This window comes from Parasaccharibacter sp. TMW 2.1888 (assembly GCF_023167265.1).
GTDB lineage: Bacteria > Pseudomonadota > Alphaproteobacteria > Acetobacterales > Acetobacteraceae > Bombella > Bombella apis.
In genome coordinates this window covers 769,712-885,054 of sequence record NZ_CP030979.1, presented here as the reverse complement: position 1 = coordinate 885,054, position 115,343 = coordinate 769,712, and the positions used below count along the sequence as shown (strand labels likewise).

Genomic DNA, 115,343 nt, shown 5'->3' with positions numbered 1-115,343 from the left:
GCGCCGACCACGCCGGAGGAGGCAACCCCAGCCCCGATGGAGCCGACGCCTCACACGCCGTCTTCCCCGCCGACGGCCCCCTCACCTACCGGGGAGCTGACCCGTGCGGAGATGTCGGAAAAGCCGCTCTCCAGGGCTGCTCCCCGTCGCCCCCGCCGGAGCCGGGCAACCCCGACGCATCAGCGTATGACCCGGCAGAGCGAGACGAACCCTTTCGCTCACCCGATGGATCTGTCCTTTGATGGTGAGCCAGCCTTGCATCCTCACAAGCGGGGGCGCCATGGGGGGACACGGGGGCCGGTCGATTTCTCTCTCGGGCCGCTCAGCCTGAATGGGCAGATCAATGCGCCGTACAAGACGAGCAGCAGTGTCCGGGGTGTCAGCTCCGATTATGGGAGCGAGATTGACCGTTGGGTGCGGAACCACATGTTCTATCCCGATGAGGCTGTGCAGAACGGGGAGGAGGGGCCATCCTCCGTCCATGTAGTGATTGACAGGAGCGGGAAGGTCATCCGTGTGCGGCTGACGGATTCATCAAACTCTTATGCGCTGGATGCCGCCACGACAGGCATGTTCCAGGGGGCGCAGCTCCCTCCCGTTCCGCCGGACATGCAGGGTGACCATTTTGATCTGGATGTGACGATCCATTACATGCTGATCCGCCATTAGGGGCTCTGGCCAGCGCTCCCCCTGTGGTCAGGAGAGGGAAAGGGCGTTAAGTTGCGGGGCCTGCCGGTCGGGTCCGGTCGGCTCTTGTCCAGAAATATTGCAGGGAAAGTGGGCTGTTCATGCGCTTCTGTCGTAAGCTGCTGCTCTCAGGGCTGTGTGTGCCTCTCCTCGGACTGGGGGGGTGCCTGCAGGTGTACAAGCCATTTGCCCATAATCCGGGCAATCAGGCCCAGCATCTTGTCAGGGACAACATTCCGCCTGCCCGACTGGCCGTGCCTGTTCCCGTGCCAGAGAAAGCGCCATGGCGGGCGCCTACGGCCATGTGGGCACGGGATGTCGTGATCGCCCTGGTGGGGCAATCCATTCCTGCCGTGGCAAAGGTGCCGGAGCCGGGGGACTGGTGGGTCAGGCTGGGGGCTGTCCGGGCGGAGAATGGGGGTATCCGCCCCCGCTATGCGATTGTCGGGCCGGATGGCAAGGTGAAGGCCCGTGGCTTTGGTGCCGTGATTGATGAGGAAGGCTGGCGCAGCGCCGACCCGGCGGCCCTGAACACGGTGGCCCTCCAGATGGCCCCGGAAATCGCCCGTGAGCTGACAGAGATACAGACCCGCATGATGATGGATGACCCGCAGAGTCTCATGCACCGTTCGGCCCGCATCTGTTTCGAGGGGGTACAGGGCGCCCCGGGTGATGGCAACAAGTCTCTGGCCGAGGCGTTCTACATGATGCTGCCGGACAGCCACAACAGTGTGCAGACCACACGCACTGGGGCGGATTACATCGTGAAGACCGTGGTCAGCATCAAGTCTTCACCGGACGCTCCTCCGCCGGGAGAGGGGCCGAAACAGCAGGTTACCATCGTCTGGCACGTGACAACCCCACAGGGCGTGGAGGCCGGGGCGGCCACGCAGGTTCATGATGTTCCCGCACATTCTCTGGATGGCCCATGGGCTGATGTGGCCGGTGCTGCGGCGCAGGAGGCTGCCGAAGCGGTGAAGACCATCGTTACCAACTATTCAGGCCGGTCTCGCAAGGCGGCGACGGCTCCGTCCGATATTGGCGGGGATGCGTCCCGTGAGAAGGATGGCATGAAAAAATTCGTTGCAGGGCCGGAGCCGGAGGGCAGTGCCCCCAGATGATGGCAGCCCAGCCTTTCTGGGAACAGACGGAACGGGGACATTTCCTGCTACAGGGAGTGTCCCCGTTTCTCTGAAATCCCGCACAGGATAGACGTTTCCTCGAATGGACAGGGTGTATCAACCAACTTATACAGGTTGCAGATTGATATTTGCTGGCCTGTCATGCGTTCCATTTTTCTGAAATGTCTACTGGTTTCATGGGTCGTTGTGCATTGTCAGCCTGTATTGGCCGACGTTTATCATCCTGACTTTGACTGTAGCCGGATGGACAGGAACGAACCGGGGCAGGTTCTTCTCTGTTCGGATTCTGATTCAGCCAGAAGTGAACTGGTTCTGGATCAGGCCTATTATGCCCTGCGCCATCAGAGTGCGGCCTACAGTCTTCCCCAGCTGAAGGCGGAGCTGATCCATGATCTTGCACCGTTGCAGGCGTGTTTTTCACCGGCGGGTGTGCAGGGAGAGAGCCAGGCTCAATGCTACCAGCGGGTTGTGGCGCAGGTTGCGGACAGATACCGCTCCCGCCTGACAGGTCGTGCGCATGAGGAAGCGACCCGTCCGATTGATGCCCATATTGCCCTGCAAAGAAAACTGCAGGCGCTCGGCTTTCTGCCGGCTGCCGTCGTGCCGGATGGCGTATATGGCGAGGCGACCCGGCGGGCCATCCTGCGCTGGCAGGAGCAGGCCGGGCAGCCCAGCCGGGACGGATTTCTGGGAGATGATGATGCCAGGGTGCTGATGCCGGACCTGGCTGTTGCTCCGGCCCCATCTGAGGCTTCTCCGTCCCCACCTGAACGTGCTGCACCCCGTCAGGCAGAGGCAGGCACAGTCGGCGGGGATGGACCGGTTGCGTCCGTCCTGCGGCAGAGTGGAACAGCCGGTGCGGCCGGGCCTCAGCCATCCCCGCCGTCTCCAGACAGTACGGTTCCCCAGCAGGAGGCTGCATCTCCCCAGACAGAGGATCATGAAACGGCAGGGGGACTTTTTTCCCTGCTGTCCGTGCCGTTCTGGTTGCTGGGGGCTGTCATTCATATGTGCGGGGCCGTTCTGGCGGGCGTCTGGCACGTGCTGATCTTCATCCTTCTTTTGCCCGTAAGACTCGTCCGGTTGATCTGGAGCTTCATCACCTGGCTGTTCAGCTGGAAGGGGCTGCTTCTTTTGATTGTCGGCCTGATTGTGAATGGCCTCCGCTCTGCAGAAAAGAAGGATGATTCCGCCCAGTCGTCAGAGTTTCCGTCCAGGGAGGAAGAGGAGGCCTATCAGCAGTCCGGACTGTTGTGGAGCAGCTTTTATGAGGGGACAGGGGTTCGCCCTATAAAGGATCTCATCGAACTTCTTCTGGAGAAGCGCAGGGATGACGCTTTCGATTTTCTGAAGGCTCTGCTGGAAAGGGAGGCAGGGTCTTTGCCTGCCACCCTGCGGGTCCTGTTCTTTCAGGCCCGGCAGGAAAAGAGCTGGAAAGGCTTCCAGCGTTTTTCCATAGAGGTTCTGGCGTTTCTGCGGGAGCATTTTCAGGCAGGCAGTGAAGAGGCGGCGCAGGAGCAGCAGGAGCGGGAACAGGCCTATCGCCGGGCCAGACAGTCCGGCTCCGCCCCACCGGAGGATGAGCCCTGGCATATCGTGCTGGAGGTTTCTGCAACGGCCTCTGCCGAGGAGATCACGGCCTCATACAGGCGGTTGATGAAGCAGCATCACCCGGACCGCTTTGCGCAGGAGGGAGGTGCTGCCTACGAGGCAGCCGTGGTAAAAAGCAAGAAGATTACCGAAGCCTACCGCTATGCCAAAACACTGAAACAGTTCTCGGAAAAGACAGGCCGGACGTCCCGGCAGAAACCGGAACCTGAGACGGATCCGCCACCTTCCGGCTTCGCCTCCAGCAGGGAGCAGGAAGCGTATCAGGCGGTCGGGATGATGTGGGCTGGCTGGATCAGTGAGCTGGCTCTTGCTGATGGTCAGCTTCTGCTGGACCATCTCGTGGCCCGGCGCCTGCGGGAGGCGTTCCGGTTTCTGTCTGCGCTGGTGCAGCCGATGGGTGGCGAGACCGCCCGGAACGTGCTGGAGGAGTTGGAGGCTGGCCGTTCATGGCAGGATTTCCGGCGTTGTTCGGTGCATGTGCACGGTCTGCTGCTTCAGGTGAACAGGGCAGAGACGGCCAGAAAGCGGCGGCGGCAGGAACAGCAGAGAGCCTGGGAGAGGGAAGAGGCAGAGCGGCGGCGTGAACAAGCCCGGCGGGACTGGCAGCGGGCCAGAAATGCGCCCCCCGCGTACAGGGCCTGGCATGTTGTGCTGGAGGTCTCCGAGAGGGCTTCCAATGAGGAGATCACCAGTGCCTACAGGCGGCTTGTCAAGCAGCACCATCCAGACCGTTTTGCCCATGTTGGCGGGGACGTCTATCAGGAGGCTGTCCGCCGGACGGCGGAAATCACACAGGCCTATCGTCATGTGCGGCAGTACCGGCGGTTCTGACCCGTGGGCGTGGACGGGAGAGCATACGGCATTTCATGGTAAACAGGTGGTAAATTAATCGTTCCGAAATAGGTCTGCTGGAAAATCATGACATTGATCGGGCGGGCTGATAGAAGGAGCTGAACCGCATCTTACCGTCCTTCTATGAAAAGTACCCGTCATGAAGATCGTTGCCTGCAACAGTAACCTGCCTCTGGCCCAGGCTGTGGCTGATGAGCTTGAAATCCCTTTGTGCAAGACATCCATTCGCCGCTTTGCGGATGGTGAGGTGTTTGTCGAGATTCAGGAAAACGTGCGTGGGGAGGACATGTTTGTCCTTCAGAGCACCTGCATGCCAACCAATGATCATCTGATGGAACTTCTTGTCGTGCTGGATGCCCTGCGGCGCGGCTCTGCACGCCGTGTCACGGCGGTGATGCCTTATTTTGGCTATGCCCGGCAGGACCGCAAGTCCGGTCCCCGCACGCCCATCAGTGCCAAGCTTGTCGCCAATCTGCTGACAGAAGCGGGTGCCAACCGCATCCTGACGATGGACCTGCATGCCATGCAGATTCAGGGTTTTTTCGATATTCCCACGGACAACCTCTACGCAGCACCGCTCTTTGTGCGGGACCTGATTTCCCGTCACCCGGACCCGGGAAAACTGATGATCGTTTCGCCGGATGTGGGTGGGGTGGTGCGGGCCCGTCAGCTGGCCCGCAGGCTGAATGTGGACCTGGCCATCATCGACAAGCGTCGTGAGCGCGCTGGTGTGTCTGAAGTGATGAATGTGATTGGCGATGTGTCCGGCCGTTTCTGCGTACTGGTGGATGACATCATCGATAGTGGCGGGTCTCTCTGCAATGCTGCTGAAGCCCTGATGAAGCACGGTGCTGCCGGGGTGGAGGCCTATGTGACGCATGGTGTGCTGACAGGCAATGCCTGCAAGCGGGTGCAGAGCAGCCCGCTTTCCATGCTGACCCTGACAGACAGCATCCCTGCGACGGATGAGCTGAAGGCAACGTCCAACATCCGGCAGATTCCTACGGCCAATCTGCTGGGCCGTGCCATCCGGGCCGTGGCGGATGAAAGCTCGGTCTCCACTCTTTTTGACTGAGATCTTTTTGATTGAGAGGTGCTTTGCGTGGCCAGGGGCATGAGACAGGTCCCGCCACGCTCTGACGGGATTTTGGGGAGGGTCAGGAAATGACACAGCTTCGGGCAGAACCGTACTGGTTTCTCCGTCATGGTGAAACGGACTGGAATGCACGCCATCTCTCCCAGGGGCGGACGGATATTCCCCTGAATGAGACCGGCCTGACACAGGCCCGCCTGGCAGGCCGCCAGCTGGCAGACCTGTTCGAGGCGGGGATGCGGCCCTTCACGCATATCGTAAGCTCTCCGCTCAAGCGGGCTTTCGTCACAGCCGAGCATGTGCGGGATGCGATCCGGGATCGGACGGGCCTTGATCTGCCGCTGATAAAGGATGCAGACCTTCAGGAGGTCAGCTTTGGTGTGCAGGAAGGCCAGCCGATGGGAGACTGGTACAATACATGGATCAACGGCACGTTTGTCCCGGAAAAGGGTGAGGATTTCCTCACGCTGAAGACCCGTGGTGTCCAGGCGCTCAACAGGGCGCAGGAGGCTGGAGAGGGAGCCCCCCTGATCGTGGCGCATGGGGCATTGTTCCGTGGGCTGCGGGCAGCCATGGGGCTGGAGATCAATGTCCGTCTGCCCAATGCCGTGCCACTGAAGGCCACGCCGGAGGAAGAAGGCTGGGTGTTGAAACTGCTTTCGGCCTGAGATTTTCCCCGCTGAAGAAAAGGCCGCTTCCGTCTCTGTCAGGAAGCGGCCTTTTTCATGTCTGGATGGTTTGGCGGCCGTCAGCTTACCACGGCACAAGCGTGGTGGAGAGGCGTTTGGCATCCTTCGGGCTGACACCGAGGTCATTGCGGTTCCACCATCCCCCGCCGAGAGCCTGGAACAGGCCGACCGTGTCGGAAAGGCGGGTGACCTTGTCCTGTGCGACGGAAATCTGGTCCTGCGCCACGGCCATGCGGGCCTGTGCCACGTCAATCTGGCTGTTGTCCCCCAGCCTGTGCTGGGCTTCTGCAATGTGCAGGGCCTGTGTGGCGGCGTCCAGCCCATTCTGGTCGGCCAGAAGTGTGCTGCCATCCAGCTCTACGGCATGGAGGCTGTCTGCCACATCGCTGACGGCAGACATGATGGCAGCCTTGTAATATTCCTTGGCCTGTTCGTAATTGGCTTTGGCTTCCCGCTGGGCATGAAGCAGTGACCCTCCCTGGAAAATGGGTTGGGTGACCGTGGCAGCCAGCATCCAGTTGCCCATCCCGGGCTTGAACATCTTGCTCATGCTGTCCACAGCCTCGCCCGGCAGGGCACTCAGCTGCACATTGGGGAGGCGGTTGGCAATGGCAATGCCGAGCTGCGCCCCGGCAGAGCGGATCTGCGCCTGTGCAGAGGCGATGTCAGGCCGTTGCAGGAGGAGCTGGGCCGGCAGGCTGACGGGCAGCTGATGCGGCAGGGTGAAGTCTTTCAGCTCGAAGATGGGCAGGTCCGCATTGGGGCTGAGGCCCACCAGAGTGGCCAGCTGGTCCCGGGTCTGGGCAAGCTGTGTCCGGAGAGGAGGTAGATCCGCCTGAAGTTGCGCCAGCGAATCCCGCAGCAGGAGCTGGCTCTGGCGGGACTGGTCCCCCAGGCCGACCTGATTCTGATTGATGCGGACCATGGCTGCCTGCTGGGCGATCAGAACTTCCTTGGCACGGATCTGCTCACGGAGACCCGCCTCGGTGATGGCCGTGTTGACGATGTTGGAGATCATCGTCAGCGTCGTGGCCTCCAGCTGGAAGCGCTGGATATCTGCCTGGGCTTTGGCGTTGCGAATGGCGAGGCGGGAGCCACCCCAGAGATCGGGCACATAGCCGATGTTCAGCTGGGCCGTGTGCAGGTTATAGAGCCATTCATTATTGTTCGGCACGGGCGAGAGTGCCTTGGAAGTCTTGTTGCGTGTCGGAATGAACTGGGCAGAAATGCTCGGATAGAGTGACGCACCCTCAACACGGCGCTGCTCCCATGCTGCCCGCAGGCCAGCCTGCATGGCTTTCAATGTCTGGTTGTTGGTCAGGGCCAGCTCCACCATCTGGTTCAGACGGGGATTCTGGAAGGCCTCCCACCATCGGCCGGGAACATCTGCCCCGGAGATGAACTGCTGGCGGTGGAGGAGGCTGTCGCTGCTTCTGTCCCGTCCAGCTTCAGACTGGGTGATGTTCTTCTGGCTGTATCCTGTCCTCTCTGGCAGGGGGGGAATGTCCTTGGAGGAAGGGCCGACAATGCAGCCCCCCAACCCGGCAGCCATGCCGCCAAGAAGAACACTGGCCAGCAATCGGGAGGAACGGCCCCTCATGCAGGGGGTGGAATGCTGTTTCATGTCAGGCCTCCTGCTCTTTCTGGCTGGTCCTGCGGCTGACCCATTCTTCCAGACGGCAGAAGCAGACTGGCAGGATGAAAAGGGTCAGCAGGGTGGCAATGCCCAGCCCACCGACAACGACCGTTGCCAGGCCACGCTGCACATCGGTTCCCACACCTGTGGCCAGAGCGGCGGGCAGCATTCCGACACTGGCCACGGTTGCTGTCATCAGCACGGGGCGGAAGCGTTCGGTTGCTCCCAGCCGGGTGGCCTCCCGTATGTTGCCACCAGCACCAAGATGACGGTTGATGTTGGATACCATGATGATCCCGTTCTGGATGGCTACACCAAACAGGGCGATGAAGCCGACCGCCGTGGCAATGTTCAGTGTTTCGGCCCGTAGATGCAGGGCGATCAGCCCGCCCAGGGCGGCAAGTGGCACAATGCCGATGATGAGCAGCGCATGGCGGAACTTCTGGAACTCCGCATAGAGCAGCCCCAGCATGACGGCGAACATGACGCCCAGGGCTGCCACGAGGCGGACCTGGGCGTGCTGGGCCTCCTGGAAGGTTCCGGCCCATTCCAGACGGAACTTCTGGTGGTCGTAATGGACGTTCTGGTCGATGAGCTTCTGGGCATCGTCAAGGTAGAGGGACATGGGCCGGTTGCCATTATCCACCTGAAGGGTGATCTGCCGCTCGCCCATCTCATGGGCGATGCTGCTTTCACCCATCTGGAGACGGATATGGGCAATTTCAGCCAGAGGGATGGCACTGCCATCACCCGTAATCATGGGAATCTGGCCCAGAAGCTGGAGGTTGGAACGCTGCGTGTTGTCGATGCGCAGGGTCGCATTGTAGAAGCGGTCGCCCTCAATCACGCTGGTCAGCGGGGCATCGCCGATGGCGCTGTTGATGACATCCGTTACATCATTGATGCTGATGCCATAACGGGCGGCTTTCAGCCGGTCTGGTGTGATTGCAATCTGTGGAATCTTGGGTTCCTGGAAGATGTCGGCCTGCACGGTGCCGGGTACCTGCCAGAGCTGCTGGACGACCTGCTTGCCAAGGGCACGCAGGCCCGAGAGGTCATCCCCATAGATGCGCATGACCAGCGGGCTGTGCGCTCCGCCAAGCTGATCGCTGAGATTGTCCTCGATCGGCTGACTGATGGAGAAGGAAATGCCAGCGATCTTGTTCAGGCGGGCCCGGAGTTTCGTGATGAACTCGGCTTTGGTCTCGCCGTGGGCCCACTGGTTGTAGGGCGTCAGGCCAACGGGCATTTCGATGTGGGAGGGCGTCCATGGGTCCGTACCATCATCCGAGCGACCAAGCTGCGTTATGGCATAGGATGTCTCCGGGAACTCCCGTACCGCACGACGGATTTCCGAAGCCTTTTCCTGCCCTTTTTCCAGTGAGATGCCCGTTGGCATCTGCACCTGGAGCCACAGCGCCCCTTCATCAAGGTCAGGCAGGAACTCCCGGCCCGTCGTGACCCCAAGGGCAATGACGGTCACCAGTGCCAGTCCGGCACTGACGAAGGGGATGACAGGGTGATCAATCAGATGGCGGAGCAGGGCGTCATAATATTTGTGCAGCCAGTCCAGTGGCCTGTTGTGCCAGATGGGCCGTGGCTTGCGCAGGGCCAGGAAGGACATGGTGGGTGTCAGGGCCAGGGCGCAGAGCAGCGCTCCCAGCAGGGCGAAGCTGACTGTCCAGGCCATGGGGCGGAAGATTTTGGCCTCGCTGCCTTCAAAGGCGAAGAGGGGACTGTAGGCCACCACGATGATGATGGTGGAGGCGAAGATGGCCCGGCCCGCACGGCGGGTGATGGCAAGAATGTCCGGCTGGTTCAGCGGGAGGTTGGGGTGCTCCTCCCTGTGGCGGAGGATGACCTCGGTGATGACGATGGCTCCATCGACGATCACGCCAAAATCCACGGCTCCGAGGGAGAAAAGGTTGGCCGCCATGCCGCAGGCCCGCATGAGGATGAAGGCGAATGACAGCGCAAAGGGAATGGTCACTGCCGTGATGGCGGCACTGCGGGGCGAGCCCAGGAAGAAGGTCAGGATGACCAGCACGAGGCCGATCCCCTCAAGAATCGTTTCGCTGACCTTGTCCGTTGTGGATTTTACGAGGTTGTCACGGTCCAGATACGGAACAATGCGGATATGTTTGGGTTTGAGCTGTGTCTGGAGCTTGGCGACGGCAGCGTGCAGGTCATCCAGCACCTGTGAGGGATTGGCGCCCCGCAGCATGGTAACGACCCCTTCGATCGTATCCGGATTGCCGTTTTTCCCAAGCATCCCTTCCCGGACCTGATGGCCGAATTCGATCCGTCCCAGCTCGGAGAGGAAAATGGGAACACCATCATGATGGCCGATGACGGTGTTGCGCATGTCCTCCAGAGAGTGGATCTGCCCCACGCCACGGATAATGTAGGACTGCTCACCACGGGTGACGCGGCCACCACCAGCATTGGCATTGCTGTTGCGGATGGCGTTCATCACATCGCTGATGCTGATGCCAAAGCGGATGAGGGCGTTGGGGTCGAGGATCAGCTGATATTCCCGGGTGAAACCGCCGAAATTGTCGATGTTCACCACGCCGGGCACCCGCTGGAGGGCGGGAATGATCTCCCACCGCTGCACGTCGGAGATGGTCATGAGGTCCTGATCGTCGGACTCGACCGTATAGCGGTAGATTTCTCCGCTGGCCCCGCTGATGGGGCCAAGGGAGGGCTGGGCACCGCCTGTCAGCTGGAGGCCGTCAAGCTGGCTCTGCACCAGCTGGCGGGCACGGTAGATGTCCTCTCCATCCTTGAAGATGAGCGTGATGAGCGAGAGGCCGAATGTCGTGCTGGAGCGGCTCTCCACAACACCGGGGACGGCTGCCAGTTCACGCTCGACAGGCGTGGTGACCTGATGTTCCATCTCCTCGGCAGCAAGACCGTTGACCTGCGTGGTGACCAGAACACTGGCCGGGCCGAGGTCCGGGTAGGCTTCCACGGGCAGCTGTTTCCACGCCAGCATTCCGGTGACGAACAGAGCTGCGGTAAGAAAAGCGACGGCCTTGCGGTGACCAAAGCACCATGTGATGAATTTCTCGATGAACATGACTGCTCAGCGGTCCTCAGTAATCATTGAGCAGGATGGCCCCATGCGTGATGATACGCTCACCAGCTTTCAGGCCGGAGAGAATGCGTACGGACTCTCCTTCCTCGTAGCTGATGGTGATGAAGCGGCGGCGGTAGGTGTTGGGGGCTGTCTCCACAAAGACGGAAACCTGGTCATTGTCCATCAGCAGGGCTGTTTTGGGCAGGAGGGGCTGGGCCTGCTGGGTGATGTTCAGCGTGGCGGTGGTGAACTGTCCGGGGCGCAGCGCCCCCTGGGTGTTGTTGCAGCGCAGATAGAGATTCAGGCGGCGGGTATCAGTATGGACGGTGCCGTCCAGCGAGGTGACGGGTCCATGGCATGTCTGGCCGGGGAAGGAGGCTTCCAGCGTCATGCTTGCACCGAGCATGGGCAGGAGGGATTCCGGCAGGCTGGCCTGGATCCAGACAGTGTCCAGATTGGCGACGTTCATCAGGGTTGCTGTCATGTCTGTCACATTCTGGCCGATGCCGGTGGATATGGCGGTGACGATGCCGGAGACAGGCGCTACCAGTGGTTGGTAGCCGGCATTGCCGTCTGTGCCGAGAGCCTGAAGGCGCAGATGGGCACGGGTGGCTTCGGCCTGGGCCTGTTCCAGATCATTTCTGGCAGACTGCATGTCTTTTACGGCATTGCCTCCCGCATTCAGTACGCCAACAGCACGGCGATAGGCCAGCCGGGTAAGGGTGAGGGTTGCCTGCGCCTTGCGGTCATCTGACCATGCCTGTGCCAGGTCACCGGAATACAGGATGGCAAGAACATCGCCTTTCTGTACATGCTGGCCTGTCTGCACATACAGGTTGGCCACCCGCCCGACGACCGGGGAATGGATGTCCACGCTCTGGCCGGGGGAGGCGATGATCTGTGCTGGAAGCTCTACCTGATGGGGGGAGAGGGTTTCCGCGACGGGCTCGACAGTCAGCTGGCCATCCAGCGGCCCTCCGGGCCTGATGCGCAGCAGGTCACCGTTGTGAGTAACAGCGGGTGGTGGGGCAGTCTCTATGACCCGGTGGGGGACGAGAGACCACACACCCCAGAGAAGCAGAAGAACGATCAGGACGATGCCAGTAATAATCATGTTACGTGAGACACGCATTATTGGGATGTTCTCCGTTCTTCTGACTGCCAGGGCAAAATTCGTTCCCTTCTGACACATGCGCAGTGATTTGTCACGGTATTGTATCTGTACCGTAATATTCGAACTTTATGGATGATGGCTGTCGTGATGAGTAATTGCTGTCCAGTATTGCGACTATATGAAAAAGGGGCCGCAATTACTCTGCGGCCCCTTTCCCGAATGATCTGATGTTGTTGTGGAAAGATCAGAAGCGGTATTCGATACCGGCACCAACAACAGTCGGATGCACGTCATCATGAACACGGACCCGACCACCAGTAATGGGGTTGCCGCGCTGGCTCAGATGAACGCTCTGATTGAACAGAAGGATCTGTTTGATATCGAAGTTGAAGAACCAGTTGCCGACCAGCTGGTAATCAAACCCGAGGTTGAAGCTCGGCCCGACGTTGGTTTTCATGTGCATGGCATCAAACACGGCCCCGTTGAAGGCCCCACCCAGATTGGTGGCCTGATGCATGTTGTGGAAGATGGCCACCGTGATGCCAAGACCGGCATAGGGGTTGAAGCGCTTGTGCGGGCGGAAGTGGTAGGCGGCTGTCAGTGTCGGGGGGAGAATCCAGAAGCTGCCAGCATCCAGCTTGCCCAGGTTGCCGACATGGGCAGCGGCTTCATGACGGGTGGAAGAAGCAATGAGGTCCAGGGAGAGGTGGTCCGTCAGGAAATATTCAAGCGTCAGTTCCGGCATGACCTGGTTGGTCACGCTTACATTGTGGCGGAAGATGCTGCCACCAGCCAGAGCTGCTGCAGGTGAGCTGGCATTCAGCTTGACGCGGGAGCCGGTGTTGTTGGTGATTACGCCGAGAGCGGAGAGGCGGACAACGAAGTCCCCTTTGCCAAGGCCGATCTTGGTATTGGCACAGGTCTGGAAAATGCCGCAGCGATGGTCATCCGGAGCATGAAGATGCACGGAGGCATCCGGAGCGGCCTGCATGGTGCTGGATGCGGATACGGAGGTGTGGGCTCCTGGCGCTGTTGTCTGGGCAACGGCGAAGGAGACAGACCCAAGAGCAAACAGCGCAGCTGTGGCCATCCGGGTGAAGGTGCGGCTCATTTTTCCTAGAATCCTCGATGAGTTACAACGGCGTGGCGAAAATGGACAAAATGTAATTGTTCCTTCCCCGCCTATAAGAATGATCTGCCTCGAAAACAAGAAAAAATTTATAACTGTAATAGGGCATTAACTGAAAATATTCTAGAAATTGATCTATATCAAAAAATGGGGCTTTTCTTATCACTGTCATAAGGAAGGTTTCTTTTCCAAGGGGGGGGATAACCCGCTAACTCTGACACCGGCTATAGTGAGACAGGAAAGATAATGGTGGAAACAGGTCGCAGCCTCATGGAGGCCGTTCGGGAACGGTGTGGTCGCTGCCCTGGCCGTTCGGTCAGTATCTGCAACGTCATTGAGGACCAGGACCTTCCTGCCCTTGTGGCGGAATCTTCCCGGGTGGTTGTTCAGGCGGGGCGCTGTTTCATACAGGAAGGCGCACCGGCGCACGATTTTTATGTGCTGACAGGCGGCCGGGCCAAGCTGTTCAGTCTCATGCCTGATGGGCGTCGGCAGATTGTCGGTTTTGCAGAAGTGGGGGATTTTCTGGGGCTGGCCTCCTCAGAGAGTTATGCCTTCACCGCAGAAGCTCTGGGAGAGGTGACACTCTGCCGGTTCCCCCATTCTGCCATCGACCGTCTCGTGGAGCGCTTCCCCCGTCTGCATGGTCGCCTCCAGCAGGAGGCTTCCAGCGAGCTGGTCAAGATGCAGGCGCGGCTCATGCTTCTGGGGCGCAAGACAGCCCGTGAGCGTCTGGCCAGTTTCCTTGTCGAACAGGCCAGCCCCTGCTGTGCCCATGCGCTGAAGGATGAGCACGGCCCGCTGACACTGCCCCTGCCCATGTCCCGGACAGACATTGCCGATTATCTGGGGTTGACGATCGAAACGGTGAGCCGGACGTTCAGCCTGTTCAGGAAAGAGGGGCTGATCAGCATCAGGGGGGCCAGTTCCGTCACGCTTCTGTCACCGGGGCTGCTGAGCGACATGGCTGGTGGCATAAAGCGGAGCTGAGCCTTCAGGAGTGTGGCATGGCCTTTTTTTAACTTTAGGGATGTAACCTCGTGGTGTAGTGAATGAACGCATTCGGTACTCATTCTAGGAGCTGCTTCATGAAGATCCGTACTCTGTTTACAGTTTCACTGCTTGCCTCGTCCTTTGCCCTGCTGCCGCAGGCTCATGCTTATGATCCGAATGATCCGCTGGCCATCCAGAGCAGCATGGACAGCGTGACGAAGTCCATCCAGAACGAAAACGCCAAGCTGCAGGCCCTGCAGGAGAAGTATGCTGGCGCTCCGGAGCGTGCTCGTGCCCGCATCCAGAAGCGCATGGATGCCCTCCAGTCCGACGTGAAGCAGCGTCAGGAGCGTCTGCAGAACCTTCAGGACAAGTACAAGAACCTTGCCGCCGACAAGAAGGCCGAGATCCAGAAGAACATTGATGATCGCAAGCAGCAGATCAAGGATGTGCGCGACAGGTACAGGAATGCGCCGGCTGAGGAGAAGCAGCGCCTCAAGGACCAGCTTGATGCCCAGAAGTCTCAGCTTGACGCCCAGAAGAAGAGCCTGAAGGAGATGCACGACAGCACGGTGCAGTCCGGCAAGGACTTCGTCCATTCCCTGAAGGGCGGTTTCTGATCTTCTGCAGGATCGGTCCTGACAGGACAGGGTGATGAGAGAGGCCGCTCCCATTGGGGCGGCCTCTTGCTCTTTGGGGGGAGTACCTCCATATAGGGCGTGATTGAGATAGACGTTCTCGGGGCAGGGTGGAATTCCCTACCGGCGGTGTTGGTGGCTTTGGCTGCCTCAGCCCGCGAGCGCCCTGCATCCGTGCAGGGGACAAGCAGACCCGGTGTGAATCCGGGGCCGACGGTCAGAGTCCGGATGAGAGAGAACGTTCTTCCTGTCCATCGCGGGAGGGGGGATGCCGCCTTTCCGTGAGGGGGGAAGGCGTGACGTCGCCGCGAACGTCCCTGAGACGATTGGGGACTGATGATGACAGATGTGTCGAGTGGGACACGAAGAACGGACAGCCCGCCCCCGCCGCTGGAGAGCGTTCGGGCCGGTTTCCGGGAGGCCGTGAAGGCGGCCGTGCAGAAGATGGGGGCGACCGCTCCCAATCCGGCGGTGGGCTGCGCCCTGCTGGATGGTGAAGGGCACCTGCTCGCCGTGGGAGCACATCCCGCTGCGGGCCAGCCTCATGCCGAGGTCATGGCGCTGGAGCAGGCCCGGGAGAAAGGCGTGCTGGAGCAGGTCCGCACTGCCCTGGTGACGCTGGAACCCTGCAACCATCATGGCCGGACTCCTCCCTGTAGCGACCGGCTGAAGAACAGTCCCGTGCGGACCGTGTGGATCGGTGCCCGGGACCCCAACCCGCAGGCCAGAGGGGGAGCGGACCATCTGGCTGGGGGCCTCTCTCCGAAACAGGTGCATTTTCTGGCCGATGAACCCGGGCTGCGCTCTCTGGCGCAGGACTGTGCCGCACTGCTCGCACCGTTTGCCTGCCGTGTGACGCAGGGCCGCCCGTGGCTGAGCGTGAAGCAGGCTCTGGACGGGCACGGCAGCATGATTCCTCCGGAAGGGCAGAAGACCTTCACCTCGTCCGCATCCCTGCGGCTGGCCCATCAGCTCCGGCGGGCCTGTGACGCCGTGGTGACGGGGATCGGGACCGTTCTGGCTGATGACCCGTCCTTTACCGTGCGGCATGTGTCCGATCATGCCGGGCGGGCACCCCGGCCCCTGATCGTGCTGGACCGGCAGGGCCGTCTTCCAGCCGCCTGGCGTCAGGCCCGGGAGGCGGACGGGTTCCATGTGGAACAGTGCCGTGACCTGTCATCCCTGCCTGCCCTTCTGGGGCAGATGGACATCAACTGGGCCCTGATCGAGGCCGGACCTGCCCTGCTGGCCGGCGTGCGGGAGGCGGGCCTGTGGGATGACTGGCTGACCATCCGTCATGAGGGGGCCGACAGGGACGACCAGCTTTCCATTACCCTGCGTGAAGAGAGTGCGGACAAGCGGAGCCCGATCCAGCTTCTGCGCCAATATGGGGACTAAGACCATGTTTTCAGGAATCATCGAACGTGTTGGCGACGTGCAGTCCGTGTCCCTGCGGGACAGGGCCATGGATGTACGGATCGCCACCCATTTTACCGATCTGATGGAAGGTGAAAGCATCGCCACCAATGGCGTGTGCCTGACCGTGACCCGTTTCACGCCCGAGGGTGTGGCGGATTTCCACCTGAGTGGCGAGACGCTGGCCCGGACGGCTCTGGGTGACCTCGTGGAGGGTGCCCGTGTGAATCTGGAACGGGCCGTCAGCCTCAACACACGGCTTTCCGGCCATATCGTGCAGGGGCATGTCGATGCGGTAGGCAGGCTGACCCATGTTGCCGAAGCTGGGGAATCACATCATCTGCGGATTTTCATGCCTGCTTCCCTGCGCCGCTATGTCATCGAGAAAGGGTCCATCACCATCAATGGCATCAGCCTGACGGTGAATGAGGTGCATGATGATGTGCGCCATGACGGGCAGGAAGGCTTTGAGATCAGCCTGATGATCATTCCCCATACATGGACCCATACGGACCTTTCCACGCTGGCCATCGGGGCGAAGGTGAATCTGGAAGTGGACATGATGGCCAAATATGTGGAGACGCTCCTGCGCCACACGCCGGAAGAGGAACTGCGTTACAGGGGAGATGCCCGGTGAGCAGCCTGTCTTCAAACCTGAAGGCCGCCATCGCCGCCGTGCGGGCTGGCCGCATGGTCGTGATGGTGGATGATGAGGATCGGGAGAATGAAGGTGATCTCATTCTGCCAGCCCAGTTTGCCACGCAGGAGACCATCAATTTCATGGCCCGTCAGGCCTGCGGGCTGATCTGCCTGTCCCTTGAGGCTGACCAGATAGACCGGCTTGGCCTGTCTCCCATGGTGGCGAAGAATCAGGACCCGCGGGGCACGGCCTTCACCGTATCCATCGAGGCCGCCCACGGCGTGACGACGGGCATTTCCGCTGCCGAGCGTGCCCATACGATTCAGGTGGCATCTGCGCCGGATGCGACACCGGCGGACATCATCTCCCCCGGTCACATGTTCCCCCTGCGGGCCAACCCTGATGGCGTGATGGCCCGGGAGGGGCATACGGAAGGAGCTGTTGACCTCATGCGGCTGGCAGGTCTGCGTCCGGCTGGTGTGATCTGTGAGATCATGGCCGAGGATGGCACGATGATGCGTCTGCCGGAGCTGCGTCACTATGCCCGTCGGCACGGTCTGCCGCTCATCAGCATTGCCGAAATGCGCCGCTGGATTGCTGAACATGGGCGGGGTGATGTCGGAGCTCTGGACATGGCAGAAGCGCCATTGTCGGAGGAAGCCCAGCTTGCCGTGGCCGACCTGCCGACCGTGTGTGGTGGAGAGGATCTGCGTGTCCATGCCTTCCGTGGAGCTGATGGTGTGGAACATCTGGCCCTTGTGAAAGGGAAGCCTGACCAGACCGTGCCGCTGGTCCGCCTTCATTCGGAATGTGTGACGGGGGATGCGCTGGGGTCGCTGCGCTGCGACTGTGGCCCACAGCTGCGGGAAGCCCTGAAGCGGATTGCGGCGGCGGAATCAGGCGTGCTGCTCTATCTGCGGGGGCATGAGGGCCGGGGGATCGGTCTGGCCAACAAGATACGGGCCTATGAGCTTCAGGATCAGGGCATGGACACGGTTGATGCCAATGAGGCGCTTGGTCTGCCCGCTGATGCCCGCCGCTGGGATATGGCGGCCCATATGTTGGCCAGTCTCGGCGTGACCCGCCTGCGCCTGCTGACGAACAACCCGGAAAAAGAGCGTGGCCTGACGGAGGCCGGACTGGTGGTGGAAGCCGTGGAACGGCTTGTCGTGCCATCCAATCCGTTCAACCGCCATTATCTGGAAACGAAACGCACCCGTATGGGGCATATGCTGCAGGAGAGCTGAACCATGAGCAAACATATCGCTACGGCCCCGGAAGGCCTGAAACTCAATCCAGCGCCAAGACTGGCCCTGCTGGTCAGCCGCTTCAACCCTGATGTGACGGGCGGTCTGCGTGATGGTGCGCTGGAGTGGCTGAAGGAACGTGGCATTGATGAGACGGTGGATGTCTATGAGGCCCCCGGTGCGTTCGAGCTGCCCATCATGGCCCAGCACCTTGCCCGTAAGGGTATCTATGAGGGGGTGATCTGCCTCGGCTGTGTCATCAAGGGGGATACGGCTCATTTCGAGTTCATTTCCATGGGGGCCACTGTTGGCATCATGCAGGCCCAGCTGGCGAATGATGTGCCGATTTCTTTCGGTATTCTGACAACCTATACGGACGAACAGGCCATCGTGCGCTCCCGGGGGGATGAGCACAACAAGGGCCGTGAGGCCGCTGCGGCCTGCTTTGAGACGGTGGCCTTCCTGCGGAAGTGATCTGGCCCTCCTGTATGGCAAGAAACATTCCTGCCCTGTGGAGACAGGTCAGGAATGTTGCCGCCAGGTCATTGGTTGACGTGCTTCATGGGCCCGGAGGTGGCCTGATATTTGATGGAGAACGGCGAGGTATTTAACAATCGTGCAATAGAAGTCCCCATATAATGCTTCTGGCAGGATTGTTGCGTTTCTGTGCCCGACATCATAGACAGAGTGACTGATACCTGTATGGAATTTTATTGTCCTGAAATGTTCGGAAAGAGGTTTGCGTGGATTTTGAGACCATAAAGGTGGCCGTCCTCATCCCCTGTTACAATGAAGAAATGACAGTGGGGCATGTTGTGGAGAAATTCACGAGGCACATGCCGGGGGCGGAGATTTATGTCTATGACAACAATTCCACCGACCGGACAGTGGACGTTGCCCGGGCCGCAGGGGCAATTGTCCGGACAGAGCGGATGCAGGGGAAAGGGTACGTCGTCCGGCGGATGTTCTCCGACATTGATGCAGATTTCTACATCCTGATTGATGGTGATGAGACCTACGAGGCCGAGGCGGCCCCCAGGCTGCTGGAGCATGCGTATGAGCATGGTCTGGACATGGTCAATGGGGCTCGTGTCACGGACCGTCCGGCGGCGTATCGCATGGGTCATGTATTGGGCAACCGGATGCTGACGGGGCTGGTGACCATGATTTTCGGGCGCCGCCTTACGGACATGCTGTCCGGCTATCGGGTTTTCTCAAAGCGGTTCGTCAAGTCATTCCCGGCCTTGTCCCAGGGGTTCGAGACGGAAACCGAGTTTACCATTCATGCGCTGGAGCTGGGGTTGCCTGTCGGTGAGCTGAAGACGGCTTATGTCGAGCGGCCACCGGGCAGCGTGTCCAAACTGAGCACTTACAAGGACGGTATCAGGATACTCTGCACGATCGTCCAGATCGTGAAGCTGGAAAAGCCGTTCCTGCTGTTTTCCTCCATTGCGGCTGTCCTGTTTGTCCTGGGGCTTGGGTTGGGGATTCCTGTCGTTTCCTTCTATCTCCGGCAGGGTGTCGTCCCCCGCCTGCCAACAGCCCTGCTGGCCACGGCCCTGGTGCTGCTCTCTTTCCTGAGTTTTGTCTGTGGGTTGATCCTCGACACGATTGCCATTGCCCGGAAAGAGCAGAAGAGGCTGACCTATCTTTCCTATCCTGCCGTCTTTCCAGACAGGCGCTGAGCTGCCGGGAGCGCTGTGATGTTCTGCAAGAAAAACGTGACCACGGTCATATGGTGTGCCGCCATCGTGTGGAGCATCATGGGTATTCTGTCATGGTCCCATCTGCCGATAGAATACCGGCCCGGTGGGCTGCGGCTGACTTTCAACAGCATGATCGACCACATGCTGCATGGCCATTTTGATGTGGACCCGAAGACCGTGGAAGAGGAGGGCTTCCTCCGGAATGGGAAAGTGTATGCCTACTGGGGCATTTTCCCTTCCCTGCTGAGGTTGCCAGTCCTGCTGTTCCCCAATGGGCTGCATTGGGACATCACCCGTCTTTCATCCATCATGGCCCTGCTGATGGTCCTGTTTTTCAATTACAGGACATGGCGTTTCGTGTCTGAGCGTTACCTTGGAGGTACGTCCTGGGTTTCGCTCTGTCTGGCCATTGCCCTTGCTTTTTCGGGTGAACAGGTCTGTTTTTTTGAACACAGCCTGTATCAGGAGGTCTGCTTCTGGGCTCTGGCCTTCGCTTCATGGTTTGTGTACTGCGCCATCCGTGTCCTCTGCGAGAAGGAGTACTGGCGATATGGTGGGGTCTGCATGGCCGTTGCGGCGGGCTGTGCGCTGTTGACCCGTGTTTCGATGGGGATCGGGCTGTATGTGGCGCTGCTCTGTTTTCTCATCATCCATTTTTACAGATGGTGCCGCAGCTTCAGGACGAAGGATGAGGGCGTCACGCTGCTGTCTCTCGTTGTGCCGACAGTCATCTCCGTTCTGGCCATCATCGTGACGGCATATGTGAATTACAGACGATGGGGCAATCCGCTTACCTTCGCCAATTACGACCTGTACCTCTACAATGTGGAGTTTCCCAGCCGCATCGTGCGGACCAAAACTTATGGGCTGTTCAATCTTCAGAGATTCTATCTGGGGATTGTCTATTTCTTTGTACCGGTGTGGATTTTCCAGAAGGCTGACGGGCATTACGTTCTTCAGGATAGTTTCACGCGGCTGATTGATGCGAATGAGCTGCCACCCAGCAGCTTCTTTCTGACAGATGGTTTCATGCTGCTCTGTGGTGCGCTGCTGATTGTCGGGCTGCTCCGCAGGGGCCGTGTGTTCCCCATCAATCGGGCAGCGCTTGCTTCTGTCGCCGTATCCTTGGCAATACCGGCTTTCCTGATGATGATTGCCATCAGCATGAATTACCGGTACCGGGCGGAATTCTACCCGGATATCGTTTTCCTCGGGACGCTTGGCTGTGTCTATCTGTACAACAACCTGAAGGATGTACGGGCTCTGAAAAAGATTCTGGTTGCCCTGCTGGTTGTCAGCGTTGTCTCATCCAATCTCAATATTTTCCTGTATGGGGAAAGTGAGCTCGGCCCTGCCTATCTCTACATCAAGGACGGCATCTTTTCTTATTACTACCATCGGGTTTTCTGAAAAAGCAGGAAGTTCTCCTGCCTGAAGATCAAAAAAAGGCGGCTTCTCCGGGAGAGGGAGAAGCCGCCTTTTGCAATCATGGCGCCTGCGGGAGGGTCAACGGATCCGCCTGTAGATTATGAACCCGCTGAAGGCATAGCGTGGGGGATGTTCGTAGATCATCTCATAATGCTGTTTGAGCTCTCTTGTGAGAACAGCATAGGTATCCCGGTTGATGGACATGTCATGCTCGGTATCGTCGGCAGAGAGGAGAATGTAGAGGGGTTTCTGGGCCAGTATGGCTTCGGTCTCCTGCACAGGGTCGATGCCCAGAGCGTTCCGTTCCGTATCGGTGCTGAGATGGGCCGAAAAGGGGAAGCGTGTCAGATGGCAATAAGGGACACTGTCCAGCAGAATATCAGGCGTGTCGTAATTGAAGACACAGCCGACAGGGGATGACAGACGGGAGACGGCCTGCCGCAGGGTGGAAAGATCGCTGGCACGGTTGATCTTCTTTTCCGTGTCGTAGGTGCGGATGCCCCCCCATACCAGCAGCAGCACGAGCCAGAGACGGCTGAAAGGGGAGGCCCAGAGTGGTGCTGCGGTTATGAAAAAGGCCGGATAAAGGGGCAGGGAATAGTGTTTGGTAAAGGTGTTGAAGAGGGCAAAACCGGCAAAGGCTGTCCATGCCCACCCGCCAAGGAAAAGGGAGAGAGGCTGGCAGTGGGCGGTCTGTTTTCTGAAGAGAAAGCGCAGAACTGTCGTGCCGAGCAGGATGCCCAGCATGACAAGGCACCAGTATACATTATGCAACCACTGGTGCAGAGAGGCAGCCGGGATGGGTTTTTTCAGGAAGATGGAGACGGTGTTGGCAAACCACCATTCCTGGAAGTGGCCGTCCAGCGCATAGAACAGCATGACAGCCAGTGTTGGCACGAGGGCAAGCCCACACCAGATGATGGCATGGCCCATGACCTGCTTCAGGGTACCGCCCTGCCGGTAGGTCAGTCCCATCAGGAACAGCCCGACATAGATGCCTTCAAAAACGACAGATGTTTTCAGCTGGAGAGCGATGCCAAACAGCAGCATGACTCCCGCTCCCGTCTGGAACAGGGTGAGGCGGGCCTGCCCGGCCATGAACCGTGCGACCAGCAGGATGGCCCAGACGACCAGCAGATTATAGAAGATGGGCGTCTGGCCGCCGCAGCCCTGTGAGTTGGCAATCCAGACCAGATAGAGACAGCCAGCACAGAGGGCCCCTCCGACCGGGGCGATGAGGCGGGCGACCTTCATGCACAGGATGGACGTCGCCCAGGCACTCAGCAGGGCAATGGCCTGATAGGCCCAGATGCGGTAAGGACCGAAAAGGTGGAAAAGTTCATAGAGCAGAAAGATGCCGATGGGTTTTCTGTCCCATATGTCGACATAGGGCAGTTCGCCATGCAGCATTCTGCCACCGACAAGCATATAGAATTCTTCATCAGCGAAGATGAAGGGATTCCCGAACACCATGAAACGGGTCAGGATTGCCATGACAAACAGTAGAGAGTACGCTACGTACTTGCTGTCCAGTGACCGGGCAAGGCGGTCCCGGAATGAATTATATGACATGCAGGCAGCCAGTTAAGTATAAGGACGATTTTCTTTAGAAGAAAACGAGAGCGCATTCTATACGCAGGACGCATGGGGTCAAATATATTTGGCTGTTTCAGGCAGTAAATCGTTATATTTTTTTGTGCTACAGGGCCCTTTGTAAAGGAAGTGTTAGGAATAAGACGATGTTTTTTTCAGGGGTTGGATCCGTTCATGTCTAAAAAAGAGGACAGTTTTGTATGGCCTTGGTGTCTGGCCTGGGCAGTTCTGTTTCTTCTGACATGTCTCCGGACTGTACTTGTCATGTTCCATCATGTCCCGCTGGACGTCAATGAGGGGTGGAATGCCCAGCTGGCCAGCTGGACAGCCGGTGGAGATCACCAGCTTTATTCATCGGACCGGGGTTTTGTTTTCAACAATTACCCGCCTCTTTCTTTTGTATTGATGGGCGGGCTGGTCCGGCTCGGGTTCGATGCCATCATTACAGGCCGCATCCTGTCCTGCCTGTCCGTTCTTGCATCGGCCGTGTTGATCGTCCGCATCATCCAGGTCGTGACAGGCAGACTTCCGGTGGCCCTGGCTACGGCATCCCTGTTCCTTGTCACGGCGAATACAGCCTTTCAGGGTTATTTCGGGATGAATGACCCACAATGGCTGGCCCAGGCCCTGATGTTGGGGGGGCTGTACGTGGCGGTCAGCCGGAATGTGGCTGACCTGACATGGCGGCGCCTGTTTCTCTGTGCTGTCCTGATCGTGCTGGGGGGCTTTACCAAGCATAATCTCGTGGCCTTGCCGCTGGCCCTGTCTGTCTGGCTGCTCTGCATCGACCTGAAAAAAGCCGTCCTCTGGGGCATGATGGCGGCCGGGCTGCTGCTGGTCGGGTTTGCCAGCTGCTACGAGGTTTACGGGGTCAGTTTTTTCCGGGATGTTTTTCTCCATCAGCGGGTTATCCGGTTGGGGCGGGTCATTCATGGCCTGCGGCAGCTGCCCCTCATGGGGGGGATGCTTCTGGTCGGGCTTGGGCTCTTCTTCCGGCAATGGCGCTCCCTGAAATGGCAGGACCCGGCCTGTCTGGTGGGGTTGTTTCTGGCGTTCGGCTGTCTGTTCGGCTGTCTTGAATCGCTGGGCGAAGGTGTTGATTGCAATTGCATGTTCGATGCCTTTGTGGCGGCGACCCTGTTGTGCGGGATCGGGCTGGCCCGTCTTCCAGAGGGGCCGGAGCAGAAGCGGCGCTTTGTCCGGGCCTGCTGCGTGATGAGCCTGCCCCTGCTGTTCCTGCTGCCGCTGTGGGGGGTGACTTCTTACAGGCAGGTCCAGACGGTTAGTCTGAAAGACCGTGAGTGGCAGACCTACATACAGGCGCTGAAGATGCACAGCACATCCCTGCTCTGTACGGATATGGCCCTGTGCTACTGGGCGAATAGCCGTGATGCCATTGATGGGTTCAATCTTTCACAGGCGCTGAAGAAAAATCAGGATATTGTGGCCCTGCGTAGCGTGATCGCCCAGCACCGGTTTTCCCTTGTGCAGCTTTACGGTACCTCGGCCCATTACAGCAGCGGCAATCTCACTGTGGATAGCTGGCTGGCGAAGGCTGGCTATCGGCCAGTCATGGATAATGGTGAGCTGATTCTTCTCGGATACGTCCACTGAGGCAGGGAAGCTGCCAGAATTGTGACGGTAGCATGGCGGTGCTCTATCCGGTAGCCTCATGAACATGGTATCGTGATGGCTCACATGATTTTTATGACCAGAGGCTGGATGACAGCCTGTGCTGGAAAGGTGTGCGATGATTGTTCCTGTTGTTCTCTCCGGTGGGTCCGGAACACGACTTTGGCCGGTCTCTCGCAAGAGCTATCCCAAGCAGTTCTGTGCTCTGCTGAGCGGGGACACGCCGTTTCAGGAAACTGTGCAGCGGACACGGGCGCTTGGGCTGGAGGCCGCCCCCATTGTGGTGGGGAATCGTGAGCATCGCTTCATCATGGCTGAGCAGCTGCGGCAGACAGGCATCGAGGCAGCGAGTATCATTCTTGAACCGGTTGCCCGCAATTCTGCTGCTGCCATGGCTGCCGCCGCTTTCTGGCAGGCCCGGCAGGACGAGGAGGCCATTCTCTGGTTCATGCCAGCCGATGCTGCCATAGAGGGGCAGGAAGCGCTGAAGCAGGCGCTGGAGCAGGCCTGTGAGGCCGCCCGGCAGGATTATATCGTGACCTTTGGCATCCGGCCGAACCGGGCAGAAACGGGCTATGGATACATCCAGCAGGGCGCCCTCCTGGATGGGCAGGAGAATGCCTATCACATTGCCCGTTTTCTGGAGAAGCCGGATGCCGAAAGGGCCAAGGTCCTTGCCAGTGATGGGCAGCATCTCTGGAACTCGGGAATGTTTGTGGCCCGTGCCCGTGTCTTCCTTGAGGAACTGAAAAAATACGAACCGGCCATTCATGAGGCCGTGTCCCGTGCAGTGCAGGAAACCAGCTGCGACCTTGGCTTTGTTCAGCTGGCCGGAGAAACTTTCTCCCGTGCCCCATCCATTTCCGTGGATTATGCCGTGGCGGAGCGGACGGATCGTGCCGCAGTCGTGCCGTCCAGTTTCTCCTGGATGGATGTCGGCAGCTGGGATGCCGTCTGGGAGCTGACCCCCAAAGATGAAAACGGTAATGCCGTACAGGGCAACGTGTTTCTGGACCGTGCCCGGAACTGTTACGTCAAGTCCGATGGCATCGTGGCGACCGTGACCGGTGTGGATGATCTCATCATCATCGTGACGGGGGATGCCGTCATGGTGTCACATCGGGAGCGGGCGCAGGACATCAAGCACATGGTGTCACGCCTGCGGGATGAGGGCCATACGGAGGCGGAACAGCATGTCCGCATGTACCGCCCATGGGGATTCTATGAGAGTCTCATCCAGGGGGACCGTTTCCAGGTGAAGAGGATCCATGTCAGTCCCGGGGAGAAATTGTCCCTCCAGAAGCACTTCCACCGTTCGGAGCACTGGGTTGTCGTGGCGGGTACGGCCCTCGTGACACGGGATGACGAGCAGATCACGGTGCGGGAGAATGAGAGCATCTATCTGCCGCTTGGCTGCGTACACAGGCTGGAGAATCCGGGTCGCATCCCTGTCACGCTGATCGAGGTGCAGTCCGGCCCTTATCTGGGAGAGGATGACATCGTCCGTCTGGATGACGTGTATCAGCGGTAGGTGTCATCATCGTTACTATTACTGGCAGGAGCCCGGACATGTGGCCCATGTATCGGGTGGACTTTCAGGAATGGAAACCGTTTTTTTGCCTGATATGTTTATTATGAACAGAGGGTAGCGGGAATATTGTCGGCAGTGGGGGGCTTTTGGGTAAAGTTCCCCCCGACAGATTGATGGATGAGGAGGCATGATGAGGGTTGCGGTAACAGGTGGATGCGGCTTCATAGGGTCCGCTGTCGTGCGGCACCTCATGGAGGGGACCAGCCATCAGGTTCTCAATGTGGACTGCATGACCTATGCAGCCTCCGAGGAGACGGTGGCTGCCGTGGCGTCCGATCCACGCTACCGTCATGTGCGTATTTCCATCAATGACCAGCCAGCCGTGGAGAAGGCTCTGGCAGAGTTCCAGCCGGATGCCATCATGCATCTGGCAGCAGAGAGCCATGTTGACCGCTCCATCGAGGGGCCGGGTGCCTTCATTCAGACCAACATCGTGGGGACGTATTGTCTGCTGGATGTAGCCCGCCGGTACTGGATGGGGCTGGATGGGGCGAAGAAGGCTGGATTCCGGTTTCTTCACATCTCGACGGACGAGGTTTTCGGTCATCTGTCACCGGAGGATCCTCCTTTTACGGAGGAGACGGCCTACGATCCCCGCAGCCCGTATTCGGCCAGCAAGGCGGCTTCCGACCATCTGGTGCGGGCCTGGTACCATACCTATGGTTTTCCGGCCTTCGTGACGAACACGACCAACAATTACGGGCCTTGGCATTTCCCGGAAAAACTGATCCCGCTCATGATCATCAATGCGCTGGAGGGCAAGCCCCTGCCTGTTTACGGCAAGGGCGAGAATCTGCGGGACTGGCTCTTTGTGGAGGATCACGCCAGGGCACTGGTCCGGGCTGTGGAGCATGGCAGACCGGGTGAGACTTACGCCATCGGGGCCAGGCAGCCCCGTAGCAATCTGGAGGTTGTGCGCAGGATATGCGCCCTGCTGGATGAGCTGGAGCCGGACCCGGTCGGCCCGAGGGAGCGGCTGATCACTTTTGTCAGTGACAGGCCGGGGCATGACTTCCGGTATGAGATTGATCCCAGCCATGCCGAGCGCTGTCTCGACTGGGAGGCGGAGCACGATTTCGAGACAGGCCTGCGCAGGACTGTCCAGTGGTATCTGGATAACAGGGCATGGTGGCAGCGCCTGCGCCGCCAGCGGTACGATGGCCGGAGACTGGGAGCTGAGGCATGACGGGTATGCTGAAAGAAACGACTGACCAACCGCCAACAAAGGGTATCCTGCTGTCCGGTGGGTCCGGGACGCGCCTGTACCCGATGACGCTGGCTGTCTCCAAGCAGCTTCTGCCTGTCTATGACAAGCCGATGATCTATTATCCGCTGACGACCCTGATCCTGGCAGGGATACGGGATATCATGATCATCACCACGCCGGATGATCAGGCGCAGTTCCAGCGTCTGCTGGGCACGGGTGAGCAGTTTGGCGTGACTTTCACCTATCGTGTCCAGCCGAAGCCGGAGGGGATTGCACAGGCTTTTCATATTGCCGAAGACTGGATCAATGGTGCGCCTTGTGCCCTGATTCTGGGGGACAACCTCATTTTTGCTGATGGGCTGCGACATATGTTGCGGGATGCCACACAGCGGTCTCATGGTGCGACGGTATTCGCCTATCAGGTGCGGGACCCGGAGCGTTATGGCGTTGTGGCATTCGATGAGGCTGGGCGGGCGCTTGATATTATTGAAAAACCGGTCACACCTCCCTCCCAGTGGGCGGTGACAGGGCTGTATTTCTATGATGGGCGGGTGTGCGACTTTGCCCGTCGGGTGCGTCCCAGTGATCGTGGTGAACTGGAGATCACGGATCTGAACCGCATCTATCTGGAGGAAGGAACGCTGGAGGTGGACCGGCTGACCCGTGGGTGTGCGTGGCTGGATGCTGGAACACCGGACAGCCTGATGCAGGCCGGTACGTTCGTGCAGGCCATCCAGTCCCGGCAGGGGCTGCTGGTTGGTTCACCAACGGAGGCAGCCTATCGCATGGGATTCATCTCCCATGCGCAGCTTCTGGAGACAGGCACCAGGATGAAGAAAACGCCGCTTGGGCAGATGCTGCTTTATGTGGCAGCAGAGAGTGGGCCGGTAGTGGTGTGAGGCTGCCTGCCCCGGTTCTGCCCGTCCGGGAGGCTCCTGTATCGGGCCATGAAACAGAGAGATGAGGAGATGACGAGATGAAGGTTGAGGCACTGTCCCTGCCCGGCATCGTGAAGGTGACGCCGGCCCGTTTTGGGGATAATCGAGGGTTCTTCTCCGAGACATACAATCAGAAGAGCATGGCTGCGGCTGGCATTCCTGATACGTTCGTGCAGGACAACCAGAGTCTGTCCCGTCAGAAGGGTGTGGTGCGTGGGCTGCACTGCCAGCTGGCCCCTCATGGGCAAGGCAAGCTGGTGCGGGTGACACGGGGGGCCATCTGGGACGTGGCGGTAGATGCACGCACTGGCTCACCGACTTACGGCCAGTGGGTCGGTGTTGAACTGTCGGCTGAAAACTGGTCCCAGCTCTGGCTGCCTGTCGGGTTCCTGCATGGTTTTGTCACGTTGGAGGAAAATACCGAGGTGCAGTACAAATGCACCGGTTTTTATGACAAGGCATCCGAGCGGTCCGTGCGCTGGGATTGCAGCCAGATCGGGATCGACTGGCCGGTGGCCCCGGGGGAGGCTGTTCTCTCGGAGAAAGACCTGGAAGCCCCTTCCTTCGAGGCTGCCAAGGGGTGGTTCGAGTACCGGTGAGTCCCGTGCGGGCTACGTGTTTTCTGGCATGAAAGGGTCTTCATCATGACGAAGCCTTCCATTCTTGTGATCGGCCGGACAGGCCAGCTTGCCACATCCTTGAGAGATCAGGGTGGGGAGCATGTCGTGACCGTTGGCCGCCCGGAGGTGGATTTTGCAGCCCCGGAGACATTGGCTGCGGCCATTGAGACATACCAGCCTGATATTATTGTCAATGCGGCGGCTTGGACGGCTGTCGATCTGGCTGAAACGGAACAGGAAGGGGCCCGGCAGGGCAACCATGCTGGCCCGGCCCGTCTGGCTGAGGAGTCTGCCCGCCGGGGGATTCCGTTCATTCACGTCTCGACGGATTATGTCTTTGATGGCCGGAAGGGAGCGCCCTATCTGGAGAGTGATCCGATCAATCCTGTCACTGTTTATGGACGGACCAAGGCTGATGGGGAGACGGCTGTTTTGAAAGCGCAGCCCCAGAGCATCATCCTGCGGACGGCATGGGTCTACTCCGCTCATGGCAAGAATTTCGTCAAGACGATGCTGAATGCGGGGGCAAAGAATCCCCACCTGCGTGTGGTGGGGGATCAGCGGGGAAACCCGACCTCGTCCGATGATCTGGCCGCTGTGATTCTGGGCATCATCGGGACGATCAGACAGACAGGCTGGCAGGATTCCTATGCTGGTATTTACCATGCCACGGGCGCTGGTGAGGCCACATGGCATGAGCTTGCCTGCCACGCTCTGGAGGAAGCCGCCCGTCATGGCCAGCCCATGCCGAAGGTAGAGGCCATTACTACGGCAGACTGGCCCACACCGGCAGCCCGCCCGGCGGATTCCCGCCTGGACAATGGGAGGCTGGAGCGTGTTTTCGGGCAGAAAATGCCAGACTGGCGTGACAGTGTGGCCCGGACAGTCAGAACCCTGCTGAAGCCTGAAGCCTGAAGAGGCCCTGCCGAAGGGGATGAAAAAAGGCCGTTCCCAATGGGGCGGCCTTTTTTCATATCAGCGGTGGCGCTGTGAATCAGGCTGATCGTTTGCGGGACAGCAGGCGCCATCCAGCCCAGAAGAGCCCGGCACCCGCAAGAGCCGTCGTGCCATAGGTCAGCCGGGGGCGACGGCGGAAGCTGTGTTTGGTCAGCATCCGTGCAAAGGAGAGCATGACGCCAGAATCCAGCTTGCTTTCCCCATGGGCCCTGTCCCGGAAATTCATGGGAATTTCCTGAACCCGCAGAGGTTCAGGGCGGGCGATCATGATGTCCAGAAGGATTTTGAAGCCCGTGCCATCCAGACGGGGGGCACGGTCCATGAAGACGGAACGCCGCATGGCAAAAAAGCCGCTCATCGGGTCTGTCAGGGGGACATTGAGAAGCTGGCGGGCTGTCCAGATGCCGGTGTTGGAGAGAAAGCGGCGCCAGACGCTGGAAAGCCCCTCATTGCTGCCACCCGTGATGTGCCGGCTGGCAACGGCGATATCTGCCCGACCATCCCGCAGGGCGGCAATCATGTGGGGCAGACAGCCTTCATCATGCTGGAGATCGCCGTCCATGACAGCAATCAGGGGAGCAGACACGCTGAGGGCCCCTTCAATCACGGCGGAGGACAGCCCTCGCCGACCAATACGCAGCAGCCCCCGCACGTAGGGTTTCTTCTGGGCCAGCTGGCGGACAGCTTCCATCGTGCCATCGGGGGAGTTGTCATCCACGAAGACAACCTCCCATGTCATGCCACTCAGGACGGTCTCCAGAGCATCCACGACGGGGACAACGTTCTCAACCTCATTGTAGCATGGGATGATGATGCTGATCTCAGGGGCGGTCATAGCAGATTCCATGTGAGGGGGATGTCCACTAATAAGGGGGATGACAGGTGAGCGCAAGGTAATGACCCTGCCCGTGCGGGATGTCATAATATCTTGTTAATGGAACTGCTTCCCATTATTTCAGATGTGTAAATGAAGTTCTGGTGCTTCTGGAGACAGGGGGCTGTTCAGAAAGTCTTTTGGCCCATACGACGATAGATGAACGCCTGTTCGTCAGTCTGTTCTGCTTCTGCAATGGCGTCATCAATCAGGTGGCGATGGGGAGAGAGGGAGCAGACAGGGTCGGTCTGGGAGGCATCTCCGAGCAGGGCCAGTGCCTGGCAGCGGCATCCGCCCCAGTCAATTTCCTTGCGGGCGCAGGAGGCACAGGGCTCCGGCATCCAGTCAGTTCCCCGGAAGAGGGTGAAAGCCTGTGAGTGGTACCAGATATGGCTGAGTGAATGATCCCGCACATTGTCGAAGTGCAGGGAGGGGATTGTTTCCGCTGCATGGCAGGGCAGGACATGGCCGGAGGGTGAGACGTTGAGAAAGCGTTGCCCCCAGCCCCCCATGCAGGGTTTGGGGCGTTCGGCATAATAATCTGGCGTGACATAATCAATGGCCAGCCCGCCTTTTGCCATTTCGGCCTCGACATGGCGGCCCGCCTCTTCCAGCTGTGTGCGGGATGGTAGCAGGGCTGCCCGGTTTTTCAGGGCCCAGCCATAATACTGGGTATGGGCCATCTCGACACGCTGGGCATCAAGCTGGCGGGCGAGAGCAAACATGGCAGGAATGCGGGAAATGTTGGCCTTCTGCAGTACGAAGTTCAGCGTCAGGGGGATGCCGGCCTGCGTGATGAGGCGGGCTGCCTCCAGCTTGCGGGGCTGGACGCTTTTAAAATCGCTCAGCCGGTCCGCTTCTGGTCCATCGGTATCCTGAAAGGAGAGTTGCACATGGTCCAGCCCGCTTTCATCAAGCCGTTTCATGGTCTCAGGTGTGATGAGAACACCAGACGTGATCAGGTTGGTATAGAGGTTCAGCCTGTGGGCATGGGAGATGAGGGTGTAGAGGTCCGGGCGGGCCATGGGCTCCCCGCCAGAGAAATGGACCTGAAGGACGCCCATTCCGGCTGCCTCCTCCAGCACACGCAGCCAGTCTTCCGTGCCAAGTTCCTGTGCCTTGCGCTCCAGCTCCACAGGGTTGGAACAGTAGGGGCAGGAGAGCGGGCAGCGGTGTGTCAGCTCGGCCAGCAGGCTCATGGGAGCCGGGGGAGGCGTGGAGGTTCCGTCTGTCATGGGGCTGTCTGGTGTCCCGCTCACAGCCGGAGAATCCTCTTCTCCGTCAGCTCGGAGAGCAGGGCGAGCACATCCGTGGCAATCTGTTCCCTGGGGGCCTCGTAGCGTGCTGCCAGCCGGTCGATGACCGTACCGAGACGGGTCTGTCCATCCAGCTCCTGGAGGATGGCAACAGCAATGGGGTCTGCCAGCAGGGCCCGCTCGGGGGCCTGGATCACCCATTGCTCCCGCACCCTGTCATGCTGGAGGCGGTAACCCCGGCTGAAACCGGGACAGTCATCTTCAGTCACTCTGACAGGTGGCGTGGGCAATGGGGAGGACATGGACAGCTTTCAGACGGGCAGGAGAGGAATCAGGGGGTTTCAGGGACGAACGCACCGGGCGGAACATGGCCTTCCACATAGGCATGGTCCAGAGCATCAAGCAGCTGCCAGAGGATGGCGCATTTGAACTCCAGTGCACCGAGGACCTCCTGCTGCTGCTCCGGCGTGCGGGCATGTTCCTTGACGTAATTCAGCGCAAAGGTGGAATCCTGCGGGGCCTGTGTCAGGCGGGGTTTGAAGTAGGCCAGCGTATCTTCTGAGATGTAGGGATAGTTGCGGAGCATCCCTTCCATGCGTTCCCCGATGATGGTCGGTGAGAAGAGTTCTGTCAGGGAGGAGGCAATGGCCGCCAGGATGGAGCGGTCCCGCACGAAGGCCACGTAGGCATCCACGGCAAACAGCGTGGCAGGCAGCAGGCCCTTCAGGCTCGTCACATAGTCATCATCAAGCCCCAGGCCGTTGGTCAGCTTCAGCCAGCGGGCAATGCCGCCGGGGCTTTCGGCCGTACCGTCATGGTCTTCAATCCGGCGGCGCCATTCACGGCGCAGCTCTGTCGTGGGCAGGCGGGCGAGCAGGGTGGCATCCTTCCGGGGGATCTGGGCCTGATAATAATAGCGGTTCAGGGCCCATGCCTGTAACTGACCCTTGGTCAGCCTGCCTTCATACATGGCTTTGTGAAGCGGGTGCTGGCGGTGATAGCGCTCCGCCCCGATAGCACGGAGGCGGGCTTCCAGCTCGTCAGGAGAAAGGAGAGTGTTCATGACGGTCCCTCGGTCTTGAGTCTCATCCCGTCTTCACCAATGACCCAGCCCGCCTGCTCGGCTGCCTGACGCTGGGGGCTGTCTTCCAGGAGGACAGGATTGGAATTGTTGATATGGACGAAGAATTTCTTCGGCCTTGTACAGGCAGCAAACTGTCGGAGCGGGCCGTCTGTTTCATTCATGGAGACATGCCCCATGCGGTGCCCGCTCTTGGGGCTGAGGCCCGTGCGGATCATCTCGTCATCCTGCCAGAGCGTCCCGTCAAAAAAGAGCAGGTCAGCCCGGCTGGCACGGTCCTTCAGGGCCTGCGTGATCTCGGCACAGCCGGGGACGAAGAGCATGGTCTTTTGTCCATCGGAGATGGAGAGACCCAGCGTGTCGTCAGGCTTTGTGCCTTCCGCCTCGGCATAAAGGGGCGCCTTGCCGGGAACGGTGAAAACTTCCAGCACAAGGCCAGATGGGGCTCCGTTTTTCAGGAGAAGTGGCACCGTCGTGCCTTCCGAAAGGGCGATACGGGGAATGATGCTGCGGTCCAGCGCCTCAAAAATGGGATTGCGGTCCAGCTGGGCCAGGGTAGACGGGCTGCCCATCAGAGTGAATGGTTCTCGTTCCCGCAGGGTCAGCAGGCCGGTAATCGCATCAATTTCCGCCCCTGCAAGAATGACCCCCTGGATCGGCGTCCCACGGGTACTGCCATGCTGCTGGAGGGCCGGGGTGGCGAGAATCTGCTGGCGCAGGTCCGGTGAGGCATTGAGCAGGAACCAGTGAACCCCATCACCGCTGACGGCCAGAGAGGCCTGCGTGCGAGGCTTGGCTTTTCTGCCCTCACGGGCCTGAAGGCAGCCCGGTGCAGCGGAGTTCCATTGCGGGAAACCGCCACCGGCACCGGCGCCCAGAATAATGACATCAAGCACGACAGAGACCACCTTTCCCCAGCAGTGCAGCAGCTGGTTGTGTCCGTATTATGCACCTGCGACGCTCTCAGGCTACGGACCTGCCCCGCCGATCCATCAGGTGCGGAAACAGGGAGGTCAGGCATGTCTGCCAACACCTCCCTGTCACGCATATGCCCGTGCGGAGATTACTTCTTCTCGCCGCAGACATAGGAGTTGATTTCGCCGCCCAGAGGGATCTCGGTTACTTTCGGTGTGTTCCATGCCATGATGGGACTCCTTTTTTATGGTCAATACAGGCCGTGTCCCGGACAGGAAACGAACCTGCTAAGGCAGGATAGAGCAGAAACAGCCGGAAATGCCAGAAGAAACATGAGAGGCAGCCCGGGCCTGACGGTATTCCGGCCAGGCGGTGGGGTGACAGCGGGCCTCTGCTGGCAAAGGAGGTGTTTTTCTGGCAGGAACGGAGGCCGTGGATGGGCAGGCCATCCAGACGGCAGAACAGGGAAGCAGATGAGGCAGGGTATGGTTGAGCAGTCACGACGGGGCGTGTGTCTGGTAATTTCGGCACCATCAGGGGCGGGAAAATCCACCATAGCGCAGGCTCTCCGCAAGGCTGACCCGACCATCTTCACGTCCGTGTCCGTCACGACCCGCTCCCCCCGCCCCGGTGAGGAAGAGGGCGTTCATTATTACTTCCGTGATCTGGAAACATTCCGCCACATGGCGGCCAATGGTGAGCTGCTGGAGTGGGCAGAGGTATTCGGCCGTGGGTACGGCACTCCCCGTGCGCCGCTGGAGGAAGCTCTTGCCGCCGGGCGTGACGTGATTCTGGACATTGACTGGCAGGGCTGCCGCCTGATGCGCCGGGCCATGCCGGATGATGTGGTGGGGCTGTTCGTCCTGCCTCCCTCGCTGGAAGAGCTGGAGTCCCGCCTGCGTGGGCGGAACTCGGACAGTGAGGAGGAAATCGCCTCCCGCATGAAGGCCGCCATGAGCGAGATTTCGCACTGGCCGGAGTTTGATTACGTTCTGGTCAATGATGATCTGGACCGGGCTGTGGAAGAGGCACGGGCCGTGCTGTCGGCCAGCCGTCTGGCCCGTGCCCGCCGCCGGGATGTTGCCGCCCTCTGGCCAGTAGCGGGCTGAAAGCGGCTCTGATAAGTTGGCCCCGTATGTTGCAAGCAGGAGCTTACTGATGACTGATATGCAGGCGAAGACGCCGCTTATTCTGGCCCTCCCCAAGGGGCGGATCCTCAAGGCCCTACGTCCTGTCCTGCATCATACGGGGTTTGAACCGGCGCAGGACTGTCTCGATGAGAGCAGCCGCCGCCTCCGTTTTCCCACGTCCGAGCCGGGGCTGGATGTCGTGCGGGTCCGGTCCTTCGATGTGGCAACCTTCGTGGCCTATGGTGGGGCTGATATTGGTGTCTGCGGGGCGGATGTCCTGATGGAGTTCGATTATCCCGATCTCTATGCACCGCTGGACCTTGGCATTGGCGGGTGCCGCATCGCCGTGGCCCGCCCGAAGGGAAGCGGGGATGAAGAGCCGCCGGAAGGACGGTCCCGACTGCGGGTGGCGACCAAATATCCGGCCATTGCCCGCCGCCATTTCGCTTCCCGCGCCATCAATGCCGAGATCGTGCATCTGCATGGGGCGATGGAGCTGGCCCCGGCGCTGGATATGGCCGACGTGATCGTGGACCTTGTGGATACAGGCTCCACCCTGCGGGCCAACGGGCTGGAAGAGGTGGAAACCATCGCCCATGTGACCAGCCGCCTGATCGTGAACCGCATCGCCCTGAAGACCCGCCCCGAGGAAGTCGGCAGCCTGATCGAACGGTTCCGGTCTGCCGTTGCCCAGTCTGCCCGGAAGGGAGAGTCCATCTGATGAAACGCCTGAATACGACATCACCGCAGTTCGCAACGGAGCTGAAGGCCGTTCTGGCCCGCCGTGGTGAGCAGAGCGGCTCCGTGGCGGAGCCGGTACGGGCCATTCTGGCCGACGTGCAGAAACGGGGCGATGAAGCTCTCTGTGACTATACGGAGCGGTTCGACCGGCTGGCCCTGACCCCCGACCAGCTGCGCATCAGTGAGGCGGAGATCAGGGAGACGGCAGACCGTGTTGCCCCGGAGACGAAGGAGGCCCTTGCCCTGGCGGCAGAGCGCATCCGGGCGTTTCATGAGGCCCAGCTGCCCAGGGACCTCGATTATACGGATGATGCCGGGCTGCGGCTGGGGATGCGCTGGACGGCACTGGATGCCGCCGGCCTCTACGTGCCCGGTGGCAAGGCGGCCTATCCGTCCTCCGTGCTGATGAACGCCCTTCCGGCTCATGTGGCTGGTGTCAGACGGCTGGCCATGTGCGTGCCGACACCGGATGGCGTGCTGAATCCGCTGGTCATGGAGGCGGCCCGGCTTTGTGGCGTGACGGAGATTTACCGCATTGGCGGGGCGCAGGCCGTGGGTGCCCTGGCCTATGGCACGCAGAGCATCGCCCCGGTGGACCGCATCGTGGGGCCGGGCAACGCCTTCGTGGCGGAAGCCAAGCGGCAGGTGTTCGGCCATGTGGGAATCGACAGCATTGCTGGTCCGTCCGAGGTCGTGGTGGTGGCGGATGGCAGCAATGATCCCCGTCTGGTAGCGATTGATCTTCTGGCACAGGCAGAACATGACGAGCAGGCGCAGTCCGTCCTGATCACGCAGGATGAAGCCTTTGCCGACAGGGTCATTGTGGCAGTGGAAGAAGAACTGAAAACACTCCCCCGGGCGAAGATCGCCCGCAGAAGCTGGGAGGATTGTGGGGCAGTCGTGATTGTCCGGTCGGAAGATGAGGCGGCCGAGGTGGTAAACGAATTTGCCCCTGAACATCTGGAGGTCCTGCTGGATGACCCGAGAGCCTTCAGCAGGAAGGTCCGTCACGCTGGGGCGATTTTCATGGGGCGGTTCTGCCCGGAGGCGGTCGGGGATTATGTCGGTGGTCCCAACCATGTCCTGCCGACCAGCCGCACAGCCCGTTTTGCCTCCGGTCTTTCCGTCTATGACTTCCTGAAGCGGACGACATCCATCGAGACGGATATGGAGGGGCTGAAGAAGGTCGGCCCCGCCGGTGTGATTCTTGCCCGGGAGGAAGGGCTGGACGCCCATGCCATGAGCCTGTCGGAACGTCTGAAGCAGGGGTGAGGCAGGAGACCCTGTCATGAAGAAAGGGCCGCCCCGGCATGGGAGCGGCCCTTCTTCGTTCCGGACTGGAGGGAGGTTGTGCTCAGCCCCGCAGAAACTCCAGCATCAGGCTGTTGAAGCTGGTCGGGTCTTCCACATGCAGCCAGTGCCCGGTGTTGGGAATGGTCTTGATGTCCGCCTGGGGGAAGTAACTCCGGATGACATCATGATGCTGCGGCTTGATGTAGGGAGAGTTTCCGCCCCGGATGAACAGGGCCGGACCGTCCCATGTCTTGCCCTTGAAGACATCCGGCCAGGACTGGATGACGGGGAAGCTCGCGACGATGTCCGTCACGCCGATGTTCCACCGGGCCGGGTTGCCGGGCGTGATGTGCTGGGCGATCAGCTCGCCAACGGAAGGGTCTTCTGTCAGGTCATGAAGGAACTTGCGGATTTCGGCATGGCTGTTCAGGGCCGGGAGCGGCGTGTGGTACAGCTGCTGCGCCAGATCGTGCTGACCGTGGATCATGATGTCCGGGGCAATGTCCGCTACCAGAAGTTTCCTGAAGCGCTCCGGTGCCGTCAGCGCAGTGGCCATGGCCGTCTTGCCGCCCATGGAGTGTCCCACGATGTAGGCTTCCCTGATCCCCAGCGCATCCATGCTCTCCAGCACGTCCTTGGCCATTTCCGGGTAGGAGATGGGGGCGTGGGGGCTGTCCCCGTGGCAGCGGAGGTCGAACGCCACCGTGTTGAAATAGGGACTCAAGGCTCTCTGGAGAATGCCGAGGTTGCGGGCCCGCCCAAAAACCCCATGAAGCATGACAACTGTCGGTGCATTGTCCACACCCGTCTCATTGCGAACAAGGGAAGCAAGTTGCATGACTGTAACTCTTTAACGGACTGAAAAAACAGGAAGAAGCGCTGCTTATAGAGTCATTCTGGATAAAATCAATCCTATATTACCTATGAGAGCTATTGCAGTTTCTTCATTTCTGTAAAGAAATGGTTCTGGCAGGAGCTGCGGCAGAGAAGGCATGGAGCGCGGTGCTGGACGGACGGGGGCATTCTCGGGCACGGTGGAGCCGATGTCATGATGCATGCAAGGAGACGCTCCAATGGCCCGGAAGATACAGCACCCTGAAACACTGGCCCTTCATGCAGGCTGGCGGGCAGACCCGGTAACGGGATCGGTCGTGCCACCCATCCATCAGACAACATCCTATCAGTTCGAGAGCAGCCAGCAGGCTGCGGACCGTTTTGCGCTGAAGGATGTGGGCATGATCTATTCCCGCCTGACCAATCCGACCGTGGATGTGTTTGAAAAACGCATGGCGGCGCTGGAGGGTGGTGCGGCCTCCGTAGCTGTGGCGTCCGGCCAGGCGGCGGCAACCGTGGCGATACAGACACTGGCAGAAGCAGGGGACAATATTGTCAGCGGGACGGACCTGTATGGCGGAACATGGAATCTGTTTGCCCATACGCTGAAGAACATGGGTGTGGAGGTCCGTTTCGTGGACCCCTCTGACCCGGCTGCTTTTGAGGCGGCCAGCGATGAGCGGACACGGGCCTGGTATCTGGAAACCCTGCCGAATCCCAAGCTGGTTGTGCCGCCCATGGCGGCTATTGCCAAGGCAGGGCGGGCGCAGGGGATTCCGCTGATTGTGGATAATACTGCAGCCCCTCTGCTGGCCCGCCCGCTGGAGCAGGGGGCTGCCATTACGGTTTATTCGGCCACCAAATATATTGGCGGGCATGGGACATCCATTGGCGGGCTGATCATTGATGGTGGCCAGTTTGACTGGGGGCAGCGTCATCCACTGCTGACACGGCCTAACCCCAGCTATCATGGTGCCATCTGGACGGAGGCCGCCCGCCCGCTGGGGCCGGTGGCCTATGCGCTGCGGGCCCGGGCCGTGCTGCTGCGGGATGGCGGGGCGGCTCTGTCGCCTTTCAATGCGTTCCAGCTCATTCAGGGTGTGGAGACGTTGCCCCTGCGGATGCCCCGCCATTGCGAGAATGCGTTGAAGGTGGTGCAGTTCCTGCAGGCGCGTTGTGATGTGGAGCGTGTGATCCATCCTGCCGTGCAGGAAGGGGAGGCCCGTCAGCGGGCCGAAGCCGTCCTGAAAGGAGGACTGGGTGGACTTGTCGGATTCGAGCTGCCCGGTGGCCGGGAAGCGGGTCAGCGTTTCATTGATGCGCTGGAGCTTTTCTATCATGTGGCGAATATTGGGGATGCCCGGAGTCTGGCCATCCATCCGGCGTCCACCACACATGCACAGCTGAGCGAGGCGGAACAGAAGGCGGCTGGTGTGTCGCCGGGCTATGTCCGTCTGTCTGTCGGGCTGGAACATCCCGAGGATATTCTGGCTGATCTGGCTCAGGCACTGGATCGTGCAGCGGGATGAAGGGTGTTTCCCGTCTCTTCCTCTTGGCAAGGCTTTCTTTACGGCGCAGTGTGACGGTCAGCCCATTCAATGAAGTGATGAACAGGAAAGGAAGATCATCATGTCCACACCAGAAAGCCGCCTTGCCGCACTGAACATCGAATTGCCCGTGGCGGCAGCCCCGGTTGCCAATTATCTGCCGGTCGTGCGGACGGGGAACCTGCTGGTCGTGTCGGGGCAGCTGCCTCTGGTGGATGGCAAGCTGCTGATTACCGGCAAACTGGGGGCCGAGGTCTCCAATCAGGCGGGGACGGCCTGTGCCCGGGCCTGTTTCATCAACATTCTGGCCCAGCTGAACACGGCCCTGAATGGTGATCTGTCCCGGGTGCGCCGTGTCGTGCGTCTTGGGGGCTTCATGGCCTGCACGCCGGACTTTACCGATCATGCTGCCGTGATGAACGGGGCGTCTGATCTGGCAGCGGAGGTTTTCGCCGGGGAAGTCGGGCAGCATGCCCGCTCCACCGTCGGGGTGCCCAGCCTGCCGCTGAATGCGCCGGTTGAGGTTGAGGCGATGTTTGAAGTCGTCTGATTGTCCGGTTGTCAGATATGAGGACGGGCCGTCCATCCCTGAGGGGGGCGGCCCGTATCATATTGGGGGGTTCTTTTTGGCTGGTTGCCTGTTATGGAGGAGGATCATCATCACCAGAAGCGTGCCGTGGTGGTGTGGCAATACTCTGTAAAAGGATGAATTGACGGATGAGTGATACAGTTCCTGATCGTCTCTCGATCTACCCGGACAGCCCGTACTTCAATGAGGAGATTCTGCTCCGTGGTATTGGGGTCCGCTTCAGGGGAGAAGAGAAGACCAATGTTGAGGAATATTGCATCAGTGAAGGCTGGATCCGTGTGTCCGTCGGGCGGACGCTGGACCGTCGTGGTCGGCCCATGACACTGAAGCTGACTGGCCCGGTTGAGGTGTGGTTCAAGGACAAGGCCGATGCCTGAGCTAGGCAGGTGCGGATGACGGGAGGGGCGGAACCGTGAAAGAGGCTGATGCTGCCATGCCTGTGGGGGATGCCGGACACGGTGCCGTCACAGTGCCGGAAAGGGCGAGCTTCTGGTTCCGCCGGTTTCTGGCGTTCGTGGGGCCGGGCTACATGGTGGCCGTGGGGTACATGGACCCCGGCAACTGGGCGACCGACCTCCAGGGCGGGGCCCAGTTCGGTTATCGGCTGCTGTCCGTCATTCTGCTGGCCAACATCATGGCCGTCCTGCTTCAGGCCCTTGCCGCCCGGCTGGGGATCGTCACGGGGAAAGACCTTGCACAGGCCTGCCGGGACTGGCTGCCCCGGGGGCTGAGCCTGCCTCTCTGGTTGACCTGTGAACTGGCCATCATCGCCTGTGATCTGGCGGAGGTCATCGGCACGGCTGTGGCCCTGAATCTGCTGTTCGGCATCTCCATCATGGCCGGAACGCTGATTTCCGTGCTGGACGTGTTCATTGTCCTGCTGCTCATGCGGCGGGGCATGAGAGCGTTGGAAGCTTTCGTCATCACCCTGCTGGGGATCATTGCTGTCTGTTTTGGTGTGCAGCTTGTCGCAGCGGCCCCGCCTGTTGGAGCGGTGCTGAAAGGGTTTCTCCCCTCGTCAGAGGTTTTTACCAATCCGGGTATGCTCTATGTGGCCATAGGCATCATCGGGGCGACTGTCATGCCCCACAACCTTTATCTTCATTCTTCGCTGGTCAAAAGCCGTACCTATACCCGCACGGATGAAGGGCGGGAGGATGCGCTGCGCTGGGCTACATGGGACAGTACACTGGCCCTGACGCTTGCCCTCTTCATCAATGCAGCCATCCTGATCGTGGCAGCAGCGGCGTTCCATGGCACGGGGCATCAGGACGTGGCGGAGATCAGCGATGCGTGGAAGCTCCTCTCCCCCGTGCTGGGGTTCGGGCTGGCCTCCACACTGTTTGCCGTAGCCCTGCTTGCTGCGGGTACCAACTCCACCGTGACGGGGACGCTGGCCGGGCAGATTGTCATGGAAGGCTTCCTGCATCTTCGTCTGCCCTACTGGGCACGGCGTCTGCTGACCCGGGGGCTGGCTGTTCTGCCCGTCATTGTCGTGATCGCCATTTTCGGGCAGGGCAAGGTGGGTGACCTGCTGGTGTTCAGTCAGGTCGTGCTGTCCATGCAGCTGCCTTTCGCCATGGTTCCGCTGGTCTGGTTCGTGTCCAGCCGGAAGCATATGGGGCGATTCCATCTTTCCCCTCTTCTGGCTGTGCTGTCCTGGCTGGTTGTGCTGGTGATTGTCGGACTGAACATCAAGCTGCTGGGAGATGCCCTTTTCTGAAGCGTGTCAGCAGGGTGTGCATTTCGGGGGCAGATAATGGAAGCTGCGGTCGAACCATGTCAGACCGTGACCAGCTCCGTCTTTGACGGTGATGGTATGCACACGGCAGATCAGCACGTCATGTGTGCCGATGCTGTGGGTATCGTCTATCGTACAGTCGAGCGTGGCAAGGGCACCATCCAGAAGCGGTGAGCCAAGCGGACCAGTCTGCCATGTTCCGTAACCGAAACGGTCTGTAGAAGAAAGGGTGCTGTTGGCGAAAGCGCAGGCAAGAGTGTCATGCCCCTTGCCGAGAATGCTGATGCCCAGCCTGCCATTTTCCAGAAAGGCCCTATGGGACTGGTTGCTGCGGTTCAGGCAGACCAGAACGGTGGGAGGCGTGTCCGTCACGCTGGTAATGGCAGAGACAGTCAGCCCATGCCGGCCTGCTGGACCATCAGTCGTGACAAGAACGACAGGGGAGCCAAGGCGGCTCATGGCGTTGCGAAAGACAGCCTGCATGGCGGGACCTTCTGGTAGTGATAAAACAGGACCAATGAAGGACTGATTATGGACTCATTGTCACAGGGATGCAAATGCCATTCCCGAGAGGTGGGAACGCAGATCGCCCCTGCGTGGCATCACGGCAGGGGCGATCTGGGAAAGGGCGTGTGACGCCGGTGCTCAGTAGGTCAGTGTCAGGGAGGACTGATAGTAGGTTGCGTCGCGGGCACCAACCTGATGCATGGCATGGGAGGTGAGGAAGCGGACGACGTGGTGATCCCATGTCAGATGCGGGCCGAGGCGCAGGCTGGCGGCCATCTGCGGAGCAATGCCGACAAAGGAATCATGATTGTAGGAGTTGAACATGCCGGAGGTGAACTGCCGCTGGAAGATGTTGCGGCCATAGATGGAATAGGTGTCATCCCCTGTGCTGTAACGCCAGTAGATGGGCAGCTTCAGCTGGAAGGTCAGGTAGCTGGTGGGTGAGAAGCTGGCCTTGGGGGCGAAGTCGATCAGGTTCTGGCCGGTCAGGTAGTTGGTCGGGTCCAGATAGTTGGTGTTCACACCAAAGGGCTCGATGTAGGTGTTCACGCTGCCGGTCGTTCCACGGGCACCACCGCCGGAATAGGCATCACCCTGCACACCAATGGTCGGATGCCACATGACATGGCGGAAGTGGTAATCCACCGTACCGTTCATGGACCAGGCATTCACGTTGCGGTTCATGCGGTCATAATGGTTGGCCCTGTTGTAGGACTGGTAGAACGTGCCCTGCTGGTAGGCCCCGCCGAAAGAGAAGCTGATGGGACCGGCCTCACCATGCCAGCGCAGGCCGAAATTGTTGCGCTTCGTGTGGCCGAGGGCGGAGGCGTTGTACATCACGGTCTGCTGGGCAGGGCCGCCATTTATTTCATAACCGTAATAGAAAAGGTTGATGAAAGAATAGCCCTTCTCGCCGAGAAAGTGGAAGTCAGGCGGAGCGATGGTGACATTGGCCCCGTACAGCCGTGTCTTGTAATCCAGCGTGTCGTGGAAGAGGGAATTGCCGCCACGGAAGCTGTCCGTATGGTTGTTTTTTGTGTTGATGAAGTAGAAGCCGTCAAAACGGACCCGGTTCCAGTGTTCATAGATGCGGAAACCATCCCAGCTGAGCGGTACGTTCAGCACGTCACGGTTGCCGATCATGTAATCCGGGGCATCCAGGAACTGCTGGCGACCGAAAATGAAGCCGCCATGCCCCCCCGCAGCCTTGCCGCTGAGTTCCACAAAAGCCTGTTGCAGGTCCAGGTTTTTGCGGAACGTACCGTCATAGCTGTATCCACGCCACCCGCCAGCATCGGCATTGATGAGCTGGCCGAAGAAGCGCACGTGCTGGCCGAGATGCAGGTCGGCACTCCAGAGGTTGCGGACGGCAAAGCGGCCTGAATTGAAGGGCCGTGCCTTCATGGAGGTGGTGGGGTCGATGGCCGCACCGAAAACGGGGCGTTTGTCATACCAGTTGTTGAGGCGTGTTTCCCCAGCCAGGCTGAGCCAGATGGACCCGCTGTCATTCAGCTTCATGTGTTTGTAGGAATCGAAGGGATCGTCCCTGTCGCAGATGCCTTTCCCGGGGGCACTGATGCTGTCCATCCCGGCGGGTGTGCCATACTGGGAGACCGGGCCGAAGCCCGTCTCGCTGCCATCGCCCCGTGCCCAGACGCCGTAGGGGTTGGGGGTGGTTTTTCCGTCATCCTTGGGGCAACCACCGGGAACCGTGTGCATGATGCGGTCCAGAATGCTGCGCTGTTGTGGTGCATCCAGTGTGGAGGTTTCAGCATGAGCGGAGGAAAAAGCAGTGCCGAAACCTGTTGCCAGAAGTGTGGTACATAGGATGGTGCGGGAGAGGGAGAAATGTCTCATTGTCTTCTGTCAGGCTCGTCTGTGAATTGCTGAGCGGAAGAAGACGGGAAAAAATGCCCCTCAACATTGATTTAGGGCAAGAATGTGCAAAAGGTTCTTACAGAATAAACCTTTTACAATAACATGAAAAACCTTTCAGACGGAAAAAACGGACCTGCTCCATCCGTGGTTTTTTCTTGAGATTATCATTATAAAACAGTGGATTATTCTTTGATGTTGATCAGATGTCCTGCCCTGAAAAAGAAGGGTAGGGGGAAATTTTATTACCTATTTATTTATAGGATTTCCTTTTCTCTGTGATTTTCATATAAGATGCACTTGACTTTTTTCACGGAACGGTGAGCCCCTGACATCTGCCAGCATGGGCAGGTGTCAGGGATGATCCAGCAGAAGGTGAGGATGTTCACCTTTCAGCCGGTCAGTCTTTTGTCGTTCGGTGGCGTGGCAGCAGGGCCGGGATGAACAGAAGGGTGCAGACCAGCGTACAGCCAAGAGAGAGCAGCAGCAGCCGGCCCATGCTGGCTGTCCCCGGATGGGCTGAAGCTGCCAGTGAGCCGAAGGCGGAGCCGGTTGTCAGGGCAGAAAACAGCACGGCCCGGGCTGTTGGGGATGAAAGCTGGTTCTGAAGGCCCGCACGCCAGTTCATGACAAAATAGATGTTGAAGGAAACACCAACGCCCAGCAGCAGCGGCAGGGCGATGATGTTGGCGTAATTGAGCTGCTCCGGCACCGTGATGATCAGAATGACGGTCAGCAGGGAGGAAAGCAGCAGCGGAAGCAGGACAAGCAGCGTATCCAGCAGGCGGCGCAGCGTGGCGAAGAGGATCAGCGCAATGGCCACGATGGCACACAGGGCCGCCGTGATGAAGGCGTGTGTGATGGTCTGCGCACTGGCGATGATCTCCAGCGCAGGGCCGCAGATGTCCGGGGTTACGCTTTCCAGCTCATGCACGAAATGGTGGAGTGTTTTCGTTTCGGACATGCGCCCATTGGGGTGGATGATCAGCCGGTAAGCCCCTGTGGAGGCAATATAGTCGCTGCGTATGTCTTTGGGGATGGTATCAAGGGTGATGGGGGACGGGGCGAGCAGTGCCTTCAGCTGGCTCAGCTCTCCCGGCAGGAAGCGTGTCAGGGCTTCATTGGTGGCCATCAGCGTGGCATCGGGTGCTGTGGAGAGGTGTTCCAGCGCTGCATGAAGGGCTTTCAGGGAAGGGGAAAGCCTGTCATCCAGCCCATCAAAATCATGTGCCGCTTTGAGAGCTGCTGCCCGGAGGTCCGCTGCCGAGGGGGGCGGTGCCGGATGGGCAACGGAAAGCGTGGGCAGCAGGATGTCGGCAGCTTCATGAATCAGCTGGAGTTTCGTTTCCTGATCGTCCGGGACCAGAGCTCCCAGCCAGAGAACATCATGCACGCTGTCCAGCTTGCCAAGAGCGGCGGCCAGCCGGCCTGCCGTTGTCGTGTCGGGGACAAGCACCTGGGCATTGTAGGGTGTGGTGAGAGGGTTCTCCTCAAGCAGGCTCAGGGCCTTCATGCCTTCCGTATTGGGATTTTTGGTATGGAGCGGGTCGGCATCAAACATGAGGGATGGCGCCAGCCCGGCTCCGATGAGCCCCAGCACGGCAAAGATGGCCAGCACGGGCAGGCGGAAACGGTGCAGGGCCCTGTCCAGTGGTTCAAGACAGGTGAATCCCCGGAGGTTGTCCCCCGGCATGGCCTGGAAGAATCGCAGCAGGGCAGGCAGCAGCGTCAGCGTGCAGATGAAAGCGATCACCATGCCGCCACCGGCAATCAGCCCCAGCTGGGCCACGCCGACAAAATTGGTGGGCGTGAAGGCAAGAAAGCCCGCTGCGGTGGCCAGAGAGGCAACAAATATTTGGCCGCCACTTTCCAGGCCTGTGCGGTCCAGTGCGGCGAGGGGGGAGAGAGGCCGCCCCTGTTCATCCTTCTGGCAGCGGAAACGCACGCCGAACTGGATGGCAAAATCCACGGCAATGCCGACAAACAGGATGGCAAAGGCCACGGAGATCATGTTGAGGGTACCAACGGCCAGTGTGGCAAAGCCGGTTGTCAGCAGCAGCCCGATGATGAGCGTGAGGAGGATGGGAATGACCACCCGCAGCGAGCGGACGGCCAGCAGGAGCCAGAGCGTGACAAGGGCGAGGGAGATGAACAGCCCGATGATCATGCCCTGGGCCACGGTGGAGAATTCCTCATCACTCAGCTTGGCTTCTCCGGTGATGAGCGCATGGGCCCGACCAGCCTTTACAGTAGGCAGGCTGTCCAGTGCGGTCCGCATGGCCACCGTAGCGGCTTCGGACGGTTCGAAGGAGGTGAAGTCAGGTTTCGGGTGGGTGACGACAAACTGGTAATGGCTGCCTAGGTCGCTCAGGCCACCGGCCAGCAGCTTTTCCCATGAAAGAGGAACAGCATGGCCAGCAAGACCATCGTTGAGGGTCCGTGTCAGGCCATCAAGAGCGGTATTGAAACTGGCAGGGATGGGCTGATTGCTGCGTATGGCCGTGGCCATGAGGCTGAATGTGCCAAACAGCCCACGGGCCGAGGGGTCTGCTGCCAACATGCCAAGGAAGGGCTGGGCAGCAATGGTGGAATCCATCAGCGGTTCCAGCTGCTTCGTATCGATGAAGAGGAAGGCATTCCGGGTGTAGAAAGGGTTGGCATCCGGCTGGTCCACTCGGTCGAAATGGGTCGTGTCCCGGGAAAGGACAGCCGTAAGGGCATTGGCGGTTTCCCGGCCTTCTTCTGGCGTGGCAGCGCTGATGATGGCGACGAGGGTGTTCTTCTCGCCGGGGAAGAGGCTCTCTATCTGACGGTTTTTCTGCTTCCATGGCAGCGTGTCGGCAAACAGCCTGTCCGTCTCTGTCGTGATGCCCAGCTGGGTCATGCTCAGCCAGGCTGATCCCACGCAGAGGAGCATGAAGATGGTCAGGACAAGGGTGACATGACGGCCGCAGAACGCATTGAGGCGGCTTGTCAGAGTGGAAAGCATGGGGAAATCTGACCTCTTTGTGACCGTGCAGGCACCCTGCATATAACAGAAAGGCCGGGGCCAGAAGGCGTCTCGGCCGGACCGGAAGGAACCTGGCAGGGCAGCCGGGAGGCCCCTGCCGGGACGCATGACGGATGGCGTTTTCTGGCCATTCGGGGCGGAGGGACCATCCCTGCGGATACCATGCGCACAGGAATTACTAGCCTGAAGGGGGGCTTTTTTCTATCCCCTGCATGAGGTGGCGAGGGAATGAAGGGGAGGGCTCATGGCTGCCCGGTCCGTGGTGGTGTTCTTGTGCCCGTGCAGGCTTTCTGGCTGACAGCAGGAGTATTCTGCGGCAGAATGGGCGGCATGACCTGGACATTGGACGGCATTGCCGAGCATGAAAGCATCATCCGCCATAGCGTGTTCCGGACTCTGGCCGCCCCTGTGGAGGACGAGGCAGGAGCGATGGCCTTTCTGGCAGAGGTGGCCGTGCCGGATGCCACCCATAACTGCTGGGCCTTCCGTGTGGGAGGGCGGTATCGTGTCAGTGACGATGGCGAGCCATCCGGTACGGCGGGCCGTCCGATTCTTTCAGCCATAGAAGGGCAGGACTTTGACGGGGTCATGGTGGTCGTGACCCGCTGGTTTGGGGGCATCAAGCTGGGGGCCGGTGGTCTGGTCCGGGCCTATGGCGGTGCGGCAGCGGCCTGCCTGCGGGAGGCCGCCAGGATCGAGCGGGTGGAGCGTGTCCGCCTTGGCTTTCATTGCCCCTTTCCCGTTTTTGCTGAGGTGGAAGCCAAACTGCCGGGCTGGAATGTGGAAACACGGCGCTGCGATTTTGGAGCGGCTGGTGCCACGATGGAGCTGGCTGTCCCCGTGCAGGAGCGCATGGCCGTGGAGGCCTGGTTGCGGGACCTGACACGGGGGCAGGAACCCGTCCGGGTGCTGGACGGGGAGCCGGAAGGGTAAGAGACGGGGCTTCTGCTTTCGCTCCCGTTTCTGTCAGTTTTTCTTTCTGTCCTGCCGTTTGAGCTCTTCCGGTGAGGGGCCGGTGGCTTCAGGTGCCGTGTAGCGGGGAACACGCCCGTGATGGCCGAAATTGACGATCCGGGCCTCTTTCAGCCCATGCATGGAGAAGAGCATGCGGGCAAGCTGGAGTGCCAGTGCAGAGCCAATGAAGGGGCCGACAAGATAGATCCACACACCATGCAGGTTATGGGCCAGTGTATCGGGGGCCAGTGTCCGCATGAAATTCGTGCTGTTGCCGGAGAACCCGGCAATCAACGGGTTGGTGACGGCAAAATAGAAGGCGCAGATCCATGTCGTCAGATGCTGCAATTTCGGGCGTGAGGCCGTGAAATAGATGATCATGATCAGTCCCGCCGTGGCGATGGCTTCCATCAGGGCGGCAAGGCCGAGGCCGTAATTGCTGGAAGGGAATGTTCCGGCATAATTGATCTGGCTGACCATGGGCTGCCAGAAAGGCAGCAGCAGGCTGATCCCCAGGCAGGAAATGAGTGTCCCGCTGAAGGCCCCGACAAGTTGTGCCCCGAGATAACCCAGCGCATCTGGCCAACGGATTTTCTTCGTCAGGAAGAAGGCCAGCGTCACGGAGGGGTTGAGATGTGCACCGCTGACCTTGCCGAAGGGGGACAGTGTGGCGACTGTCCCTGCCAGCCCGAAGAACAGGCCGATCAGGACAGAGCGGATGATGGGATGCGGGGCCAGCATGGCCGCAAAGGGGGACCGGTCTGACGCCAGGATGGTGGTCGTGCTGATGCCGATGGTCAGCATGATGGCCGTGGCGATGGCCTCCATGGCATACAGTTTCCAGTGGAGGGGCTGGTCAGGGTGAGGTTTGCCAGCCAAGGGGCGGTCCACCAGTTCCCGGTGGGAAAACCGGATATGAGGCAGGTGGATATGGGGAAAGCGGACGTGGTGGGCGGCAAAACGCTTTTTATCGTCCGGCTGCGGAGGGGGAGAAGAGATGGTCATGCGGCCTCTCTTGTGAACAGATGGAGGAACTACCCATCATGTTTCAGAATTGCTGGCGGGCCGGTCAAGACAATAAAGATGATTTAATCTTTTCCAGCTGGGGAAAAGCGGCGGACGAGGTCGCTCAGATGTCCCGTTTCAGCAATGGTGAGGGCGTGAGGGGCTTTGGGGCGGGCGTTGGCGGTGCCTACATGGCGGGGGATGACTGCCTGCCGGAAGCCCAGCTTGGCAATTTCTTTCAGCCTGATGCCTGTCTGGCTGACCTGCCGGACTTCTCCGGAAAGACCGATCTCGCCAAAATAGGCTTCATCAGGGGCAGTGGGCTGGCCCGTGGCGGCGGAGATCAGGGCTGCGGCTACGGCAAGGTCGGCAGCCGGTTCGGTGACCTTCAGCCCGCCGGTGATGTTGAGGTGGACATCCAGGCTGCCTAGTTTCAGTCCGCAGCGCGCCTCCAGCACGGCCAGAACCATGTTCAGTCGGGAGCTGTCCCAGCCCAGTACGGCACGGCGGGCGGCTCCATCACCACTTTTGGCAGAAAGCAGGACCTGCACCTCCAGCAGGATGGGGCGTGTTCCCTCCAGCCCGGCAAAAACGGCAGAACCGGCAATATTGCCATGCCGTTCGGCCAGAAACAGGGCGGAAGGGTTGGGTACTTCCCGCAGGCCGGTATCGGTCATGGCGAAGACGCCGATCTCGTCCGTGGCTCCGAAACGGTTCTTGGCTGCCCGGAGAATGCGGAATTGATGGCCCCGGTCACCTTCAAAATACAGCACGGCATCGACCATATGTTCCAGCACACGGGGGCCGGCAAGGGCTCCTTCTTTCGTGACATGGCCGATGAGAATGAGGACAAACCCCAGTGTCTTGGCCAGACGGATCAGCTCGAAGGCACAGCTGCGGACCTGCGAGACCGAGCCGGGGGCACTGGCCACGCCTTCCAGCCACATGGTCTGGATGGAGTCGATGACGACGACCTGAAAAGCCCGTCTTTCTTCCAGCGAGGCCGTGATGTCATTGACATTGATGGAGGCGGCCAGCTCCAGCTGGTCCAGCGCCTTGGGGTCACGGTCCAGTTCCAGCCGCCGTGCCCGCAGGCGGATCTGGTCGATGGCCTCTTCCCCGGAGACATAGAGGACATTGTGCTGCGCTCTGGCGAGAGCGCAGGTCATCTGGAGCATGAGGGTGGATTTGCCGATGCCCGGGTCTCCGCCCACCAGCACGACCGAGCCGGGCACAAGCCCGCTGCCCAGCACCCGGTTCAGCTCCGCCATGTTCGTGTCCAGCCGGGCCGGAGGGGTGGCCTTGCCATCCAGCCGTGTCGTTTTCAGGCCCGCACCTTTTCGTGTGGTGGCGCTACGGCTGGGGGTGGCGGTTCTGGTTTCTTCCTCCAGAGTGTTCCACTCGCCGCACTGTTCGCAGCGGCCTGTCCATTTGGGGTATTGGGCCTGGCAGTTCTGGCAGACGAACAGGCTGGCAGGTTTCCGGGCCATGTCAGCGTTTTTCCGCAGGGTTGGCCGTCATGCCACTGGTGGGGATCGGGCCGTCCAGCCGCCCGTGGGTGAACTGATCGACAATCGGATTGCCACTGTGCATCAGCGTATTGGCCGGTCCCTGCCAGATGATCTTCCCCCCGTAGAGCATGGCGGCATGGTCGCCGATGCGGGTGACGGAGGTCATGTCATGGGTGATGGTCAGCGCCGTGGCCCCCCGCTGGGTGACGCAGCTGCTGATGAGACCATCGATTACGGCGGACATGATGGGGTCCAGCCCGGTCGTGGGTTCATCGAAGAAGAGGATGTCCGGTTGTCCGGCCAGGGCACGGGCCAGTCCGACACGTTTCTGCATGCCGCCGGAGAGCTCCGCCGGGTTGAGCGGAGCCACATGCGGTCCCAGCCCGACCTGTTCCAGCAGGCGCAGGGCTTCCTTCTCCTGCGTGGCCCGATCACGGCGCCGGCCATGGCTCTTGGCAGTGAGACCGAAAAGGACGTTGTCCATCACGCTCATGCTGTCAAACAGCGCAGCATTCTGGAACAGCATTCCGATCCGTTTCAGCAGGGTTCCACGTCGGCTGCGCGAGGCACCGATGATGTTCTCGCCATCAATCTCGATGGTGCCTTCATCAGGCTCGATCAATCCCAGGATGCAGCGTAACAGCAGGGATTTTCCGTTGCCGGATCCTCCGATGATGACTGTGGATTTCCCGGCTGGCACATCCAGATCAATCCCGTTGAGGATTGTCCGGTCTCCGAAGGATTTTCTCAGGCCACGGATGCGGAGGCGGGGCTGGCCAGACGGTGCTGCCGTCTGGGAAGAGGAGGAAGACGTCATCATGCGGTAAAGAAGAGATCCGTCAGCAGGTAGTCAAAGGCGAGAATCAGGATGGAGGAGGCGACGACGGTTGCTGTCGCCGCCCGGCCGACACCCTCGGCTCCACCCCGGCTGTTGTAGCCTTCGTAACAGCCCAGCAGGGTGATGAGAAATCCAAAGACAGCCGCCTTCAGCAGTCCGACCAGTACGTCATGGCTGTGCAGGGAGGCATGGGTGGCATGAATGTAGAGTGCGGGGCTGAAGCCAAGCTTCCCCACTGCAACGATGAAGCCCCCGGCAACGCCCAGGATGTCGGCGATCAGGACGAGGAACGGCAGGGCCAGGATACCTGCCACCAGGCGGGGCGTGACGAGATATTTGATTGGATCGGTTGCCAGTGTGTTCAGGGCGTCAATCTGGTCTGTGACCCTCATGGAGCCGATCTGTGCCGCAATGGCTGCCCCGATGCGGCCAGCCACCATGAGGCCTGCCAGAACTGGCCCCAGCTCTTTCGTGATGGACATGACCACGATGCCACCAACGGCATTCTGGGCATGGTACTGGCTGAAGCCGCTATAGGACTGCAAAGCGATGACAGCACCGGAAAATATGGCTGTCAGGGCCACGACAGGTAGCGAGAGAAAGCCGATCTCGACCAGGCAGGACAGAATGACCTGCCCGTAAACGGGCAGGCGGAAAATGCCTCCCAGCCCCCGCAGGGCGAACAGGCTGAGGGCCCCGGCATGGTGCAGGCCTCCCAGTATGCCACGGCCAAGAAAGATGAAGGGAAGGGATAGAGCTCTCACACGGTCTGCCTTTGTTCTCTGCCGGTCACCGCGATGGTGTGTTCTGCGGCCCTGCCGGGGTGCCTGCCTGCGGCGCCTGTGGGGCAGGCTGGGATGTAGCTGATGCCGGTGGTGCGGGGGTGGGGGCCTGTGGAACGGGGCTGGACGCAGGGGGTGTTGCTGCCGGTGTGGCGGGGGGCGCAACAGCGGGCACTGCGGGCCGGACGGGTGTCCCCGCCGTCTGTCCGGCTGCTGTTCCAGCAGGAGGGGTGGATGTTCCGGCAGCCTGCTTCGGTACATGGGGAACGGCAGGATTGTTCAGCCCCTGTGCCTGGCCATCCGGCTGGGGGGGCTGGGCGGCAGGTGCCGGTCCTGCGGCCTGTTTTGCCGGGGTGGCCTCTGGCGGGCTGGCGTGGGTGATGTGCTTTGTTCCCCCATCCTGCACGGTGCCTGTCACCTTGCTGAGCGTGACGCTGGCAGCATCGCTGGTGGTGATGCTGGCATTGTTGACCGTGGCCATGATGGAGGCATCTGCCTGCTGGGAGGCATTCAGTGTCAGGCTGTCAATCTGCCCTTCGGTAATGGAAAGATGGCTGCTGTCGGACATCTGGGCCGAAAAGGCGGAGAGAAGGGCGGTATCCACCTCAAGGTGGCTCCCCCCTGTGGCATTGAGCTGTGCTGCACGGTTCAGCTGGTGGATGTGGGCCTGTGTCGTGCCGGAGATGGACATGTCCAGCGATTCCACACGGTCCACCTGAAGGGATGCATCATCCAGATTGCTTTCCAGCGTGGTGAGTGTGCCACTGATGGTGATGTGGGCCTGTGGGCTGTCATGCAATGTCAGCGCCGTGTCGCTGGAGAGGTGCAGGGTCAGCCGTCCGCCCTTTGGGCAGTTGTGCAGGGCGAGGCGGATATGGCTTTCCGTCCCGTCCCGGGTTGTCTGGATATCCGGGGTGAGGCCGGTAGCCTCTTCGACCACCACGCTGTCTTTCAGGGCGGCATCAGCCCGGATATGGACCTGCGCACAGGGCACGCTGAGGTCCAGCTCGTCTGCATGGAGGGGAGTGCGCACATCGGCTGCCAGAGCGCTGCTGGCCATCAGGGTTCCACCCAGCATGGCACCAAGGCACATGCCGCGCCCGAGCAACAGGGAAAGACAGGTCTGGACGTTACGCATGTTCACTCAGGAACTCCCGGCTACAAGAGATGGCAGGATTGTACCGCCTGCGGAAATGGACAGGGCGCAGGCCCTGTCAGCCTGCCCCCGTTCATGATTCCGTCATTGATGGCTACCATTATAGGCAGCCTGACCGCATGAGGATAGCCCGCTTTATGGGCAGGTATGTGGCGGCAGGGGGGCGCTGCCCAGACAGTGATAATGGAAGCCGGCTTCCAGCCATTCATCTTTCCGCCATATCTGCCGGTAGTCCAGCACGAGCCTGCCACGCATCCGGGGGGCGAGCTGGTCCGGGGTGAGAGCGGCAAAGGTGGGCCATTCTGTCAGGACCAGCAGCATGTCAGCCCCCTCGGCGGCCTGAAGAGGGGTGGCGGTGTAGGTGATGCCTTTTGGCAGCAGGGTGCAGGCTGTCTCCATGCCCTGCGGGTCATGGGCCCGCAGCGTGGCACCGGCCTCGTGCAGCAGGGGGAGGATGGTCAGGGCTGGGGCCTGCCGCATGTCGTCCGTATGGGCCTTGAAGGTGAGCCCCAGTACGGCGATGGTACAGCGTGTGATGTCACCCCCGGCCAGAGCAAGGATGCGCTCGGCAAGGCGGCGTTTGCGGGCCTCATTGGCTGCGATGGTGGTTTCGATGAGCTGCGTGGGGGTTCCGGCCTGTCGTGCGGAGGTTGCCAGAGCCTGCGTATCCTTGGGGAAGCAGGAGCCACCATAGCCTGGCCCGGGTGTGAGAAAATGGGGGCCGATGCGGGGGTCCATCCCCATGCCACGGGTTACGTCGGCAATCTGGCCGCCTGTGGCTTCGCAGAGATCGGCCATTTCATTGGCGAAAGTGACCTTCATGGCGAGGAAGGCATTGGCGGCGTATTTTGTCAGTTCCGCACTTTCCAGCCCCATGAAGAGCAGACGGCCCTCTGGCCCGGACAGGGGGGCGTAAAGTGTTTCCAGCAGGGTGCGGGCGGTGGAGGGGGCCCCCAGCTGTTCTTCCAGCCCGATGATGACGCGGTCCGGCTGCATGAAGTCGGCAATGGCGTGGCCTTCCCGCAGGAATTCGGGATTGGAGGCGATGTGAAAGGTCAGGTCGGGCCGGGCCTGCCGCACGATGGCGGCGACCTGCCGCCCTGTCCCGACCGGGACGGTGGATTTCGTGACGATCAGCAGGCCGTCAGGGGCATGGGTGGCAATGGCCCGTGCGGCGGCATGGACGTAACTCAGGTCAGCATGGCCGCTGCCCCGGCGGGTGGGTGTTCCCACAGCGATGAAGACGGCCCGGCTTTTCTGGAGGGCGGTGGCCAGATCACCAGAAAAGGCCAGCCGTCCCGCCTGCCGCTGTGCGGCAACCAGCTCTTCAAGCCCGGGTTCATAGATGGGCATGGTTCCGGTTTTCAGGCGGTCCAGCCGTGCAGGATCATGCTCGATGACAGTTACATTCGCCCCGAAGGCCGCCAGGCAGGCCCCTGATACCAGCCCGACGTAACCGCCGCCAATCATGGTGATGTGCATGGGGTCTCCTTCGGGCTGGAAAGAATGGAACGATCATTCTGTTTCTGTCAGGTGCAGGCGGTGCTGGCTAGGGGAAACACATTACTCCTCAATTGAAGGGCTGGTAGCGGAGGGACATCAGGACCATGTCAGCGTCGCTTTTGGGTTTGCCCCCTACGCCGGAGAAGGCCTGCACATGGGTGTGGGAATACTGCCCCCCCACCAGCAGGGTGCCATAATCACCCTTGGCGGCCGTGTACCAGAAACCCCCGGTTGCCTGCGCCACTGTGCGGATGTTGCCGGAGGCAGCACAGTTGGTGGCGAGTTCTGTAAAGCAGCCCCGCATGTCGAAACCACGGTTGCCATAGCCGTAATGGCTGCCATCTTCATCAAAGGAACGGCGGCTGAGGACAGTTTCTGCCCCGGCATAGGAATAGAGTTTCAGGGTCTTGAGAGGGTTGCCATAGAGGCCGAGCAGCAGGCTGGCTTCCGGCAGAGGCGTGACGGCACCGTTACGCCCGTAGGTATAATCCGGCATGTTGGACGTGCCGTAGCGGCCTAGGCCCGTGCCGACAAGGCCGGAGGCCTGGAAATACAGTTTCCTGTTGATGAGGGGCAGGACCATGCCGCCCCCGCCTCCACCGGCGATGCGGGTATGGTTGCTTCCTCCTCCCAGCGTGCTGGTCCGGTCCCGGAAGAAGCGCATGACGCCAGTAAGTTCGTAATGGCCCCAGCCGGGGTCGGCAGCGATCTTGGCGATGAGGTCCGGTGCCGGGTCGGTCGTGTAGTAGGTGGAAGGGTTGTTGACGTTCGTGCCGGTCAGCCGGTCGGTCGTGGTGCAGTGTCTGGCAGCGTTGGAGCAGGGAGATACACCAGCCGGGATGGCACTGGGGTTTTCGATGGACAGGCCGGCAGCGTAACGTTCCTCCTTGCCGAAGGTTTTGACAGCACGGAACTGGGCGTTGCGTGTCCAGTTGAAGCCGGGGACGTATTGGGCCTCGATGACCATGGGGGTCTGTTCGTCACGGGCCAGCAGGCCCTTGTTGTAGAGCGTGATGAGAGACCAGCTCTGTCCACCCAGCAGGTACCAGCCATCTTCGTGGTTCTTCAGTTCACCATAAACGACACGGGCACGCAGGACGTAGGAGTTTGACTGGCGGGAGTTGGATGATGAGCCGGAACCCTGGAAATCCGTCTCCACATAGGCATCGGCTACCAGTTTCCGGGTCAGCATCCCTTCTGCCAGCAGGGCCAGCCGGCTCTGCCGCTCTGTCTGGTGGAATTCGCTCATGTGGGAGGCAGGCTGGTTATGCCAGGGAATGCCGTTATAGGCACTGGCAATATCGGCAGCACTGTTGCGGGAGCGCCAGACGCCTGCGGCCTCCAGATATCCCCCCAGAGTCAGGCGGATACCGCCAATCTGGAGCTGCCCCCGGCGCAGCGGGCTGTAAAGGTCTGGATGGGCGGGTGGAATGGCTGTCAGCTCGCCATAGGGGGTACTGGCCGTGCGGGAAGGGGTCAGGATGGCATTGTCACCAAGGCCGAATACATCGTCATGCCTGGTCCGGGAGGACGCCAGATGCCCCGCCGCGGCTGCCGAGCCAAGCAGCCTTTCCCGGGGGGCATAAGGGTCGGCCTCAATCAGTTCTCTCTGGCGGGCCAGTTCAGCACGGACACGCCGATTCTCGGCAGCCTGTTTCTGCTTCATGGCTTCGAGCTGGGCCTGCATGGCGTGTATCTGTTTTTCCATCAGGGCAATTGCATCATTGGTGCCGGCGGCATGGGCAGATGATGCGAAGTGTGATGCACTGTATGACAGAAATATTACTGTCATAAAACTGTAATGAAAGGGATTTATATTACATTTTTTTGTCAGTTTCACGAAAATCTCCCGCAGTCATCACATGCCTTCATGTCTATTTACTCATTTTTTTGTGTCAAAAAAGACTTTTCTTTGTCTTGTGGTATATTTTTATTGTCTGAAGCGTCGGCGAAGCTATAACGGCAGACAGGTGATCATTGCGTGTGCCGAGGGATTTATGCGTCCGACAGATAAACGTCTTCTCCGCTGGAAGAACTGCGGCAGGGCCTTCATGCTGGTGCTGTCCATTTCGTCAGCCCTGGCCGGGGTGGCCCGTGCGGAGGATGTGGAGATAACGGGCGCAGGGTCCAGCTTTGCTGCCCCCATCTATCAGAGCTGGAGCGTTCCGGCGGGAGAACAGGCAGGGCTTCAGGTCAATTATCAGACGGTCGGTTCCAGCGCCGGGCAGGATCAGGTCGTGGAACGTACGGTGGATTTTGGAGCATCCGACAAGCCGATGAGCCCGAACCGTCTGGCAGAGACGCACCTCTACCAGTTTCCGACCGTCATGAGTGGTGTGGTGCTGGTGGTCAATCTGCCCGGTGTTCCCGCCGGGGCATTGCGGCTGGACGGTCCGACACTGGCGGCCCTGTATGATGGTCGCATCACGGATTGGGACGACCCCCGCATCCAGGCTCTCAATCCCGGGGTGACGTTGCCGGATATGGGAGTTGTGGCCGTGCATCGGGCCGATGGTGCCGGGACGACCTATGTGTTCACATCCTACCTTTCCCGGACATCACCGGAGTGGGAGGCCCGTATCGGCGCAGGGACCCTTGTGGAGTGGGCTGGCGGTGCTGGAGCACGGGGCAATGACGGCATTGCCGCCCTTGTCCGTCAGACGGAAGGGAGCATCGGCTATGTGGAATATGCCTACGCCGCACAGAACCATCTGGGCATCGTGCAGATGAAGAATCATGATGGGCGGTTCGTGCTGCCATCCCTGAAGGGCTTCATTGACGCTGCCTCCGCAGCGGAATGGAAAGCGGAGGACCATTTTGCCGTCAATCTGCTGGACCAGCCCGGGGCGGAGAGTTGGCCCATCGTGTCAGCCACCTATGTTCTGGTGCCGGAAGATGCCGTGGACCGGCCCGAGGGGCAGGGTGTGAAGCGCTTCTTCAGCTGGGGGTTTGCCCATGGGGCAAAGATCAATGCCCGGCTGGGCTATGTGGGGCTGCCAAGCTCGGTCAGTGATGCCGTTTTGCGTGGCTGGCCTTCGAGCGCAGCAGGGAAGTAAGCAGGGAGACCTGCCCTTCATGCCGCAGGCCATGCCAGCTGAGGAGCGTATCGGCCAGAAAGGCCAGCAGGGCTGCCACGGTGCAGCCCAGTGCAGTGCCGAAGAGGGCCAGCAGCCAGAGTGATGTCGTGGCATCTCCCAGTGAGCCGACAAAGAGGGCGATGGCCGCACCGCAGGTCATGGCCCCGCCCAGCCCGTTGAGGATAATGGCAAGGTCCAGCACGACAATGCGGCGTGTCAGGCGTTTCTGGCGGGTTTTCAGCCGTTGCGGCGTGTCGTAGCTGTACTGGTGGTCCTGTTCGGAAGGAGGGGCGGCCAGCAGACGGTTGACATTGTCCAGATGGTCCGAGACACGGGCCAGCCTTGTATTGAAGATGTTGATCAGCGTGCCGATGCCGGAGAGCATGAAGACGGGGGTCAGGGCCATCTGGATGATGTGGGCGGCGTCGTCGATATTGTTCATCTGGGTAAGAAAGGGCAGGGTGTTCAGCAGGGGCACGGTCATGACGGTTCTGGTGGTTGTACGCCGGGACAGTATGCCGGATGAAGTCCGCTCAGGCTATGGGCCTGTGCAGGACCCGTATCCGGAACACCGGGGCCATGGGGGTGGGGTGATAATGCACAAGGGGCGCTGGATGAGCAACAGAACTGTGAAGGTGGTGGCCGGGTATCCGTGCTGGCCCCGGTTGCGACCGCTGGTCCTGCTGGCCTGCCTGGCCGGGCTGGTGGCTCCGGCCATGGCAGAAGAGCCGGAGGGGGTGTCTCCGGCCTGTCCGCCTGCGGTCCGGCAGGTGGAGCTGGCCTGCCAGAGCTGGACGGAGATTGACGCCGGCCTTAAAGCCGGGACCAGAACGGTCATTATCCCGGTTGGTGGTACGGAGCAGAGCGGGCCTTACATGGCAGTGGGCAAGCATGATGTGCGGGCCCGTGTTCTGGCGGACAGGATTGCCCGCAGGGTAGGGCAAACCCTGGTGGCCCCCGTGCTGGCCTATGTGCCGGAAGGCTCGACCCGGCCCCGCACAGGCCACATGCGGTTTGCCGGGACACTCTCCATTCCACCAGCCGTTTTTGCCGGGCTGGTGGAAGGAGCGGCGGAAAGCCTGAGGGCGCAGGGCTTCACCACCATTGTGCTGCTGGGGGACCATGGTGGTTATCAGGCCCAGCTGGCTGCTCTGGCACAGAGGCTGAACAGGCGCTGGGCTGGTGAAGGGGCGGCAAGGGTGCTGTATGTCGGAGCCTATTATGATGTCGTGGCCGGACAGTACGCAGATTACCTGCGCCGACAGGGCCATGGTGTGGCTTTGGGGAAACATGCCGACATAAGCGATACATCCCTCATGTTGGCCGTGGATCCGTCCCTTGTGCGGGAGGGGCTTCTGAGGCAGGCTGGAAAACCGGATTCTGCCGATGGTGTCTATGGTGGTGACCCGCGGCAGGCAACGGCTGAACTTGGCCGGGTCGGCACAGCCATGCAGGTGCAGGCCGCCGTTGAGGCCATTTCGTCTTTCAACAGGAGACACCCATGAGGCTCAAAATTTCGTTTCTGGCAATGGGGGCATTACTGGCTGCGGGGGCAGCGCAGGCCCAGCAGACAGCCAACCATCCTGACCCGCAGGATGAACCGATTGCTGCCGATTCGCCAAAGCCTTTTCCGGATGGTGATCCATCCGCCACGGCAAAGGCACCACCTGCACCATCTGGTGCCGTGACGGAGCAGGCGCTGGTCGTACAGACCATTCCGGGCATGCCGCCCGTGCCGGACATTCACAACATTTACAGTGAAGCCAGCGGCCCGGACAAACTGTCCCCCGTCGTGGCGCATGATCTGGAGCGGATCTATGTGCCCAACCTGCGTGGCAACAGTGTCTCCGTGATCGACCCGAAGACCTACAAGGTCGTGGATACGTTCCCGGTGGGGCGGTCCCCCCAGCACGTCGTCCCCTCATGGGACCTGCGGACCCTGTGGGTGACCAACAACAGCGAGGGCCACACGGATGGCTCCCTGACACCGATCGACCCGCTGACAGGCAAGCCCGGCAAGGCCATTGCCGTGGATGACCCCTACAATATGTATTTCACACCGGACGGGCAGAATGCCATCGTTGTGGCAGAAGCCCATCGCCGTCTGGATTTCCGTGATCCGCACAGCATGGTGCTGAAAGGGTCTGTCGAGGCTCCGCTCTGTGAGGGCATCAATCATGCTGCCTTCTCGGCAGATGGGCGTTATGCGATCTTCACCTGCGAATTCGGGCGCTATCTGGCCAAGGTGGATACGGTCAACCGTACCCTTCTGGGGATGCTGAAACTCTCCAAGGGGGGGATGCCGCAGGATGTTCTCGCCGCACCGGATGGGCATAAATTCTATGTGGCCGACATGCATGCTGATGGCGTGTTCATCATTGATGGCGACAGCTTCAGGGAGACGGGTTTCATTCCCACGGGGCTGGGGACGCATGGGCTGTATCCGAGCCGTGATGCAAAGCTGCTTTATGTTGCCAACCGTGGGTCCCACATGGTGCATGGGCCACGCCACAGCAAGGGCAGTGTGTCCGTCGTGGATATGGCAACGGACAAGGTGTTGAAGACCTGGCCCATTCCCGGTGGTGGCAGCCCGGACATGGGCAATGTCAGTGCGGATGGCAGAACACTCTGGCTCTCCGGCCGTTTTGATGATGTCGTCTATGCCATTGATACGGAAAGCGGTGCCATGAAACAGATTCCTGTCGGGGCAGAACCGCATGGTCTGACAGTCTGGCCCCAGCCGGGTCGCTACAGCATTGGCCATACGGGCATCATGCGCTGAGAAACCAGACAGGGGTTACTCCCTCTCATGGAGCTTTTTCAGGAAAAGGAGGCTTTGGCCTCCTTTTTTTGTGTCTGGCTGCGGAGGGGGAGGAGAAAATGGTTTCTGTAAAGTTAATGTATTGTTAAAATAAGAAGGGACGCATTGCGTCCAGTCATTATGGGATGCTCATCCCGACAGATGGTCTGCATGATTGTGTTTTCCTGACGGAAACGAAAGGAAGTGCCGTGCGTTTTCTCCTGCTGGTTCCCCTGCTGGTAACGCTGGCCTATTATGCGTTCCTCTCGCCAGTTCTTTACAGAACACAGACCGTCCTTGTCGTGGAGAAGCCCGATAGCAGGGGGAGTGGCGGGGGAGTTTTTACAGGTCCGGATGGCCGGAATGAGGGGAATTATCTCTTCCAGGCTTTCGTGCTGTCCTATGAGGAATTCAGGGCCCTCAGGGCGAACGTGAATCTTGCAGAGGCGTATGATTTCACAGATCCCGTCCAGAGTTTCGGGGGTGTTCTGTCGCTGTTTTCGCACGATGATCATGCTCTCTACCGCTATTATGACCGTTACATCGTGGATATTGATGTCGGGAAGAAGAATGGCCTCGTACAATTTACCCTCCGGGCCCCTTCTGCGGCTCTCGCCGAACGTCTGACAGGGCAGATACTTGGCGATGCCCGGGCCCGGCTGGCTCACCTGAATGTCGAGCCGGATGATCTGTTGCTGCATGAGCATGAGGCCTCCATCAACAGGATCAGGCAGGTCATGGCTCATGATGAGCAGGTGATTGCCGACAATATCCTGTCTTCCGGCATTTATGAGGGCAGCGGCTTTTACGATACGGTGTTGAAGACGCAGTTCCGGCTGATGGAGGACCAGGCAGCCCTGAAGGGCAGGCAGGCGGCCCTTCAGGAGGATGTGGACCATGCCGCACAAGCCATGCACAGGGAGGTGATGGCCTATGAGGGCGAGCAGGAGGTTCTGCGCCAACGGAGCGTGACACCACGGCATGTCATCCTGGAAAATGATCGTCTGATTCGTGAGGTCAGGTCCCTTTCCAGTATTCTGGATGCCGAAATGGCCGCCTGTGAGACTGTCAGGACAAATGCCATCATGGGGCATTACTTCCTGAAAACCGTCAGCGGGCCTGTTGTGGAGGACACGCCTCTCAGACCGGCCTTCTGGTGGAGTAGCGCCATTGCGCTGGTCGCAGGGCTGGTCCTGTATGTTGCTCTGGCTTGATGATGAGGGGCCCGTTTTTCTGTTCTCTGGCGTTCATGGCCCTGCTGGTGCCGGTTCTGGCAGGGTGTGACCTGCCCAGTGGCGGCCCAGGCGTGAAGGAGCTGACAGCCCAGCCCCAGAGGCAGGACAGCAGGCGGCTTTTTTCTGGCCTTGTGATGCAGGACATTACCCTGAGAGAGGCCACGATCATGGCCGGGCAGATGCGGGAGGCAGAAAAGCTGCGGGTCCGGCAGGCCATATGGGCCATTGATGCGGGGCACAGCACCCGGGATCCAGTCATCCATGTGGGGGATGATCTCAGCGTGTCCATTCTTTCGTTTGCTGGAGGGGGAGACACGCCAGCCATCATGAAGCTGGGGCATTTTCCCGTATTGCGGGATGGCATGGTCACCCTGCCTTATGTGGGGGCTGTCCGGGTGGTGTCCCTGACCTATGCCAGCATCCAGCAGAAGCTGTCCCGCCTTTATGCGGCACAGCGTGTGTTCAGCCATCCGTCAGTCATCGTGCAGGAGGAAGCACCGGATGGCCGGTGGGAAGCTGATTCCGTACTTTTACTGGGTGAAGTGAAGACACCCGGGGAGGTGCGGTGGCAGCCTGGCGGGCTGATGTTGGCCCATGTTCTGGCGGAAGCCATGGGGGGAGGCCCGCCTGTGCCCGCCGGAGGGCCCAGTGATGGGCAGCCTGTGTCTGTTCGGCCTGAAACTGTGGTGTCTGTTGTCAGACATGGGCAGGTGGTTGGAGCCCTGCCGCTGGATGATGGGCTGGTGAATGACATTCATCTGGCCCCACATGACCGGGTGATCGTGAAGAAGGAGGCCTCCATCAGGATTCCGGTTCTGGGTGGGGGAGCATCACGGCCGGGTATCTATTCTTTCGGAACATGTCCGACACTGGCGGACATTCTGGCCATATCAGGCGGCCTGCAACGGGACGCCGCCTCCAGTCGGGCCATTTTCGTGCTGCGACGGGATCATGACACGCCTCATCTGTTGAAAATCCGTTTTGACCGGACCTACGGCCTGTTTGTCGCACAGAGTTTCCTGCTGGAGGATGGTGATGTCGTCTATGTCGCCGAGTCATCATGGGTGTCTTATTTCAAGGTTTTTTCCCTCATGCTTCAGGCGGGGGTTCTGGCCTCCATTGCCCGATGAACGGGCAGGAGGAAGAAGGGGCGATACCGTTTGATTTTTCTCCCTACAGGGACATTCTGGGAGGCGTGGATGGGGAGGTCACGTCATTCGAGACCCTCAACCGGTTTCTGGAGCGGGAGGAAACTGATGGCGGTGCATCGGGCGATGGATTCAGACGGCTGCCTCTCCAGATCATGCGGTTTGATACGGACTGGAAGAAGATCATCCGCCAGCTGGTCTGGCAGGCATGTCCCAAAGGGGGGCAGAGACAGCCGGGTTGGGTAAGAATCATGGCCCGACGGCGGCGGAAAATGCTGCTTGTCTCCCTGCTGGTGGCCGGTTTCATGTTCAGCCTGGCCAGTGGGACCTTGTTTCCCGATCTGGACGACCATGAAATCCTGCCATGCCTTTATGCGGCCCTGTATCTGCTGTTCACCTTTCTTGCGACATATGCCTTCGTGAAGATGGTTGTCGGTTACCGGCTGGCCCGCCGGGGTGCGGCGGGGAATCCTTGCCATCCGGCACACAGGGCCAGGGAGCCGGGGCCGGAAGAGCGCTGTGCCATTCTGTACCCCGTCCATCATGAGGAGATGCACCGGGTCGGGGCGGGCATGGCATCCCTGATCGAGACACTCAGCCAGGATGTGCCAGAGAAGCTCCACCATTATGACCTGTATCTGCTGTCGGACAGTACGGACGTACGACATGTCCTGACCGAACAGGCCACCCTCTATCATTTGAGGCAGCGTTATCCGGGTGTGACAGTCCGGTACCGGCGCAGGGCACATAACGCCAATGCCAAACTGGGCAACATCACGGACTTTCTTCGCCGGTGGGGACGGGATTATGCCTGTTTCTACGTGATGGATGCTGATTCCATTGTGTCGGGGGCCTGTGTCCATCAGTGTCTGGAAATGATGGCAGGCAACCCGCATGTCGGCATCATCCAGACCAGCCCGCTGCCTGTCCTGCGGCAATCCTTTTTCGGGCGGCTCATGCAGTTCAGCAGCCACCTCCAGGGAGCTGTCTTTCCCCAGGCGGTGGAGGCTCTTTCCATGGGGCATGGCAGCTATATCGGGCACAATGCCATCATACGGACGGATGCCTTCATCAAGCATTGCCTGTTGCCGGATTTTCCGGGGGAAAGGCCATGGGGCGGCAGGCCGCTCTCACATGATACTGCCGAGGCCGCCATGATGGGGCGGGCAGGCCATGAAGTCTGGTTTCTTGCGGATGTCAGGGGCAGTTATGAGGAGCTCCCGGCCAATCTTTCGGGCTTTCTGGCCCGTGAGAACAGATGGATGCAGGGCAATTTCCAGAATGTCCGCTTTCTGTCGGCAGACAGGGTTCAGGGGGTGCACAGGGAAACCCTGCTGATGGGGGCACTGGCCTATTTCATGGCGCCGCTCAGTGTTCTGTTCATGGTGTCATCCGTTTATACGCTGGCCCATCTGGAGGCGGGCATGGGGGCAGAGGGAACGGGGGAGCTGGAGAGTGTGAGGCTGGCCTTTGCCGGACTGTTCGTGCTGGCCATGATCTTCCTGCTGTCGCCAAGGCTGATTGCCCTGGCCGTTGCCATGCGGCGTCCTGTGGCCAGGCAGTATGGTGGTCGTGGCAGATTATTGCTCAGTTTCCTGCTGGAGATGCTGTTTGCCTTTCTGCTCAATCCGGTTCTCATGTGCTTCATCGTGAAGTTCCTGCTGGCCTGTTTCAGGCGGTCATCCATCCGCTGGGCAGGGCAGCAGAGAGATGATGCCCCACTGACATTCCGGAGTTGCCTGCAGGATTACGGATGGTGTTCTGCCCTTGGTCTGGCGGGGGCCTGGGGGCTGGTGCAGGTGCTGGAGAAGCAGTTTGCTTACGGCGCTACCCTGCTGGATCATCTTTCAGGGGGAGTTCTGTCAGGGGAGGCGCTACTGGTCTGGTTTCTGCCGGTGATTGCCGGTCTCGTTCTGGCGCCTTTCACAGCATACCTGACCAGCCGGACATCAGCACTGGTCAATCGCTGCAGGTGGTTCCTCATCCCGGAAGAAGAGTCGGAACCCGCTGTCATCCGCTGCCTGAAGGCAGCTCTCGTGTGGCTTGGGAGCTGCTTTCCACCAGCGGATGGTGCCATCCTTCGCCATGCCTTGGAGAGTCCCCTGTTCTATGTGTCCCATTATCGGCAGATCCGTCATCGGCGGGCCGTGGCGGAAAGGCTTCTGCCAGCCATCAGGGCCGGGCATGAGCTGGACAGGCGCAGCCTGCTGCTTGCCCTGAATGAACGGGCGTGTTTCGTGGCGCTGGTGAAAGCCCATTTCCAGGCCCAGGGCTATTATGGCCTGTAGTCTTTCAGGGAGTGGCCGGTTTCTGCAGGGATGTGGGCGTCACGGTGCTGATGTTGTTCAGAATGGACGGGAAGAGCAGGTTTCCAACCATGGTGAGCGGGATTGAGACCAGAAACCACAGGATGGTGATTGTGACCGTGCGGGCGACGCTACTTTTCAGGGAGCGGACGACCGTGCCCATTTCTTCGTCCCAGAAAGTCGTTCCGGTGCGTCTGTAGCGTATGTAATGGATGAGGCCTGCCAGCGGTGACAGGACATCCATGCCCCCCATATAGGCGGCAACATAGATGAGATAGTTGCGTTTCAGGCAGGTGGAAAGATCGAGGGGGCGGCCATTGGTACGGTAGGGTTTGATGCCGAGGAGGCGCTTGCCCAGCGTATTGCCGAACCAGGCGCAGACAAGGGCATCCAGCACCATGGAGAGGGGAAAGATGAGCAGCAGGCTGGCGATGAGGGTATCCCAGCGTGGCATCATGGGGCTGAAGGATGCACTGCCGATTTTCTGCAATGTGGGAAATATGTCTTCCAGCTGGTGGATGGAACCATAGATTGGCAGCATGAGAAGGCTTCCGTAGATGTCCAGATCAATGCTGCGGGCTATCAGGCGGTTCCACGGGCCTGCTTTGGGATGGTCGGATGGGGCGGGATGTGTGGTCATGGCCTATCATGGTCTGTGCAAGAGTGAACTGGGGACGGTAGACAGCAATTATGTCTTTAAGACGGATATGGGCCAATGCTATGGGCCAGTGCTGCCTGCCCGGGGTACGGGGACAGGTTCCGGGGCTGTCTGGCAATCATGAAAGGGAGGGTAAGCGGATGGCGCGGCATATTGGCAGGATGATGATGGCTGTGTTTGCCATGGTGAGCGGGATGGTCTTTCTGGCCTCTCCTGTTTGGGCGGCGGAGAGCACACCGGTCGTGACCAGCCATACAACGGCTACCCTTGTCAGTGCGGTGGATGCTGTTGGGCAGGAGGAGAGTCAGGCTGACGGGGGCACGCTGCGGGTCGGGCTGAGGCTCCAGCTGAAGCCCGGCTGGCACACATACTGGCAGAATCCCGGTGATGCCGGTGAGGCGCCGCATGTCCATGTCATGGTGAGTGGCAACCGGTCCGGCGGGACGGACACGGTCGCATGGCCCGTGCCGGAGCGCATTCCAGAGGGCGGGTTGATGGCCTATGCCTACCAGGGGGATGTGCTGCTGCCTGTGCGGGTTCCCCTCCAGGGGCGGGGGGCAGGTGCGGTGCAGGTCACGGCCCGTGCAGACTGGCTGGTCTGTGCGGATGTCTGCGTGCCCGAAAAAGGCGTCTTTTCCCTTGCATTGCCTGCTGTTGCCTCGGATGTTGTGCCGGATGCTGCCGAGGCAGCCCTGTTCCGTCGGGCCGATGCGGCCATGCCCCAGCCTTCCCCCTTTGAGGCCCGTCTTGGCCCCGATGGTCTGCTGACCCTGCATGGAGCTGGCCTTTCGCCCGATACGGTGCGGCAGGCCTGGTTTCTGCCACAGGAGGGCGGCGTGATCGCCCAGAATGCGCCGCAGCCCCTGTCTGTCCAGACCGGGCAGCTGGCTTTGACACTGAAGCCGGATTCCTACGCTCATCCGCCTTTCTGGCAGAAACCGTTGGCTGGTGTTGTCGTGCTGGTGGATGCTGCTGGCAGCCGGTCGGCCCTTCAGGTAACGGCGGTTCCAGTGTCTGGCGCCAGTCCGGCTGTTCCCGTCGTGGCTGCCACCGGGAACAGGGAACGGCCCGTCTGGAGCAGCCTGCTCTCGGCTTTTCTGGGGGGTGTCATTCTCAATCTCATGCCTTGCGTGTTTCCCGTGCTGGCCATGAAGATCCTCTCCTTTGCCCATATGGGGGGAGCTGGCTGGCGGACACGCTGGCGGAGTGCAGCCTTTTACACTCTGGGCATCATGGGCTGCTTTGCCCTTCTTGGTGCCCTGATGATGGCCCTGCGTTATGGAGGCTCTTCCGTGGGGTGGGGGTTCCAGTTCCAGTCTTCCGCTTTTGTTGTGGGGGTTGGCTGGCTGCTGTTTGTCATGGCGCTCAATCTGCTGGGTGTGTTCCAGATAACGGGGGGGCGCCTGGCCGGGCGGGCCGGGCAGATGGCCGCAGGGCATGGTCCGGCCAGTGATCTTCTGGCGGGCCTGTTGGCGGTGATCGTGGCCACGCCCTGTACGGCACCTTTCATGGGGGTCGCCATTGCTGTAGCACTGGGTGGGCCGATCTGGTCTGGCCTGCTGATCTTTCTCTCCATGGGGCTGGGGCTGGCAGCACCTTATGGCGTGCTGGCACTTGTGCCGGGACTGGCCCAGCGTCTGCCACGTCCCGGTGGCTGGATGGAACGTCTGAAACAGCTGCTGGCTTTTCCTTTGCTGGCCAGTTGCGTGTGGCTGCTCTGGGTGGCGGTGCTTCAGCGTGGGGGAGATGCAGTACTGCTGATGGCCGGAGGGGCCGTGCTTCTGGGGCTGGGGAGCTGGCTGTACGGGCTGGCGCAGCAGCGGGCCATGCTGGGGCAGGCACCCCGTTTCGTGCTGGGCTGCCGCCTGCTTGCCTTGCTGTGCCTGCTGGTCTGTCTTGCCGGGCTGGGGCGCAGTGTGGTGATGGATGATGAGTCTGGCTCTCCCGTCGCAGCCACCGGAAAGACCGGAGCAGCGATACAGGGACAGGATGGCCCTACCATTGAACCGTTTTCGGCAGAGCGTCTGGCTGCTCTGAGGGCCGCAGGGCAGCCAGTTTTTGTGGACATGACAGCCTCCTGGTGTGTGACCTGCATGGTCAATGAGCACGTGGCGCTGGATGTTCCGTCTGTCCGGCAGGCATTCCGGCAGCATGGCGTGACCATCCTGCGGGGCGACTGGACCCGCCGGGACGAGCGGATCACGGCGTTTCTTAGGGCCCATGATCGTGATGGGGTACCGCTATACCTGTATTATCCTTCTGGGGGAGCGGAGCAGGTGTTGCCACAGATTCTTACACCCGGCCTTGTATTGGATGTGCTTTCACCTGCCGGGAAGCGTGGAAAGGAGGAATGATTCCAGAGGTATGATATTTACTTTTAATTAGTAAATTGTAAATATTACAGTCATTCTCTACCCGGAGTGGGCAGGGTGCAGTGGTGGGCTGGGAGATTGACTGGTGGCGGGGCGAATCATTTTTCTGAACTGCTTCCCACGGGATCTCGTTTCTGGCGGCATCAAGACAGTCTACCGCCACGCTTTCCTGCTCCGTCAGGCGGGATTTCAGGCGCAGGTCCTGCAGTCCGAAGGCTTGCCGTCATGGTTGGGGCAGGAGATGCTGCCGCTGGTCTGCAGGGATGTGAAGGATCTTGCAGAAGAGGATATGGTCGTTTTTCCCGAAGTGCTGGATGGATGGTATGCGGACATGATCCGCCAGCCCATGGCCGGGAAGAAGATCATCTTCTGTCAGAATCCCTATTATTTCTTCACATACAGGCCATCAGTTGAAAAATTGAGGGACTGGGGCGTGACGCAGGTTCTGGCTCCGGGGATGGAGGCAGCGCATCTGATCCAGCGGGTGCTGGGACTGGAGGCTGTTCCTGTCACATCGCCCGTGGTGGATGGAGCTGTGTTCAGGCCACGGCAGAAAAAACTCCAGATCCTTTGTGCTGAGTGGAAATGGCCCCATCAGGGAGGGATACCAGCCTATGTCTGCCTGTTCCGTGACATGCTGTCGTTGAAGTATCCCCAGGTTTCCAACGTTCCGTGGATCCCTCTGAAAAAGAGGGGTGAGGCGGAGGTGGCGGCCCTCATGGGTGAGTCCGCTGTCTGTCTTGCTCTGGGACGGATGGAGGCTCTTGGCATCACGGCGTTGGAGGCCATGGCGGCAGGCTGCCTTGTCGTGGGGTATCATGGTGGTGGTGGGCGTGAGTACGCCACGCCGCAGAACGGGTTCCGGCATTCCCCGGAGGATATGGAAGGCATCGTGGACTCCCTGGCCATGGCGCTGGAGGGATATGTTTCCGGCAGTTCCGCTCTGCTGAAGATGGTGGAACAGGGGCGGTGTACGGGCCCGGGCATGCGCCAGAGAGGGTCAGTGCGCAGATACGGCAGGTCTATGGATGTCTCTGCGGATGAGACTGCTGCCGGGGGCAGGAAAAAGCTGTACGGCAGGGATGTTTTCGTCACTCGTTAACGATATAAAAGACATTCATTAATCAATGGCGTCTTCTGGTTGTCAGAGAGACATGGATGGCGGCGGGTTTTCCGACAGGCCGCATGGGAGGGTGAGACGATGCTGGACCGCTTTGTAGCTTACAATGCCCGGATGACAGGAGACGAGGTGGCGTTTGGCAGCCTGTCCCGGAAGCGGTCCTATGCCCTGCTGGAGGCAACGGTCAGCCGTCTGGCCCATGCGCTGGAGGGGCTGCGCTCCCTCAATCTTCATCGTGTGGCCGTGCAGTGCCCCGATACATGGCGGCACTGGGCACTGACCCTGGCGCTTGGCCGGCTGGGGCTTGTATCTGCTTCCCTGTCTAATGGGGATGTTTCGGAGGAGGAGCTGGCCACCCTGCGCCCGGACCTCATCATCCTCCACGGTCCGGGCGGCCTGCTTCCCGGTGAGGGGCGTCTGGCCCTCGGTGAGGACTGGTTCAGCCGTGCCCTCGCCAATGTGGAGGATGATGATGCGTCCTGTTACTACCCGCCTGTCCCTGTGGAGCGGTCGGCCCCATGCCGTGCTGCCCTGGCCAGCGGGACAGGCCGGGAGCCACATCTGCTGGAGCTGAGCTTCGGTGAGGTGGAGGAGCAGCTGCACCGGATCATCTATCATGACATGGTGGAGTATTTTACCCGCATGGGCAGGGGCCAGAGCCGTATGGTGGGCAAGCCACAGCTGCTCTGCACGGTTGGCCCGCAATCCTTGAGCGGGTTTCTCATGATGGGGGCCGCCCTTGCAGGTGGCACCACGCTGCGGAGCAGCGATGCCCAGAATATCGGGACGGAAGTCATGCAGGCGCCTGCCCTCATGATCGTCATGACGCCGGTTCATCTCAGGCATCTTCTGCGTGCCCTGCCACCACAGGGGCGTCCCATGAGCCATATCTATCTCAGCATCGTGGGGGGCAGGCTGTCCGACAGTCTTCTGAAGGAGACCACAGAACGTTTCACGCCGCATGTTCAGGTCGTGTACGGGACGGATGAAAGCGGCCTGGTGGCGGCCATGCCTGCCGATCAGCGCAGGAGTGAGGATGATGTCGGTGCTCCCCTGCCGTGGGTGGATGTCGAGATCGTGGATGCCGGGGGCAACAGGGTACCGGCAGGAGAGGTGGGTGAGATCCGCATCCGTGGCGGTGGTGTTGTCCGGGGCTATGTGGATGACAACCCGGCGGCGGAACAGCGCTTCCGGGATGGCTGGTTTTACCCGGGAGACCGGGGCTTCATGTCAGCCAGAGGTGGGTTGCACCTGCGGGGGCGAATGGATGCGCTGGTAAATGCCGGTGGCGCCAAGTTCGACCTGGAGGTGGTGGAAGACATCCTGCGCTCCGAAACACGGATCAGGGACGTGGGTGTTTTCATGATGACGGACGGGCAGGGGCAGGAACGGTTTTATGCGGCCATCGTGTCTCATGAGTCGTTTGATGAGCAGGCCCTGTCTGCCCGCCTGCGGAAGCGTTACCCTGCACTGCCGCCGGTCGTCATGATCTGGGTGCCGGAAATCCCACGCACACAGGAGGGCCACGTGGACAGACGCAGGCTGGAAGCGACGCTGAAGGACTATATCCAGCGTGGGCTGCATAGAGGGCAGGCCTGACCTTTTCATGATGCAGGATAGCTGCTGGACCAACCGGGAACAGGAAACAGATCATTCATGAGCCAGACATACACTCCCGATGAAATCGCCATCATTGGTGTTGGCTGTATTCTGCCAGCCGGGCTGGGGGACAGGGATGCCCTCTGGCAGTTTCTGCTGGAGCGTCGGGATGGCTGCGTGCCTGTTCCTGATGACCGCTGGGGGCGCAGACGGTTCTATGACCCGGTTGACCAGACCCCGGGCAAGACGACCATGCAGTATGGTCATTTCGTAAGGCCGGAAGACCATCAGTTCGAGCCCCTGTTTTTTGGCATTTCTCCCCGTGAGGGGATGGTGATGGACATCCAGCAGCGTGTTCTGCTCGATGTGAGCTGGCGTGCCATGGAGAATGCCGGTGTGATTCCCCGTACGCTCGAGGGCAGCAGGACGGGTGTTTTCATGGGCAGCTTCACACAGGACCAGCTCGTCCAGTGTGGCAGCCCTTTCATGCAGTCGCAGATTCGTGACCAGTTTGCGGCGGTGTCTTCCTGCATGACCATGTATGCGGCCCGTCTTGCCCATGTGTTCGGGCTGCAGGGGCCAGCCATTGCCATGGATACAGCCTGTTCATCCTCGCTGGTGGCCATGCATCAGGCCTGCAACAGTCTGCGTCTTGGTGAGTGTGACGTGGCTCTGGCAGGTGGCGTGAACTTCATGGTGATCCCGCAGACGGCCATGCTCATGACCAAGGGCCATTTTCTGGCCAAGGATGGCCTGTCAAAATCTTTTGCGGCAGATGCGGATGGCTATGGGCGTGGTGAGGGCTGCGTGGTCCTCATGCTCAAGCGCCTGAAGGATGCCATGCGGGATGGGGATGACATACGGGGTGTCGTGTGCAGCTCCGGTGTGAACCAGGATGGCCGGACTCCGGTTCTGACCATGCCGGATGCCGGGGCGCAGGAGGCGTTGATCCGGGATGTGCTGCGTCGGGCGAATGTGGCAGCGCGGGATGTGGCCTATGTCGAGGCACACGGTACGGGGACGCCTGTTGGCGATCCGATCGAGGCCAAGGCCATTGCACGGGCCATCGGGCAGTACCAGCCGGAGGGAAGCAGCATTCTCGTTGGCTCGGTAAAGGCCAACCTGGGGCATATGGAAGCGGCAGCTGGTGCTGTGGCTGTTCTCAAGACCATGCTGTGTCTGGAACATGGCATGGTGCCCGGACAGGCGAACCTGAAGGAGCTGAACCCTGCCATTCCGTTCGAGGAGTATCGCGTACAGGTGGCGCAGGGAGAGGCCACGGCTCTGCCTGAGCGGGAAAAGCTGTATGCGGTTGTCAATTCCTTCGGTTATGGCGGGACGAATGCCGTGGCCCTGCTGCGCCGCCCGACCGAGGCGGAGCGGAAGGTGGCCCAGCGTCGGGCCGTGCGGGATCATCGGCTGAAAGGCGTTCGTCCGGCGGGTTTCATGCAGCGTGTGCCGCTGCTGCTCAGTACGTTTGCGGAGCCCTCGCTGGGCTATATGGCCAAAGCGTATGCCGAACGGCTGGAAGGTGGGCAGGCCGGGCATGGCCTGTGGGAGGCTCTCTGCTTCTCGGCAGCCCGGTACAGGGCACGGTTCCGGCAGCGGGCGGTGATCCTCCCGGCCCGGGGAGAGGATGAGATCCCCCAGGCCCGTGAGGCCTTGCAGGCTTTGGCCGAAGGGCGGACCCATCCGGCCCTGTTCACGGGCAAGGCTGTTGTGGATGAGGCTGTAAAACCGGTTTTCCTTTTTTCCGGCATGGGGCCGCAATGGTGGGGGATGGGCCGTCATCTCCTGCGCAAGGGGCCGCCGGAGGTCCGTGCGCTGGCCCGGCGCTGTGATGAACTGTTCATGAAGATGGCAGGGTGGTCCCTGCGGGCTGAACTGCTGAAGCCGGAACAGAAATCCCGTATTCAGGAGACGGAAGTTGCCCAGCCTGCCATTTTCCTTGTGCAGATATGTCTGGCAGCTTTCTTTGCCCGGCATGGCGTAACGCCGGGCGCCATTGTCGGCCATAGCGTGGGAGAGGTGGCAGCGGCGCATGTCAGTGGGGCACTGACGCTGGAAGACGCCGTGACAGTCATTTATCACCGCAGCCGCCTTCAGGCGACGTTGGCAGGCCGGGGCACCATGCTGGCTGTCGGCATGGGCCGCAGCCTGCTGGAAGAACGGCTGGAGGCCTTCGGTGGCAGGCTCTCTGTGGCTGCCATCAATAGCAGTGAGTCCTGCACGGTGGCTGGCCCCCGTGATGACCTTGCCGTGCTGGAGGCAGACTGCCAGAGGGAAGGCGTGTTTGCCCGGTTCCTGAAGGTGGATGTGCCCTATCACAGTCCTGACATGGCTGCGATCGAGGCAGAGATGTTATCCTCCCTGGCCCATCTCCAGCCCAGTGCTCCAGCGATTCCGCTCTATTCCACCGTTACGGGCAGGTTGTGGGACGATGGGGCGCTGCATGATGGTGCCTACTGGTACGCCAATGCCCGGGAGCCGGTCCTGTTCCATGAGGCCATACGGGCTCTGCTGCATGATGGTCACGTCATTTTCCTTGAGCTTGCGGCCCACCCGGTGCTGGGGGCATCCGTGACAGGCTGTGCTGGGGAGGGACGTCACGAGGTGGCTGTCATTCCGACATTGCGGCGCATGCAGGATGATGCAGAAGGGCTGTTGCGGGCCCTTGTCCGCCTGACACTCAGCGGGGCAGAGCCGGACTGGCGACATGTCCTGCGGCCGGAGCGGATGGAGCTGCCCTTCTACCGGTGGGAAGAAGGGGGAAAAATGTGGCTGGAGACCGAGGCCTCCCGCCGTGACCGCCTGGATACGCAGGTCCACCCCGTTCTTGGCGCGCCCAGTCTGCTGGAAAGCCGTGCCTGGAGGGCTGATATCGGCGTGGCCTCCATGGAGTGGCTGATGGACCACAAGGTCCACGGTATGGCGCTCTTCCCGGCGGCTGCTTATGTCGAGGCTGCTCTTGCGGCTCATGCCCAGCTGGAGGCCAAAGCTCCGGCCGTGATCGAGGACATCACGATCAGCACACCGCTGGTCGTGCAGGAGGGGCAGGCACCGGTTGTCATGTGGCGGTTTGACATGGCGACCCGCCGTCTCGTTTTTGACAGCGAGACCGTGGCCTGGAATGGGGACTGGCAGACACATGGGCAGGCCACCATCCTTCAGGCGGCTCCATGGTGTGCAGCATCGGAAAAGAACAGGAATTTTGATTTCGCAGCCCTGTGTGCGGGAACGGCCCATTTTGAAGGGAAAGAGGTTTACGAGGCTTTTGCCGCCATGGGGCTGGATTATGGACCAACCTTCCAGACCCTGCGGCACCTGTATCGTGGTGAAGGGTATTCCGTGGCGGAGATTGCCCTTGAGGATGGGCAGGCCGCCACGCTGGAGGAGTATCATCTGCACCCGGCACTGCTGGATGGTGCCATGCATGCTCTCATCGGGGCTTTCCCGTTTGAGGAGCAGAAGGACGTGTACGTTCCGGCGTCCATCGAGCGTATCAGCTATATGGGGCAGAAGGTCTCCCGGGCCCATGTGAAGGTGACGCCAACCCTGCGGACCTCCCGCAAGATCGTGGCCGATCTGCGGCTTTTCACACCGGAGGGTGAGCTGCTCTGCGAGGTGATGGGCCTGTGCTGTCGCCGTGTGGCCCGTGGCGGGCATGAGGCGTCATCTGCGGCACGGCTGGTCTATGCGCCAAACTGGATGAGTGCGGAGCGACAGGTGTTGCTGAGCGAACCGCTGGCCATCACTCTGCTGGGTGAAGGTGATGGGCTGGTAGCCGGATTGGCAGACCTGCTGGAGGATAATGGTGCCGAGCTGACCGTCAGCTCCCGTCTGGATGGGGCTGATCTGGCGGAGCAGCTGGATCAGGAACCGTTCCTCGCCAGACAGCGGGCGTTGGTGCTGTTCCCGCATGGCGGGGATGATTACCAGCAGTGCCTTGATGATATGGCCGCCTGCGTGGCGCTGTTCCAGCGTGTGCCGACACGGGCACGCAAGCGGCGCCTGCCGGTCATCATCGTGACCCGTGGCGCTTATGGCAGGGATGGGCAGGCGCAGGCGCTCCAGCGGGCCTTCCATGGTCTGTTTCGTGGTGCTGCTGCTGAGCGTGTTCTGGACCTCGCCGTACGGTGTGTTGATGTTCCTGCCGAGGGCACAGAGGCCTTTCTGGAGGATATTGCGGCCGAACTCGTTCTTGAGGACACATCGGAGGATACGGTCTGGCTGCGTCAGGCTGATGGCGGGGCTGGCCATGGGGCGGCTCCAGCCGGGGAGATGGTGGAACGCATGGTCCAGCGGCTGGTATCTCCGCCACTGGAGCCCGATCCCCAGCCTGTTCCGCTGGAGCAGATCATGGGGGGACAGGATGATGGTACCGTCGGTGTCCGCCTCGAGGCCAGCCGGTCCGGGACACTGGATGGTGTCACATGGCAGGCTTTTGCCGTGCCGGAGCCGGGTCCGGGCGAAGTCAGGCTCCGTACCCGCATGGCCAGCCTCAACTTCAAGGATGTGCTGAAAGCCATGTCTCTCCTGCCGGAGAGCGTGACGGAAGGGACCTTCAGCGGCGATGCGCTCGGGCTGGAATGTGTGGTTGAGGTCGAGGCGGTTGGAGATGGGGTTGAGGACATGAAGCCGGGCGACATGCTCGCACTTGTCTATCCCGACAGTTTTGCATCCCGCCGCATCGTGAAGGCCAGTGAACTGGCCTATTGTGCCCTGCCCCTGTCGGAAGAGGCCCTGCCGTTCTCGCTGGAGCAGATTGCCGGTCTGCCGCTGGTGTTCGTGACAGCCTATTATACGCTGGTCCACCTGGCCCAGCTCCAGGAAGGGGAGAGTGTTCTCATCCATGCCGGGGCTGGTGGCGTGGGGCAGGCCGCCATCCAGATTGCCCAGCTGAAAAAGGCGGTGATCTATAGCACGGCAGGCAGCCAGGAGAAGCGGGATTATCTGCGTCAGCAGGGCTGTGCGGGTGTCTGGGACTCCCGGACGCTGGAATTCGTGGATGGCATCCGTGAGGCCACCAATGGCCGGGGGGTCGACGTGGTGCTGAATTCCCTGCCCGGTGAGGCGATGATCCACAGCCTGCGGCTCGTGGCGCCGATGGGGCGTTTTCTGGAGATCGGCAAGCGGGACATCGTGGAGCATCGGGCGTTGGAGCTGATGCCTTTCAATGAAAATCTGGCCTATTTCTCCTTCGACATGGATCGGATGATGCCGCACAGGAAACTGTATGGCGTCATGGACGAAATCCTGCTGCTGGCCCGTCAGGGGAAATTCTCCTTCCCGCAGACACGCATCTTCCCGGCCGCAGAAGCGTCCGAGGCCTTCCGCTACCTCATGTCATCCCGGCACATTGGCAAGATCATGCTCTCCTATGAGGACATGAGCGGCCTCAAGGCCCGCCCGCTGCCGCAGGTTCAGCCGGGATTCAGCCGCAGGGGGGCGTATCTGATCACTGGTGGCATGGGCGGATTTGGCCTCAAGACAGCAGAATATCTTCTGTCCCAGGGGGCAGGGGTGCTGCATCTGGCAGGGCGGTCCCTGCCGAAAGACCCGGAGCGTAAACAGGCCATCGCAATGCTGAAGAAGCTGGCCGAAAGTGTTGGCGGTGCGGTGGTGACCCATCGTCTGGATGTGACGGATCAGGAGGCTGTGCGTCGTCTGGTCAGGAAACTGGCCCGGGATGATGTGCCGCTGCGGGGTGTCTTCCATGCCGCCGGTGTGGTGGATGACCAGCTTCTCAGCAGGATGGATGCGGCGAATGTCGCCCATGTCATGGCACCCAAGGTATTGGGGGCCCAGGCGCTGGATGATGCCACCCGTGGGCTGGAGCTGGACCATTTCGTGCTGTACTCCTCCTTTACGGCAGAGATCGGCAATCTGGGGCAGAGCAGCTACATGGCGGCCAACAGCTACCTCAATGCCCTGGCTGAAAACCGGCGCCAGCAGGGGCTGCCCGCCATGGCGGTGGGCTGGGGAGCCATTGGGGATGTGGGGATGCTGACCGAGAGTGATGCTGCCGGTCGCATGTTTGATGTCGCTGGCATCAGAACCATGATGGCGGCGGACTCTCTGGCGTATCTGCCGGTGCTCTATGGCGTGGACCGCAGTGACGTGTCTCTGGTGGACCTCAACTGGGCGCAGGTGTTCGGGGCGCTGGCCTGGCTGAAAACTTCGGCACGCTTTACGCTGTTGCAGCAGGAAAGCCTCAAGGGAGGCATGTCGGGCTCGGTCCAGCTGCTGATGAGCATGCCGGAAAATGAGCGTCTGGATTATGTCCTGTTCCGTCTGAAACAGCAGCTTGGCTCCGTGTTGCAGGTTGAGCCGGAGACGATCGAGGACAGTGCCCGCCTTTCCGAGCTGGGGATTGACTCCCTCGCCGGCGTGGAACTTCAGACAGCCATCCGGTCGGAGTTTGGGGTGGATGTGTCCCTCGTGCTGCTGGCCCGTAACGAAACCATTCTCGAAATGGCCCGCAGCCTGCTGCGTCAGGCGGTAGTGATGGCCCAGCAGGGGGGCACGGTTGCTCTGGAAGGGGCACAGGCCGTCGGAGGGGAAGCATGATCCCCTGGACATGCCATATTGTCCGCCAGTCCGGTTATGTGGTCGAGTATTACGACAATGGGTTCAGCATACTGGACAGGTACGAAAGCAGACTGGATGAGATGCTGAGCTTCCGGGCGGAGGAGCGGCCTGATGAGCTTCAGTGCGTTGCACTGGACCAGACGCTGGAGGTTGCTGCGTCCCTGACATTCCGGCAGGCGCATGAGTGGGCATGCCGGGTGGCGGGACTGGTGAGCCGTTTCGTGCCGGAGCGGGGGCTGGTCCTGCTCTGTTTTGAGAATGAGGCGGCAGTTGTGGCGGGGTTTTTTGGCTGTGTTTATGCCAATACCGTGCCTGTGCTGGGTGTGTATCCCAGCATGGTGGGCAGTGTGGACCGCCTGTTTGACATTCTGGAGGATTCCGGTGCGGTCGCCGTTCTGGGGCCACGGGAGACCCTGATGGGGTTTCGGCGGCAGGCGGCGGGCCGTGCCCGCAAGGTGAAGTGGATTCCCGTTGAAGGAGCTGAAAGTGCCGAGCCGCTCCAGCGCCGCCATGCGGCAGGCCTGGATGATACGGCGCTTGTGCAATATACGTCCGGCTCCATAGGGCGGCCCCGTGGTGTGAAGGTCACGCACCGCAATCTGGGGACGAACCTGCATCTGCTGGCCATCCGCAGTGACTTCTGGCTCAGCCGGCGTGGGCTGGTCTGGCTGCCTCTGTCGCACGATATGGGATTGGTAAGTCTCATGTTCGGTGTGGCGATGGGAGGCACGACGTGGCTGATGAAACCGGAGCATTTCATCACCCGTCCGGAGCGCTGGGTGCAGGCGATTGACCGGTACCGTCTCAATTTCTCCATCGGTCCCAACTTTGCCTATGAGCTTCTGGCCCGGCATGTCCCGGATTCCGCCCTGGAAGGGCTGGACCTTTCCTGCTGGACACAGTCCGTCATCGGTGCGGAGATGATTGAACGGGGAACGGTGGAGCGGTTCTTCAGCCGGTATGGGCCGCTCGGGGTGAAGCCGTCCATTCTGCGGCCGGGTTATGGCATGGCTGAGACAACCCTCATGATCACTGGTGACAGCCGGGACGGTGAGGGCGTGTCTTTTGCCACGTTTTCCCGTGCCGGGCTGGCAGAAGGGCGGGTCGGCCCGCCCCGTGATGAGCATGACGAGCGTGTTCTCGCAGATTGTGGCCGTGTGATTGAGGAACACGCCGTTCTTGTTGTGGACCCGGAGACGGGAGACAGCCTGCCGGATGGTCGGGTGGGCGAGCTATGGCTGAGTGGCCCCTGCGTGACACCGGGGTATCTGAACCGGGAGCAGGAAAACAGGGAACGTTTCGTCACGGGGGCGGATGGTCGCACCTGGTTCCGCAGCCGGGATTCAGGCTTTCTTGTGAAGGGGCATCTGTTCGTGACAGGTCGCATGGAGAACAGCCTCCCTATTGGTGACCACCGCTATGACCCGGATGATCTGGCACAGGCTGTCCGGCAGGCCTGTCCTGTCTTTACCAGCCGGAGTGTGGCGGTTTTCCGGCATGAGGGCGTGTTGTGCGTCATGGGGGAGCTGTCCCTGACACAGGCAAGGCAGGTGGCAGGGTACGAGAGGCTTCTGGCCGACATGGCCCAGGCCATAGGGCGGGTCTGCCCGGTCCGGCAGCTGCGCTGTGTTCTGGTGCGGCAGGGCGGCGTGTTTCGCACGCCAAGTGGCAAGATACGTCTTGCGGCTACAGCCGGGGCTTTTGCAGCGGGGCGTCTGCCCATCGTGGCAGAGCAGCTTTTTGGTCAGGAGGCCCTGGAGAGGGTCGAGATTCTGGCCTGGGGAAAGACGCCGCTGTGACTGGTTATGATGGTGACGGGTGGAGAGGCGCCCGGGGGAGAAGGAAAGGCATGTATGCGAGTGTGTGGCCATGAGTGATAATGACAGGGTCGTTCTGACACAGGTTGGCCCCGAGGGCATCCGGTATGATTTCATGGATGGCTGTCGTGTCTGGGTGCCGGAGGGGGCCCGCTGGACGGTCAGCCTGCGTGATGTGGATACGGATACTGTCCTGTTCTTTCAGGAGATCAACGGGTCCGGCATGGTGCAGAGCCTCAAGCGTTACTATGTCCGGTTCGAGATCACCGTCTGCAAGGATGGCAGCGAGGTCTTTACCCATGTCTGCGACCTGAAGGACCGTGAAGTGCTCATCGTGATGCAGCTGGGCGGGCTGGGAGACCATATTGCCTGGGTAGGACAGGCCGCCGCCTTTGTGGAGGAGCATGGCTGCCGGGCAAGCTTTCTTGTGAACGGGGCTCTGATTTCCCTTTTTGAGGATGCTTATCCCCATATCCGCTTCATTGATGAAGAGGACGTGGGCGACAGGCAATATTACGCACGGTATAGGGTTCTGGTTTTCTTCGGGGACAGGGAATTCACCTGTCAGCCCAACGATTATCGGCAGACGGGTCTTTCCCATATGGGGGCTTACATTCTGGGACTGCCACCGCAGGACAGGAAACCACGTATTGTGGTGGATCCGGGCGGGCGCCCGATGGAGGAGCCCTATGTCTGCATCGGGGCGCAGGCTTCGGGTCTGAGCAAATACTGGAATAATCCCCGTGGCTGGTATGATCTGATCCGCTTTCTCAAGGAGAAGGGATACAAGGTGGTCTGCATTGACAAAGACCGTGTGGCAGGCCCTGTCACGGCGGTGCGGACCATTCCTTATGGTGCTCAGGACGAAACAGGTCCCCGCCCGCTGACAGAACGGGCCCGCTGGCTGAAACATGCCGAGTTTTTTGTGGGGACATCCTCCGGTCTGTCATGGCTGGCCTGGGCAGCCGGAGCCCGGGTGGTCATGATCAGTGGTTATACAGAGCCATATAACGAGTTTTATACGCCATACCGTGTCATCAACAGGCATGTCTGCAATGGTTGTGCCAATGATGTGAACATCGACCTGCAAGCGGAGGATCCTTTCTTCTGTCCTCATCATAAAGGCACGGAGAGGATGTTTGAGTGTTCACGCGGGATTTCCTTTATGCAGGTCAAAAAGGCCATTGAGCGGATTCCGGGTTTTGGAGAGCTGTCAGAATGACTGAAAAGAAAACGGAACGTGTTCTTCAGGATATCGTCGCTCTCAAGGCCCCTTCCTCGGCATCACGTCTGCCCTTTACGGAGGAGACGGCAGGTTCTGGCCTGGAGGAGCAGGGGGAACAACAGTCTGTTGTCTCCTCTCTTTCCGCTGCGGAGCTGCCATCTGTCCTATCCGGGGCAGGTGATGCGGGATCGTTGAAGGAAAAGGACGATGGCATCGAGAGGCTGCCCCATCTGCCTTTTCCTGCGCCTGCCATGGAGCCGACGCAGGGAGGTGACCACGGCCTTCGGTATGATTTCAACTTCGGCGTCCGGGTGAAGGTGCCGGAGGGTGAGCAGTGGCGGCTGCGTTTCTGGGACATGGATACGGATACCTGCCTGTATGACGGCAAGGTTGGTGGGGAATATGTTTCCTCCCGCAAAAAGTATTTCATGAACGTGCTGATCGAACTGTTCGATGGTGAAACGCTTGTCTGGACGCACGAATATGATGCACGGGGCAAGAAGGTCGCTGTCCTCATGCCGACAGGCACTCTGGGGGATCCGCTGGGCTGGGTCCCTTATGCCGACCGGTTCGGGCGTGATCATGACTGTGAAATGACCATCGTGACCAGTGAGGTGATCATCGACCTCATGGGGCCGGCCTATCCGCATGTCCGCTTCCTGAAGGAAGAGGAATTTGCGGATGTGAAGGACGAATTCTACGCCACCTATTACATCGGGCTGTTCTTTCATGATGTGGAACAGGCCTGGCAGCCGCGGGACTTCCGTGCCGTTGGCCTGCACAGGACAGCGGGGTGGATTCTTGGCGTGGATCCAACAGAGATTCGCCCGAAGGTGGTCATCGAGAAGGCTGATACCCGCCCGATCGAGGAGCCTTATGTCGTGGTGGCCGTGCAGGCTTCCTGTGCCTGCAAGATGTGGCAGAATCCATTCGGGTGGCTGGATACGGTCCAGTATCTGAAGAGGATGGGGTATCGGGTCATCTGTATCGACAAGGACCCGGTGGTCGGGCACAATATTACCTGGAACCACATACCCAATGGCGTGGAGGATGAAACAGGGGAGCGCCCGCTGGCAGAACGGGCCCGCTGGCTGAAACATGCCGAGTTTTTTGTCGGTCTGTCCTCCGGCCTGTCATGGCTGGCCTGGGCTACCGGTACGCCTGTCATCATGATCAGTGGTTTTACGGACCCGATCAACGAGTTCCATACGCCGTACCGGGTGTTCAGCAACCATGGCTGCAACAGTTGCTGGCACGATATCCGGACGCCCTTCCAGCATGATGATCATCTGTTCTGCCCCCGGCACAAAGGGACGGACAAGGCGTTTGAATGTACACGCAACATCAGCACATCGTATGTACTGTCCGTCATCAAGAAGCTGTGCAGGGATCATGGCTATGTGCCACCGGCTGTGGCCGCCGGGGAACCCTGGCCTGATGATGCAGAACGGATCGCCATGGTGAAGGGAAATCTGCATTACGAGCACAGGCATGAGGTGTACTGGGAGCTTTGAGCCTTCCAGCGGCGGGCCGGCAGCATCTCCTGTCTGCCGGAGGGTGCCATCTGCTGGTCAGCCTGCTAGAAGGGCGGTCAGGTTCCTTCTTTGCGAGAATGGTTGACTGATGACAGATACATCCCTGCCGGTCTGCGTGGCCGCCCTCTATCATTTCACGGCGTTTGAGGATCACAAGTCCCTGCGCCAGCCCCTTCTGGAGCTGTGCCAGAAGGAGGGCGTGAAAGGCAGCCTGCTGCTGGCCCGTGAGGGCATCAATGGCACGATCGCCGGGCCTGATGCAGGCATCGATGCCGTACTGGCCTACATCGACAGCCTGCCGGGCTGTGCCGGGTTCGATTACAAGAAGTCCCGGGCGAAGACGATGCCCTTCCTGCGGATGAAAGTGCGGCTGAAGAAAGAGATCGTCACGATGGGGCAGCCGGACATTGACCCCCATGTCTGCGTTGGCCGTTATGTCGAGCCGAAGGACTGGAATGCCCTGATCTCTGACCCTGATACGGTCGTGATGGACACACGCAACGACTATGAGGTGGCCATCGGCACCTTCCGGGGTGCCGTGGACCCGAACCTGAAGACATTCCGTGCCTTCCCGGAGTGGTTCCGCAACTGGCGGAAAGAGGTGGAGGCACAGGGCCGCACACCGAAGATCGCCATGTTCTGCACGGGGGGCATACGGTGCGAAAAATCTACCGCCTTTGCCCGGCAGGAAGGGGTGGAGGATGTGTACCATCTGAAAGGCGGCATCCTGAAATATCTGGAAGAGATTCCGGAGGAAGAAAGCCTGTGGGATGGCGAATGTTTCGTGTTCGACCAGCGTGTGTCGGTCGGGCATGGGCTGAAACTGGGCAGGTATGACCTCTGCCATGCCTGCCGTGCGCCCATCAGTGCGGAAGACAAGGAGTCGCCCCAGTATGAGGAAGGCGTGAGCTGCCCGCATTGTTACGGGCAGAGAACGGATGCCCAGCGGCAGCGTTACCGTGAACGCCAGCGTCAGGCGCAGCTGGCGGCAGAACGGGGACAGGCCCATCTGGGGGATGAGGCGCAGGGCTGACCGGCTTTTCAGCCCCGGTCTGCCGTGGAAAAGGCGTCCCCCGAAACGGGGTGACGCCTCCATCTTGTTCAGAAATGTTCCCGCAGGGTCAGGTTGACGGACCGGCCCATGCCCAGAACAGCCCCGGGAGGGCTGCCCGCCGTGCTGACGGCCCGGCCCCCCAGCGGCAGGGCGTAACGCTGGTTCAGCAGGTTGTCGAGGCTCACATCCAGCTGAAGATAGCGGGACCAGTGATACCCGGCTCCGAGATTGAACAGCGCATAGCCGGGTGTCCGGGGCTCGTTGCGGACCCAGTCCACCGTATGTTTGGCTTTGACAAGCACGACTTCCGCCATGCCGTGCCACGGGCCGAAATGCTCATGCAGGCGGATGGTCCCGTTGAGCGGCATCTGCTGGTACAGTCCCGAATGGGTCTTGAAGTCCTGCCCCCGCACCCAGTTCAGAGTGGCGGAGAGTTCCCCCGTGCCCCAGTGTGTATTGTCCCACAGGGTCGTCCGGCCAGAGGCGTTGATGCCGTAGCTCTGGGCATTGTGGTTGGCGAACTGGAGCAGGTTGAAACCCCGTGACAGGGCACCGATGCGCACGACGTTCATGTAATTGTGCGTGTAGGTGTAGAAAGGCTGGATCATGGCCTCCCACTGGTGGTCATCCGCATCGTGGAAGCGGAATGTCACGCTGGTGGTGTTGGCGACTTCAGGTTTCAGGTTCAGGTTGCCGACATAGCCGTTGCCATCACCAAACCAGTTGATCATCCGGGCCGTCATGCTGTCCCGGCTCCAGCCATAGCGTTCATACAGGTTGGGGGAGCGTGTCTTGCGGGCATAGCCGCCCTCAATGTTCAGATAGGCACTGGCCTTGTAGCGCACCAAGGCTGTGACATCGAAATTGTCATCCGTGCGGCCCCGGCGGGCACTGTTGAAGGCACGTGCGGCCGCCTGATTGGTGCTGCCCATGTTCATGCCAGACATACCCATGCCGGACATGCCCATATCCGACATGTGGCCCATGCTCATCATGTTCATGCCAGATATTCCTCCCATGCCCATGCTGCCCATTCCCGTGTCATTCATGGGGGAGAGGCCCTGATAGGGAGAGACCGGGCCGGTATTCATCATGATGACGTCGCTGCGCATGCCGAGTTCGGTGGAGAGGCGGGGCGTCCATTGGGCATTCCACTGGATGAAATGGCCAAGATGGTCCCGATGGGCACCGTTCAGGCTGTGGAACGTGCCCGGCCCCATCATCATGCTGCCCATGACGGGCGGCCACCAGTCATTGAGGCCATCATGACTGAAGGCACTGCCGATCTTGAGCTGATGGCGTCGCCCAAGCGGCATGGTGGCGACCAGACTGTAGCCTGCTGTCCGGCCATCGCTGTTCATGGGCATGCCGGTCGTGGCGCTGTGGCCGCCCTTGTCGGCCAGCATGTTCATGGCATGGGTCACACGCTGCCAGTAGCCCCGGGCCTCCAGCGTCCCCCAGCCGAAGGTGCCCACATATTTGCCGTTCACGAAGGTGGAGCGGTTGTTGGTCTCGTCCATGTACTGGTTGGGGAAACCCTCGTAGGGCGTGTCCTGTTGTCCGAATGTCAGGCTGAAGAGATGGTTCTTCAGTTTCAGGCCCGCCGTCACATCATGATTGAAGCTGAGATAGCTGCTGGAGAGAACCCGTCCGCCACGCCCTCCGGCGGTGTAATCGCTGGCATGGGTGTAGGAGCCGCTGTAGCGCAGGCTGAGCATGTCATTGGCAACCGTGATGGAACCACCGGCACCGGAGCCGCCGCCATTGCTGCGCCAGTCTTCTCTTCCATCGCCTGTCACGAGGATGTTGCCTTCCCGGGCGAACTGCGGGTCTTTCCGTTCCACGGAGATGGTGCCCCCCGTGCTGTCTCCGCCGAGGCTGACAGGCGTGATCCCGGCAATGGCCACGCTGTGGGACACTTCATCAAGGCTGATCTGCGAGAGGGCAGGATTCATGTGGTTGGGGCAGTCCGCCATCAGGGGCATTCCGTCCACGAATGTGGCGACCCGGTCATCCGCCATGCCGTTGAGAACGGGCAGGCTGGCGATGCCACCTGTTCTGTAGCTGCTGTAACCCGGTACGTCCCGGAACAGGGCCGCCGTGTCGGCTGCCTGCGTGAAGGGGCGCCGGATGGCTGTGACGCTGATCTCTTCAGCCGGTCGGTTGCTGGAGGAGGCTGGGGCCTGGCCAGGCTTCAGGGAGGTGGGGACCTGCCGGATGGGCGACATCTGCGGCCTGTCCGGGGGGCTGGTCGTGGTCCCATGGCCGGGGAGGGAAGAGCCGGAGGCTGGCAGGGTCTGGGCGGTGGCCTGTCCGGCTGGCAGGATCACACCTCCCAGAAACAGGGTGGTCAGGGCCGGACGCACGATACGTCCACCCGTGCAACGGGGAAAAATAGACAAGAGTCATCCATTCTGAAGAAAACATGCGGAAAGGCCGACACGCAGCCTTCTTCAGGCCGGGCCGGTCAGGCGGATGCGTGGCTCAGGATGGTGACGGGTGGCCCACGGCTCGGTGGCCGCTGGCGGGTCGGTTCTGGCGGTGCCTGTGCGGGAGGAACCGCCTGCCATATCTGGCGGGCTAGCCGGGTGCAGCTCAGCAGGACGGCAAGGACGGTCAGTGCGAGCAGGACATGGCCCAGCAGGGGGCAGAGGGGACAGTCCAGCCCGTGATGGTGGTGCCCGCCAGAATGATGATGGTCCATCAGCAGGGGAGCTGATGGTGCTGTCGGGCTGTGGGGATGGCAGTGCGCCTGTGGCTCCGCACCCTGCTTCATGGTGGCATGATCCATGCCCGGCATGATGGCGGCAGGTTCAGCCTCTGGCTGGTGGGGGGCGATGTCGATGCCTGTCAGCCGCAGGATGGCGGCCCGGGGGCTTTCATCGGGCAGGCTGGCGGCCGTGAGAAGGGTCTGTGCCCCGAATCCCAGCAGCATGACCAGTACCATGAGGAGGCGCAGCGGCGTCCAGCGGAACAGGGCAGAGGTCATCAGGCCGTGGGTGGAGAGAGCCTTCATGGGTCAGTGCCGGACTCCACCGGAGAGACAGGCCAGCAGCGTGCCCAGCATGATCAGCCCCACGCCCAGATAGGCCGTCAGGGACAGGGGCTGACGGAAGATGGTCACGCCGATGAGGACGATGCAGACGATCCCCACCCCGCACCAGACGGCATAGGCGATGCCAAGAGGGACGCATTTGAGGGCCTGTGCCAGACAGAAGAAGGCCGCTCCATAGAGCAGGAGCGAGCCGATGGTGGGCAGGGGCCTGCGGAACCCGTTGGAGATGTTGAGCAGGCTGGTTGCCAGAACCTCCAGCAGGATGGCCCCGAACAGGAAGAGCCAGGCAAGAAAAGGCGTCATGGCGACATCCTATATCAGGATTTCTTTTTTCTGCCACCTTCCCTGCCGGTACCCTGCTGCGGCGTGGCTGGTGCCGGGTCTTTTTTCCCGGCGGCCAGCATGGGGGCGAGGAACTGCCCGGTATGGCTTTTCTTGCAGGCGGCAATGTCTTCCGGCGTGCCGGTGGCGACAACCTGCCCACCGCCTGCACCGCCTTCCGGCCCGATATCGATCACCCAGTCCGCCGTCTTGATGAGATCAAGGTTGTGCTCGATGACCAGCACCGTATTGCCCTGTTCCACAAGGGCATGAAGGACATTCAGCAGCTTGTGGACGTCTTCGGTATGCAGGCCGGTGGTGGGTTCATCCAGCACGTAGAGGGTCCGGCCCGTGGCACGGCGGGCAAGTTCCTTGGCGAGCTTCACACGCTGGGCCTCACCACCGGAGAGGGTGGTGGCCTGCTGGCCGAGGGCTACATAGCCCAGCCCCACCTGCTGGAGGATGGAGAGACGGTCCGCAATGCGGGGCACGGCACTGAAGAACGGCACGGCCTCGTCCACTGTCATGGCCAGAACGTCGGCAATGGATTTGCCCTTGAACTTGATCTCCAGCGTTTCCCGGTTGTAGCGGGCCCCTTTGCAGGTATCGCAGGTGACGAACACATCCGGCAGGAAGTGCATCTCGATCTTCAGCACGCCGTCACCCTGGCAGGCCTCGCAGCGCCCTCCCTTGACGTTGAAGGAGAAACGTCCCGGCTTGTAGCCCCGTGCCTTGGCCTCCGGCAGTTCGGCGAACCAGTCCCGGATGGGGGCGAAGAGGTCCGTATAGGTGGCGGGGTTGGAGCGGGGTGTCCGCCCGATGGGGGACTGGTCGATCTCGATGATCTTGTCGAGCTGCTCGGTGCCTTCCAGCCGTCCATAAGGGAGGGGGACGGCAGCGGACTTCATGATCTGCCGGGCCAGCCCCTTGTAGAAGGTGTCGGTGATGAGCGTGGACTTGCCGCTGCCGGAAACTCCCGTCACGGCGATGAAGGTGCCGAGCGGGAACTTCACGCTGACATTCTTGAGGTTGTTTCCCTTTGCCCCGTGGATGCTCACCCAGCGTCTGCTCTTGCGGCGGGTGGCGGGGACGGGGATGCCCCGGCGGCCAGCCAGCCATGCGCCCGTCAGACTGTCGGGATTCTGGGCGACCTCTTCCGGCGTGCCGCAGGCGATGACGTGCCCGCCCTGTGTTCCGGCTCCCGGCCCCATGTCGATGAGGTAGTCCGCCTGCCGGATGGCATCCTCGTCATGTTCCACGACAAGGACGGTATTGCCGAGATTCCTCAGCCGCTCCAGCATGGTGAGCAGGCGGGCATTGTCCCGCTGGTGCAGCCCGATGGAGGGCTCATCCAGCACGTAGAGGACGCCCGTCAGGCCGGAGCCGATCTGCGAAGCCAGCCGGATGCGCTGGCTCTCCCCGCCGGAGAGCGTGCCGGAACTGCGGGAGAGGGTGAGATAGTCCAGCCCCACACGGTCGAGGAAATGCAGCCGCTCGGTGATTTCCTTGAGGATGCGCCGGGCGATCTCGGCCCGCTGGGGTGTCAGGCTGGCCTCCACGGTGCTGAACCAGGCAAGGGCCTCGCTGATGGTCAGGTCAGAGGCCTCGGCAATGTTGCTGTCATTGACCTTCACGCAGAGGGCTTCCGGCCGCAGGCGGGCACCGTGACAGGCCGGGCAGGGCATGGCGGACTGGTACCGGCCCAGGGCCTCCCGGACATGGACGCTGCTGCTCTGCGCCAGACGGCGTTGCAGATGGCTGATGATGCCTTCGAAAGGCCGGTGGATGGTGTGTGTCTTCCCCTTGCCATCCTGATAGGGGATGCTGACGGCTTCCGGCCCGCCATGCAGGAGGAACTGGCGTGAACTGTCCTTCAGCCTGTTCCATGGGGTGTCCAGCGTTTCCTCGCAATGGCGGGCCAGGGCGGCGAGGGTCTGGTCAAAGAGCGGGTCCTGCTCATTCCGCCACGGGGCAATGGCGCCTTCCCGCAGGGTCAGGCTGTCATCGGGGATGATGAGGTTGGGGTCGAAATGCGTTTCCGTACCCAGCCCGTCACAGGTCGGGCAGGCTCCCATCGGGGCGTTGAAGGAGAAGAGGCGGGGTTCCACACTTTCCAGCATGAAGCCGGATTCCGGGCAGGAATAGCGTGAGGAGAAGGAAGCCTTCAGCGGCTCACGGTCTTCCCCGCTGCGGAGGACTTCCTCGACAGAGGCCAGGCCGTCCGAGAGGTCCAGGGCGGTTTCAAAACTGTCGGCCAGCCGGGTTTCCACACCGTCCTTCAGCACCACACGGTCCACCACGACATCCACGTTGTGGCGTGTCTTGCGGTTCAGCTTCGGGGCGTCGCCGATCTCGTAGAGCGTGCCATCAATGCGTACACGGGCGAAGCCACGGCGGGTCAGCTCGGCCAGTTCCTTCGCACAGTCGCCCTTGCGGTCCCGCACGACCGGGGCCAGCAGCATGAGCCGTGTGCCGGTGGGCATGGCCATCACACGGTCCACCATCTGGCTGATGCTCTGGGCCTCGATGGGCAGGCCGGTAGCCGGGGAGTAGGGAATACCCGCCCGTGCCCAGAGCAGGCGCATGTAGTCGTGAATTTCGGTGATCGTGCCGACCGTCGAGCGTGGATTGCGGGAGGTTGTTTTCTGCTCAATGGAAATGGCCGGGGAGAGGCCCTCGATGGAATCAACATCCGGCTTGCCCATCAGTTCCAGAAACTGGCGGGCATAGGCGGAGAGGCTCTCCACATAGCGACGTTGCCCTTCGGCATAGATGGTGTCGAAGGCGAGGGAGGACTTGCCGGAGCCGGAAAGGCCCGTCAGCACGGTCAGCCTGTCCCGGGGGATGGTGACGTTGACGTTCCGCAGGTTGTGCGTACGGGCACCACGGACGATGATGTGGCTTGTGCTGGCAGGGCGGGCTGTGTCTGTCACGCTATGTCCTCATTACGGCCTTTGTGGCAGGTATGGATGCACGGGCGGTCCATCTGTGCAATATAGGCAATATGGGTACACGGTGCCAGAATCGAACCGTGGCAATGAAAAGTTCTTGAGAGAAGTGGAAAAAACGCATGGCAGGTAGCGTAAACAAGGTCATTCTGGTGGGAAATCTCGGGCGTGACCCGGAGGTCCGGAACACCCAGTCCGGCAGCAAGATCGTCAATCTGGCTATCGCTACCAGCGATACGTGGAACGACCGCAATACAGGAGAGCGGCGTGACCGTACGGAATGGCACCGTGTCGTCATTTTCAACGAGCGTGTCGGTGATGTGGCGGAACGTTATCTGCGCAAGGGCCGCAAGGTTTATATCGAAGGCGAGCTGCGTACCCGCAAGTGGACGGACCAGCAGGGCGTGGAGAAATACACGACCGAGGTTGTGATCGATCGCTTCCGTGGCAATCTTGTCCTGCTGGACAGCCAGCGTGGCGGTGGTGACGGCGGCGGCTATGGTGATGATGGTTATGACGGTGGTTATGGTGATGGCGGCAGCAACTGGGCTGGTGGCGGGTCCGCTCCGGCGGGCCGTGGCGGTGCCGGTGGTCGTGGTCAGCAGGGTGGCAACTTCGGTGGCGGTGCTGGCTGGGACAGTTCTTCCGGGCAGGGTGATCAGGCACTGGATGACGAGATTCCGTTCTGACCCTGTCCTTTCATGAGGCACGGTCCGGTGGGTGCCATCGGGTCGTGCAGGACAGGCAGGCAGCAGGCAGGGAACGGGTGGGACATGGGCGGAACGGGGAGCAGGCGTGCCGTAAGGTGGCGGGTGCAGGCTGGTGCCGTGCTGGTTGCGGCGGGAGGCCTGTTGGCTGGGTGTGCGGCAACGCCCCCGCAGCATCCCAATAATATCTGCGACATTTTTCAGGAAAAACGCAGCTGGTATCACACAGCCATGCGGCAGGAGGCCAAATGGCACATTCCTGCTTCCGTTCCCATGGCCATCATGAATCAGGAATCAAGTTTCCGGGCCAATGCACGGACCAGACGGACCTACATACTCTGGATCATTCCGTGGGGGCATATCAGTACGGCTTACGGCTATGCCCAGGCCAAGAACGAGATATGGCGTGATTACCAGCGGCAGACTGGCGCCGGTGGCAGCCGGACAGATTATGCCGACGCTCTCAATTTCATGAACTGGTATATCACCAACAGCCGGAAGGTGGATGGCATCCCCGTCACGGATGCCACGAGGCAGTATCTGGCTTATCATGAGGGATGGACGGGGTATCGTCGCCGGACTTACGCCAGCAAGGGCTGGCTGGTGACGGTGGCCCGCAAGGTGGGCCACCGTGCCCGGCAGTATCAGCAGCAGTATGATGCCTGTCGGGACAGGCTCAAGGGCGGCTGGTGGGAAAATTTCTGGGACTGGCTGTTTTGATCAGCCGCCCTTCTGCGGGCTTGTCAGGCCGTTGGCCAGGGCCGCTGCCGCACCGGGGCTGTGAGGAGCCTTTTTTGGTGCACCATCCCGGTCATCATGCCGTGTGTGCGGGATGACGTTACCATCCATGAGCACGTAACGGAACTGGCCATCCTTGATCTCTGCCAGGAAGATGTCCTCCAGTTTTTCGATGTTCCGCTTTTTCATGTCTTCCATAAGGGCTTCTTCGGAGAGGCCAACATCTTCAAGGTCATCAGCACGGACAACCCCGTCATAATAGACGATCAGTGCAGGGAGTTTTTTCTTGTCCGTGATGGCAGTAATGGCGCCGCTCGGCTCGATCTGGGCAAAGTAAACATCATCAAAGGAATAAATACCCTGGATGTTGAGCTGGGAGGCAATGTTGAGCATGTCGATCTTGTTGTTCTTGTCACGGATGTTCTCCATGAGGAAGCGGCCATCCTTGATGATCGGAATCTGCCTGCCGATGGTCACGTTTCTGAACATGTTGATTTTTCTGCAGAAGCGTGTCAGGGTGAGTAGGATACCAACCCCGATGAGCAGGGCGATGACATATTCATGGAAGGATATGTTGGTCGTATAAAGGACGCCGCCAACGAGTCCGCCGAGGATGAAGTTGCCGACGAGGTCGATGGCGTTCATCTGGGAGACCTGGCTGCGGCCAGAGATGTTGAGATAAGCAATGATGATGGCGAAGCCGGTGACCAGCTTCAGGAACATCCAGATGTTGAGAGCCAGATTCGGAAAGAGTTGGTGAAGCATCGGGGAGAACCTTGCTATGGGGAAGAGGGGGCAGCGGGTGTCCCCCTGCTGCCGTGTAAGGGAGATGCACCTTTGTATGCAAGGCTATAAGGGGCATTAATATCTTTTCAAGATGTTGCGATCTTTTTCCTGCCTGTTACCCTTGAGGAAACAGAACAGACATCGAATTTTTCGGAGACCGAATCAGGTCAGGCAAACAAGGAGTATTCATGAGCAAGCACACGAATTTTCCGATCCCCGATCAGGCCCCTGCTGCGGTGCTGCCCACGGGGCGCCTTGATATGATCCTTTTTGACTGTGACGGCGTGCTGGTAGGGGGGGAGCATCTCTCCACAGCGCTCATGTCCGAAGATGCCCGCAGCCATGGCTGGGACATCAGCGATGAAGAAGGCAACAAGCTCTTCGGTGGTGGTGAGCTGGCCAAGATTGGTGAGATGATCGCCGAGAAGACAGGTGACAAGCTCCCGGACAACTGGGACATGATCATGCAGGACCGCATTGTGGAGATGATGCGGAAGAAGGCGAAGGAAGTGCCCGGTGCCACGAAGATGCTGCGTGATGTCGTCAACGAGATTCGCCTGCCGATCCGTGTTGGCTCCAACTCTTCCGAGGCAGAGATGGAGGCCAAATTTTCCAGCACAGGGTTGGACAAGATTCTGAAGGAAGAGCGCATCCATTCCGGCCGTGACCTGAACATGCCCAAGCCTCGCCCGGATATCTACCTGCACGGGGCGAAGCAGGAAGGGGTTGATCCGGCGCATTGCCTGGTGCTGGAAGATTCGGATGCCGGGGTCGAGGCTGCCCGCCGTGCCGGTATGGCCTGCGTGCTGCTGCGTGACCTTGACAAGCCTGCCCCGTCCTGGCCGGGCCTGCTGCGTATTGCCCATCTTGATGAGTTCGTGCCGCTGCTCAAGAAAATCATCGCTGCACAGGAAGAGCATCGCAAGGGCTGAGACATCCTTGCCTGCTGGAGGCCGGAGCCACGCTCCCGCCCGTTTTGTTCATGATCCTGCTGGAGACCTGTTATGCTGACATATGACAGCCTGAAATCCCTGCCGCAGAAGGTGGCTGGTCCTGCTTATGACGTCCGCAAGGTGACGTCAGGCATTGTGCATTTCGGGGTGGGCAATTTCTTCCGAGCCCATCTGGGATACTATGTGGACCGTGTTCTGGCCCTGCCGGACCAGCAGCATTGGGGCATCACAGGTGTCGGGCTGCGCTCCGGTGGGAACTCCGACAGGAAGGCCGAAGAGTTTCGGGCACAGGAGGGGCTGTACTCTCTGACGGAGATTGCCGCTGATGGCAAGGCGGAGATCCGTGTCATGGGATGTTTGAGGGATTATCTTCAGGCGCCTGATGAGCCGGAGACGGTTCTCGCCCTTCTGGCGGACAAGGCCACGAAGATCGTCTCCATGACCATCACGGAAGGCGGCTACAATATTGACGAGACAACAGGGGAGTTCCGTACGTCTCTGCCTGCCGTGCAGGAGGACCTTGCCAACCCGAAAAAGCCCAGCACCATCTTCGGTTTCGTGGTGGAAGGGCTGCGCCGCCGCCGTGAGGCGGGTCACGGTGGTCTGACTGTCATGTCCTGCGACAATCTGCGGCATAATGGCGATGTGTCCCGCAAGGCGTTTGTCGGGTATGCCCGGGCTGTGGATGCGGACCTTGCCGAGTGGATCGATCAGAACGTGACCTTCCCCAATGCGATGGTGGACCGCATCACGCCGTCTGTCTCTGATGAGGGTAAAGCCAAGCTGAATGAGCGCAGCGGATTGGACGATCTCCAGCCGCTTCTGTCCGAGGATTTCATCCAGTGGGTGATTGAGGATAAATTTGCGGCAGGTCGTCCCGCCTTTGATAAGGTCGGGGTGGAGTTTACCGATCAGGTCAGTGCCTATGAACATGCCAAGATCCGTATGCTCAATTCCAGCCATCTCATTCTCAGTGCTGCGGGCATGTTGCTGAATCTGGAACTTGTGGACCAGGTTCTGGGTGAACCACGTGTGCATAAGTTTGTGGATTCTGTTCTGGAAAAGGATGTGATCCCCACACTGAAGGCTCCGCCGGGTGTGGACCTGCATAAATATAAGGCGACACTTCTGACCCGCTTCTCCAACGCTGCCATGGCAGACCAGGTAGCCCGTATTGCCTCGGATGCAACATCCAAGGCGCAGGTGTTCTGGACGGAAACAGTGCGTGCCGTGCTGGAGGGTGGCCGGGAGCGGACCCGTATCGTGTACTGCATGGCCCTCCTGCTGGAGCTGCTGCGGGGCAGGAATGAAAAAGGCGAGAAAATTGCGCTTCAGGAGCCGTTCCTGACGGCAGAACAGTTGAACATTGCTGCATCTGACGATTTTGAGGCTTCCATCGGTCTGCCTGCTTTCGACAGCTGGCGTGATCTTCTGACTCCAGAGATTAAGCAGGAGATTGTGCGTGATCGGGAGCTGATCCGTCAGAAGGGTGTTCTGGCCAGCCTGCCCGTGTGATGAGGCGATGATCCGTTGAAAATTGATTGTGTGTAGAGAAAGGGAGGCTCCGGCCTCCCTTTTTCATGTTTGCTGTCAATCTTGTGGATAAAATTTGCTGGAGTGGTTTTTGGCTGTTCAGCGTCTCAACTTTCTTCTGTAAGGGCCGGAGAGGACTTGCCTCGGCGAGGTCATTAAAATTATATTTAATTCTGTAAGTTCTTTGACAATTAAAAAAGACTTATAATACAAATGGTTACAGGAAGTCTGTTCCCCGCCTACGCGGGGATGAACCGCCCCGTGCGTGGCCGTGGGTATGGGCGGCTGGCTGTTCCCCGCCTACGCGGGGATGAACCGCCTCTGTGAGGTTCCTTGCTGGTCCCGACAAACTGTTCCCCGCCTACGCGGGGATGAACCGAAATGCTCCGCCCCGGCCATCTTGGCGGCATGCTGTTCCCCGCCTACGCGGGGATGAACCGAAGTGATGGATTTTGAGCAGATTCCGGGAACACTGTTCCCCGCCTACGCGGGGATGAACCGCGGATGAGGTGGCTATCAACCAGGCACTGGAACTGTTCCCCGCCTACGCGGGGATGAACCGTCGGGCTCTGGACGGACGCTGGTGTACTGTTTCTGTTCCCCGCCTACGCGGGGATGAACCGTGTCCAATTTTCCCTCAACACTGCCGCCCTGCCTGTTCCCCGCCTACGCGGGGATGAACCGGCCCAGGGTGTTGTCGATTTCGTGTATCCCGACTGTTCCCCGCCTACGCGGGGATGAACCGGTATCCGTAGCGATAATGAGTTGTTAGGGACTCTGTTCCCCGCCTACGCGGGGATGAACCGTGTTTTAAGCTCTCTGAAGGCTGCTGGATTGACTGTTCCCCGCCTACGCGGGGATGAACCGCAGATGATGAGAGGCTCGGTGAAAATGAGGCCCTGTTCCCCGCCTACGCGGGGATGAACCGAGTGGCGTAGCGTCCTCCAGCAGCGCTGGACTCTGTTCCCCGCCTACGCGGGGATGAACCGGGGCGGCAGGAAATCAAATCGCTCGCCTACAACTGTTCCCCGCCTACGCGGGGATGAACCGGACATGAACAAAAAGACGGTCTGCGATGAAGACTGTTCCCCGCCTACGCAGGGATGAACCGAATTTTCTCGATATTTACCACACGATCAGGGGCTGTTCCCCGCCTACGCGGGGATGAACTGCGGCTGCCAGAGGGTCGCCATTCAACCCGAAACTGTTCCCCGCCTACGCGGGGATGAACCGCTGCCCCGTGCCCGCCTTCCCATCTCCGCTTGCTGTTCCCCGCCTACGCGGGGATGAACCGTCTTCGTGCCACCCCATTCCCCCGTCCGACTACTGTTCCCCGCCTACGCGGGGATGAACCGTTCCACGTCACTGTCCCGCCATTGCCAGAAGGCTGTTCCCCGCCTACGCGGGGATGAACCGGCCGTCATGGTGGGAGATGCAGAGGATAAAGACTGTTCCCCGCCTACGCGGGGATGAACCGGCGAACTGCAGCTGCAGTCTGACACCGGCAAGCTGTTCCCCGCCTACGCGGGGATGAACCGGCGGCCAGCGACGGCACATTCCATCATGCTCCCTGTTCCCCGCCTACGCGGGGATGAACCGGCTGCACAGGCCAGCGGGAAAGCCCGCTTTTTCTGTTCCCCGCCTACGCGGGGATGAACCGCCTCTCACAGAACAGGCAAAGGAAGCCACCATCTGTTCCCCGCCTACGCGGGGATGAACCGAGACTTATTGGTCCCAGTCAGCCCATCTACCCCTGTTCCCCGCCTACGCGGGGACAAACTCGGTGCCAGACCGCCATCACTGGCCTGTACCGAACTGTTCGCCGGTGGGTCATGGGGTGGTTGGTGGCATATGTGGTCGCCAGAGCCATTCCAGAGCTTCGGGAAGGGTCTGTTCGATGGTGGGGCCATCCACATGCCGGGCATTGCGGGCAAAGACAAACTGGTAATCATAGCCCTTGTCGGCCAGCACGCGGGCCATGTTTTCCCCAGCCAGCACCCAGTCATGCATGCCATCAGGCATGGACGGAACGGGGTAGAACAGGTCCTGGTCGCCTACTTCGTACCAGATGTGCAGCGGGGCCAGTGGTGCCGCCGGGATGAGCGCCGCACCGGGATGGGGTGGTACGGCTTCCAGTGTTCCGGCCCATGGGGAGTGAAGCTGCCATCCCCCGCCGGGCAGGGCGGGGTCGTGCGGCCATTGCTGGTTGACCAGCGAAGGAGAGTAGGCCAGCACCCGGTGATAGAGGTTGGGCCGGAACCAGGCCATGGCAAAGGCCGCTGCCCCACTGGAGCTGAACCCCATGGTGGCCCGTTCCTCCGGGTTGCGGGAGAGAGTGAGGCTGGCCTTCTTCTCCACAAGAGGGAGGACATGCGCCTCTACCCAGTCGGCATAAGCGCCGGACATGGTGTCATATTCCCGTCCCCGTTCACTGCCCTGGGCGTCGCCCCCCCCGGCTCCAACGCCAATGACAATCATGGGAGGGATACGTTTTTCTTTCAGCAGCCCGTCCACCATGGCGAAAAGATCCCGTCCCGGATAGAGGCCATTATTGCTGCCATCACCAAAGATGAGAAAGGGAAGGGGGCGGTCGGTCGGCGTGTTGGGGGGGATATAGATATCCACCGTGCGGGTCCATGGGGCCGGGTGAACTCCGGGAACGGTCAGATTGGATGGATCGCCCGGCACGCTTGTGGAGACATGCACCATGCCTGCTTCCCCTGTGCTGGTGGTGCAGGGGACCGGGTCATCCCGTACAGTGCCGGGATTGTAGCCACTGGTCGGGGATGAGGCCAGCGTGAAGCTGATGATCCGCCCCTCCGGGAGCTGTATGTTCTGCCACTGTGCAGGGAGTGTGTGGGAGGTGCCAAGAATGTAGTTGCCTGTTTTATCCACAGGCGGCAGGGCGTTGTCGGGCAGGTCAATGGCTTCAGGATAAAGTGGATCATGTGGATCATGTATCGGCATGGCGCCAGAGCCACTCAGGCCGGATGTGTCGATGAAGAAAGGTTTGTGTGGTGCGGTTGTATTGGCCTGTGGGGGCTGGAGGGCTTTCAGGGGAACGCAGTCAGCAGAGGCGGCCTGTGCCAGGGTGGGGGCTGAAATACCCAGTATCAGACTCATGAGCCCGGTGCAGAGGCTGTACCGGCAAAAATGGATTTTGGTGCTCCATCGGAGCGGTGAAGGGCTTGGGGCAGAAAAACGCATGGCAAACATCACGGAAGAAGAAATATGGGACACATCGTGTCAGACGCTACCATAGTTTGCCTCATCTCCAAGCCCTGTTGTCCCGGAAATGATGGGCCTTGACCCAGGGATCAGAGGCCCATCCTGCTGGATCAGCCCGGCTGGTGGGTGTCGATCAGCGTGGCAAGTTTTTTCGCATCCTGCGGGGACACGCCCTGGAGCGGACGGGGGAGCGCACCGGGTCCAGCCAGCCCCATGATCGTCGCCGCAGAGGCGATCACACGCAGGGAGCCACCATAACGGGCACTCATCTCCCAGAAGGGGGCGAAGATGGCCTCGATGCGGGTTACATCTTCTCTCTGGCCAGTCAGGGCCGCATCCGTCAGCTGGCGGGCCAGACGGGGGAACAGGCCACCCCATTCGGAGTACCAGATGCGGGCGCCCTGCATCAGGGCACCGGCGGCAGTCGGATCACCGCTGATGCCGGGGGAGGTGCTGTCAGGCAGGGCAGGCAGCAGGCGTTTCATCCGGGCGGCAGCCTCTTCTGCCGTGGGGGAGCCGCTGGGGAGCTTGATGGAACGGACCTGCGGCAGCTGGCAGATGCGCTGCATCAGGGTATCGGAGAAATGGAACTGTGTCGTGCCGGGGGTGTCATAGACGACCAGCGGCACGGACACATGGCGGCTCACCGTTTCATACAGGATGAAGACCTCTTCGTCCCGCAGGGGGAAGTAACTCATCGGGGGCAGCAGCAGGGCTTTGACACCGGCTTTCTGGGCATCTTCGGCCAGCAGCAGCGTGTCCCGCAGGTTGATGGCCCCGATGCTGACAAGAACCGGCGTCGTGCCAGCGTGGCTGACAGCCAGTCGGGCGATCTTTTCCCGTTCGTTCCGGGTCAGGAAGGCATAGCTGCCGGTGGAACCGAGGGCACCGATGGAATCGACTTTTGCCTCGACCAGCCGGGCGATCAGTGCGGCGAAGCGGGCCTCATCGGGTGCGTCCTGGTGCATGGGGGTGATGGGGAAGGCACTCAGCCCCGTGAAGGAAAATGTCATGGTCTGTCCTTTCCGTGTACGGTCCCGGCCATGATGGCGGGAAAAAGGCTGCGCCGTATAGAAGGAATGTGACAGGCCGTGGTTTCAGCGGGGCAGGGGGCCTGCCCGGTACCGGCCCGGTGTCGTGCCGAATGTCCGGCGGAAGAGGCGGCCCATGTGGCTCTGGTCGGCAAAGCCTGCCTCCATGGCGGCCTGAAGGCTGCCGACACCGGCCCGCAGCTGCGTTTTCACATGGTTGAGCTGCTGGAGCAGGCGGAATGTCTGTGGTGATAAGCCGTAATGACGCTGGAAACGGCGGGAATAGGCCTCCCGGCTCATGTTGGCCTGTTGGGCAAGACTCTGGATGGACGTCGTGAGCGACATGTCCTGCATGGGCAGGGGAAGGCGTGGTGGGGCGGCCAGATGGACATGGGACGGACGGTCACCAAGGCAGTGCTGGATGAGGGCGGCGCAGTCTGCCTGGTCCAGAGGGAGACCGGGCGTGAGATAGAGGTTCAGGCAGAGTGTCTGCCCGACACGGGCTGGATCGTCATCCTGCGAAATGTGGGGCGTACCCGCAGGAATGAGCAGGGCCTGCCCCGCCGTGAGGTGGACGGGCTGGCCGGCGATGAGAAAATGGCGACAGCCGGAGAGGATGAAGGCCAGCTGGTCTTCCTGATGGAAATGCAGCGGCAAGGCGAGCGTGGTGCCCCGGGCCATGCTCATTTCTTTCACGTCAGGATGGCCTGCCCGCCAGTAGTGCCACGGGGGGCCGGGAGGCCTCAGGGAGGAGGAAAGAGGGAGCATGATGTGGTGCCGGGGCGTCGTCTGGTCCTTGATAGGGGGTCAGGATAACCTGCCTTCCGGGGGAGCGTCCATCTGATCTGGAGGGTGCCAAAAATAGAATGACCGGTCTATTCTTTGTGGACAGAACAGGTCTTTCCTGATAGGGTCACAGCATGACAGTTGCAGAAAAGCATGAGCAGGCCCGTCGGCGTATTCTGGAATCTGCCCGCCCTCTCATTGGGCTGCGGGGGTTTTCTGCCGTGGGGCTGAGCCAGATTCTGGAGGCAGCTGGTATCCCCAAAGGCTCATTCTACCATTATTTCGAGTCGAAAGAGCATTTCGGGGCTGCCCTTCTGGAGCTTTACAACGAGCAGTATCTGGTCAAGCTGGAAGCTCTCATTGCGCAGACGGGCAGGACCGGGTTTGAGAAACTGTCTCTGTATTGCCAGTGCTGGGTGGATGCCCAGCAGGATGGCTGCCTCAATGAGAAATGTCTTGTCGTCAAGCTGGCGGCGGAGGTGTCCGATCTTTCGGAGAGGATGCGGCTGATCCTTGCCGAAGGCACGACCCGGATCGTGGACTGTCTGGCCCGTATCGTCGAGGAGGGGCAGAAGGATGGCTCCATCACGAAGGCGCTGCCCGCCCGGTATCTGGCGTCTGCCGTGTATCAGACGTGGCTCGGAGCCACTCTGCTGGTCAAGGTCACGCACCAGCAGGCTCCGTTCGAGGAGGCTTTCGAGGCGACCCGTCATCTTGTGACAGTCTGAGTCATCCCGGTTTCCCGTCTTTTTTCGAAGAAGGAAATTTTTTTCGGGAAGGGTCTTTCATTTTCGAGATGACCGGTCTATTTGTTGAGTGTTCCCGATGAAGGCTCAGGGCCGATTCCCTAAAGGCTTTGGGACCAGGGAGAGAATGGTATCTCACATGGCCGTTAAAGATGACCGGTCTATTATGTGATCTGGTCTGAAAGAGCGGCAAGGAGGACAGCATGGATAATTTTGAATTCTATAACCCGACAAAAATCCTTTTTGGCAAAGGGATGATTGCCAGGCTGGATGAGCAGATCGACCAGCAGGCCCGGGTTCTTGTCCTCTATGGTGGTGCCAGCGCCGAGAAGAGCGGTACGCTGGGTGAAGTCCGCAAGGCATTGGGGCAGCGGACATTCTGCGAATTTGGCGGGATTGAAGCCAACCCGACTTACGAGACGCTCATGAAGGCTGTCGAGGTCGCCCGCAAGGAGAAGGTGAATTTCCTTCTGGCTGTCGGTGGCGGTTCCGTCATGGATGGCACGAAATTCGTTGCTGCTGCCGTGCCGTATCAGGGCGAACCGTGGGAAATCCTGCTGAAGCAGGGTGAGACGGTCCAGCAGGCCCTGCCGCTGGGAACGGTCGTGACACTGCCCGCTACCGGGTCGGAGATGAACAGCATTGCCGTGATCTCCCGCAAGGAGACGGGCGACAAGCTGGCTTTCTCGAACCCGCACGTCTTCCCGGTCTTTTCCATTCTGGACCCGACCCGCACTTTCAGCCTGCCGCCCCGGCAGGTGGCCAATGGTGTGGCGGATTCCTTCGTCCACGTGATGGAAGCGTACATGACCCTGCCGCAGGATGCGATGGTGCAGGATCGCTACGCTGAGGGCCTGCTGCTGAGCCTGCATGAGATTGGCCAGCGCATCACCAGTGCTCCTGCTGATGACTACGACCTGCGTGCCAACCTGATGTGGGTGGCAACACAGGCCCTGAATGGTCTCATCGGGGCTGGCGTGAAGCAGGACTGGGCCACCCATGCCATCGGCCATGAGCTGACGGCGAAATACGGGATCGACCATGCCCGCACGCTGGCCATCGTCTTCCCGGCTATGCTGAAGGAGCGTCGGGAGCAGAAGCGTGCCAAGCTGCTGCAATATGCCGCCCGTATTCTGGGGCTGACGGAAGGCACGGAGGATGAGCGCATCGATGCCGCCATCGCCCGTATCGAAGCCTTCTTTGAAGGGCTGGAGATTCCGGTCCGTCTTTCTGCCTACGACATCGACCGTGCTGGTATTGATCCCATCATTGCCCAGCTGGAAGAGCATGGCATGACAACTCTTGGTGAACATCAGGACATTACGTCAGAAATCAGCCGCAAAGTTCTGGAAAGAAGTTTGTAAGGTTCCAATATCTGGTTGGGGGGCGGCAATGGTCCGTGTTGTTGCTCCCCAGCCGACCTTTGGGCAGTGATTCAACACTGTCCATATCACACCCAGGTTCCGCTGCAGGGACCCGGGAAGAACGAGGTGTATCATGGCATTTGCCACTGTTAATCCTTATACGAATGAAGTTGTCAAAGAGTTTCCGGAAGCAACGGAACAGGACGTTCAGGCCGCCCTGGCCCGGGGACATGAGGCTTACGAAGCATGGCGGGAAACCAGCTTTGAAGAGCGCGCCAAGCTCATGAAGAACATCGGTGCCCTGCTGCGCCGTGATGCGGAGAAGCTGGCCCGTCTGGCTGCGCTGGAGATGGGCAAGGTTCTGGCCGAAGGGAAGGCCGAGGCCATCCTGTCTGCCCAGATCTGCGAATATTATGCCGAGAATCTGGCGGAGCTGCTGAAGCCGGAAGACCTGAAGCTCTCCGACCCCAAGATGGGGCGTGCCAAGCTGGTGTATGAGCCGCAGGGCATCGTGCTGGCCATCGAACCCTGGAACTTCCCGTATTATCAGGTGCTGCGCATTGTGGCGCCACAGCTTTCTGCCGGTAATGCGGTCCTTCTGAAACATGCAGGCAACCTGCCGCAGTGTGCTGCTGCCTGCCAGGAGCTGGTTGAAGAAGCGGGCGCACCGAAGGGGCTGTTCCAGAATATCTACATGCCGCACAAATTCACGGAGATGGTGCTGGATGATCCCCGTACCTGTGGTGTGGCGTTGACAGGGTCCGAGCGGGCCGGGTCCATCGTGGCTGGTGCTGCTGGCAAGGCTCTCAAGAAGGCGACCATGGAGCTGGGGGGCAGCGATGCCTTCATCGTTCTGGATGATGCCGACCTTGAGAAGACCGTCAAATGGGCCGTGTTCGGCCGCCACTGGAATGCCGGTCAGGTCTGTGTCTCTGCCAAGCGCATCATTGTGGTGGACAGCCTTTATGACCGCTTTGTGGAACTGTACAAGAAGGGCATTGCCGAGCTGAGGGCCGGGGATCCTTTGGACCCGAACACCAATTTCGCTCCTCTTGCTTCCCAGCAGGCTGCGGATGATCTGCGTGAAATGGTGGAGAAAGCCGTCAAGCAGGGAGCGAAGGCTGAGACCATTCCTGTAGCCGTGCCTAACCAGGGGGCGTTTTTCCAGCCGGTTGTTCTGACGGAACTGGATGAGAACAATGAGGCCCGTCATTGGGAGTTCTTTGGCCCGGTTTCCCAGCTTTATCGTGCCAAGGATGAGAACGATGCCGTTCGCATCGCCAATGACTCTCCGTATGGTCTGGGTGGCGCCATCTTCTCCAGGGATGAAGCCCGGGCAGTTCGTGTGGCGTCCAAGATCCGTACCGGCATGGTGTTCATCAACCACCCGACCACGACCAAAGCGGAACTGCCTTTCGGCGGTATTGCCCGCTCCGGTTATGGGCGTGAACTTATGAGCCTTGGGATCAAGGAATTCGTGAATCACAAGCTCGTCAATGTCATGGACATTGACTCTCCGTTCTGAAGAACGGGCTGGCCCGTATCTTTGGTCATGAAAAAGGCGGCTCCATCATGGAGCCGCCTTTTTTCGTGTCTGGAGGTTTTTATCGCCCCAGCATGGAGCCCATGACACCGTCCCGCCGGATGATGCCGTGCAGCAGGGCCGCTCCGATATGGGCGAGAATGAGCAGGATCAGCCCATAGGCCAGAAGACTGTGCAGGCAGCGCAGGACACCCCACAGATGGGGATGGAAGCCCATGAGCGGCGGGATGTGGTAGCCCCCCCACAGGGTGATCGGGTATCCGCCAGCCGAGAGCATGGCCCAGCCGACCAGCGGCAGGGCGATCATGAAGCCATAAAGCAGGATATGGGAGAAATGGGCGGCCAGCTTCATGGGGCCGGGCATGTCCATTGGCAGGGCAGGTGTGTGGTTGGCAAACCGGTTGACAAGCCGGATGACCACCAGCAGCAGGAGCAGGAACCCCACCGTGCGATGCAGCGTGAAGAGACCGGCATAGTGGATGGTGGAGTCATGCGCCATGACCAGCCCGACAAAGAGCATGACGATGATGAGGACCGCCATCACCCAGTGCAGCAGGATGGAGAGGCGGGGGAAGGGCGTAGCATGGCCTGTATTCTGTGGAAAAGACATGGGTTACTGGCCCTTCTCGTCTTGTGTGAGGGTCGGACTGGCAACATCGCCCGGCGTGACCATGCTGGGTGCTTTGTGCTCGGCAGACCGGGTTGCATAGGACCTCATGTAGACTGACGAGCGCAGGGCCAGCAGCGGGTCGTCCGAGGCGCTGATTCCGTCAGGCAGGATGGTGGGGTCGAACACCATGGGGCCACAGGGGCTTTCATCCTCGCTGTAGGCCTTCGTGAAGGTCACCGTGCCGACCGTTACCTTCTGGTCCGCATTGTCCCATGGTTGGCTGGAGTCGTTGACCGGGTCTCCTTCACGGGCCACCGTGGCAACGATGTCCCAGCGGAGGGGCCGTTGATCCAGCGTCTGGACCAGCCGTTTGAAGAGATAGTTGCCATCATTGGCGCCATTGCCGTCAGCCGGGCTGAAGGGTTCCTGCGCCACGGCAGCCCAGCGGACGGCTGTCTTTTTTCCGGCTTCATCTGTCAGGATGAAGCTGTCGAGGCTGTTGTATGTGTCGTTGGTCAGGTCGGATGTCTGCTTGTGGGCTTTTGCCTGTTCAAAAGCCGTTTTCAGCCAGGGGCGCTGGGCTGCATAGGCCTGAACGGCTACAGGGTCGGGCCTGTGGGTGGCAGGGTCCAGCTTTGCGGCCCCGAAGAAAGCGTAAGCATCGGCAATATCCCGCATGGACTGGAGAGGGGCATCCACCAGCGCCAGCCGCCAGTCATCACCGGATGGGGAGCGTATCTGCATGGAAAGGCTGCGGGCCACGGCGGGATTGTCCGGCAGATACGGCAGTGGCGGAGCCAGTGAGAAACGCCCCATGACAGGCAGATGTTCGCCCCTGAAGATGCCGGAACGGGACAGGGCCCGTCCCTCTGGAGAGGGATCAAACCAGCCGGTGGTGCACATGCCTTTGGCATGGGCACGGCGGAAGCCATTACCCGGAGCCCCAGCATTATGGAAGCGCTGCATGAAGTGGGAAGGAGATATGGCGGCCGGGCTGAAAATGTCGGCCGTCCAGGCCAGCAGGCCACCCAGACAGAGTGGCGGCAGAATGACAGCCGCCCAGCGGGCCGGACTGCCCTTGCGGGGGGAATGCGCCATTGGATGCTCTCCTCAACAGGTGACGAAACTAATTCGTAGGCTGTATCAGATGTTACCAGTGACGGGAAGAAAAGTGGACGGGCCGCACCAGGGGTCTCCACCCGCCGGATGGGGCGGGTGGAGCTGCCGTCCCTCTCAGGGCATCGCCCCGATGGGAAGCGGCTTGAGGTGGGCATTGGTGCCACGGCCTACGGCATCCGGGGCATCATGGGTCAGGTCCTCATGGGCCTCGGGATGTTCGGAGGCATTGACGTCACCAACCTGCTTGGGGTGGTGCAGCCCCTCATACTGGAAGGCACCGACCGACAGCGTCTCGGCCATCGTGGGAAGGTTCTTGGAGTCCCACCCGCCGCCAAGGCTGCGGATCAGCGAAACATCAGCCTGATACAGCCTTGTGGCCACCTCCACCTGCGTGATGCGGCTGCGGAGGGTGTTTTCCTGGCTGAAAATGGCATCCAGATAGGTGCCCACACCGCCCTGATAGAGCGTCATGGTCATGTTCTGGGTTTCCAGATTGGCATTGACGGCCTTTTCCAGAGCCTGGTTTTCCAGATTCAGGCGGTTGGTGCGGGAGAGACCATCCTCCACTTCCCGGAAGGCGGAGAGAACGGTCGTGCGGTACTGGTCCCGTGTTTCCCGGTAGGCGGACCATGACCGCTGGAGTTCCGCCCGATGCACGCCGCCATCAAAGAGCGGAATGTTCATGCGGGCACCGTAGGTCCAGAGCGAGTTGGCCAGATTGGCCAGCTTGAAGCCGTTGGCCTCGAACCCGGCATCCGCATTGAGAGAGAAATGCGGGTAGAAGGCGGCACGGGCAATGCCGATGGCCCGGTTGGCCTGGGCCATCTCACGCTCCGCACTGGCAATGTCGGGCCGCCGCTGGAGCAGGCCCGAGGGCACGCCCGCCGGAATGTTGGGCTGGTGGAAGTCCAGCGCCTTGACGGGGTCGATGTGGAAGCTGGAGGGCGCACTGTTGGTCAGCACGGCGATGGCATGTTCCGTCACCTCACGGGCGGCCTGGATGTCATACAGGGCGGCCTGCGTGGTGTAGAGCTGGGCTTCTGCCCGGGCGAGGTCCAGCCGGGGGGCCGCCTTGTATTTCAGCTGGGTGCGGGTGACATCCAGTGCCCGGTTATAATAGGCGATGGACTGCTGGTAGATGGCGATCTGCGCATCATAACCACGCAGCTGGATGTAGTCGGTGGCCAGCTCGGCCTCCAGGCTCAGCCGTGCCATGGCGAAGCGGGCGGCCTCCTGCTGGGCGGCCTGCCGGTTCATGCGGACACGGTTGCGGATGGCGGACCAGATGTCCGGCTCCCACGAGGCCAGACCGGCATATTCTTCCTGCGTCTGGGTCAGCGTGGCCCCGTTGCGGAAGAGCCTGTCTGCCGACTGCTTGTTGTCCGACCCGCCTGCATCAAGGCTGAGATGCGGGAGCAGGTCCGCCCGGGCTTTGGCCACGAGGGAGCGGGCCTGAAGGAAACGCTCGGCGGCGGCCTGGAGGTCACCATTCTCGGCAATGGCCCGGTCTTCCAGCTCGTTCAGCAGCGGATCATGAAAGAGCGTCCACCAGTCGCTGGGGAGAGTGGCATCGGCGGGCTGCGCCACGGCGAAGGGGGCCTGCCCCTGCCAGCTGTCCGGCACGACAAAATGCGGCGGTTCGTAGCGTGGGGCGAGGTCGCAGGCACCGAGGCCCGTCAGGGCCAGCAGGCTGCCACCAAGGGCAGTCCGGCGGGCAAGACGGCCCAGCCTGCGGCGGGTCTTCTTCATGGAGGAAGAACGGTCAGAGATCATGGTGGTCATCAGTCATCATCTCCGGATTCTTCCCAGCCGCTCTGGTTATAGCCCCGGGCCGGTGTCACGATGTGGACGGGGTCGCCTTCCAGAAGGTCGGCGGGCGGGTTGTTGATGATGCGGTCATCCGCCGTGATGCCTGCCTGAACCTCGGTGGAGCTGTCCGCCATCTTGCCGACACGGATGTTCTTGAAGTGGACGGTGTTCTTCTGGTCCACGGTTGCCACTTGCATTCCTTTTTCCTGAAAGACGAGGGACCCCGTGGGAATCTTCAGCAGGTGGGAGGCATTATTGTTGGCTTTCAGCGAGACAGAGGCGAAGGTCCCCGGCCAGAGGGCGTGGTCGGCATTGTCCAGCGTGAATTCGGAGACGGCCGTTCTCGTGTTGGGGTCATAGCCGAGGGATGCCGTCAGGAACTTGGCCGTGAAGATGCGGTCCGGATACTGCGGCACGTGGACCGCCGCCGTCAGCCCGTCCGTCAGCATGTAGGAGAAGATTTCCGGCACGGAGATGAAGAGACGCAGGCGGTGCGTGTCCGCCACGGTGAAGAGTTCGGAGGCCCCACCAGTGGCGTTGAGCTGCCCGCCCCCGCTGTTGACATAGTCACCCACATTGATGGAGCGGGCCGTCACGACACCATCGAACGGAGCCACGATCTGCTTGAACTTCTCCAGGGCGGCGAAGTGGTCCACATTGCGCTGGGCTGCTTCCATCTTGGCGTAGGCGGCCTGTTCATCCGCCGTGGCGACGGAGACGGACTGCCCGGAAACGGCCTGGGAGTGCCCCATGGCCCGCCAGCGGTTGGCTGTCACGGAGGCCAGATTGTACTTGGCCTTCTGGGCATCAAGGTCTGCCAGGGCCTGGGCGTACTGGGCATCCAGTGCCGGGGCGTTGATTTCGGCCAGCACATCACCCTGATGGACGACGGCACCGTAATCCTTGTACCACATCTTCACGTAACCGGAGACCTGCGCATAGATCGGCGCCTGATACCAGGCATCAATCGTGCCGGGGAGCGTGAGGCTCACCTTGCTGTCCGCCTTGTGGGGCAGGATGATGGCCACGTTGGGCACGGCACTCTGTTCCGCCACGTCATGCAGGTGGGCGTTGTGGGCCATGCGGCCGAGCAGCAGCACGATGATGTAGAGGCCCAGCGCCAGGGCGATCAGGCCGAGCAGTAATTTGTGTTTGCGGGACATGCTGGCCATCAGACGGTCTCCTTATGACGCGCAGTACGGTTGTGGATGATTGCATAGACACAGGGAACGAAGAGCAGCGTGGACAGCGTGGCGACAATCAGCCCGCCAATCACGGCCCGGCCCAGTGGGGCATTGGTGGAGTTGGAGGTGGCCATGGGGATCATCCCCACCACCATGGCAAGGGCCGTCATCAGCACGGGGCGGATGCGCTCCCGTCCGGCTTCCGTCGCTGCCCGGAGGGCATCACCATGCAGCTCGATCCGCTCCCTGGCGAAGGACACCACGAGGATGGAGTTGGCCGTGGCCGTCCCCATGCACATGATGGCCCCTGTCAGGGCCGGGACGGACAGGCGTGTCCCGGTCAGGAACAGGGCCCAGGCGATCCCGGCCAGTGCGCCGGGCAGGGCGGTGATGATGATGAACGGGTCCATCCAGGACTGGAAGTTGACGACGATCAGCAGGTAGATCAGCACGATGGAAACCATCAGCCCGATGATGAGCTGGCCATAGGCTCCGTACATGGTCACGGCGGCCCCATGAATCTCCGTTGCGGCCGTCTTGGGCAGCAGGGATTTCGTGTCGCTGATGACCTTCTTGACGTCCGTCAGCACGGCCCCGAGGTCCCGTCCTTCGGTGGAGACGTAGATGTCCACCTCCGGCATGGAGTTGAAGTGGGACACCTCACCCGGCGTGCCGGTCGGCACGACGGTGCTGATGCTGCCCAGAAGCTGGTCGCCCGTACCGGTCGGGTTGCCGTCGCCCTTGTCCACCGGAATGGTCAGCAGGTCGCTCAGATGCGTCAGCTGGTCCTGCGAGACGTAGGTGTTCAGCGGGAATGTGACGTCGTTGCTGGGGTCGAGCCAGAACTGCGGGTCCACCGTGCTGGAACCGGAGAGCGTCATCAGCTGGTTGTTGGCGAGGTCGGCCTCGGTCAGGCCGGTGGCCTGGCTGAAGGTCCGGTTGCCACGGATCATCAGTGTTGGTGTCTTCATCGTCTGCTGGATGACGACATCGGCAGCCCCCGGGATGTGCCGCAGGCGGGTCATGATCTTGCGGGCATAGTCATAATTGTCGGCAATGTCCGGCCCGTTGATCTGGATGTCGATCGGTGCGGGAGAGCCGAAATTGAGGATCTTCGCCGTCAGGTCCGCCGGCTGGAAGGTGAAGACCGTCCCGGGGAAGCGGGCGGAGAGGTCCTTGCGCAGCAGGGCACGATAATCCCACACGGGGGAGGCTTCGTTTTTCAGGGCGATGGTCAGGTCGCAGTCCTGCGTCCCGATGGTCGGTGTCGGGATGAAGGCCTGGTTGTGCGCCCCTTCCGGCAGGCCGCAGTTGCTGACGATCTCTTCCACCTGGCCGGGCAGGTCCTGCTCGATGCGGTCGGAGACCAGAGCGGCAATGCGGCCCGCAACCTCGATACGGGTACCCAGCGGGGCCCGCATGTGCATCTGGAGGGCGTTGGACTTCGTCTCCGGGAAGAAGTCCCGCCCGGCCGTGAAGTAAAGCCCCAATGACAGGACGGAAAGGCCGAGGAAGATGCCGACAAACAGTTTGCGCTGCTCCACACAGCGGACCAGAATGGCGTAATAGCCGTCCCGGAAGCTGTTGAACTTTTCCTCAAAGCCCCGCTGGAAGCGGATGAAGAAGCCCATGACACCGCTGCGTGGTGGCAGGGGAGCGGAATGGTTGTGGCTGTCCGTCCCGTCGCCACGGTTGGCCGGGTGACCGGCCGCCACGGCAGCAGCGTTGGCATCGGCAGTATGCTGCTCCCTGTCCGGGATGTCATGGCCGTGACCATGATTGGCCAGCAGATATTTTGCCATGGTCGGGACCAGCGTCCGGGAGAGGACGAAGGAGGCGATCATGGCGAAGATGATGGCTTCCGCCATCGGGCGGAAGAGGTAACCGGCCACGCCGTCCAGCTCGAACAGGGGCAGCCACACGATGCAGATGCAGGTGGTGGAGACGAAGGTCGCCGTCACGATCTGGTTGGCGGCATCGATGATGGCAGGTTCAAGCTCCTTGCCCATCTCGAGATGGGTGTCGATGTTCTCGATCATCACCGTGGCGTCGTCCACGAGGATGCCGACCGCCAGGGCCAGCCCGCCCAGTGTCATCACGTTGATGGATTCCCCGGCCCAGCTCAGCCCGATGACCGAGCAGAGAATGGCCAGCGGGATGGAGGTGGCGATGATGACGGTGGACCGCCACGAGCCGAGGAAGAGCAGCACCACGATGCCGGTCAGGAAGGCAGCGGTGACCATTTCCCGCACCACGTCCTTGATGGCGTCCTTCACGAAGATGGAGGCGTCGGTCAGGATGCTGACCTTCACGTCATCCGGCAGCACGGCCCGCAGGCGGGGGAGGGCCTTCTTCACGCCATCCACCACGTCCAGCGTGGAGGCTTCGCCGCTCTTCATGACGACGACCTCGACGCCCTGACGTCCCTTCACGAGCACGAGGTTCGTCTGCGGATGGCCGCCACGATAGACGTCCGCCACGTCGTGAACGTAGATCACCGCATTGCCCACCCGTTTGACCGGAATGTTGCCGATGGCCTTCATGCTCTTGGGGGTGGCGTTGGTCTGCACCATCCAGTCCACGGCGTCGATCTTCTGGTCACCGGCGGGCAGGACGATGTTCTGGTCATGCATGGCGTTCTGCACGTCCATGGCCGAGAGATGGTGCGCCCGCAGCTGGTCCTGGTTCAGCGTGACCATCACGAAGCTGTCCATCCCGCCATAGGGATGCGGCACCACAGCCCCCTCGACGGTGACCAGAAGCGGACGGACACGGATCATCGCCAGCTTGTAGAGGTCGGACGGCGTCTGCTTGTCCGAGGTGATCTGTAGCGAGATGACTGGAACGGAAGACGCATCCAGCCGCATGATCATCGGGGCCGGGATGTTCACTGGCAGCTGCTTGATGACGGTCTGGGAAATGGCGGTGACTTCCGCCTCTGCCTCGCCAATCTCAGACCCGGGCTGGAAGAAGATCGTCACGATCCCACGCCCGTAATAGGAGTTGGACTCCATGTGCTCGATGCCCTCCACGGTGGAGGTCACCATCAGCTCGTAATTGTAGATGATGCGGCCTGCAAATTCCTCAGGCAGCATCCCGCCATAGGTCCAGACGGCAGAGACCACCGGGATCTTGATATTCGGAAAGACGTCAGTCGGTGTTTTGAAGACTGACATCACCCCGAACATCACGATCAGGATGGACAGTACCACAAAGGTCAGAGGCCGCTTCAGGGCGGTGATGACAATGGCATTCATGGGTCGGACTGTTCCAGTTTTATTCCAGAGGCAGAAGGAAGCCGGGACAATCTAGGCAAAAAGGACGACAGGGCGAATTAAATACTGTTTTAGTCTGAGTTATGACATCTCCGTAAGGTACGGCACCTTCTTCTGTAGGGCAGGCAGAAAGGCCCCTGCTTCTGTTCTACAGTCCTCATCCTGTCACGAGATGAGGGGAGCATAGGTTACAGGAATGTCACGGAATGCAGCGCTCCGTCTGTATGGGTACGGAAGGAAAAAACCGCCAAGGGTGTTTCTTCCTTCCGTGCCGATAGTGTCAGTTTTTGGGAAGCTGGTCCGGTGTTTCTGCCTGCGGGATGGAGTGGCGGATGTGTTTCACGGTACTTTCCTTCACGGGGCTGCTGTTATTGCCCCAGCTCTGCCGGATGAAGCTGACAACATCAGCTACTTCCCTGTCAGAGAGCGTGTCCGCAAAGCCCGGCATGGTGAAGGCGGAGGCCGCCGTAGGCAGGGTGTGCATACTGTCGCCGGCCAGAATGATATGGATGAGTGATGTGGCATCATCCGTCATCACGATGGGGTTGCCAGCCAGTGGGGGGAAGACCGTTCCATACCCGGCACCATCGGTGCGGTGGCAGGCGGCGCAGCGGTCCATGTAGGTCTGTGCCCCGGGCTGGGAGAGGTCGGCACGGCGGAGCATGTCGGTCGTCGTGGGGTCATAGACCCAGGGTGTTTCCTTCCGTGCCGGGGCCAGCTGCATGAGGTAACGGGCAATGGCGTGCAGGTCCGCCTCCTTGAAGGCATGGGCACTATGGACGATGACAGGCGTCATCCCGCCAAAGCTGGCACCAGTCCGGGACCGCCCCGTGCGGAGGAAATCCACGATGTCCTGTTCGCTCCAGCGGCCCAGTCCTGTCCGGTTTTCCTGCCGGAGGGAGGGGACGACCCATTGTTCCACCACGCCCCCGCCAGAGAGGAAGAGCGGCCCGTCCTTGGCTGTCTGGGCTTTTTCATTGAGGGTGATGCTGCGGGGGCTGTGGCAGGCCCCGCAATGGCCGGGTCCTTCCACCAGATAGGCTCCACGGGCAAGTATGGGGTCGGAGAACTGGTTGTTGGTGCGCAGCTGGGCAGACTGGATGGAGGGTGAGAACAGCCAGCGCCAGATATGCAGGGGCCAGCGCATGGAAAGTGGCCAGATCAGCCCATTGGCGGGCGGGTCAACAGGCTGCGGTGTCACCCCCCTCTGGAAATAGACATAGAGGGCATGGATGTCCGCCTTGCTCAGCCGTGCGTAGGAGGGATAGGGCATGGCCGGATAGAGGGCGCTGCCATCCTTGCGGATGCCGAGCTGGACGGCCCGGGCGAATTCGGCTTCGGTATAGTGGCCGATGCCGTGGACGGGGTCTGGCGAGATGTTGGTGGAGTAGATGGTGCCTATGGGCAGCTTGAAGGGCATCCCCCCGCTGTAGGGTGGCCGCCCCGGCTGGGTGTGGCAGGCGGCACAGTCGCCCAGAACGGCCTGATAATGGCCCTCTTCAATCAGTCCGGCAGGCAGGGGAGCATCATCAGCCTGTGCAGGACGGGTGGGCAGGGTGGCAGCCACGATGCCCAGCAGACCCAGCCCCATCATCAGCAGGGGGCGAAGGGGGGATGTGCGTTTCGTGCCGGTGGAACGGAGGAACAGGGACATCAGGCGTGTACCATCGGGCCGGGATTGCGGAGATAGGTCTGGCGGATATGGTAAGCGGACCAGTAGGCCAGTGCTGCCACCAGGCCTGTCGGGTTGTATCCCATTCCTTGCGGGAAGGCGCTGGAGCCGATGACGAAGAGATTCGGGACGTCCCAGCTCTGGAGATACCGGTTCAGGGCGCTGGTCTTCGGGTTGCTGCCCAGAATGACACCACCGCTGAGATGTGTTGTCTGATAGATGCGGCTGTCGAAAAGCTGGCCCGGCTGGAGGCTGTTCAGGCTGGTCCGTGTGGCCCCCATGGCCTGGGCAATGTCGCCGATCTGCCTGACGACATACTGGTTCATGCGGATGTCGTTGTCCTTCCATGTGAAGGTCATCCGCAGCATGGGCTGGCCATAGGCATTGCGCCATGTGGGGTCCAGGTCGAGATAGACATCCCGGTAGGCCATGTTGCTGCCATGGGCATCAATGCTGAAGGAATGCCTGTACTGGTCGATCATGGCGGCCTTGTAGGCACCTCCCCAGCGGGGTGATCCTTTTCCGCCACTGCCCTGTGCGGCAGCAATGGGCTTGAGGCCCGCCTGATTGACCCAGACAGGAGACCCGCCAATGAAACCGGCCCGCCCCCGGTCGAAACCGGGCTGGTTGAAGTCATCAATGGCCACGCCAGCGCCGCCGGCGCCGACAAACTGGTTTGTGCAGCGGTTTTCCGGCAGCCAGACACGGGAGGAGGTGATGGTCTGGTAGGTGAAATTGCGGCCGATGGTCCCGCTCTGGCTGACCGGGTCATAGGGTTTGCCAATGCCGGATGTCAGCATGAGGTGGACATTGTGCAGCTGGAAGGCGCTGAGGATGACCAGATCCGCCTCAATGACCTGTTCGGAGTCGGTTTTGAGGTCGATGTACCGCACACCGGTGGCTCTCTTGCGGGTGTCATCCAGCAGGATTTCCAGCACCTGTGCCTGTGTGATGAGCCGGAAGCGTTTGTCCTGCCGCAGAGCGGGCAGGATGTTCACGTTCGGGGAGGCTTTGGAATAGAGATAGCAGGCATAGCCACTGCAATAACCGCAGAAGTTGCAGGGGCCCATCTGGCAGCCATAAGGGTTGGTATAGGGCTGGGAGGCATTGGCGGCAGGCATGCTGTAAGGGTGGAAGCCTGCCTCCCGGGCTGCTTGGCGGAAGACGCTGGCAGAGAAGGTGTCTGCCATGGGCGGCAGGGGAAAATGGCTGGAGCGGTCCAGGGCAAAGACGTTGCCACGGCCTGTTTTCTGCCCCTGCACGGAGGATGCCTCCCCCGAAGTTCCAAAGACCTTCTCTGCCTTGTCGAAAAACGGTTCCAGTTCTCCGTAGCTGATTCCGTAATCCTGGAGGTGCATGTCTTTGGGGATGAATTTCTGCCCGTAGCGCTCAATGGTGGCGCTGCGCAGGCGGAGGTCATCCTCCGTGACACGGAAGTGGCAGCCTGACCAGTGCAGTCCGGCACCACCAACGCCTTCGCCAGGGAGGAAGGCGGCCAGCTGGCGGTAGGGCAGGGCAGTCTGGTCCGGGCGGTTGCGGATGGTCAGGGAGGTGCGGGCCAGTTTCTGGAAGAGGCGCTTGCGCACGGCGCCCCGCAGTTCGTCAATGGAGCCGGGATAGGTCCCTTCCACGGCTGTGCTGTGGTCGTGCCCACGTTCCAGCATGGTGACGTTCAGTCCGGCCTCTGTCAGTTCCTTGGCCATGATGCTGCCGGCCCAGCCAGCGCCGATGACAACGACATCCGGCTTGGCGGGAGGGAATGTCTGGTCTGTCATGGTTCATCCCTCCTCATTCTGGAAAGAGGCGCTGTATGGGTCCGGTTTTGGAGGCATGCCGACCGGGCCCAGGGGGTAGCGGGCCCCGTCCTGGTTGATCCAGTCCATGAAGTCCGCCCTGGCACCGGGAAAATCCATCATTTTCCAGCCAGCCATGTTGTGGTTGCCGCCATAGGCAGGGTCGGAGAAGGCTCCTTCCAGTGTATTGGTCCGCAGCTGCTCGAAGAAGGCGGCACCGGGAATGTCATTGAGGTGGAGCCTGTTATCTTCCAGCGCATGCAGCACCTCATCCTGCCATTGTGGCGAGAGGGCTGCAAAAACGGCATCATGCAGCATGAGGCAATGGGTGTTTATGGGCGTGATGGCCCCACGATAGAGGTCCTGTGGGCTGTAGGGCAGCTGGTAGCCCAGCTCTGGCGGCCCATTCACGAAGGGAGCCTTCATGTACCAGAGGTCACCCCGGCCGTAAGGGGTGGTCATTTGCCTGTCGATGAAGCGGGGTACGCCGAGGGCCTGGGCTCCCGGCCCGTTTTCATCCTGCGGAAAGATGCGCTCGCACGCATGGCAGAGAAAGAGATATTCCTCCGCACTGAAAAAGACGGGCCTGTAATGGGCGGGGTCATCATCCGGGGGGGCGGGCTGTTGTTTCCCATCCTTTTCGTCTGCCCGGGCGGCATGGCTGAGCAGGGGAAGGCTGGAGAGGGAGGCTGCCCCTCCCATGAAGCCACGCCGGGACAGCGGGGCAGGAGCATCGTGGGAGGGAGGGGAGGAAGATGATGTCATCGCACAGGGCGGCCCGGTTTGAGAAAGTCCAGAAGAGGGGGCAGAATGGGAAAAAAG

At 60.6% G+C, this 115,343-nt stretch carries 88 protein-coding genes and 1 riboswitch (1 of these 89 cut by a window edge); of the genes, 48 read left to right on the top strand and 40 right to left on the bottom strand.

What is annotated here, in order from left to right:
* The 5 genes from DTQ13_RS04020 to DTQ13_RS04000 all read left to right on the top strand — a co-directional run.
* Window positions 1–669, top strand: the 3' portion of a protein-coding gene (locus DTQ13_RS04020; protein ID WP_227449735.1) for an energy transducer TonB. It extends 495 nt beyond the left edge of the window; only the last 669 of its 1,164 coding nucleotides appear in the window; the start codon falls outside the window, past its left edge; its stop codon occupies window positions 667–669.
* A gap of 119 nt (window positions 670–788) precedes the next feature.
* Entirely contained in the window at window positions 789–1,808 is a 1,020-nt protein-coding gene (locus DTQ13_RS04015) for a hypothetical protein (RefSeq protein ID WP_248461166.1), read from the top strand.
* A gap of 225 nt (window positions 1,809–2,033) precedes the next feature.
* Window positions 2,034–4,271 (top strand): DnaJ domain-containing protein, encoded by a 2,238-nt coding sequence (locus DTQ13_RS04010; RefSeq protein ID WP_248461165.1) that lies wholly within the window; start codon window positions 2,034–2,036, stop codon window positions 4,269–4,271.
* Window positions 4,272–4,431: 160 nt separating this feature from the next.
* Window positions 4,432–5,367: a ribose-phosphate pyrophosphokinase gene (locus DTQ13_RS04005; RefSeq protein WP_043559073.1), complete on the top strand. Its 936-nt coding sequence runs from the start codon at window positions 4,432–4,434 to the stop codon at window positions 5,365–5,367.
* 89 nt (window positions 5,368–5,456) lie between these two features.
* Window positions 5,457–6,053 (top strand): histidine phosphatase family protein, encoded by a 597-nt coding sequence (locus tag DTQ13_RS04000; protein ID WP_043559071.1) that lies wholly within the window; start codon window positions 5,457–5,459, stop codon window positions 6,051–6,053.
* Window positions 6,054–6,138: 85 nt separating this feature from the next.
* Here the strand turns inward: DTQ13_RS04000 and DTQ13_RS03995 are convergent, their stop codons facing one another.
* The 4 genes from DTQ13_RS03995 to DTQ13_RS03980 form a co-directional block, all read right to left on the bottom strand.
* Window positions 6,139–7,698 carry an efflux transporter outer membrane subunit gene (locus DTQ13_RS03995; RefSeq protein WP_081562414.1) on the bottom strand — a complete coding sequence of 520 codons (1,560 nt, stop codon included), beginning with the start codon at window positions 7,696–7,698 and terminating at the stop codon, window positions 6,139–6,141.
* 1 nt (window position 7,699) lies between these two features.
* Window positions 7,700–10,792, bottom strand: a complete 3,093-nt coding sequence (locus tag DTQ13_RS03990) for an efflux RND transporter permease subunit (protein WP_043559068.1) — start codon at window positions 10,790–10,792, stop codon at window positions 7,700–7,702.
* A 16-nt stretch (window positions 10,793–10,808) separates the two neighbouring features.
* A complete protein-coding gene (locus DTQ13_RS03985) occupies window positions 10,809–11,924 on the bottom strand; it encodes an efflux RND transporter periplasmic adaptor subunit (RefSeq protein WP_043559063.1) in 1,116 nt (371 codons plus the stop codon).
* 226 nt (window positions 11,925–12,150) lie between these two features.
* Window positions 12,151–13,017, bottom strand: coding sequence for an OmpW family protein (locus DTQ13_RS03980; RefSeq protein WP_248461164.1), 867 nt, complete (start codon window positions 13,015–13,017; stop codon window positions 12,151–12,153).
* 264 nt (window positions 13,018–13,281) lie between these two features.
* On the opposite strand from DTQ13_RS03980, the gene DTQ13_RS03975 reads away from it, so the two are divergent.
* The 8 genes from DTQ13_RS03975 (at window position 13,282) to DTQ13_RS03940 (ending at window position 21,085) form a co-directional block, all read left to right on the top strand.
* Entirely contained in the window at window positions 13,282–14,025 is a 744-nt protein-coding gene (locus DTQ13_RS03975; RefSeq protein ID WP_227449734.1) for a Crp/Fnr family transcriptional regulator, read from the top strand.
* Between the two features lie 98 nt (window positions 14,026–14,123).
* Window positions 14,124–14,648 (top strand): hypothetical protein, encoded by a 525-nt coding sequence (locus DTQ13_RS03970; protein ID WP_081562411.1) that lies wholly within the window; start codon window positions 14,124–14,126, stop codon window positions 14,646–14,648.
* A 110-nt stretch (window positions 14,649–14,758) separates the two neighbouring features.
* Window positions 14,759–14,910, top strand: a riboswitch (FMN riboswitch).
* A gap of 92 nt (window positions 14,911–15,002) precedes the next feature.
* Window positions 15,003–16,064: a bifunctional diaminohydroxyphosphoribosylaminopyrimidine deaminase/5-amino-6-(5-phosphoribosylamino)uracil reductase RibD gene (ribD, locus tag DTQ13_RS03965; RefSeq protein ID WP_248461163.1), complete on the top strand. Its 1,062-nt coding sequence runs from the start codon at window positions 15,003–15,005 to the stop codon at window positions 16,062–16,064.
* A gap of 4 nt (window positions 16,065–16,068) precedes the next feature.
* Window positions 16,069–16,719, top strand: coding sequence for a riboflavin synthase (locus DTQ13_RS03960; RefSeq protein WP_248461162.1), 651 nt, complete (start codon window positions 16,069–16,071; stop codon window positions 16,717–16,719).
* Between the two features lie 5 nt (window positions 16,720–16,724).
* Window positions 16,725–17,969, top strand: coding sequence for a bifunctional 3,4-dihydroxy-2-butanone-4-phosphate synthase/GTP cyclohydrolase II (locus DTQ13_RS03955; protein ID WP_043559442.1), 1,245 nt, complete (start codon window positions 16,725–16,727; stop codon window positions 17,967–17,969).
* Window positions 17,970–17,972: 3 nt separating this feature from the next.
* A complete protein-coding gene (gene ribH, locus DTQ13_RS03950; RefSeq protein ID WP_043559053.1) occupies window positions 17,973–18,443 on the top strand; it encodes a 6,7-dimethyl-8-ribityllumazine synthase in 471 nt (156 codons plus the stop codon).
* A gap of 323 nt (window positions 18,444–18,766) precedes the next feature.
* Window positions 18,767–19,654, top strand: coding sequence for a glycosyltransferase family 2 protein (locus DTQ13_RS03945; protein ID WP_052348998.1), 888 nt, complete (start codon window positions 18,767–18,769; stop codon window positions 19,652–19,654).
* An 18-nt stretch (window positions 19,655–19,672) separates the two neighbouring features.
* Window positions 19,673–21,085: a hypothetical protein gene (locus tag DTQ13_RS03940; RefSeq protein WP_248461161.1), complete on the top strand. Its 1,413-nt coding sequence runs from the start codon at window positions 19,673–19,675 to the stop codon at window positions 21,083–21,085.
* A gap of 96 nt (window positions 21,086–21,181) precedes the next feature.
* On the opposite strand, the gene DTQ13_RS03935 is transcribed toward DTQ13_RS03940, so the two are convergent.
* Window positions 21,182–22,675: a glycosyltransferase family 39 protein gene (locus DTQ13_RS03935; RefSeq protein ID WP_248461160.1), complete on the bottom strand. Its 1,494-nt coding sequence runs from the start codon at window positions 22,673–22,675 to the stop codon at window positions 21,182–21,184.
* A gap of 285 nt (window positions 22,676–22,960) precedes the next feature.
* Here DTQ13_RS03935 and DTQ13_RS03930 point away from each other — a divergent pair, with 285 nt between their 5' ends.
* The 6 genes from DTQ13_RS03930 (at window position 22,961) to rfbD (ending at window position 29,599) form a co-directional block, all read left to right on the top strand.
* Window positions 22,961–24,310 (top strand): glycosyltransferase family 39 protein, encoded by a 1,350-nt coding sequence (locus DTQ13_RS03930; RefSeq protein ID WP_248461159.1) that lies wholly within the window; start codon window positions 22,961–22,963, stop codon window positions 24,308–24,310.
* Between the two features lie 136 nt (window positions 24,311–24,446).
* Complete coding sequence (locus DTQ13_RS03925; protein ID WP_248461158.1) at window positions 24,447–25,859, top strand: mannose-1-phosphate guanylyltransferase/mannose-6-phosphate isomerase; 1,413 nt, start codon at window positions 24,447–24,449, stop codon at window positions 25,857–25,859.
* A gap of 190 nt (window positions 25,860–26,049) precedes the next feature.
* Window positions 26,050–27,105 (top strand): dTDP-glucose 4,6-dehydratase, encoded by a 1,056-nt coding sequence (gene rfbB / locus DTQ13_RS03920; RefSeq protein WP_248461223.1) that lies wholly within the window; start codon window positions 26,050–26,052, stop codon window positions 27,103–27,105.
* A complete protein-coding gene (gene rfbA / locus DTQ13_RS03915; RefSeq protein ID WP_248461157.1) occupies window positions 27,102–28,025 on the top strand; it encodes a glucose-1-phosphate thymidylyltransferase RfbA in 924 nt (307 codons plus the stop codon). The genes rfbB and rfbA overlap by 4 nt, the downstream gene beginning before the upstream one ends.
* A 77-nt stretch (window positions 28,026–28,102) precedes the next feature.
* On the top strand, window positions 28,103–28,663 hold the full coding sequence (gene rfbC, locus DTQ13_RS03910) for a dTDP-4-dehydrorhamnose 3,5-epimerase (RefSeq protein WP_081562405.1): 561 nt from the start codon (window positions 28,103–28,105) through the stop codon (window positions 28,661–28,663).
* 45 nt (window positions 28,664–28,708) lie between these two features.
* Entirely contained in the window at window positions 28,709–29,599 is an 891-nt protein-coding gene (rfbD, locus tag DTQ13_RS03905) for a dTDP-4-dehydrorhamnose reductase (protein ID WP_248461156.1), read from the top strand.
* 79 nt (window positions 29,600–29,678) lie between these two features.
* On the opposite strand, the gene DTQ13_RS03900 is transcribed toward rfbD, so the two are convergent.
* The 6 genes from DTQ13_RS03900 to pqqA all read right to left on the bottom strand — a co-directional run bounded on the left by DTQ13_RS03900 (window position 29,679) and on the right by pqqA (window position 33,996).
* Window positions 29,679–30,476 (bottom strand): polyprenol monophosphomannose synthase, encoded by a 798-nt coding sequence (locus DTQ13_RS03900; protein ID WP_081563323.1) that lies wholly within the window; start codon window positions 30,474–30,476, stop codon window positions 29,679–29,681.
* Window positions 30,477–30,643: 167 nt separating this feature from the next.
* The gene (gene pqqE / locus DTQ13_RS03895; RefSeq protein WP_081563322.1) at window positions 30,644–31,750 is read right to left on the bottom strand and encodes a pyrroloquinoline quinone biosynthesis protein PqqE; all 1,107 of its coding nucleotides are present in this window, start codon (window positions 31,748–31,750) and stop codon (window positions 30,644–30,646) included.
* Between the two features lie 20 nt (window positions 31,751–31,770).
* Complete coding sequence (gene pqqD, locus DTQ13_RS03890) at window positions 31,771–32,073, bottom strand: pyrroloquinoline quinone biosynthesis peptide chaperone PqqD (protein ID WP_081562403.1); 303 nt, start codon at window positions 32,071–32,073, stop codon at window positions 31,771–31,773.
* A 29-nt stretch (window positions 32,074–32,102) separates the two neighbouring features.
* Window positions 32,103–32,834: a pyrroloquinoline-quinone synthase PqqC gene (pqqC, locus tag DTQ13_RS03885; RefSeq protein ID WP_248461155.1), complete on the bottom strand. Its 732-nt coding sequence runs from the start codon at window positions 32,832–32,834 to the stop codon at window positions 32,103–32,105.
* Window positions 32,831–33,748: a pyrroloquinoline quinone biosynthesis protein PqqB gene (gene pqqB / locus DTQ13_RS03880; protein WP_043559430.1), complete on the bottom strand. Its 918-nt coding sequence runs from the start codon at window positions 33,746–33,748 to the stop codon at window positions 32,831–32,833. The genes pqqC and pqqB overlap by 4 nt, the downstream gene beginning before the upstream one ends.
* Before the next feature lie 167 nt (window positions 33,749–33,915).
* A complete protein-coding gene (pqqA, locus tag DTQ13_RS03875) occupies window positions 33,916–33,996 on the bottom strand; it encodes a pyrroloquinoline quinone precursor peptide PqqA (protein ID WP_043559425.1) in 81 nt (26 codons plus the stop codon).
* Window positions 33,997–34,252: 256 nt separating this feature from the next.
* Here pqqA and gmk point away from each other — a divergent pair, with 256 nt between their 5' ends.
* The 3 genes from gmk to hisD are packed head-to-tail and all read left to right on the top strand — an operon-like array spanning window position 34,253 to window position 36,910.
* Complete coding sequence (gene gmk, locus DTQ13_RS03870; protein ID WP_043559423.1) at window positions 34,253–34,876, top strand: guanylate kinase; 624 nt, start codon at window positions 34,253–34,255, stop codon at window positions 34,874–34,876.
* A 49-nt stretch (window positions 34,877–34,925) separates the two neighbouring features.
* Window positions 34,926–35,618 (top strand): ATP phosphoribosyltransferase, encoded by a 693-nt coding sequence (hisG, locus tag DTQ13_RS03865; RefSeq protein ID WP_043559032.1) that lies wholly within the window; start codon window positions 34,926–34,928, stop codon window positions 35,616–35,618.
* Window positions 35,618–36,910, top strand: a complete 1,293-nt coding sequence (gene hisD, locus DTQ13_RS03860) for a histidinol dehydrogenase (protein WP_081562401.1) — start codon at window positions 35,618–35,620, stop codon at window positions 36,908–36,910. The genes hisG and hisD overlap by 1 nt, the downstream gene beginning before the upstream one ends.
* Before the next feature lie 82 nt (window positions 36,911–36,992).
* Here hisD and DTQ13_RS03855 read toward each other — a convergent pair whose 3' ends face one another.
* Complete coding sequence (locus DTQ13_RS03855) at window positions 36,993–37,769, bottom strand: alpha/beta fold hydrolase (RefSeq protein WP_192848699.1); 777 nt, start codon at window positions 37,767–37,769, stop codon at window positions 36,993–36,995.
* Between the two features lie 235 nt (window positions 37,770–38,004).
* On the opposite strand from DTQ13_RS03855, the gene DTQ13_RS03850 reads away from it, so the two are divergent.
* The 4 genes from DTQ13_RS03850 to DTQ13_RS03835 all read left to right on the top strand — a co-directional run bounded on the left by DTQ13_RS03850 (window position 38,005) and on the right by DTQ13_RS03835 (window position 41,624).
* Window positions 38,005–39,294 (top strand): O-acetylhomoserine aminocarboxypropyltransferase/cysteine synthase family protein, encoded by a 1,290-nt coding sequence (locus tag DTQ13_RS03850; RefSeq protein WP_248461154.1) that lies wholly within the window; start codon window positions 38,005–38,007, stop codon window positions 39,292–39,294.
* 97 nt (window positions 39,295–39,391) lie between these two features.
* On the top strand, window positions 39,392–39,862 hold the full coding sequence (locus DTQ13_RS03845) for a RidA family protein (protein WP_086431576.1): 471 nt from the start codon (window positions 39,392–39,394) through the stop codon (window positions 39,860–39,862).
* A gap of 167 nt (window positions 39,863–40,029) precedes the next feature.
* Complete coding sequence (locus DTQ13_RS03840; RefSeq protein ID WP_043559024.1) at window positions 40,030–40,278, top strand: DUF3297 family protein; 249 nt, start codon at window positions 40,030–40,032, stop codon at window positions 40,276–40,278.
* A 56-nt stretch (window positions 40,279–40,334) separates the two neighbouring features.
* Window positions 40,335–41,624, top strand: coding sequence for an Nramp family divalent metal transporter (locus tag DTQ13_RS03835; RefSeq protein WP_081563321.1), 1,290 nt, complete (start codon window positions 40,335–40,337; stop codon window positions 41,622–41,624).
* Between the two features lie 6 nt (window positions 41,625–41,630).
* Here the strand turns inward: DTQ13_RS03835 and DTQ13_RS03830 are convergent, their stop codons facing one another.
* From DTQ13_RS03830 to DTQ13_RS03820, 3 genes are all read right to left on the bottom strand, one after another.
* A complete protein-coding gene (locus DTQ13_RS03830) occupies window positions 41,631–42,125 on the bottom strand; it encodes a flavin reductase (RefSeq protein ID WP_192848701.1) in 495 nt (164 codons plus the stop codon).
* A 162-nt stretch (window positions 42,126–42,287) separates the two neighbouring features.
* Window positions 42,288–44,006 (bottom strand): alginate export family protein, encoded by a 1,719-nt coding sequence (locus DTQ13_RS03825; RefSeq protein ID WP_248461153.1) that lies wholly within the window; start codon window positions 44,004–44,006, stop codon window positions 42,288–42,290.
* Between the two features lie 418 nt (window positions 44,007–44,424).
* Window positions 44,425–47,013 carry an MMPL family transporter gene (locus DTQ13_RS03820; protein ID WP_248461152.1) on the bottom strand — a complete coding sequence of 863 codons (2,589 nt, stop codon included), beginning with the start codon at window positions 47,011–47,013 and terminating at the stop codon, window positions 44,425–44,427.
* A 342-nt stretch (window positions 47,014–47,355) separates the two neighbouring features.
* Here DTQ13_RS03820 and DTQ13_RS03815 point away from each other — a divergent pair, with 342 nt between their 5' ends.
* Window positions 47,356–47,967, top strand: a complete 612-nt coding sequence (locus tag DTQ13_RS03815) for a YigZ family protein (RefSeq protein WP_081563319.1) — start codon at window positions 47,356–47,358, stop codon at window positions 47,965–47,967.
* Window positions 47,968–48,000: 33 nt separating this feature from the next.
* Here the strand turns inward: DTQ13_RS03815 and DTQ13_RS03810 are convergent, their stop codons facing one another.
* From DTQ13_RS03810 to DTQ13_RS03780, 7 genes are all read right to left on the bottom strand, one after another.
* Window positions 48,001–48,993, bottom strand: coding sequence for an MIP/aquaporin family protein (locus tag DTQ13_RS03810; RefSeq protein WP_081562395.1), 993 nt, complete (start codon window positions 48,991–48,993; stop codon window positions 48,001–48,003).
* Window positions 48,994–49,076: 83 nt separating this feature from the next.
* Window positions 49,077–50,483 (bottom strand): DNA repair protein RadA, encoded by a 1,407-nt coding sequence (gene radA / locus DTQ13_RS03805; protein WP_043559018.1) that lies wholly within the window; start codon window positions 50,481–50,483, stop codon window positions 49,077–49,079.
* A 1-nt stretch (window position 50,484) separates the two neighbouring features.
* Complete coding sequence (locus DTQ13_RS03800; RefSeq protein ID WP_086431645.1) at window positions 50,485–51,321, bottom strand: ABC transporter ATP-binding protein; 837 nt, start codon at window positions 51,319–51,321, stop codon at window positions 50,485–50,487.
* Window positions 51,321–52,106: an ABC transporter permease gene (locus DTQ13_RS03795; RefSeq protein ID WP_043559016.1), complete on the bottom strand. Its 786-nt coding sequence runs from the start codon at window positions 52,104–52,106 to the stop codon at window positions 51,321–51,323. The genes DTQ13_RS03800 and DTQ13_RS03795 overlap by 1 nt, the downstream gene beginning before the upstream one ends.
* Before the next feature lie 25 nt (window positions 52,107–52,131).
* On the bottom strand, window positions 52,132–53,262 hold the full coding sequence (locus DTQ13_RS03790) for a hypothetical protein (RefSeq protein ID WP_103765648.1): 1,131 nt from the start codon (window positions 53,260–53,262) through the stop codon (window positions 52,132–52,134).
* A 153-nt stretch (window positions 53,263–53,415) separates the two neighbouring features.
* Window positions 53,416–54,762: a UDP-glucose/GDP-mannose dehydrogenase family protein gene (locus tag DTQ13_RS03785; RefSeq protein WP_193599748.1), complete on the bottom strand. Its 1,347-nt coding sequence runs from the start codon at window positions 54,760–54,762 to the stop codon at window positions 53,416–53,418.
* Window positions 54,763–54,850: 88 nt separating this feature from the next.
* On the bottom strand, window positions 54,851–56,491 hold the full coding sequence (locus DTQ13_RS03780; protein WP_248461151.1) for a hypothetical protein: 1,641 nt from the start codon (window positions 56,489–56,491) through the stop codon (window positions 54,851–54,853).
* 289 nt (window positions 56,492–56,780) lie between these two features.
* On the opposite strand from DTQ13_RS03780, the gene pstS reads away from it, so the two are divergent.
* The gene (gene pstS / locus DTQ13_RS03775; protein WP_408868380.1) at window positions 56,781–57,839 is read left to right on the top strand and encodes a phosphate ABC transporter substrate-binding protein PstS; all 1,059 of its coding nucleotides are present in this window, start codon (window positions 56,781–56,783) and stop codon (window positions 57,837–57,839) included.
* Here the strand turns inward: pstS and DTQ13_RS03770 are convergent.
* A complete protein-coding gene (locus DTQ13_RS03770) occupies window positions 57,790–58,344 on the bottom strand; it encodes a DUF2721 domain-containing protein (RefSeq protein WP_227431483.1) in 555 nt (184 codons plus the stop codon). The genes pstS and DTQ13_RS03770 overlap by 50 nt on opposite strands.
* 232 nt (window positions 58,345–58,576) lie before the next feature.
* On the opposite strand from DTQ13_RS03770, the gene DTQ13_RS03765 reads away from it, so the two are divergent.
* From DTQ13_RS03765 to mdoH, 5 genes are all read left to right on the top strand, one after another.
* The gene (locus DTQ13_RS03765; RefSeq protein WP_086431643.1) at window positions 58,577–59,365 is read left to right on the top strand and encodes a creatininase family protein; all 789 of its coding nucleotides are present in this window, start codon (window positions 58,577–58,579) and stop codon (window positions 59,363–59,365) included.
* A complete protein-coding gene (locus tag DTQ13_RS03760; protein ID WP_227449731.1) occupies window positions 59,362–60,642 on the top strand; it encodes a YncE family protein in 1,281 nt (426 codons plus the stop codon). The genes DTQ13_RS03765 and DTQ13_RS03760 overlap by 4 nt, the downstream gene beginning before the upstream one ends.
* A 227-nt stretch (window positions 60,643–60,869) precedes the next feature.
* The gene (locus tag DTQ13_RS03755) at window positions 60,870–61,874 is read left to right on the top strand and encodes a hypothetical protein (RefSeq protein WP_248461150.1); all 1,005 of its coding nucleotides are present in this window, start codon (window positions 60,870–60,872) and stop codon (window positions 61,872–61,874) included.
* 35 nt (window positions 61,875–61,909) lie between these two features.
* Complete coding sequence (locus tag DTQ13_RS03750; protein WP_248461149.1) at window positions 61,910–63,025, top strand: polysaccharide biosynthesis/export family protein; 1,116 nt, start codon at window positions 61,910–61,912, stop codon at window positions 63,023–63,025.
* Entirely contained in the window at window positions 63,022–65,331 is a 2,310-nt protein-coding gene (mdoH, locus tag DTQ13_RS03745; protein ID WP_248461148.1) for a glucans biosynthesis glucosyltransferase MdoH, read from the top strand. Before DTQ13_RS03750 ends, mdoH begins: the two co-directional genes overlap by 4 nt.
* Window positions 65,332–65,335: 4 nt before the next feature.
* Here the strand turns inward: mdoH and DTQ13_RS03740 are convergent, their stop codons facing one another.
* Entirely contained in the window at window positions 65,336–65,989 is a 654-nt protein-coding gene (locus DTQ13_RS03740; protein WP_248461147.1) for an RDD family protein, read from the bottom strand.
* A 158-nt stretch (window positions 65,990–66,147) separates the two neighbouring features.
* Between DTQ13_RS03740 and DTQ13_RS03735 the strand changes: the two genes are divergently transcribed.
* The 8 genes from DTQ13_RS03735 to DTQ13_RS03700 all read left to right on the top strand — a co-directional run bounded on the left by DTQ13_RS03735 (window position 66,148) and on the right by DTQ13_RS03700 (window position 83,299).
* The gene (locus DTQ13_RS03735) at window positions 66,148–68,361 is read left to right on the top strand and encodes a protein-disulfide reductase DsbD domain-containing protein (protein WP_349815526.1); all 2,214 of its coding nucleotides are present in this window, start codon (window positions 66,148–66,150) and stop codon (window positions 68,359–68,361) included.
* Between the two features lie 103 nt (window positions 68,362–68,464).
* Window positions 68,465–69,481: a glycosyltransferase gene (locus tag DTQ13_RS03730; protein ID WP_248461146.1), complete on the top strand. Its 1,017-nt coding sequence runs from the start codon at window positions 68,465–68,467 to the stop codon at window positions 69,479–69,481.
* A 39-nt stretch (window positions 69,482–69,520) separates the two neighbouring features.
* Entirely contained in the window at window positions 69,521–71,098 is a 1,578-nt protein-coding gene (locus DTQ13_RS03725) for a class I adenylate-forming enzyme family protein (protein ID WP_248461145.1), read from the top strand.
* 57 nt (window positions 71,099–71,155) lie between these two features.
* Window positions 71,156–77,668 (top strand): type I polyketide synthase, encoded by a 6,513-nt coding sequence (locus DTQ13_RS03720; protein ID WP_248461144.1) that lies wholly within the window; start codon window positions 71,156–71,158, stop codon window positions 77,666–77,668.
* Window positions 77,665–79,488: an AMP-binding protein gene (locus tag DTQ13_RS03715; protein WP_248461143.1), complete on the top strand. Its 1,824-nt coding sequence runs from the start codon at window positions 77,665–77,667 to the stop codon at window positions 79,486–79,488. The genes DTQ13_RS03720 and DTQ13_RS03715 overlap by 4 nt, the downstream gene beginning before the upstream one ends.
* Before the next feature lie 70 nt (window positions 79,489–79,558).
* Complete coding sequence (locus DTQ13_RS03710) at window positions 79,559–80,728, top strand: autotransporter strand-loop-strand O-heptosyltransferase (RefSeq protein WP_248461141.1); 1,170 nt, start codon at window positions 79,559–79,561, stop codon at window positions 80,726–80,728.
* Complete coding sequence (locus tag DTQ13_RS03705; protein ID WP_192848714.1) at window positions 80,725–82,245, top strand: autotransporter strand-loop-strand O-heptosyltransferase; 1,521 nt, start codon at window positions 80,725–80,727, stop codon at window positions 82,243–82,245. The genes DTQ13_RS03710 and DTQ13_RS03705 overlap by 4 nt, the downstream gene beginning before the upstream one ends.
* A gap of 109 nt (window positions 82,246–82,354) precedes the next feature.
* Entirely contained in the window at window positions 82,355–83,299 is a 945-nt protein-coding gene (locus DTQ13_RS03700; RefSeq protein WP_043558988.1) for a rhodanese-related sulfurtransferase, read from the top strand.
* 68 nt (window positions 83,300–83,367) lie between these two features.
* On the opposite strand, the gene DTQ13_RS03695 is transcribed toward DTQ13_RS03700, so the two are convergent.
* The 4 genes from DTQ13_RS03695 to uvrA form a co-directional block, all read right to left on the bottom strand.
* Complete coding sequence (locus tag DTQ13_RS03695) at window positions 83,368–85,548, bottom strand: TonB-dependent receptor (protein ID WP_408902123.1); 2,181 nt, start codon at window positions 85,546–85,548, stop codon at window positions 83,368–83,370.
* A gap of 239 nt (window positions 85,549–85,787) precedes the next feature.
* Window positions 85,788–86,336 carry a DUF2946 family protein gene (locus tag DTQ13_RS03690; RefSeq protein ID WP_248461136.1) on the bottom strand — a complete coding sequence of 183 codons (549 nt, stop codon included), beginning with the start codon at window positions 86,334–86,336 and terminating at the stop codon, window positions 85,788–85,790.
* A gap of 3 nt (window positions 86,337–86,339) precedes the next feature.
* A complete protein-coding gene (locus tag DTQ13_RS03685; protein ID WP_043558985.1) occupies window positions 86,340–86,678 on the bottom strand; it encodes a multidrug efflux SMR transporter in 339 nt (112 codons plus the stop codon).
* Window positions 86,679–86,692: 14 nt separating this feature from the next.
* Entirely contained in the window at window positions 86,693–89,629 is a 2,937-nt protein-coding gene (gene uvrA / locus DTQ13_RS03680; protein ID WP_248461134.1) for an excinuclease ABC subunit UvrA, read from the bottom strand.
* Window positions 89,630–89,766: 137 nt separating this feature from the next.
* Between uvrA and ssb the strand changes: the two genes are divergently transcribed.
* Window positions 89,767–90,333: a single-stranded DNA-binding protein gene (gene ssb, locus DTQ13_RS03675; RefSeq protein WP_043558983.1), complete on the top strand. Its 567-nt coding sequence runs from the start codon at window positions 89,767–89,769 to the stop codon at window positions 90,331–90,333.
* 84 nt (window positions 90,334–90,417) lie between these two features.
* Window positions 90,418–91,071, top strand: coding sequence for a hypothetical protein (locus tag DTQ13_RS03670; protein WP_219811875.1), 654 nt, complete (start codon window positions 90,418–90,420; stop codon window positions 91,069–91,071).
* Here the strand turns inward: DTQ13_RS03670 and DTQ13_RS03665 are convergent, their stop codons facing one another.
* Window positions 91,072–91,854, bottom strand: a complete 783-nt coding sequence (locus tag DTQ13_RS03665) for a DUF421 domain-containing protein (RefSeq protein ID WP_081562378.1) — start codon at window positions 91,852–91,854, stop codon at window positions 91,072–91,074.
* Between the two features lie 281 nt (window positions 91,855–92,135).
* Between DTQ13_RS03665 and DTQ13_RS03660 the strand changes: the two genes are divergently transcribed.
* Together DTQ13_RS03660 and DTQ13_RS03655 are read left to right on the top strand one after the other, a co-directional pair.
* On the top strand, window positions 92,136–92,807 hold the full coding sequence (locus DTQ13_RS03660; protein ID WP_052348991.1) for an HAD family phosphatase: 672 nt from the start codon (window positions 92,136–92,138) through the stop codon (window positions 92,805–92,807).
* A gap of 72 nt (window positions 92,808–92,879) precedes the next feature.
* On the top strand, window positions 92,880–94,343 hold the full coding sequence (locus tag DTQ13_RS03655; protein ID WP_081562377.1) for a mannitol dehydrogenase family protein: 1,464 nt from the start codon (window positions 92,880–92,882) through the stop codon (window positions 94,341–94,343).
* Between the two features lie 1,848 nt (window positions 94,344–96,191).
* Here the strand turns inward: DTQ13_RS03655 and DTQ13_RS03650 are convergent.
* From DTQ13_RS03650 to DTQ13_RS03640, 3 genes are all read right to left on the bottom strand, one after another.
* On the bottom strand, window positions 96,192–97,484 hold the full coding sequence (locus DTQ13_RS03650) for an esterase family protein (RefSeq protein WP_248461133.1): 1,293 nt from the start codon (window positions 97,482–97,484) through the stop codon (window positions 96,192–96,194).
* 215 nt (window positions 97,485–97,699) lie between these two features.
* Window positions 97,700–98,602 carry a dihydrodipicolinate synthase family protein gene (locus DTQ13_RS03645; RefSeq protein ID WP_248461127.1) on the bottom strand — a complete coding sequence of 301 codons (903 nt, stop codon included), beginning with the start codon at window positions 98,600–98,602 and terminating at the stop codon, window positions 97,700–97,702.
* 84 nt (window positions 98,603–98,686) lie between these two features.
* A complete protein-coding gene (locus DTQ13_RS03640; RefSeq protein ID WP_248461125.1) occupies window positions 98,687–99,301 on the bottom strand; it encodes an AraC family transcriptional regulator in 615 nt (204 codons plus the stop codon).
* Between the two features lie 239 nt (window positions 99,302–99,540).
* Between DTQ13_RS03640 and DTQ13_RS03635 the strand changes: the two genes are divergently transcribed.
* The 3 genes from DTQ13_RS03635 (at window position 99,541) to DTQ13_RS03625 (ending at window position 103,041) form a co-directional block, all read left to right on the top strand.
* A complete protein-coding gene (locus DTQ13_RS03635; protein WP_086431560.1) occupies window positions 99,541–100,134 on the top strand; it encodes a TetR/AcrR family transcriptional regulator in 594 nt (197 codons plus the stop codon).
* 221 nt (window positions 100,135–100,355) lie between these two features.
* Complete coding sequence (locus tag DTQ13_RS03630; RefSeq protein ID WP_248461123.1) at window positions 100,356–101,516, top strand: iron-containing alcohol dehydrogenase; 1,161 nt, start codon at window positions 100,356–100,358, stop codon at window positions 101,514–101,516.
* Between the two features lie 133 nt (window positions 101,517–101,649).
* The gene (locus DTQ13_RS03625) at window positions 101,650–103,041 is read left to right on the top strand and encodes an NAD-dependent succinate-semialdehyde dehydrogenase (RefSeq protein ID WP_081562921.1); all 1,392 of its coding nucleotides are present in this window, start codon (window positions 101,650–101,652) and stop codon (window positions 103,039–103,041) included.
* Between the two features lie 79 nt (window positions 103,042–103,120).
* On the opposite strand, the gene DTQ13_RS03620 is transcribed toward DTQ13_RS03625, so the two are convergent.
* The 8 genes from DTQ13_RS03620 to DTQ13_RS03585 all read right to left on the bottom strand — a co-directional run bounded on the left by DTQ13_RS03620 (window position 103,121) and on the right by DTQ13_RS03585 (window position 115,286).
* Entirely contained in the window at window positions 103,121–103,669 is a 549-nt protein-coding gene (locus tag DTQ13_RS03620; RefSeq protein ID WP_248461121.1) for a cytochrome b, read from the bottom strand.
* Window positions 103,670–103,672: 3 nt separating this feature from the next.
* Window positions 103,673–104,767, bottom strand: coding sequence for a catalase (locus DTQ13_RS03615; protein WP_248461119.1), 1,095 nt, complete (start codon window positions 104,765–104,767; stop codon window positions 103,673–103,675).
* 135 nt (window positions 104,768–104,902) lie between these two features.
* Window positions 104,903–106,561 carry an efflux transporter outer membrane subunit gene (locus DTQ13_RS03610; protein ID WP_408902122.1) on the bottom strand — a complete coding sequence of 553 codons (1,659 nt, stop codon included), beginning with the start codon at window positions 106,559–106,561 and terminating at the stop codon, window positions 104,903–104,905.
* 8 nt (window positions 106,562–106,569) lie between these two features.
* Complete coding sequence (locus DTQ13_RS03605) at window positions 106,570–107,769, bottom strand: efflux RND transporter periplasmic adaptor subunit (protein WP_248461118.1); 1,200 nt, start codon at window positions 107,767–107,769, stop codon at window positions 106,570–106,572.
* Window positions 107,769–111,038, bottom strand: coding sequence for an efflux RND transporter permease subunit (locus DTQ13_RS03600; protein WP_081562917.1), 3,270 nt, complete (start codon window positions 111,036–111,038; stop codon window positions 107,769–107,771). Before DTQ13_RS03600 ends, DTQ13_RS03605 begins: the two co-directional genes overlap by 1 nt.
* A 298-nt stretch (window positions 111,039–111,336) precedes the next feature.
* A complete protein-coding gene (locus tag DTQ13_RS03595) occupies window positions 111,337–112,710 on the bottom strand; it encodes a cytochrome c (RefSeq protein ID WP_248461117.1) in 1,374 nt (457 codons plus the stop codon).
* A complete protein-coding gene (locus DTQ13_RS03590) occupies window positions 112,710–114,503 on the bottom strand; it encodes a GMC family oxidoreductase (protein ID WP_146046919.1) in 1,794 nt (597 codons plus the stop codon). The genes DTQ13_RS03595 and DTQ13_RS03590 overlap by 1 nt, the downstream gene beginning before the upstream one ends.
* 3 nt (window positions 114,504–114,506) lie before the next feature.
* Window positions 114,507–115,286: a gluconate 2-dehydrogenase subunit 3 family protein gene (locus tag DTQ13_RS03585; RefSeq protein WP_081562915.1), complete on the bottom strand. Its 780-nt coding sequence runs from the start codon at window positions 115,284–115,286 to the stop codon at window positions 114,507–114,509.
* Window positions 115,287–115,343 lie beyond the last annotated feature (57 nt).

Coding starts and splice junctions, on each gene's coding strand:
- DTQ13_RS04015 (WP_248461166.1), top strand. CDS start 789: ATGCGCTTCTGTCGTAAGCTGCTGCTCTCAGGGCTGTGTGTGCCTCTC.
- DTQ13_RS04005 (WP_043559073.1), top strand. CDS start 4,432: ATGAAGATCGTTGCCTGCAACAGTAACCTGCCTCTGGCCCAGGCTGTG.
- DTQ13_RS04000 (WP_043559071.1), top strand. CDS start 5,457: ATGACACAGCTTCGGGCAGAACCGTACTGGTTTCTCCGTCATGGTGAA.
- DTQ13_RS03995 (WP_081562414.1), bottom strand. CDS start 7,698: ATGAAACAGCATTCCACCCCCTGCATGAGGGGCCGTTCCTCCCGATTG.
- DTQ13_RS03990 (WP_043559068.1), bottom strand. CDS start 10,792: ATGTTCATCGAGAAATTCATCACATGGTGCTTTGGTCACCGCAAGGCC.
- DTQ13_RS03985 (WP_043559063.1), bottom strand. CDS start 11,924: ATGCGTGTCTCACGTAACATGATTATTACTGGCATCGTCCTGATCGTT.
- DTQ13_RS03980 (WP_248461164.1), bottom strand. CDS start 13,017: ATGAGCCGCACCTTCACCCGGATGGCCACAGCTGCGCTGTTTGCTCTT.
- DTQ13_RS03975 (WP_227449734.1), top strand. CDS start 13,282: ATGGTGGAAACAGGTCGCAGCCTCATGGAGGCCGTTCGGGAACGGTGT.
- DTQ13_RS03970 (WP_081562411.1), top strand. CDS start 14,124: ATGAAGATCCGTACTCTGTTTACAGTTTCACTGCTTGCCTCGTCCTTT.
- ribD (WP_248461163.1), top strand. CDS start 15,003: ATGATGACAGATGTGTCGAGTGGGACACGAAGAACGGACAGCCCGCCC.
- DTQ13_RS03960 (WP_248461162.1), top strand. CDS start 16,069: ATGTTTTCAGGAATCATCGAACGTGTTGGCGACGTGCAGTCCGTGTCC.
- ribH (WP_043559053.1), top strand. CDS start 17,973: ATGAGCAAACATATCGCTACGGCCCCGGAAGGCCTGAAACTCAATCCA.
- DTQ13_RS03945 (WP_052348998.1), top strand. CDS start 18,767: ATGACAGTGGGGCATGTTGTGGAGAAATTCACGAGGCACATGCCGGGG.
- DTQ13_RS03940 (WP_248461161.1), top strand. CDS start 19,673: ATGTTCTGCAAGAAAAACGTGACCACGGTCATATGGTGTGCCGCCATC.
- DTQ13_RS03935 (WP_248461160.1), bottom strand. CDS start 22,675: ATGTCATATAATTCATTCCGGGACCGCCTTGCCCGGTCACTGGACAGC.
- DTQ13_RS03930 (WP_248461159.1), top strand. CDS start 22,961: ATGTTCCATCATGTCCCGCTGGACGTCAATGAGGGGTGGAATGCCCAG.
- DTQ13_RS03925 (WP_248461158.1), top strand. CDS start 24,447: ATGATTGTTCCTGTTGTTCTCTCCGGTGGGTCCGGAACACGACTTTGG.
- rfbB (WP_248461223.1), top strand. CDS start 26,050: ATGAGGGTTGCGGTAACAGGTGGATGCGGCTTCATAGGGTCCGCTGTC.
- rfbA (WP_248461157.1), top strand. CDS start 27,102: ATGACGGGTATGCTGAAAGAAACGACTGACCAACCGCCAACAAAGGGT.
- rfbC (WP_081562405.1), top strand. CDS start 28,103: ATGAAGGTTGAGGCACTGTCCCTGCCCGGCATCGTGAAGGTGACGCCG.
- rfbD (WP_248461156.1), top strand. CDS start 28,709: ATGACGAAGCCTTCCATTCTTGTGATCGGCCGGACAGGCCAGCTTGCC.
- DTQ13_RS03900 (WP_081563323.1), bottom strand. CDS start 30,476: ATGACCGCCCCTGAGATCAGCATCATCATCCCATGCTACAATGAGGTT.
- pqqE (WP_081563322.1), bottom strand. CDS start 31,750: ATGACAGACGGAACCTCCACGCCTCCCCCGGCTCCCATGAGCCTGCTG.
- pqqD (WP_081562403.1), bottom strand. CDS start 32,073: ATGTCCTCCCCATTGCCCACGCCACCTGTCAGAGTGACTGAAGATGAC.
- pqqC (WP_248461155.1), bottom strand. CDS start 32,834: ATGAACACTCTCCTTTCTCCTGACGAGCTGGAAGCCCGCCTCCGTGCT.
- pqqA (WP_043559425.1), bottom strand. CDS start 33,996: ATGGCATGGAACACACCGAAAGTAACCGAGATCCCTCTGGGCGGCGAA.
- gmk (WP_043559423.1), top strand. CDS start 34,253: ATGGTTGAGCAGTCACGACGGGGCGTGTGTCTGGTAATTTCGGCACCA.
- hisG (WP_043559032.1), top strand. CDS start 34,926: ATGACTGATATGCAGGCGAAGACGCCGCTTATTCTGGCCCTCCCCAAG.
- hisD (WP_081562401.1), top strand. CDS start 35,618: ATGAAACGCCTGAATACGACATCACCGCAGTTCGCAACGGAGCTGAAG.
- DTQ13_RS03855 (WP_192848699.1), bottom strand. CDS start 37,769: ATGCAACTTGCTTCCCTTGTTCGCAATGAGACGGGTGTGGACAATGCA.
- DTQ13_RS03850 (WP_248461154.1), top strand. CDS start 38,005: ATGGCCCGGAAGATACAGCACCCTGAAACACTGGCCCTTCATGCAGGC.
- DTQ13_RS03840 (WP_043559024.1), top strand. CDS start 40,030: ATGAGTGATACAGTTCCTGATCGTCTCTCGATCTACCCGGACAGCCCG.
- DTQ13_RS03835 (WP_081563321.1), top strand. CDS start 40,335: ATGCCTGTGGGGGATGCCGGACACGGTGCCGTCACAGTGCCGGAAAGG.
- DTQ13_RS03830 (WP_192848701.1), bottom strand. CDS start 42,125: ATGCAGGCTGTCTTTCGCAACGCCATGAGCCGCCTTGGCTCCCCTGTC.
- DTQ13_RS03825 (WP_248461153.1), bottom strand. CDS start 44,006: ATGAGACATTTCTCCCTCTCCCGCACCATCCTATGTACCACACTTCTG.
- DTQ13_RS03820 (WP_248461152.1), bottom strand. CDS start 47,013: ATGCTTTCCACTCTGACAAGCCGCCTCAATGCGTTCTGCGGCCGTCAT.
- DTQ13_RS03815 (WP_081563319.1), top strand. CDS start 47,356: ATGGGCGGCATGACCTGGACATTGGACGGCATTGCCGAGCATGAAAGC.
- DTQ13_RS03810 (WP_081562395.1), bottom strand. CDS start 48,993: ATGACCATCTCTTCTCCCCCTCCGCAGCCGGACGATAAAAAGCGTTTT.
- radA (WP_043559018.1), bottom strand. CDS start 50,483: ATGGCCCGGAAACCTGCCAGCCTGTTCGTCTGCCAGAACTGCCAGGCC.
- DTQ13_RS03800 (WP_086431645.1), bottom strand. CDS start 51,321: ATGACGTCTTCCTCCTCTTCCCAGACGGCAGCACCGTCTGGCCAGCCC.
- DTQ13_RS03790 (WP_103765648.1), bottom strand. CDS start 53,262: ATGCGTAACGTCCAGACCTGTCTTTCCCTGTTGCTCGGGCGCGGCATG.
- DTQ13_RS03785 (WP_193599748.1), bottom strand. CDS start 54,762: ATGCACATCACCATGATTGGCGGCGGTTACGTCGGGCTGGTATCAGGG.
- DTQ13_RS03780 (WP_248461151.1), bottom strand. CDS start 56,491: ATGGAAAAACAGATACACGCCATGCAGGCCCAGCTCGAAGCCATGAAG.
- pstS (WP_408868380.1), top strand. CDS start 56,781: ATGCGTCCGACAGATAAACGTCTTCTCCGCTGGAAGAACTGCGGCAGG.
- DTQ13_RS03770 (WP_227431483.1), bottom strand. CDS start 58,344: ATGACCGTGCCCCTGCTGAACACCCTGCCCTTTCTTACCCAGATGAAC.
- DTQ13_RS03765 (WP_086431643.1), top strand. CDS start 58,577: ATGGCAGAAGAGCCGGAGGGGGTGTCTCCGGCCTGTCCGCCTGCGGTC.
- DTQ13_RS03760 (WP_227449731.1), top strand. CDS start 59,362: ATGAGGCTCAAAATTTCGTTTCTGGCAATGGGGGCATTACTGGCTGCG.
- DTQ13_RS03750 (WP_248461149.1), top strand. CDS start 61,910: ATGGCCCTGCTGGTGCCGGTTCTGGCAGGGTGTGACCTGCCCAGTGGC.
- mdoH (WP_248461148.1), top strand. CDS start 63,022: ATGAACGGGCAGGAGGAAGAAGGGGCGATACCGTTTGATTTTTCTCCC.
- DTQ13_RS03740 (WP_248461147.1), bottom strand. CDS start 65,989: ATGACCACACATCCCGCCCCATCCGACCATCCCAAAGCAGGCCCGTGG.
- DTQ13_RS03735 (WP_349815526.1), top strand. CDS start 66,148: ATGGCGCGGCATATTGGCAGGATGATGATGGCTGTGTTTGCCATGGTG.
- DTQ13_RS03720 (WP_248461144.1), top strand. CDS start 71,156: ATGAGCCAGACATACACTCCCGATGAAATCGCCATCATTGGTGTTGGC.
- DTQ13_RS03715 (WP_248461143.1), top strand. CDS start 77,665: ATGATCCCCTGGACATGCCATATTGTCCGCCAGTCCGGTTATGTGGTC.
- DTQ13_RS03710 (WP_248461141.1), top strand. CDS start 79,559: ATGAGTGATAATGACAGGGTCGTTCTGACACAGGTTGGCCCCGAGGGC.
- DTQ13_RS03705 (WP_192848714.1), top strand. CDS start 80,725: ATGACTGAAAAGAAAACGGAACGTGTTCTTCAGGATATCGTCGCTCTC.
- DTQ13_RS03700 (WP_043558988.1), top strand. CDS start 82,355: ATGACAGATACATCCCTGCCGGTCTGCGTGGCCGCCCTCTATCATTTC.
- DTQ13_RS03695 (WP_408902123.1), bottom strand. CDS start 85,548: ATGTCGCCCATCCGGCAGGTCCCCACCTCCCTGAAGCCTGGCCAGGCC.
- DTQ13_RS03690 (WP_248461136.1), bottom strand. CDS start 86,336: ATGAAGGCTCTCTCCACCCACGGCCTGATGACCTCTGCCCTGTTCCGC.
- DTQ13_RS03685 (WP_043558985.1), bottom strand. CDS start 86,678: ATGACGCCTTTTCTTGCCTGGCTCTTCCTGTTCGGGGCCATCCTGCTG.
- ssb (WP_043558983.1), top strand. CDS start 89,767: ATGGCAGGTAGCGTAAACAAGGTCATTCTGGTGGGAAATCTCGGGCGT.
- DTQ13_RS03670 (WP_219811875.1), top strand. CDS start 90,418: ATGGGCGGAACGGGGAGCAGGCGTGCCGTAAGGTGGCGGGTGCAGGCT.
- DTQ13_RS03665 (WP_081562378.1), bottom strand. CDS start 91,854: ATGCTTCACCAACTCTTTCCGAATCTGGCTCTCAACATCTGGATGTTC.
- DTQ13_RS03660 (WP_052348991.1), top strand. CDS start 92,136: ATGATCCTTTTTGACTGTGACGGCGTGCTGGTAGGGGGGGAGCATCTC.
- DTQ13_RS03655 (WP_081562377.1), top strand. CDS start 92,880: ATGCTGACATATGACAGCCTGAAATCCCTGCCGCAGAAGGTGGCTGGT.
- DTQ13_RS03650 (WP_248461133.1), bottom strand. CDS start 97,484: ATGAGTCTGATACTGGGTATTTCAGCCCCCACCCTGGCACAGGCCGCC.
- DTQ13_RS03645 (WP_248461127.1), bottom strand. CDS start 98,602: ATGACATTTTCCTTCACGGGGCTGAGTGCCTTCCCCATCACCCCCATG.
- DTQ13_RS03640 (WP_248461125.1), bottom strand. CDS start 99,301: ATGGCCCGGGGCACCACGCTCGCCTTGCCGCTGCATTTCCATCAGGAA.
- DTQ13_RS03635 (WP_086431560.1), top strand. CDS start 99,541: ATGACAGTTGCAGAAAAGCATGAGCAGGCCCGTCGGCGTATTCTGGAA.
- DTQ13_RS03630 (WP_248461123.1), top strand. CDS start 100,356: ATGGATAATTTTGAATTCTATAACCCGACAAAAATCCTTTTTGGCAAA.
- DTQ13_RS03625 (WP_081562921.1), top strand. CDS start 101,650: ATGGCATTTGCCACTGTTAATCCTTATACGAATGAAGTTGTCAAAGAG.
- DTQ13_RS03620 (WP_248461121.1), bottom strand. CDS start 103,669: ATGTCTTTTCCACAGAATACAGGCCATGCTACGCCCTTCCCCCGCCTC.
- DTQ13_RS03615 (WP_248461119.1), bottom strand. CDS start 104,767: ATGGCGCATTCCCCCCGCAAGGGCAGTCCGGCCCGCTGGGCGGCTGTC.
- DTQ13_RS03610 (WP_408902122.1), bottom strand. CDS start 106,561: ATGATCTCTGACCGTTCTTCCTCCATGAAGAAGACCCGCCGCAGGCTG.
- DTQ13_RS03605 (WP_248461118.1), bottom strand. CDS start 107,769: ATGGCCAGCATGTCCCGCAAACACAAATTACTGCTCGGCCTGATCGCC.
- DTQ13_RS03600 (WP_081562917.1), bottom strand. CDS start 111,038: ATGAATGCCATTGTCATCACCGCCCTGAAGCGGCCTCTGACCTTTGTG.
- DTQ13_RS03595 (WP_248461117.1), bottom strand. CDS start 112,710: ATGTCCCTGTTCCTCCGTTCCACCGGCACGAAACGCACATCCCCCCTT.
- DTQ13_RS03590 (WP_146046919.1), bottom strand. CDS start 114,503: ATGACAGACCAGACATTCCCTCCCGCCAAGCCGGATGTCGTTGTCATC.
- DTQ13_RS03585 (WP_081562915.1), bottom strand. CDS start 115,286: ATGACATCATCTTCCTCCCCTCCCTCCCACGATGCTCCTGCCCCGCTG.